Below are 115343 nucleotides of genomic sequence, written 5' to 3'. Positions count from 1 at the left end.
CCACATCTGTATGGTTTTTAACAATATCTAGTATTTTTTCTTGAAGAATATCATTGCCGGAATCTTCGGATAATGAATTGATATATAGTTGAGGGATGTATGTTACTCTTCCTTTCGTTTCCAAGTCGCCGACTCTTGAAACTTGTCCATTTCTCCAATGAACTTCAAAGTCTGTTTCATCTATAAAAGTGTTTTTATAATTGTTATGCCAAGTATTATCTTTAGCTCTTAAAAGGATTTCGTTAGGTGATGCAGTCGAAGCTATTTTATAAAGCAATAATGATTTTCCAGATGATTTGCCACCTATTATAGTATTTAGATATGGGTTTAAAAGAATTTCTCTTGACTGAAAACTATTGTTTTCTTTAAAAATTACTTTATCAATTACGTTATAGTCGGATTTCGAATCAGGATTTTCTTCCTGAATTTTCACCCTGTTTTCAGGGTTTGTTAGTATTTGCATTAACCCTTCAAAACTAGGGTTGGATTTGATCCAAGTAAATCTATTTTCATATGGTTGACATACCTTATCTAAGGAATGAGCATCACTTCCGTGAATACACGGCTTTGGATTTCCTAAAGTAATGTCTTTTTGTAAAAAAAATTCAACATCAGCAGGTCTACTACTAAAAATCATGTCACTTTTTTTGTAAACTTGATTTTTTACTCCAAGGTATTGATCATGTCTAATGCCGGAAGCCCCATCGTTTTGTTTGTTAGCGACAGCAGTAAAGTACTTTCCTTTGAAAACACTTTGCTGTTCGGTTTCTAATATATGATGGATATCATTTATATCAGATTTGAACTGATTGACTCCTTCTTTGTATGCTGCTTCATCTGAAGCAGCTTTTTTAAAGCATCTACCTAGATCAATTAAATCAGCTTTAGTAGCATTGTAAGTTCTACCGTCGTACTGAAATTTTAATCGAGCTAAAAACTTACTTTCTATGTATTTGTCGACTTCTGGAGAAAAAATAACATGATAATTGATCGCTCTATATTTATCGGTAGCATTTGATAACCTTAATTCAATATTTGGTAGAAGAAGCTCTATGTTATTTAATCTCCCTTCTTCATATTTCAGTTTTTTAACTTTAAAATAATTCTCAACACTAAAATAATCTGTAATGCCTAGTGTGGAGAAACCAGAGAGAGCTTCGAGTTTTGTAATATAAGCAGACCAGTCACCCCTGAACTCATCATTTAGGACAGTATCTGGTGTATGTATATGTAGATCCCACTTACTCCATGTTGAGCCATTGGAATTTAAAAACTTCTTCAAAGTACCACTCCCTTTTTCTATATTATACCAAAAACATAAAAGTTTTTTCATCCTATTTAAAAAGCTCAGCAGAGATAATCTATAATATGATCAAAAGAATTTCAGTGTAATTTTTTGATCTAATTAATAAAGAATCACGCAAAAGCCAGTTTACTAAAGATATTATTTTTTAACCGGTGTACCGCTTGAGTTAAGTGGATTTTTTAATAAAAATTCTAGTTCCTATATTATAGAGTCGGAAATGCAGGAGAACTCATATAGCATGTCAAAAGTAAGGAAGCAGGAAGTAGAACGGATTTTCAAAACGATTAGCTTGGATAGGAGGTTTTTAAATGTGTACCCGTAAAAAGCAATTAACCGAAGAACAAAAAAGTAAATTGCTCGATACCTTGAAACAGCGCTTTGAACAAAATGAACAGCGCCACGAAAAAATGGGCTGGGACAATGTTCTCTTAAAGCTGAACGAAAACCCAGAGAAGTTAGCGGTTTTGCATCGCATGGAAGAAACCGGCGGGGAGCCCGATGTGGTTGGCTATGAAGTGGAAACCGGGATGTTCTTGTTTTGTGATTGTTCAAAAGAAAGCCCTACAGGACGCCGAAGCCTATGTTACGACCGAGCAGCGCTGGAATCGCGTAAAAAGAACAAGCCAGAAAGTTCGGCAGTCGATATGGCCGTTGAAATCGACATTGAATTATTGACAGAAGATCAATACCGCACTCTCCAGACTCTGGGGGAGTTTGATTTAAAGACCTCGAGTTGGTTAGAGACACCCGTGGAAATTCGAGAACGCGGCGGTGCCATTTTTGGCGACTGCCGATACGGACAAGTTTTCGTTTATCACAATGGAGCCGATTCTTATTATGCTGCAAGAGGATTCAGGGGAATAGTAAAAGTATAAGCGGTGAACGATGTTTCACGTGGAACTACATGTGATTTCAACATTTTTGTTGGTTAAGAAAGTGAAACAGAAAGGGAGTCAGGATGAAACAATTATTTATTAAGCAAAAAGTATTTAGCTTGAGCGAGAAGTTCACGGTCAAAGACGAGCAGGAAAGAGATCAATATTTTGTAGAAGGCAGCTTTTTCAAAATTCCCAAGACCTTTTCAATCTTAAATACTGAAAATCAGGAAATCGGAATGATCACGAAAAAGACGTTCAGTTTTCTGCCAACATTTTTTGTGGAAGTGGATGGCCGGGAATCGGTCACAATTAAAAAAGAATTTACTTTTTTTAAGCCTCGCTACGCCATTGAAGCAGAAGGAATCGATGTACAAGGGAATTGGTGGGAGATGAGTTTTGATATTCTTCGACATGGAACAGTCATCGGTTCGGTCAGCAAGCAATGGCTCAGTTGGGGAGACACCTACCAAGTGGATATTTTAGATGAAACAATGGAACACCTGATCATTTCGCTGGTCGTGGCGATTGATTGTGTGAAGGCGGACCAATCTTCGAGTGCTTCTGCAGGAGGATAGGAAAAGCCAGTGTATCTTTTACAGATGAATATTAATAAAAGGCATTCACTTTATCATCGAGGATTTGGCACATACAGTGGATTTGGTGAAACATTTCATGTTATCGTCTAATGAATTAAAGGAAAAAACCTTCTTGGATACTTAAAAAAGTTAGGAACGCCTTTCAATTTGCGAACCTTCGGGTAAGCACGTTGAAAGGCTTTTTTTTTTTGAAAAAAATTTTCGGTTTTCAAGTGAATTCCCTTATATGACAGAAAATTGAAACTTGTGTCCGGCCTTTTCGTACTAAGGGTAAAGGAGGCGGACGGGATGAAGGAAGGGGAAAGGAAACTGAAATTTGCGCTGGCTGTGCTCTTGGCTTTGCTCATCTTAAGCGGGTGCCTGGCAGCAAAAGCAGATGACCCGAAAATGGCGGCGATCGAGCAGGTATTGGAGCAGCAATTCAACGGGCCTGATGAGGAATTCTTAAAGGCGATGTGGAATCCGGCCAATAAACAAATCGTGGACGGTGTTGAAGTGAATGCGGCTTTTGAGCAGCAAGTAGAGGAAAAATATGGAGAATACTTCACGGATCAGGAATTGGACCAGTTCATGAGGGTTTTCGGTACCTATTTCCCGGGACTAGCTGATATTTATGGCTATGAGCTGCGCTTAGACGAGGTGGACATCGAATTGAGCGAGACGACAGCGAATCGCTATACGTTCACGGCAGAAGTGGTATTTCAAAAGGCAGGGGAAAAAGAGCAGCACGCTGAAGTGCAAGGCATCGTCCTGTTTTCGAACGTCCAGAAAGGCAAAATCGGCAAGTTCACTTATACGGACGATGATGGCTTATCTGAGCGTTTAAAACAATGAGTTAATCAGCAGAAGGGGGGATACTCATGTTCAACGAATCACCGAAGTGTCGAGTGTGCGGCAAGGAAATTGAAGGCGGCGAACCGGTCCAACTCGAGATGCGCTACCCGAAAAGCAGAGGGTTCGCTGAAGTCAAAGCTTACTTAAAACTGGAAGCCCAGTTTACGTGCGATGCATGTGCAAAGAAGAAACATTAAAGTGCATTCCAGTTGATTGAATGGGCTATATTAGTGCTTCTTTAAAATCGGTTAAACGTGAGTGCGCTGAGTAGAATTTAGGTTATTTATTACATAGTACGGAACTATATAGACGATTTGGAGGGGATAGAATGTCGAATATGGAGATGTTCGGACTAGGCAGCTGGACAGGAGTCGTATCAGCGTTCTTGTTAGTCGCTAGCTTTTACTTTACGTTAACGTTTTTCGAGCAATTGAAATCACAAGATGCGCGCTTAACCAAACAGGCGAAGATAGCAGCCGTGATTTGTTTGGTCATCGCCTTGCTGTTGCCGGCTGTTTATCAACTGTATTTTGTAAATGAAATGATGCGCTAATCAGCTAGTTTCAAAGTTCGAAAGCCGAAAACCGTCAATGGGTTCTCGGCCTTTTTTCGGTTTAGCCGTTCTTTGCCTTTTGTGAAAAAGGGTTTTGGCCATGAATTGGAGAAAACTAATCAATAAGCGAAAGCGGAAATGGATGGTGGGAAAATATCATGATGTATAATATAGGAGATATCATCGCAACAATTTTTTTACTGGGCTTTTTCATCCTGCTTGTTGTATTGGTTGTCGCGGCAGTTAAAGCATCAGCCAATCGAAAACAGCAACAAGTCGACGAATCGGATTTGAAAAAACACGTCGAGGCACTGGAATTGCGTGTGAAAAAACTGGAGAATGAACAATGAAAAGAAGATGACGAGCGATAGCGGAAGGGGGAACGGAAATGTTTGGTGGAATTACAGTGGCACTTGTTATCTTTGGACTTTTTCTGCTGATGACCGGGCTGTTGGTCGGCAGTATCCTCGTGATGCTGAAAAAGAGCAAGTCCAATAAAGTAGATGAGGTGCCGAGCCAAGAAGCACCTATGAAGAGCGTCAGTGAAAAAGAACGAAATAGATCTGAGGACGAAGAACGGTAAAGGAGCAGGGAGTGAATGCCTGCTTCTTTTTTGATCCAACAGAAAATGACAGGAGATGATCTAATGGCACGATGCGAATGGCCAAAAGGCGACGAACGGATGCAAGCCTATCATGACGAGGAATGGTGCCGGCCGAGCCGTGATGAACGCTATTTATTCGAAATGCTGAGTTTAGAGGGGGCACAGGCAGGTTTGTCCTGGCAGATCGTGCTGTCTAAACGCGATAGCTACCAAAGCGCGTTTCATAATTTCGATATCGAGTACTGCGCCGCTTTGACAGACGAAGCCCTAGCGGAGATCAAAGAGCAGCACGGCGTGATCAAACACGGCGCCAAACTAGCATCTGTCCGCTCGAATGCCCAGGCGGTAAAAGAGATCCAAACCGAATTCACCAGTTTCGCCGACTACCTATGGAGTTTTACAAACGATAAAGCGGTAATCAATGAATGGCCATCAGACGGTCAGATTCCCGCCCAATCGGAGTTGTCCGTAAAGCTTAGCAAGGAGTTAAAAAAGCGCGGCTTTAAATTTGTCGGGCCGGTCACGACCTATTCGTTTCTTCAGGCGATAGGGATGATTGATGACCATATCATCAGCTGTCCGTTTCATACCCGAAATCGAAAATAAACACTTGGCATCAGTCGGATGGTGTGTGGTCATGTGTTGGTCTCGTGCTAGGAATGAAGGCTTATTGAGCAGGGCGAATCCGGTATGCTGAGCTGATGCCACTCGCTCGAAGGACGATTCTACTTCTTTAATACAGAAATCCGCTTTTTCGTGCCATGGCTTGACGCAAAAGGCTAATTTCCTTTAATCCTTACGCAAAATGGTTTATAATTGTCTGTTAGTAGTAGAGATTTTAGGTCAAACAGGCATACAATAGATGATGGATTTAATACGGAAGCGGCGGACTCGAAAAGCCGCTAATACTCGCGTAGAAAAGGAAGGTATACATGAGCAATAGAGAAACTGATACAGATGTAATCTTAATCGGTGCCGGTATTATGAGTGCGACTTTGGGAATTCTTTTGAAAGAATTGTCTCCAGACATGAAAATCAATGTGTTCGAGAAATTGTCGAGCCCTGGCGAAGAAAGTTCAAACGAATGGAACAACGCCGGGACTGGCCACGCAGCCCTTTGTGAGTTGAACTACACGAAAGAAAAGCCAGACGGCACGATGGACATCAGCAAAGCCATCGACGTTAACGAACAATTCCAGGTATCGGCTCAGTTCTGGTCCCATCTTGTGAAAACGGGATTGTTGAAAAACCCGGAAGAATTCATTCGTCCGCTTCCTCACATCAGCATGGTGCAAGGCGAAGACAATATCCGTTTCCTGAAAAAGCGTTTTGACGCTATGGCTGAAAATCCACTCTTTACAGGCATGGAATTTTCCGACGACCCGGAAGTCTTGAAAGAATGGATGCCGTTGATCATGGCGAATCGCCAAGACAACGAGCCGATTGCCGCAACGAAAATCGACACAGGGACAGACGTCAATTTCGGTGCGTTGACACGCATGCTCTTCGACCGCCTTGTTAAAGAAGACGTTAATGTCCACTATCACCATATGGTACAAGATTTGAAACAAATGAAAGACGGCCGTTGGTTATTGAAGATCAAAAACCTGGAAACCGGGAAACTCGATGTACACACGGCGAAGTTCGTCTTTATCGGCGGTGGCGGAGCAAGCATTCACTTGCTTCAGAAATCCGGCATCCCGGAATCGAAGCATATTGGCGGATTCCCAGTGAGCGGCTTGTTCATGGTCTGCAACAATCCGGAAGTGATCGAACAGCATAATGCAAAAGTCTACGGCAAGGCAAAAGTCGGCGCACCGCCGATGTCCGTGCCTCACTTGGACACACGCTTTATCGACGATAAGAAATCCTTGTTGTTTGGCCCATTCGCAGGCTTCACGCCGAAATTCCTGAAAACGGGCTCTTATATGGACTTGGTGGCCTCGGTCAAACCGAATAACGTATTGACGATGCTATCAGGCGGAGCGAAAAACTTATCGCTGACACAATACTTGATCCAGCAAGTCATTCAGTCGAAAGAACAGCGCATGGAAGAGTTGCGTGAATTCGTCCCGAACGCGAAGAGTGAGGATTGGGATTTGGTCGTCGCAGGACAGCGCGTCCAGGTCATCAAAGACACCGATGCGGGCGGCAAAGGCACGCTGCAATTCGGTACAGAGCTAGTCACTTCAGCGGACGGCTCCATCTCTGCGTTGCTTGGGGCATCACCTGGAGCTTCAACGGCTGTACATGTCATGCTCAAGTTACTTGCTAACTGCTTCCCTCAGGAATTGGAAAACTGGGAATCGCAGATCAAGGAAATGATTCCGTCCTACGGGAAATCCTTGATGGATAACGAAGAACTATTAAAACACGTTCATCAATACACAGCAGAAGTGCTGGATTTAAATGAAGTCAAGCCGGCAGATCATTCTCCGGAAGATTTGACGCCACAAATTTAAGCAAAGGAAAACCGCTGAGAGCGTTGCTCTCGGCGGTTTTTTTTAAAAGATAAATAGGAGGGAATGGGAATGCTAAGATCAGGTGATGAGCTTCAAATAGCAATTCGCGATTATGAAAAAAATGATTTTGAGTCGATACAAGAGCTCAATGCGCAAGAGGGCTGGACCAATTTGGTTGAACAAAGCGAACACACTGAAAAAGCTTGGGAATGTTCCCCCATTGCTTATGTTGCGGAGAATCGAGACCAACAAGTCATTGGGTACATCAGAGGTTTGACGGACGGTTTTGTCAGCATGTATATTTGTGAATTATTGGTAGGAGCGCCGTATCGAGGCTTAGGGATAGGCAAGAAGCTATTGGATTTTGCCCACAGCCGGCATCCACATACGCGACTCGAACTATTGGCTTCCGCTTCTTCTTGCTCGTTTTATGAAAAATATGCATTCCGCTCTTTTTACGGTTTTAGAAAAACATTTTCCGAATAGAAAACTGCCCCGTCCTGGCATTTCAGGACGGGGCAGTTGTTTAGTTGCGGAAGTATGGCGTTTTTTTCAATGCAGCTACGACTGGAATGGCGAGTGCCAAACCGACTGCGTTTTGAACCAGGTTTCCTGGGATAGAAGCAGCAGGGATGATCCAACTGCTGAAGATGATGGCTTCGCCGATGTAATAGATGGCGACCATGATCGGAATGGAAAGCGTCGCTGCTAGGATGTTGAAGCCGAGGCTTTCGCCACCGCGCCCGCCCGACCAAGCAATTTTCCCGACCAAATAGCCTTGCAAGCCGCGTGCAACAATGGTGATCGGCGCCCATAAAGTCCAGCCCGACACTAAATCGAAAAGACCCATCCCGACAGCGCCGGCAATAGCGCCTTTTTTCGGCCCGAACAATAGCGCAGCCGTGAACAACATTGTCGTGCCTAGGTGGACCAGCCCGCCATTTGCTGCAATCGGCAGGCGGATATTGAGCAGCATCGTCGCCACAAATACCAGAGCGATGAGCATCGAAGTAATGATTAAATCATAAGTTTTGGAACTGGAATAAGTGGTAGTCTTTTGCATGAAACGATTCCTTCTTTCTTCGACATCCACTAGGCAAGGGCCTTCTTGTGATGCCATGTCATTTTGAACTACTGTAGCAAGGAATTGACCTAGTTAAAAGCGTCAATTCCGATTAATTTTTAGGGGTCAGTTTTAACAGGGAAGGGGCCTTGTTGTAATTTTGACAGTTGACAGTTGGCGCCGCATAGGCTATGGTTAACTACGCGATGAGCTAAGCTGCATAAGACGGACAGGCATTCCTTTATGGAACACGTTGTGGAGCGTGGCCTGATACGCCGCAGCTATCGATACATCCCGCATTTATGCGGGGTGTTTTTTAATGCCTAAAAAAACCCGTGCGCCGGAATTCTGGCGTACGGGTTTTTCATTGCTGCATAAGTGATGAGGACGTATAGGCGGCACTAGCCGGTTTCACGATACATGGATGCAGCGATTGCTTAGCGGTCTAATTCACAAGCCGCTTTCAAGTTTTCAAGCGTATGGCGGAGTGTATTTCTCTCCAGCCGGTCGTAGACGAGGCGCTCGGTAAAACGGTCAAATGCGCTATCGGGCAAATCGATTTCCAATTCGAAAACCGCTTCGGTTCCGCCCTCCAACGAACGGTAATAACTCTTTTGATGAGCAACAAAGCTGCCGCTGATGATGCCTTCCCAAAATCCTTCCTCGCCGCTGCGTTCACAACGGACGACATGGATGGCGACAGGGAAGCGTAAGCCGATAATGGAAAATACGGTCTCTACTTCCGTGCCGGTATCACCAGCGCCTTCGATCTTGTCCGGTTTGGATAAGTGATTGTAAAAACTTGTCCAGTTTCCGGGTTTCTTGGCGAACTGGAACACATCGTCGATCGGCGCTTGGATGAATATGCTTTGACGGGCACGAGCCATTACGATCTCCCCCTTGGAATCCAGCTATCAAATTTTATCTGAAAATTAAGTCTATTATAGATCTAAGCTGCGCTTGTGTAAAGCTCCCCCGCTTGAAGCTGAACGTGGCATGGCGGATAATAAAAATAAGATATTATTACGCAGAAGAAAGGGGCCGCTATGGAATTTTGGGTCAGCGATAAACACATCCGCAAATTATGTGGCCAGGCTGCTTATAAAAAAGGCCAGACCTTTCACATGGCCGGAAAAGTCAGCATCACAGAAGCAAGCGATCAGTCCATAACAGCCGTCGTCAAAGGACGCAGCTCGTTCCACGTTAAGCTAACCCGCTCAACAGCCGGCACGATCGACGCAGAATGCAGCTGTCCACCTGTCGGGTTTGTTCATACATATTGCCATCACATTGCAGCGGTGATGATCGCTGCAGAAGAACTTGGTCAACGGGAGCGTCCGTTAGCTGAGCAAATGTTCGGCTTGTTTGAAGAAGATGACGCGCCTTCTGCCCGGCTGCACCGCTTTGACCGGCGCGTACCTTATCATGTCGAAGCAACCATCAGCAGCGGTGGCAACGAGCAATTGGCCGTGACGTTCAGAAGTGGCACGGCTATTTTGAAAAATGTCCGAAATCCCCTACGTTTCGTGTCAGCCCTGTCGAATGGTCAGTACGAAGAAACTGCCTCGATTCCTTACGACCCGAGCCGCCACGCGTTAGAACAGCCGGTGCTGGAGCTTCTTCAGCTGCTCGACAAAAGCAACGCGCAGCCGGATGGCCAAGGGAAATTAATCGTCTCTGCAAGCGATTGGGAACGTTTATTGCCCGTGCTTCGCGTCATGGCGCAGGCCAAATTCGAAAACCCGCTCGGGGAAATACTGCCGTTTCATGTAACCGATACACTGCCGGTGTCGTTTCGCCTGGATCGTAGCGATACTGGCTACCGCTTGATCGTCCGAGGTTTAGAGCGACTGCAAATTTTTCCGAAATACGGCGTGGCTTTGACGGAAGAAGCAGTCATTCAACCAGCTAGCGCCGACATGAAGCGCCTATCTGGCCTGCAGGAATTGATGGAAGGGGCAGGCGAAGAGCTTTTGATTGAGGAAAGCCAAGTCGCCCATATGATGAAAAGCGTCTTGCCTGGACTCGAAAAGCTCGGGCCAGTCATTGTCACAGAACAGGCAATCGAGAAAATCGGGGAAACGCCGTTGCGCGCGAAACTGTATCTCGACCGGGTTCGCAGCCGATTGCTCGCTGGCCTTGAATTTCATTACGGGCAGCTTATCATCAACCCGTGCGAAGAACCGGAAGGAACATACCGGCAGTATCCAGGTGTGTTCCGACAGCTCGAAAAAGAACAGGCCATTATGGAATTGATGGAGTCTGGCCGGCTGACGAAAACGGACGGCGGATTTTACTTGCAGGATGAAGAGGCAGAATATGACTTCCTTTATGATACGGTGCCATTGCTTGAAGAATGGCTCGAGGTCTATGCGACGACTTCCGTGAAAATGCGCATCCAAAAAACTTTGCCGGGACCGAAAATCCGTGTCAATTTGCCGAAGGACCGGACCGATTGGCTGGAGTTCCGCTTCGACCTTGGCGGCATTCCGGAAGAAGAGTTGCGTGGAATCATCCGTGCGATTCGGGAGAAAAAACGCTATTTCCGAATCCCTAACGGTACGTTAATGTCGCTGGAAACGCCTGTCATGGCTGCGTTTGAAGAGTATCTGGCAGTCATGAACATTGACGAAGACAATTTTGAACGCGTCCAACGTATTCCATTGCTCGAAGGCATGCGGCTTGCTGGGAGTCTCGAACAGCATGACTTATCGGAGGCAGGCGCAGAATTTGCGCGTTTGCTAAAAGAGCTGCATCATCCATGGACCCAGGCGGAGCAATTGCCGCAAGCTTTTGAAGAGGTGTTGCGGGATTACCAGAAGCGCGGGTTTAGTTGGTTTCGCTTGCTCGCGAAATACGGTTTCGGCGGCATATTGGCAGATGAGATGGGGCTTGGCAAAACGATCCAAAGCATCGCTTTCGTGCAATCGGTACTAGGGGAGATCCGCAGCGGCGATGAGCCTGCGCTGATCGTGGCGCCTTCTTCGCTCATGTACAATTGGCAAGCCGAATTCGAACGCTTTGCACCGGATATCCAGACAGTCATCGTGGATGGACCAAAAGCAAAGCGGACGCAAGCCTTGAAAGAGCCGGGCGATGTGTATATCACGTCCTATCCAGCGCTTCGAATGGACCGAGGAACGTATAAAGATTGGAAGTTTCATACGATTTTCTTTGATGAAGCGCAAGCGTTCAAAAACCCGGCGACGCAAACCGCTAAAGCCGTGAAAGAGTTGCAGGCTCGTCATCGCTTTGCGCTTACCGGGACGCCGATCGAAAACTCGCTCGATGAGTTATGGTCGATCTTTAACGTCGTGTTTCCAGCTTTGCTTCCGGATCGCAGCCAATTTGCGGAGCTGCGCAACGCCGATATCGCGAAGCGCGTGCGGCCGTTCTTGCTGCGACGGACGAAAGCAGAGGTGCTCGGGGAAGTGCCGCAAAAAATCGAGCGCATCGAACATTCCGAGCTTCATGAAGAACAGAAAAAATTGTACACCGCGTATCTTGCAGAACTTCGCCACGAAGCTTTAAAGCATTTGCGCGACAACAGCATGCACAAAAACCGCATCCGTATTTTGGCTGGACTGACACGCCTGCGTCAATTGTGCTGCCACCCGTCCTTGTTTGTGGAAGACTACCGCGGCGGCTCGGCGAAGTTCGAGCAATTGTTGGAGATCTTGGAAGAAGCGCGCTTGACCGGCCGCCGCGTGCTCGTGTTTTCCCAGTTCACGGGCATGCTCAATATCATCGGGCAGTCGCTGCTTCGTTCGGGGAGGTCCTATTTCTATTTGGACGGCTCGACGCCGCCAAAAGAGCGCGTGGCATTATGCGACCGTTTCAACGAAGGGGAAGAGGACTTGTTTTTGATTTCCTTAAAAGCAGGCGGCACGGGGCTCAATTTAACGGGGGCCGATACGGTCATCTTGTACGATCTATGGTGGAACCCAGCCGTCGAACAGCAGGCAGCGGACCGTGCACACCGCATGGGGCAAAAACGGGAAGTGCAAGTGCTGCGCTTGGTAGCAAAAGGAACAATTGAAGAGAAAATGTACGACTTGCAGCTGCGCAAGCAAGATTTGGTGGATGAGATGATTCAATCTGGTTCAGAAGCTGTGCAATCGATGAGCGAAGAGGACATTCGGGAGATTTTGATGATTTGAATAAATATCGAGCATCATCTAAGGCCGTCCTCCTGTTGAATCCGACGAAATCACAAAGCAGCCTCGCGCATACGGGTTTCTGGCTCATTGCGAAAGCTCAACCCCAAGCGAGGCTGCGGCTATTTTCAACAGTCAATGACCTCTCTAAGTATTTGGAGAAGCGTTCGCTCGACTCCAGTGGTAAAGCGAGACGACCGAGACCCCGCAGGGCGCAAAGCGGCTGAGGAGGCTTGGGCGCGAGCCCACTGAGTCGTGCGACAAGCTTCGGAAAATACGGCTTCATAACTTTCTCGAAAACCTGCAAAAGCTCTTCCTACGCGGAAGAGCTTTTGCTATTTCTTAACGATGTAAGCCATGTGGCGGCCGCATTGTTTGTCTTCGCGGTAGGAAAAGCCATTTGGACTTTTGAACGTACAGCTCCGGTCGATGGTAATACGATCAGCAGGAACGCCAGCGCGCAGCAATTGCGTTTTGACGGTGAGCTGGTTGTCGATATGGTATTTTCCAGTGGCTTCGTTAAAGCTGATGAACGGATCGGCATAGTCAAGCGCTTTGAACTTCAAATAAACATCTTTATCGACTTCAAATTTCTCCTGGCTGAGCGCCATGCCGATCTGGACGCGGAAGCCTTCTGGCGCACAGTTTTCATTGGTGATCAAATGCGCAAACAAGTTTGACACGAGTTCTTTGACGGTTCCTTGCCACCCGGAATGTACAGCACCGATCAACTCTTCTGTTACGTGATAGAAGGTCACCGGCACGCAATCGGCGGCAAAACTCGACAATACAAGACCGGTATCGCGCGTATAAAGCGCATCGGTATCATCAATAGCATCAACAAAAGTCCGGGCGCCTTTGCCAGCGTCTTGTTGAGACACTTTTTGAAAGTGATTGCTGTGGGTTTGATGGGCGCATACGAGTTCATCCATCGTATAGCTGAGCGCGTCAAGCAAGACTTTGCGGTTTTCGAGTGACTGCTCGCGGTCGATTCCAGCATGGAGCGCCATATTATTTTCGCCTTTTGTTTGCGGGTCTTTTACAGTCATCCCCGCTGTATAGAAATCGTTGTCGATATAAGTTTTTCGATTCACGTCTATCCCCTCCGCTCCCATTGTAGCGAAGGCTCGGTTCGTTCGCCAATAACGGGCAAGCGAATCTGGTTTTTTCTACATTCCGAAGTGGTTGAAAGGCCGGGAACTTCGATTATTTGGTAAGATAGGAAGAAAGAAAGTCGAGGTGATGGCATGGAACCGGAAAAGATTTTGAAAAAGGTCCAAGGGCGGGTGCCGGAAGTACTCGGCAACCGGGATTTTTCGAAATATGCGATTCTTCTTCCATTGATTGAAAAAGAAGATGGCGTCCATATTTTGTTTGAAGTGCGTTCGTTTGAAATGAGGCGTCAGCCTGGGGAGATTTGCTTTCCTGGCGGACGTATTGACCGTGGCGACGAAGATGAACAAGAGACTGCTTTGCGTGAAACGATGGAAGAGCTCGGTATCCGAAAAGAAGCAATTAGCAACGTGTTTCCGCTCGATTACATCGTTTCGCCTTTTGGCATGATTGTCTATTCGTTTGCGGGCTTTATCGGTCCTGAAACGGATTTTGTGCCAAACGCGGCAGAAGTCGATACGGTCTTCACGGTGCCGCTGCAATTTTTCCTGGATAACGAGCCACGTGTTTACCGCATCGATTTTGATATCCAGCCGGAAGAAAGTTTTCCATATGATTTGATTGCTGGCGGCGAAAATTACAGCTGGCATGCCCGCCAAGTGGATGAGTTCTTTTATTTGTATGAAGACCGTGTCATTTGGGGATTAACAGCGAAAATCCTCATGCATTTCATGGAATTGATTCGCTGAGCCGATTGGCCGATATTTAAGGAATTTGGCGTACAACCTGTTCAGCACTTAGAAATGTGTGTATAATTATTCGAAATCGTGAAAATAAAAACATACTGCAAAAGGGGATATGACCATGACGACTTATCAATTGGAAGTAATCGAGAATACTGCGAAGAAAGACAAGCCGGCGCAAGATCAGATTCCATTCGGCCAAACTTTCACTGACCATATGTACATCATGGAATATGAAACAGAAAAAGGATGGCATGATCCGAAAATCGTGCCATATGGTCCGATCTCCTTAGATCCGGCAGCTATGATTTTTCATTACGGACAGACGGTCTTTGAAGGCATGAAAGCCTACCGCACAGAAGACGGACGCGTCTTGCTGTTCCGTCCGGAAAAAAACTTTGAGCGTCTCAATTTGTCGAGCGAGCGCCTCAGCATTCCGCCAATCGACGAAGAGTTGGCACTAGAGCATATGAAACAATTGATTGAGCTCGAAAAAGAATGGGTGCCGAAAACACCGGGCACCTCGCTCTACATCCGCCCGTATATTATCTCAACAGACGCCAATTTGGCAGTAGGGCCATCGTCTACTTATAAATACATGGTCATTCTCTCACCGGTCGGCTCTTATTTCCCTGGTGGCTTGCAGCCGGTAGTCATTCATGTTGAAGACAAATTCACGCGTGCGGTTAAAGGCGGTACGGGAATGGCGAAGACCGCCGGCAACTACTCTTCTGGTTACCAGGCGCAAGCGAATGCCAAGAAAGAAGGCAACGCAGACGTCTTGTGGCTCGATGGCGTCGAAAAGCGCTTTATCGAAGAAGTCGGCAGCATGAACATCTTCTTCAAAATCGCCGGGGAAGTGTTTACCCCGGAGCTGAACGGCAGTATCTTGAAAGGCATCACGCGCATGTCGATTATCGAGTTATTAGGTTCATGGGGCATTCCGGTCACGGAAAAACGCATGGCTATCGATGAGCTTTACGAAGCGTATCAAGCTGGTAAAGTGGAGGAAGTGTTCGGAACAGGCACGGCCGCGGTCATTTCCCCAGTCGGCGAACTCAACTGGCAAGGCCAGAAAATGATCATCAACAATCACGAGATCGGCGAATTGTCGCAAAAACTTTACGACACCATTACCGGCATTCAGACTGGCAAAGTTGAAGATACACTAGGTTGGACTGTCGAAATTAACTAAATCAGCGCATATCAAAAGCCCAGACATCAAGCGTCTGGGCTTTTTTTCTGTTCGTATTTCTTTAGGAGGTACGATAGCCAATTGGCGGGGGCGTAGTCGTAAATATTCGCTTGCAAGCCGTGGAGAATGGCCCGTCTTGGCGCTTCAGATTGAAGTTCTTCAGCGATCAGCGAGAGGGATTCGGAAATGAGTGGGGGATGCTGCTCATCTTCCAGTAATTCATCAATGACAGACAGTAGTTTTTCCTGTGTGGTCACTTCTTCTGGGCCGGGCATCGACAACTCGACCATGTCTTCCGTTAAATAGGCTGTTTGAGAATAAGTGGCCAGTACGTTGGTCTTTTCCACGAGAAGCTCTGCAATTTTTTCGATATCGTGCGGATACGGATGAAACAACACCAGCTGCGAATAAATGCGGACGAAGCCTTTGATCGAAATGAGCAAATCATAGCGGCGGCCTCGAAGCGGCTCACCATACAACTCATCGAGTAGCGATAGCAAGGAACGGTCAATCCATGCATCGTAGTGAATGAGCTTTTCCATAATTTCTTCGTTCAAGGCATGCATCGGTTCTTGTGCATAGATCTTCGCGAAATCTGCATGCTTTTCGAGCAATGCCAATTGAGCATGAAAATACAGGCGTAATTTTTCATCGGGTAATTCCATACCATTGACTATGCGGTCAATTTCGGTAACGATCTCTTTCATGAATGAGTCAATGATTTCTTTAATCAATGATTCTTTAGAAGGGAAAGACAAATAGAAGGCCCCTTTAGAGATGCCTGCTTCTTGGGTAATGTGCTGAATTGACGTAGCTTCAATGCCTTTTTCGGCAAAAAGTTGAAGTGCAGCGTCCAGGATCTGTTGCTTTTTTGACATATTTGTTTCCTCTTTTCACCTAACTTGTTTGACGAATGACCAGTTGGTCACTATTATGAAGTAGTAACTGAAATTCGTCAAAGAAAGGGAGAATTTGTGTGCAAGGATTCGTAGGTTTTGTGCTAAAAAACAAATTTGCCGTGTGGCTGTTAACTTTAATTGTAACCTTTGCTGGCATATATTCAACAACTCAAATGAAGATGGAGTCAATTCCTGATATATCTATTCCCTATTTAATCGTATCGGGTGTGTACCCAGGTGCTGCACCTGAACAGGTGATGGAAGAGGTCTCGATCCCTGTCGAACAAGCAGTCGAAAGCTTGGAGGACGTTAAAGCGGTTTATTCAAGTTCCTCCTCAAACGTTTCCCAAATTCAGGTCGAATACGATTACGGTGTCGATATGGATGAGAAAAAACGTGAACTCGAATCTGTAGTGAGCGGTGTGAGCTTGCCGGAGGAAGTAGAGACGCCGTCGATCATGTCGATCGGTATCAATATGTTCCCAGTCGTCGCACTGTCCATCAGCAGTGAGACCGAATCGATTGTCGAATTGACGGATCGTGTACAAACTACGATTTTACCGGAAATTGAAAAAATCGACGGGATTGCCTCTGCGACCGTCACAGGTCAGCACGTCGAAGAAATTCATCTGACTTATGATGAGGAAGCGATGGCTGCCCGTGAAGTGACAGAGGCAGACATCAAACAAATGATTGAAGCGAGCAATATTGCTTTATCGCTCGGCCTTCGTGAATTTGAAGAAGGCGAAGAAGCGGTCTATATCGATGGATCGGTTGCTTCTATTGAAGAGTTTGAAGAGTTGCTGATTCCAGTGACACCTTCAGAAGACAATCCGGAACCGTTTGTCGCCTTGTCCGAACTTGCCGATGTGGAATTGGTTGGGAAAGTGCAGTCGATTTCACGGACCAATGGCGAAGATGCCATTGCCATCCAAATCGTCAAAGGCCAGGAAGCAAATACGGTCACGGTTGTGAATGAAGTGAAAGACTTGATGGCGGACTTGGAAAGTGAAGTGGACGGTTTGATCGTCGACATTACGCTTGACCAAGGGGAGCCGATCGAGGAATCCGTTTTCGCGATGGTGGAAAAAGCCTTGTTCGGTGGCTTGATCGCGGTGCTCATCATTTTGGTGTTCTTGCGTGATTTCCGTTCGACGCTGATCGCAATCGTTTCGATTCCAGTGTCCATTTTTGTTGCTTTGTTGTTGCTGAACTGGCTGGATATCACATTAAACATCATGACGCTTGGTGCTATTACCGTGTCGATTGGCCGGGTCATTGATGACTCGATCGTCGTCGTCGAAAATATTTACCGGCGCATGCATTTGAAAGAAGAGAAATTATCTGGGCGTAAATTGATTCAATCGGCAACGATTGAGATGTTCAAGCCGATCTTGTCCTCAACGCTTGTCACAATTGCTGTCTTTGCGCCATTGGTCTTTGTCGGCGGAATGGTCGGCGAATTGTTCTTGCCGTTCGCTTTGACAATGTCGTTTGCCCTGCTTGCTTCATTGGCAGTGGCGGTTAGCATCGTGCCAGCGATGTCGCATAGTTTCTTCAAAAAGAAATTATACGGCGAAAAGACAGAATCGAAGCATAAAGAAGTCGGGAAGATGGCGCTGTGGTTCCGTTCATTCCTTGAAAAAGCGTTGAACCATAAGTGGATCACGTCGATCATTGCAGTCGTATTGCTCGCGGGGTCTTTGGCACTCACGCCATTGATCGGCTTCTCGTTCCTCGGCTCGCAAACCGAGAAAATGATGTACGTCACGTACTCTCCTTCAGCAGGGGAACTGCAAGAAGAATCTACGGAGAACATCGAAGCGGTCGAGCAGGATTTGCTTGAACGTGAAGACATCGAAGTTCTTCAATTATCCATCAACGATTCGGCCAATGCCGATATGTCTCAAATGATGATGGGCGGCGGAGACGGTGCACTCTTGTATCTGATCTTTGACGATTCGATTTCAGTTGATGAGTTCGAAGAAGCCCGCGCAGAAGTCACGGACTACCTGGCAGGACTCGACCAATCTGGCGAGTGGGGCGAGCAGGACATGATGGGCGGCGGCATGATGGCATCAAGCGAAGTCGCGTACACATTGTACAGCGAAGACTTGGATGACTTATTGGATACTGTTGCACAAGTCGAAGGCGCGATGAGTGATGTCGACGGCTTGGAAGAAGTGACCTCCGATGCAGAAGATCCTTATGTGGAACATACCTTGCGCATCGAACAGCACGAAATTCTGCAGTATGGCCTAACAGCAGGTCAAGTTGCGATGGCTCTGTCCGGCGGTGGACAAAATGAAGTGCTGACAACGGTCAACACGGACGGCGAAGAACTCGAAGTCATCGTTCAGCGTGAGGCACAGCAAGATGCAGCAACGTTTGAAGAGCTCTTGGAGACGCCGGTTCCAACAGCTGCGGGCACGATGATGACCGTCGGCGAATTGGTCGAAGTGGAAGAAGGCACTACCTTGAATACCTTGAGCCGCTCGGAAGGCGCGTATTATGCGACCGTCTCCGGCACCGTAACAGGCAATGACGTCTCTGCGCCAAGTGCAGCGGTTCAAGAAAACGTTGATGAACTAGATCTTCCGGCAGGCGTCACAGTCGAAACCGGCGGCGTCACGGCGGATATCAATGAAACCTTCACCCAGCTTGGCCTTGCGATGGCTGCGGCAATCGCCATCGTTTACTTTATCTTGGTCGTAACGTTTGGCGGCGGTCTTGCGCCATTCGCCATTCTGTTCTCGTTGCCGTTTGCGGTTATCGGCGCCTTTGCCGGCTTGTTCATCACCGGCCAGACGATTTCCGTCTCGGTCATGATGGGGATGCTCATGTTGATCGGGATTGTCGTGACAAACGCGATTGTCTTGGTCGACCGTGTCATCCATATGGAACGCGAAGGCATGACAGTGCGCAATGCCTTGCTTGAAGCAGGAGCGACGCGTCTGCGCCCGATCCTGATGACAGCGATCGCGACAATTGGCGCCATGATTCCAATGGCTCTTTCAAGCGGTGGCGGCGGACTCGTCTCACAAGACTTGGCGATTACCGTTATTGGCGGCTTATTGTCCTCGACCTTGCTGACATTGATTGTCGTGCCGGTCGTCTATGAAGTATTGCGTAAATTCCAGAAAAATAAATCACTCGTCGATCGCGAAGACTGATCGGCACAAAGCCGGCTTCCTTAATGGGGGTCGGTTTTTAAACTGTAGAGAAATTAAAGTAGTCGTATTCTCCGAAGCTTATTGCTCGCTTTCCGTGGGCTCGCGCCCAAGCCTCCTCAGTCGCTGTGCGCCTTGCGGGGGCTTGGTCGTCTCGCTGATCCACAGGAGTCGAGCAAACGCTTCTACAAATACTTAGATAGATCATTGGTTTTTATGAAGAGATGATTTCTTTGTTTATAGTGTATTAATAAACTTCTTCAATGTCCTGAAAACCGGCTTCCTTAATGGAGGCCAGTTTTTAATTTGGAAATATCCCGAAAAATATTTCCCGGGAAATAGCACTTCGTTAACAAATTCCATACATGCCCTCAATAATTCCTTAATAATCCTCCGTTACACTGGCGATGGCCAACAAACACAAGGAGGAATGCCAGATGACTCGAACAACAATGAAAAAACTCTTTCCAGCCGCTGTGGTGGCAGCAGTCGCCGTCTCGAGCTTTACCCCATCTGCGCCGACTGAAGCGCATGGAAACGGCAAAGCCGATGTACATAAAGAACACAAGAACCCTGGCAATGGAAAAGCTAAAGGGAAAGAAAAAGAGAAAAACAAAGATAAAGACGCACCCAAAAACATTATTTTCCTAATCGGCGATGGTGTCGGGACATCATATACATCTGCGTACCGTTATTTGCAAGACGACCCTACTGCACGCTTTACAGAAGCCATGTCGTTCGATTCTTATTTGGTCGGACAGCAAATGACATATCCGGAAGACGCACACCAAAACATCACCGACTCGGCATCCGCCGCGACCGCTATGGCGGCAGGTATCAAAACTTATAACAATGCGATTGCAGTCGACAACGATGAATCGGAAGTGAAAACGGTTCTAGAAGCGGCGAAGGAGCAAGGCAAAGCGACAGGACTCGTGGCAAGCTCTGAAATCACACACGCAACACCGGCGTCATTCGGCGCACACGATATCAGCCGCCGCAATATGAACGCCATCGCCGATGATTATTTTGACGAGCGCATCGATGGCGAACATAAAATTGATGTCTTGCTTGGCGGAGGTACGAAACTATTTGATCGCATAGACCGCGATTTGACGGATGAATTCCAGGAATCGGGCTATGGGTATGTCACGTCCAAAGAAGAATTGTTCGCAAATGAAGACGGACAAGTCCTCGGCTTGTTCGCAGAAGGCGGCTTGCCGAAAATGATCGACCGAGAAGACAGCGTGCCCTCTCTAGAAGATATGACACGTTCAGCCATCGATCGCTTAGAGCAAGACGAAGACGGATTTTTCCTGATGGTCGAAGGCAGCCAGGTCGACTGGGCAGGGCATGACAACGACATCGTCGCCGCGATGAGCGAGATGGAAGATTACGACCGCGCATTCCAAGCGGCAATCGAATTTGCCAAGCAAGATGAAAACACATTGGTCGTAGCAACGGCTGACCATTCGACGGGCGGCTTCTCGATTGGGGCAGACGGCATCTATAATTGGTTCGCCGAGCCAATCCTTGCTGCACAGCGCACACCGGATTTTATGGCTGCTGAAATCACAGAAGGGGCCGGCGTGGAGGAAACATTGGAACGTTATATCGACTTGGAGTTAACTGATGAAGAAATCGCTTCGGTGAAGAAAGCGGCCGACGAAGGCGAATACTTGGACATCGACAATGCCATCGAGCGCATTTTTGATAAACGATCGCATACCGGCTGGACAACTGGCGGCCATACTGGAGAAGATGTGCCGGTTTATGCGTATGGGCCAGCTAGCCAGAAATTTGCAGGAAACTTGAACAACACCGACCACGCGGGCATCATTTTCGACTTGATGGGCGCAGACGTGACAATCGACGATAAATAATAGCAAGGAGTGGACTGGATGAAAGCGAGATTAGCATGGCTGCTTGTCCCAATAGCCTTATTATGCGGCTGCCAAAGCGAGACAACGCAAGGGACCGCGACCGCTGCCTCCTTAGCGGAAGCGCCTGACTACACGGAACAATATGTCGCGAGCCCACAAGTGAGCGATGACCGCCAATTGCAGGAGCCTGGCCAGAAAGTACGAGATGCCAAAGGCGGCTTAGAGCTGTTGGCGGCCAATATGAATCCTCAGAAGGTGCAGATCGGCGATATTGAGCTGATTATCCATGAAACGAAGCTGCTGCAGTACACACCAGATTATAGTTTGATTGATTTCTATCATGCCTATACGCATGAGCAGGAATTCGAGCTGGCGAAGTTATTTGTCGAAATCAACAATGTCGCTAGTGAAGAAGTGAATTTTGCGCCGGTCGCATTGATTGAGACAGAAGGCGGCGAAGTGAAGACTTGGCAAGACGATGTGTATTTGGAATCGTTGAATGAAGGGCTGAAACCGGGGGAAGTAAAATCAGGAAATGTCGGCTTTATTGTGGAAGATGGGACACAAGAGCTCAAATTGACCACCAGCAAGCTATTCGCTGCGGACGGAGAGCTGCTTGCGCCCGCAAAAACCATCACCATCAAGCTCGACTGATGAAACTCATTATCTAATGGAAAAAACCTGGCTGTTGACTAGACAGCCGGGTTTTTGGTGTGGGATCCGTAAACCTGGTTGTTTACACCGACGCTAGGGAAGGCTTGCGTTTTTACTGTGTTTAATCAAGAGTTTTTGCCGTTCATTTGACCAGACGAGCATGCTGAAATCGTACTGCTCATTGGATTCATGGTACACGAGGTTTTAAAAGGGCAAGATGCAGGCAGCTATCAAGCTATAAGGCGCTATTTGCGATTACAAACTGTACTAGATTTGAATGTGGTACTTTAGAAGGAAATAGCAACACTTGTACGTATTTTGCCTGTATCCCTTATAGAGCGGGCTTTTGATGAACTGGAAATGTGTCTTTATGCCTATTTTTTACCTTGAATGAAAGCCCTTTCATAAGGCGAAATCCCCTCCCCGAACTTGAAATACCCTCTAGTTATGTTACACTTGCCACTTGTGATTAGCGTGCTGCAGGCGATCAGCTGCTGGTTGAAATTCAAGACCAGCGAAGAATGCGCAGCCGCTATCTCCGGAACTGAAAATGGTTGGGGATAAAACAAGTAACTTGAATAAAAATTCATAAATATGCAAGTTTTATTATTTCGATAACCGTTTTATAAGTATTTTTAGATTTAATAGTTGACTTAAAATGCAATTGATTGCATAATAATTCTTATTATCAGACAGCTTAAGTCAGCCATTGTAAAGTATTTTTACGGAGACAGGGTTCTTCCGCTTTTGATCGTAATGGGAGAGCTCATTAAATAATCAAAATCGGGTGGTGACTGCAACAATGGAAAAGAAAAGAATAGTAGTGAAAATAGGAAGCAGCTCATTGACGGACAGCCACGGTAAATTGTCCATCACTAAGTTGCGCGAACACGTGGGGGCATTGGCTCGCTTGAAAGAAGCAGGTCATGATGTCATCTTGATCTCATCTGGCGCAGTTGCAGCTGGATGCACAAGCATGGGGTATTTATCCCGTCCAGATACAGTAGTCGACAAGCAATCAGCAGCAGCCGTTGGGCAAAGCTTGCTCGCGCAGGCGTACGCGACGGAATTCAAGAATTTCGATATCGTTTCTGCCCAATTGCTGCTAACAAAAGACTTGTATCAAAAAGCAGACGATACCATTTCAAAATTATTAGAACGTGGCATGATGCCGGTCATCAACGAAAACGATTCGGTGGCGGTCGAGGAATTGACTTTCGGCGACAATGATATGCTGTCTGCTCTTGTCAGCGGACTTGTCCGTGCAGACCAATTGATCATTCTAACCGATATCAATGGTATTTATGCAGATAATCCAAAAACGAACCCAGCCGCTGAACGATATACCCATCTAAAAGATATTCCGGATGAACTAATGGAAGCGGCATCGGGCGCTGGGTCAGATGTAGGGACAGGCGGCATGAAAACGAAAGTGGAAGCCGCCAAAACAGCGCACAACTTCGGCGTCGACATATTTATCGGCACAGGAGAAGGCGATGAAAAATTGCTTGAGATCATGAATGGCAACGGCGACGGGACGTATATCGCAAAACCCGTTAAAGAATTAGCATAAGGCACGGAAATTCGAAAGGAGAAGATTGGATGACAAAAGTTCTTCAAAAGGAAGCACATTTGGAGACAGAACTGGTACAAAAAGCGAAACTGGCGAAAGCGGCAGCGGGGGAACTCGCTAAAGCCGACACCACCCTGAAAAATAAAGCGTTAGAACTCATCTCCCAGCAATTAATGGCTGAAAAAGCGTTTATCTTGAAAGAAAACTTGAAAGACATTGAAGCGGGACGTGCGAATGGCATGAGTGAATCGCTCGTTGACCGCCTCAAGCTCGATGAAGAGCGCCTTGCGGATATGGCGGATGCGCTGATCCAATTGACCAAACTGACCGACCCGGTCGGCGAAGTACTTGAGCATTGGCAACAGCCGAACGGTCTCGATATGAGCAAAGTGCGCGTACCGCTTGGCGTGGTGGGCATGATTTATGAAGCCCGCCCCAACGTCACAGTAGATGCGTCGAGCCTGTGCTTGAAAACCGGCAACGCGGTCGTCCTGCGCGGCAGTTCAACAGCGATTCACTCGAACACGGCTATTGTAGCGGTCATTCACCGCGCGCTTGAACAAAGCGAATTGCCAGTGGATTCGGTGCAATTGCTCGAAGATACGAGCCGGGAAGCGGCATCGGCCATGTTCAAGCTGAACGATTATTTGGATGTCTTGATTCCGCGCGGCGGGGCCAATTTGATCAAGACGGTCGTACAGAATTCGACCGTGCCGGTACTTGAGACAGGCGCAGGCAATTGCCACGTCTATATCGATGAAACAGCGAATAAGGACATGGCGATCGACATTGCGTTGAACGCGAAAACGCAACGTCCGTCCGTCTGTAATTCGTGCGAAACCATTCTCGTCCACGACAAATGGGCTGAGCAGCATCTGCCGGAATTGATTGAAGCCTTGCAGGCAAAAGACGTGAAAATCCACGGCGATGAAGCTGCGCAGCAATCAGGCAGCGACATCATCCCGGCACAAGAAGCCGATTGGGGCACTGAATACTTGGCTTATGAACTCGCGCTGAAAACGGTAGGAAGTGTGGATGAAGTGGTCAAGCATATCAATCAGTACGGCACGAAGCATTCCGAGGCAATCATTTCGGAACACGCAGAAAGCGTCCAGCAGTTCTTCACGGAAGTGGATGCGGCAGCGGTTTATCATAACGCGTCGACCCGTTTCACCGACGGCTTTGAATTCGGCTTCGGCGCCGAAATCGGCATCAGCACGCAAAAGCTTCATGCACGCGGACCGATGGGCTTGCCCGCACTGACGTCAACAAAATACATCATTAAAGGCAACGGCCAAACAAAATAAAAAAAGCGGAGACTGCGGTCTCCGCTTTTTTCTGTTCATTTATAAAGCGTTCAATAATTTGTTTTCGCCCGGCGGTGTTTCCACATCATGAGCTGGTAGCGCACGGTGCAGCCGATGCAATAGCCCATGAGCGCGACCCCAGCCGCGACAATGACCATCGCTCCGAATACGGTCGCGATAATTGGGAGGCCAGCTGCGAAAAAAATGAGCGCGAGCCCGAGGCAGACCGTCGCGATCCATTGGTTGAATAATTGCTGGTCGCGGTCTTCTTGCGGATAGCTATTCGGGGGATTTCGCAAAAAGCGGCGACTGTATGAAATGAGCGGGTTTTTCTTTGTGACCAAAGTGACGGCCCCAATGGCGAATGGCATGAGTAAGAAAGATATATGGAAAATGAGGCCAGCTAGGACTGTGGCAACGAGAAAGGCTTGATTGAGTTGAACGAGCGGTTTTGGGATGGTCATGTATCGTACCTCCAAGCTTTTTTCTTTATTATACATAGTTGTTTACTAGGGATAAAGAAAATAGCTCAAAAAAAGCTGTTCACATCAAACGAGAGATGAACAGCGAGGCGAGTCCGAAATAAATGAGTAAGGAGAAAATGTCGTTGATGGTGGTGATCAATGGTCCAGATGCCACTGCCGGATCTATTTTCAAGCGGTATAGGAGAAGCGGAATGATGGTGCCGGCCAGTGTCCCGATGATTAAGGTCAATAGCAGTGAACTACCGACGACAAGCCCTAGTACGATGCTGCCTTGCCAGATATACGCAATGAGCATGATCAATGAGGCGCAAGTGACACCGATGATGATGCCGACCGATAACTCGCGCAAAATGAGTTTGATCGTGGCCTTTTTGTCTGGCTTTTGACCGACCAGGCCACGTACGACAACGGCAAGCGACTGGGTGCCGGTGTTCCCGGTCATGCCAGCAATCATTGGCATGAAGAATGTTAAAGCGACAACCGTCTGTAAGGTGTTTTCAAAGCGGCTGATGATGCCACCGGAGATGAGTCCGATGAACAACAGTAAAATCAGCCAAGGCAAACGGCGATAGGCCGCGACAAAAGGCGGCGTCTCAAAATCGATGGATTTGCCGGATGCGGAAAGCTTTTCGATGTCTTCGTTCGCTTCTTGTAGCACAACATCAATGACATCATCGACGGTAACGATGCCGAGCAGCCGGTTTTCCGTATCGACAACGGGCAAAGTGACAAAATCGTAGCGGCCGATAATGTTGGCAGCTTCTTCCTGGTCGGTTAAGGCATCGACCTTGACGACACGCGTGTACATGACGTCGTCGATTTGTTCATCGAGTTCGCCGAGAATCAAATCTTTATAGGAAACGACCCCAAGCAATTTCTTGTCGCCATCGACGACGTACAAATAGTTCAAGTACTCGGCAATTTCCGCGAAATCGCGAATTTTATCAATCGCTTCACGAATCGTGTAATGGCGCGGGATCCAGACATACCGGTTATTCATGATGCGCCCAGCAGTTTCTGGGGGATAACTCATAGTTTTTTGAATATAGGAAGATTCCTCGCTGTCCATGCGCGACAGGAGTTCTTCGATCATCGTCGGTTCTAGGTCTGACAATAAGGAAACAAGATCGTCATTATCCATCAAATCGAGCACTTGGGTCGATTGGTCGATTGGCATCCGTTCAAGCAAACGGACTTGATCGTTTTGGTGAAGCTCCTGCATGAGCGCAGTTAATTGACGGACCGTCAAATGAAGCAGGAAGCGTTCACGGTGTTTTTCTGGCAAATGGCGGTATTGAACGGCCACGTCATATGGCTGCAGCTCATCGAGTATGTGCTGGAAGTCTTGCGTTCGGCCATCTTTTAACGATTGGATCAAAGCTAAGGTGATTTCATTTTCTGTCATCGCAAGACGGCAGCTCCTTCCGGGGTGGCCTTAGGTACGAGGCGGCCTCAGTTTTTCTTTCCCCAAAATGGAGACGGTCATGCCCATTTGTTTAGTAAATATAATCATTATCGCTCGGGGGCATAATTAGCGATCAACACGCCTTGGTCGGTCGAAAAGCTATTCAGCAACTTGTATGCTTTTGGCGATACGCCATCACGAAACAGTTTTTTTCCTTCCCCCAATAGCAATGGGAAGGTCATCAAATGCAATTCATCGACCAAATCGTGTTCGATCAAGGTATCGATGAGTTCTGCACTGCCATAGACGAGCAAGCGCTGGCCGGTTTTCTTCAGCCTTTTGATCTCTTCAACGAAATCGTGGTTGATCAGGCGCGCGTTCCACTCGGTCCGCTTCAGCGTATGCGATACCACATATTTGGGGATTTCGTTCATCCGATCCGCAAATCCGTGCTCGTCTTCAGCTGTCGGCCAAGTAGCAGCAAACCCTTCATAAGTGACGCGCCCGAGCAGCAGAGCATCGTTAGTATAAAGCTGATCCAGCTGGAACTGTGCGAGCTCATCATCCCAGTACGCTGCAGACCATGAAGGCTCTTCCATAACGCCATCAAGTGTCACGTACATTGAAACCATCAGTTTTCCCATGTTCATCTTCCCCTTTCCATAACAGGATGCCGGAAGCTTTGGCAATACGGTTACATTTCGGGGCGGGCCGATAAGAATCCTGCTTTGAATTATTCCGTATTCCGAAAAATCGGTTTAATCTGAAAATTTATATGGCAATGAAATCAGTATAGTGGCAAAATAAATACAAGCACTTATTCCATTTTTAAAAGGGGTTCGAGAACATGGAAGAAGAAAAGAAACGTCCAAAACAGCAGGAAATCGAAGTGCCTTTTTGGCTGGCTTTACTGCCGCTGATCTTTATGGTGGCGGCGATGGCTGTCACCATCATCATTTTTGAAGGCAGCCCGCACATTCCTTTGCTTCTTGGCACGACTATCGCCGTTATCATTGCTTGGCGGTTGGGGTACCGCTGGCATATGATCGAAGAAGGGGCGTATAAAGGAATTCGCCTGGCACTCCCGGCATTGGTCATCATTATTATGGTCGGCATGATTATCGCTTCCTGGATCGGTGGAGGCATTGTGGCGACGATGATTTATTATGGCTTGAAAATCATTACGCCCTCTTTATTCCTCGTTACCATCTGTTTAATCTGCGCATTGGTTGCGGGAGCGATCGGCAGCTCCTGGTCGACGATGGGCACTGTCGGCATCGCTGGCATGGGCATTGGCGCGAGCATGGGCATTCCGGCAGCAATGGTCGCTGGAGCGGTCATTTCGGGGTCTTATTTTGGGGACAAAATGTCGCCGCTATCAGATACTACGAACTTGGCAGCGGGCGTCACGAATACCAATTTATTCGTCCATATTCGCCATATGATCTACACGACAATCCCAGGCATGATCATTGCTCTTGGCGTTTACTTTTTCCTGGGGCGTCAGTTTGCGGGCAATTCAATCGATAGCGAGAATATCAATACGATCCTGGCATCGCTTGAAGAGAATTTTGTCATTTCACCGTGGCTGTTGCTGGTTCCGCTTGCGGTCATCGTGCTCGTCATGAAGAAAGTACCGGCACTTCCTGCGTTGGGTATCGGCATTGTGCTCGGCTGGCTATGCCATATTCTAATACAGGGCGGATCGGTCGCAGAAGCGGTCAATGCACTGCATGACGGTTATGTCATCACATCCGGCAATGAAGTCGTCGATTCCTTATTCAATAGAGGCGGCATCGATTCAATGATGTTCGTCATTTCCTTAACGATTTTCGCCATGACCTTCGGCGGGGTGCTGGAGCATACGGGCATGCTGAAATCGATCGTCACCAAAATCTTGATGCTGGCGAAAACGGCCGGCAGTTTAATCGCTGCGACGGTAGCATCTGCCTTTTTGACAAATGTCACGGCATCGGAGCAATATATTTCGATCCTGTTGCCAGGTAGGATGTACGCACGGGCTTATCAGGACCAAGGCTTGCACTCGAAAAACTTGTCGCGTGCCTTAGAAGACGGCGGGACGATCACATCGCCCTTCGTTCCGTGGAATACTTGCGGCGTCTTCATCCTGGCGACGCTTGCGGTTCACCCATTCGCTTATGCACCGTACGCGGTTTTAAATTATTCGGTGCCGCTTATCGCTATCCTTATGGCGTTCCTCGGCTGGAAAGTCGAATTCATGACCGACGAGGAAATGCAAAAGCTGAAAGACCGCGAAGCACGCATGGAAATGGAATCGCAGCAAGAACCGGTGTAAAATAGCAAAAAGCTCATGCCCCAAAACTAGGGCATGAGCTTTTTTATTTTTTCATTAATAAATACACAAAATACGGTGCGCCGATCAAAGCGGCCATGACACCAGCAGGAATGCCGGATGGTTCGAGCAAATTGCGCCCGATGGTATCAGCGGCAAGCAATAACCAGCCACCGAGCAGGATAGCGACAGGCAGAAACAGCTGATGACGTGGCCCAACGAGTGCTTTCGCAAGGTGGGGAGCCATCAAGCCGATAAAGGCAATACTCCCGGTAACGGACACGGCCGCAGCTGCCAATGCGACGGCTGCCAGCAAAAGCACGGCGCGTTCTTTGCCGATATTGATGCCGAGCCCAATAGCTGCCGGTTCGCCAAGCCCCAGAATATTTAAACGGTTGGACTTGTACAAAACGAAAGGAATCAGGATGACCAGCCAAGGCAATAATGCGGCGATAAACGGCCAGTCCGTGCCCCAGATGGAACCGGCCAGCCACTGGGCGATAAAGTCTACTTTCTCTCGGTCGGCAGAGGAAATCAAGACAATCATGACGCCAGACAAGGCCATGGAAAATCCGATTCCCACTAGAACAAGGCGCACCGGCTGGAGCCCAGTCCGTGGATCACGAGAAAATAGATAAATTAAGATGGCAGTAATGAATGCGCCAAGAAATGCTACAAACGGCATTAAGAAGGCAAATGAACCCGGATCTACCGGGATAAACAAGAAGAAAATGGCGATGGCGACACCGGCACCGGAATTGATGCCGATGATGCCGGGATCTGCCAAATCATTGCGTGTAATGCTCTGCAGTACAGCTCCTGATAAGGCAAGTGCCATACCTGCCAAAAACGTGATGAGCAAACGAGGCATGCGGATGGAAAACAACACGAACTCTTCTTTAAAATCGCCTTGTCCCATCAAGACCGGAATAATCCGTTCGAAACCGAGAGTGGAATAGCCTAGTCCCAGGCTCAGGACGGCGGTAGCTGCGATGATGAGGAAAAGAGAGATCATCGTAATGCGCTGCTTGCGGATTAAATGTTGTTGGATCATGTGAACGCACCTCCACCTTTACGAACGATGAGCAAGAAGAACGGCAAGCCGAGCATGGCAACGACCGCTGCGACTGGCGTCTCGAATGGGGCATTGACCGTGCGTCCGAACAAATCGGCGAGCAGCATAAAAATGGCGCCCGTCACTGCTGACATCGGAATAATGAAGCGGTAGTCGCTGCCGACAATGACGCGGACAATGTGTGGAATCATTAATCCGATGAACGCTAAGTTACCAGCTAGAGCTACTGCAGCGCCCGCAAGCAAAGTAACAATCACAAACAACATCGCTTTGATCTGGCCGGTTTTTTGGCCAAGCCCGATGGCAGCTTCTTCGCTCAAACTCAAGACAGCCAGCTGGCGGGATAAGAGCAGCGCGGCAAACAAAGCGATGGTGATGAATGGGACGATGATTTGCAGCTGTCCCCAAGACGTGCCGATCAAGCCGCCAGCGGTCCACATGGACACATCTTTGGATATTTTAAACAGCAGGCCGATCGCTTCGGCAATGGCGGTCAAAAAGGCCGAAACGGCAGCGCCTGCCAAGACGATGCGAAAGGGTGAAAAGCCGCCGCGCCGAGATGCCCCGATACCGAACACCAGCCCGGCCCCAATTGCCGCCCCGATAAAGCAAGCGATCATAATGCCGAAGTAATTAGCACCGGGAATAAACGCGAGTGTGGCAGCCAGCGCCGCATTGGCGCCTGCAGTCAACCCAAGCAAGCCCGGGTCAGCCAGTGGGTTGCGGGTCATGCCTTGCATGATGGCGCCTGACACGGCGAGTGCCGCGCCGACAAAAATCGCCGCCACTTCACGCGGCAGGCGAATTTCCTGGATAATCGAAATTTGCTGTCCGGTGCTGTTTGAAAACAGCGCAAGCCATAAGTTTTTCAGGCTGACATCCGCCGCCCCAAAAACCATTGACACAATAAAAGCCAGCACGAGTGCCAGCAGGCTGATTCCGAATATGTAAGAAAAACGGGCATTATAGCGCATGCTTCATCACCTTTTTATAGAAAGAATAAAGGGATTCCGCTGTGCAGAATCCCTTTTGTAATTATTGGCCAAGGAATTTTTCCTGGAACAACTCAAGTTGGTAATCGAGTGAAATCGGATCGTTGAAATACAATTTCTTCGCATCCGCTTCGAATACTTGGTCGTTCTTTACAGCTGGCGTGTTTTGGTAAAGATCTGTTTCCTGGAAAGAATTGTCCTGTTCGGAATCTTTGCTGAAGATCACGTAATCGCCCATGTACTCAGGGAGGACTTCTTGTGACAATGCGTAGAATCCGTCAGTTAAAGCCATTTCTTCAACTTTCTCCGGCATCTTCAAGCCCATTTCCTGATACAGAATTTCCGTCCCGCGGCCCCAATTATCGCCAAAAACATACAATTGCTTGTCGAAGTTCTCGATGACAGAAACGGTGGCATCTTCGCCGATTTCCGCTTTGACGTCTTCTCCGGCCGCTTGTGCGCGCTCTTTAAAGTCATCAACATATGCTTGGGCTTCGTCTTCTTTATTCAATAACTTGCCGATTTCCAAATGCTGCGTCAAATAGTCGACTTTGCCGTAAGTATAAGTGACAGTCGGTGCGATTTGCTCCAATTTGTCGATGTTTTGAAGTGTGGAATAGCCGATGATCAAATCCGGGTCCAATTCAATGATTTTTTCCAAGTTCTCTTCGGATACAACTTCAACACCGTCCAAATAAGGCTCGTAGTTCGGGTTGTCGATCGCCCAAGCGTCGATCCCGACAAGCGGCACATCAAGTGACATGACATTTCCGCCGTAAGCTAAGGCTACTACGCGTTGCGGGTCAGCCGGGACTTCCACTGTACCGTTTTCTGATTCGTATTGGATGGTGTCGGATCCGCTTGCTTCGCCTTCCGAACCGCCCGTTTCCTCTGTCGTTCCTTCTGAAGATCCGCAAGCGGCAAGCGCCAGCATAAAGAGTAGTGTAATGGACAAGAAAAGTAATTTTTTCATGATCAGATTAAGCTCCTTTGATTAAATTGTATGTCAGGCATATCGGTTTTTGTGTGCGTGGGTCAAGCCCGATTTCTGCGTCGATGCGGAATACTTCACGAAGGACTTCCGGAACGATGACTTCTTCGGGGGACCCGGCTTTGATGATTTGACCGTCCTTCATTGCGACGATATGGTCAGCAAAGCGGGCGGCATGGTTCAAATCGTGGAGCACCATGACAATGGTGCGTTCTTCATCGGCGTTAAGGTCGCGGAGAAGCTCCAAGATCTCCAATTGGTGCGCCATATCGAGATAAGTTGTCGGCTCATCGAGGAAAATCATTTCGGTTTCCTGCGCAAGCGCCATGGCGATCCAGACGCGTTGGCGCTGGCCGCCCGATAAGGCATCGACAGGATGGTATTTGAAAAATTGCGTGCCGGTGACATTCAGCGCCCAGTCGATCATCTCGTAGTCCCGTTTACTTAGCTTCCCAAACCCTTTTTGGTAGGGGAAGCGGCCATAGGAAACGATTTCTCCGACGGTCAAGCCAGCTGCGTTTTCCGGCGACTGTGGCAAGATCGCCAGTTTTTTTGCCAATTGCTTAGTCTTTTCTTCAGCGATTTGCTGGCCATCGAGAATGACCGAACCTGCTTCGTGTGGAATGACACGAGTCATCGCTTTTAGGAAAGTGGATTTTCCACATCCGTTCGGCCCGATAATCGCCGTAATCTTTTTATCTGGAATCGACAGGGACAAACCTTTGACGATTTTCCTTTCGCCATAGCTGACTTCCAGGTTTTCTGTATAAAGGCGTCCCATCGACAGCCCTCCTTATCATTAAACCGTAATCGTGAAGCAAATAAATAAAAACAGGATATATGTTGATAATGATTCTCACTTTCATTACAATGTATACTATAAAGTTATTGAGAATCGTTGTCAATCGGAATTTATTATAGAACGGGGATGTAAAAAATGGCCAATCACGATATCTTTGACGTTACCATCATCGGGGGAGGTCCCGCCGGCTTGTATTCAGCTTTTTACAGCGGGCTTCGGGGCATGAAAACGAAAATTATCGAGTTTCAACCGCGCCTTGGCGGCAAACTTCATGTCTATCCGGAAAAAATGATTTGGGACGTCGGGGGACAGACGCCAATTCGCTGCGAACAGCTGATCACGCAATTGGTCGAGCAAGGGCTCACCTTCGATCCGACGGTGTGCTTGGATGAGAAAGTGGAAAGCATGGCGAAGAATGAAGATGGCTTGTTTGTGCTGTCAGGGGCGTCGGGTGAAATCCATTATTCCAAATCAATCATCGTTGCAGTCGGTGGCGGCATCTTGAAACCGCAAAAGCTGCAAATCGAAGGGGCTGAGCGTTTTGAAGTAGCCAACCTCAATTACACTGTGAAAACACTCGAGCGTTTTCGCGGCTGTACGGTGCTCATTTCAGGTGGCGGCAATTCGGCAGTCGATTGGGCCAACGAGCTCGAACCGATCGCTGAAAAAGTCTATGTCGTCCACCGCAAATCCGAAATGGCCGGGCACGAAGCACAAGTACGGCAACTGCTGGAAAGCCGTGCGGAATGCTTGCTGGATTCCGCTATTACGCGGCTTGTGGCATCGGATGCTGGCGACCGCGTCGAACTGGTGGAAGTGATGAACCAAGTAACGGGTGAACGGTGTATGCTGCCGGTTGACCAGCTTGTCATCAACCACGGCTATGAGCGTGATGCGAGCTTGCTTGAAAACAGCCCGCTCGATTTGGAAACAAAAGATGACTTCTATCTACTGGGTACGCCAGCAAGCGAGACTTCCGTACCGGGAGTGTTTGCAGCAGGCGACATTCTTCAGCATGAGGGCAAGCTCAATTTGATCGCCGGCACCTTCACCGATGCTGCCAACGCCGTCAATAAAGCGAAAAAGTTCATCGAGCCGGATGCTGCCAATATTGCCATGGTGTCTTCTCATAATGATGTGTTCAACTCCCGCAACCAGGCGCTGAAAAAACAAGCGATGCGCTGAGCGGTTTGTTTATACCTGCTTTTTCCAGGGTAGAGAAGAGCAGAACAACAAATCGGAGGAGGAACCACATATGGAATTGAAAGACTATGGCGCTGAATCATTGGTCGTCAATATTGAAGAGGCAACGAAACAAAACGAGACGTTCCGGACCGCGCTTTGGACCGGTAAAAACTTGCAGGTTACGTTGATGAGCATCGCAGCAGGCGATGACATCGGACTGGAAGTCCATGAACACGGCGACCAATTCCTTCGCATCGAAGAAGGGCAAGGACTCGTGCAGATGGGCGATAGCGAAGACAATCTAAGTTTTGAAGAAAAAGCAGAAGACGATTACGCCATCCTCATCCCCGCAGGCAAATGGCATAATGTCACCAACACAGGCGATAAGCCGTTAAAGATCTATTCCATCTACGCGCCGCCAGAACATCCGCACAGCACCGTGCATGAAACAAAAGCGGAAGCGGACGCAGCAGAAGAGGAAGAATAAGCGAACATAAAGAACGGCCGACATGATTTGTCGGCCGTTCTTTTACGTTTTTTTATCGTGTATCAATTTAATGCACTGAAGCGGACTGGCGCTCTTTTTTTCCGTGGAGGAAATAATATGGCACAATCAACGCAAATACAGCAATGCCTAGTAAGCCGTAAAGCGCACTGTAGCCGGTAAAGGGAATGATAAAGCCGAGAATATACGGTCCCATGCCGAGCCCACCGTCCATTGCGACAAAGAAGGTCGAAGTTGCAAGTCCCATCCGGTGGGGAGGGGTTAATTTAATCGCGACCGCTTGTGTCGTCGATTGCATATTACCAAATCCAAGCCCAATCAAAGCACCCGCAAACAACAGACCCATGCTCGAGTCAGCAATGCTTAGCAGCAATAAGCCGCCTGCAAGTGATACGAGTGCCGGATACATGATGTAATTGGCACCATATAAATCCATGATGCGTCCCGTGAATGGGCGTGTCAGCAAAATGACAACAGCATAGACCAGGAAGAAGAAGCTCGCTGCTTCAACTAGGCCTTTATCATTGGCGTAAAAATTGATGAAGGATAAAACGCTCGAATAGCTTAGCGCGATCAAGAACATGACAATGGCAATCGGCACCGCATTCGCTTCTAAATAATTGGAAAGCTGGAAACCGGATTTCGTTTCTTCAGCCGGCGGTTTTTCCAGCACCGGTACTTTCACAAACGTACTAAGCGCCAGTGCAGAGACAGCAATCGCGACACAAGCCGCGAAAATGGTATTATAGCCAGTCCATTGGCTCATCAACAAGCCGATGAATGGCCCAAAAGCAGCCCCGAGCGTCGCACTCATGCTGAAATAGCCAATGCCTTCGCCTTTACGCGTATGGGGAATGACTTGCGCAGCGATCGTTCCGGCGGCAGTGCTCGCGACTCCAAGCGTCACGCCGTGCAAAAAGCGATTCAGCATCAAAAAAGGCAACCCAAGCGGCAAGAAGTATAGCGCAGTCATGCCGACAAATAAAGCAGACCCGAGCACCAACGCGCGTTTGCGCCCGATTATATCGAGAGTGCGTCCAATAACTAAGCGCCCGGTCAGCGCCCCTAAGATGAAAATACCGGTGACGAGGCCGGCTTCACTAGTCGAAGCACCGTACTCTTCGACAGCGTATAAAGCGATCGTCACAATCAATAAATAAAAAACGAGCAGTAGCAGAAAATGGACGACGGAAACGCCAATAAAGTCCCGCGTCCATAATTTAGGTTTGTTGTTACTCAAATGAAAGACTCCTTCTGAAGCACAATAACAGTGCTGTAAATAATGTATCTTTGGCTTTTGCCATTCATTAACCGTAGCAGAGCCCGGGCGTGCCGTCCAATATATGGCATTCGAAAAAGCGCTGCCTCAAGAGGCAGCGCTCTTCAGCTTGTCGAGAAAGTGATAAAGTCGTATTTTCCGAAGCTTATCGCTCGCTTTCCGTGGGGCGGGAATCGAGCCTCCTCATTCGCTACGCTTCTTGCGGGGTCTCTCAAACCCGCTGGTCCCACAGGAAAGATAAGGTCGAACTACGTGAGAACTTATCTTTGCGAAGTAATGCGTAGCATTATTGAGCAGAAGGTTTTACGATCGAACGCTTCTCCAAATACTTAGAGAGACCATTGATTGTTGAATGTGAAAAAAAGTAGCTTCTTTCGTATTAGATACCGAACTATAGACTTCTTCAATACTCTTAAAAGGGGCTGTCCCAAAAGGTCATGAAAAGTGACTTTTAGGGGCAGTCCCTTTTCGTCTTCTAAAGAAATGGCTGATGTCCATTTCGACGGACGCTTTCCGCGGGCACGGCCTTAGCCGCTTCCCTCGCTTCGCTCAGTCCAGGGTCTTCGGCTCGCGTCGCTCCTTCGCTTAGCTCAGTCACTATTCCCGCTGGAGTCGCCGTCTCCATTCCCATCAGCCGGCTACTCTCAGGTGCCTCACCGATAAATCAAAAACAGACAGAGAAAAAGAATTTTTTCTCCGTCTGTTTTATTTTAGGGACTTATGAGACAGCCCCTTCTGAATTCATATGGGTATTGGTTAAGTAACTAGAGGCTTATTCCGAAACAATGTCTCTGTAAAACGTTGTCTGGCTTCTGCCGTTTTCCTTCGAGACATAAAGCGCTGCATCAGCGTAAGACAATAGGGTATAAAGATTTTCGGCATTGTCCGGGTAAATGGCAATGCCGATGCTGCAGCCGAGTTGCACTTGGCCAGCATCAACGGTGATCGGCTTGCTCAGCCGGTCGATCAAACGCTGTGCTAGTTGTTTAGTCGGCAATTCGCCAAGCCCATCACAAGGGAACAATAAGACAAATTCATCTCCGCCAATGCGGGCGATAAATGCGCCTTCAGGCAGTTCGGCCATCAAGCGTTCGGCCACTTTCTGGAGTACGTGGTCGCCCGCTAAATGCCCTAAGGTATCGTTGGCTTTTTTGAAGCCGTCCAAATCCAAATAGAAAAAGGCTAATGGTTCTTTATCGGTGCGCGCTCGTTTCATCATTCGATCAGCGGCTTCTTCAAGTGCGATACGATTTGGCAAACCGGTCAGTGGATCACGCTGTGCCAAATCTTGCATACGCACTAAATCGGATTCGGCAGTGCCGAGTGTCTTGATCAAGCTTTCCAGTGAGTAGGACAGATCCTCGATTTCGCGCACGCCCGTGTTTTTCGGCAACTCCAATTGCTCGCCTTTGCGGAAGGCTTTCGCTTTTCGGGAGATTTCCTTCAGCGGTCGAGAAATTCTACCAGCAACGAACCAGCCAGCCAAGGCAAAAAGAATAGCGCTTGCCAGGCCGCTCCACATGATGATGCGGCTTAAATCGCGGGCAGCGGCAAAAGCGGCTTCTTCCGGCTGGCGTACCAGAACTGTCCATCGCAGCTCTGGATAATCCCAATTGGTCCGGCCGCCGGCAAACCCCGTAAGATAGGATTCACCGTTCGGCCATTCCTCTAATACCCAACCGGTTTTTCCACTCGACAAAGAGGCGGACTCAATCGGAAGCGGCTTGCCAAGAAATTCTTCCGGACCGAGGATGACGCGCTGGGTACCCGGACTCAAGACGAAGACCTCTAACTCATTTTCTTGGCGATTCATTGGGCGTAATACATACTGCATGACTTCCTCTGCCCATTCCCAACTCAAATGAGCAGCGACTACTCCAGCGAATGAGCCGTCAGAATGGATGATGGGCACACTAATATCGACAAACTCGAGCTCACGCCCACTTGGATTTGGCAAAAGCTCTGCTAAAAGCAGCGCTTCGTGGACATCGCCGACAAAATCGGTTTTGCGGGCCTGCGTATAAATAGGCCGGTCGGAAAGGTCCATGCCTTCTAATAACTCATCAGTAGAGGCAGTAACGAAGCCCGATGAATCGGTCATGCCAATCCACGAAAATGCCGGTATTTGTTCTTGCAGCATATCAAGCTTCGCACGCTTTTGTTCCTCGGTGGCTGCGAGTTCAAGCTCCTCGATTTCCCCAAAAGTCTTGATTTCACTATAACGGCCCCACATATACTGATCTAAACGGTCCTTCATTTGAAAGGCGATACTTGATAATGAATTTCCACGTTCTTCTTCCAATCGGTTTGTGCTGATTTCCGAGACGAGAATGCTGAGAACGGCGGCGAACAACAAAATGAAAATGGCAAATATCAGACCCCAGTAATTCCTAAGCGATAATGATTTCATATGGTTCCCTTTCAAAATAGGTAATTTTACAATAATTAATAGTATATCAAAAGTCCTTTTTGAAAGGTGAAAAAAGGAAAAAGAAATATAATTGTCCTATAAATGCTCAAGAGCTGTCGGGAGAAACTAGATTCCGAGTAGCCAATAGAAACAGAAAAACATGTGTCCTAGAACACTATTAGCGGAAAATGACAAAATAAAAACAGCCGGCATTTGCCGGCTGTTTTAGTGGGTTAGCTTTGCTTAACTTATTTAGCAGCTTCAATAACCGAAGCGACTTTCGTGATGACGAGCTGGCTGCCGAGCATCGGCGATTCTTTTTTCTCTTCGCCCTCAGCCGGTTCCGGACGTTTATGGGCTTGCTTGAAAACATCGCTGGATTTCCAGGCTTCGTAATTCTCTAAGGTTTCCCAGTACATATTGACGTTCAGTTCATCGTATTCTTCCAAGTCTTGCGTAACGGTCACTTCGACTTTATGAAAGCCTTCCATTTCCTGCAATGCGCCTGGGCGAGTGAAGTTAGGTGCCATTTTCTCAGCAAAGCCCGGTTTCATTTTGATGCGATTGGTCACGATATACATAACTGCATGTCTCCTTTTTCAGTGGGATACGAGATACTCCCACTGTATCACAGAGCCCTGTGCTTTGTCCGCAGCGAGTCGTGCTAAGCCTTGGCTGCGCCGCGTCTTTTCTCGCTTTGGTCGATCAATTTCGAGCCCGCTAAATCGCCTGTCACATTGAGCATGGTAGCGCCCATGCCGACAAGTGCATCGATGGCTGTCAGGAGCGCAACGGCTTCCATCGGCAACCCGAGCTGGACAAAGACGGTGGCGATCATGACGATGCCAGCGCCTGGAATGCCCGCAGTTCCGATGGTAGCCAGCGTCCCGATCAAGACGACCAGGAACATTTCAGACAAGCTGAGCGGGTCGCCGATGATATTGGCAGCAAATATGGCTGAAACAGCGATGCGGATAGCCGCTCCGTCCATATTAATCGTCGCGCCGAGCGGCAAGCTGAAGCCGTATAGACTTTTCGAAATGTCGAGGCCGCGCGCGGCATCAAGTGTCAACGGCAAGGTGCCGGAGCTGCTTTGTGTGACAAAAGCCGTCAGCATCGGCGTGCGTGCTTGCTTGAAGAAAGCCAGTGGGCTAACTTTGAACACCAGCATCGCAACGATATAAAGCGCAATTTGTACGGCAATGGCGATGTACAAGACAGCGACCATGCCGAGCAGTGATCCGAGCGTATCTAGCCCTTGTGCACCTACTGTTTTTGCCATGATGGCAAAAATCCCGATCGGTACGTATTGCAAGATGACTTTCAAGATGATCAAGGTCGCTTCGTTCAACGCGGTGATCGTTTTCATTAAATGCTTGCCAAGTTCGCCGAATTCTTCAGAACTTCTCATGTAAGAGATGGCGATACCAAACGCAAACGCTGTAAAGATGATCCCGAGCAAGTTCATGTCACTAAATGCCGAAATGATATTAGACGGCACAATGTTTAATAGAACACTCGTAAATCCAGGATTGTCCGGTACATCAAAAGTTTCCGAACCATCGAGCTGCATGCCCGAACCCGGCTGGAAAATGCTTGCGACTGTTAAGCCGACCACAATGGCGAATGCCGAACTCAATACATAGAACAGGAAGACTTTCCCGCCCATTCGGCCAAGATCTCCGATTTTCGATTGATTGATCCCAACGATCAAGGTGAAAAAGATCAGCGGCACAATCAGGAAGGTCAAGAGCCGCAAGAGCAGATCGCCGAGCGGAGCCAAGACAGCCGTGTCTGGCCCGAAGATTAAGCCGACGATCACACCGAGGATAAGCGCTACGGTGATTTTCAAAATAAGCGATACATTTGCGTAAGATTTCCAAAGAGCTTTCATAAGCGCCTCCTTTATTTTCTTTTATTTTTAAAAAAACATATAAACTTAGTCGGATTTGACTTAATTACGATAGCCTATGTCCTTTGTTTTGTCAAAGACGCGAACTCAGCAGGAGAATAAAGCGCAAAAGGTGAAAAAAAGAGAAAGAAATCGTCGGTTATCAGAAAACTTTAAAATATTCTATAATTTCCCAAAACCTCGTGATACGATAGTTAATATAGAAGAAAGCTGGGCGTGAAGGACATAGTAAGTAGGGGATGGATAAAATGGGTGGGATTAGTTATTACGAAACAGATTATAATTGGATATGGGAGATAGCCGGTTTTATTGGCGCGGCGGTTTTGGCCATCGCAGGATTTGGCTGGCTATTAAGAAAGATTTTGGGAGTTGAACGTAAAAAATGGTTTTCACCTTCTTCAAATTTCGTCAACAGCTTCCACGAAAAAGTAAACAATTACTTTAGGTGGGGAAACCTTGCCCTCTATCTCACCACGCTCGCCGTTTTTGGTTTTCAAGAAGGGGCGTTGTACTTCATGGTATTGACGATCTTGATCGGTGGGATTCAAGAGCTATTTAATGCTTATATGGAAAAAAAGCATGCCAATAACCCCAATGCTTATAAATATACGCTATTGCATTATCCCGCTTCGATGGTCATCATGATCAGCTGTGCAGGGGCTTTTTTTCCAGAAATGATTGACGTGTTTATTAAACAACTGAGTTGAGCTTTGGCTTAGCCGACGGATAGGGGAATGTGGCATGGAGGAAACGGCTTATTTCACGTCGCCGTTTGAGTGGATGCTGGGCTTGCCGGCATTTTTTGTTGTCTCATGGCTTGCTATTTTCTGTATCAACTGGATATTGCGAAAAATTCTAGGCGTGGAGCGAAAGAAATGGTTTTCGTCTGACGGATATTTCGTCAATGAGTTCCATGAAAAAGTGGAACGTTATTTCCGATATGGAAGTGTAGCGCTATACATCGTCTTTCTACTCGTTTTTGGTTTTGAACAAGGCTCTATTTATTTTGTGCTTTTTACATTTTTACTGAGCGCGCCCCAAGAGTTGTTCAAAGCCTTTCTGGAGAAAAAACACGCTAAAAATCCAAATGATTATAAATTTACTTTATTGGAATATCCCGTTTCGATCGTTATTTTCCTTACTTGCGCTATGACATTTACGCCTGACATCTTCAATCTATTTATGGACGAATTATCATCGATATTTTCAAATTGATTTGAGCAAAGTGAGGGATAGACATGGATGGCGTGAACCAAATGTATGGACCAGATTATTATGGGACGCAAACAGGTGAGATGTGGGGAATTCTTGGTTTTATCGTGGTTGTCGGGTTGATCCTATTTTTGGTGAATTGGGTCCTGAGAAAAATTTTGGGTGTCCGGCGTAAAAAGTTTTTTGCCCCGTCATCGAATTACGTGAACAGCCAACATCAAAAAGGAGATGCTTATTTCCGCTGGGGCGGTGCAGCAATTTTTCTCATCGTCTTTTTTTGGTTTTATGAACACGGGCCGTTCGTTCCGTTCATGGCACTCGTAGTTATGGGATTGCTCCAAGACACCTATACCGCTTATATGGAAAAAAGCATTCCGATAACCCGAACGATTATAAATTCACGTTAATGCAATTCCCGATTGCGCTCATCATCGTTTTCATAAGTGGATATATTTTTTTACCCAACTTCATGGATGTTCTTTTTGATGGATTGGATTGAAGGAAGCTTGGAAGAAGGGGGAGAGCGCTATGGTCCACCAAGGAAAAGTACAGCGCTGGCTGCTTATCATCGGGTTAATGGCGATCAATTTACCGCCGCTGCTCTTGAACTCGTTTCCTAATGGCTTCGCATTGTATATCCAACTATTCGTCTCGGCCCTCATTGTTCTGGCGTTATTTATCCAAGTACGCGTCAAGGTCCGGGGCAGCAATATCGTTTACCGAGTCGAATTATGGAGCGCGCCGCTTTACTACAAGACAGTATATAGAGAGGAGATTCATCGAATTGAGTTTAAGCGCAGTTCTTGGGCTTCTAAAGTGGCAGTAGTCCGTGTGAAAAAGGGCATCGATTTGCGCTTCGCTTTATTCGGCGACGGATTGTTTGGGGATTTATCGCAATTTGCTGAGCGCAACGGTCTCGAACTCCGGAAGTCTAAGGACTATCAAACGATTGAAAAACTGGACAGCAATCGGCTTCGCTAATGAAAGTTATCAGAAAAATGTTTCACGTGAAACGGCAGAGAGGGGCAAGTGGAGATGGAACTGGAGAGCGAGCGCTTGCTGTTGCGCCGTTACCGGGATGAGGATTTTGAATTTCTCTATTCTTTAGTGAAACAGCAGGAAGTCATGAGGCATATCGGGAACAGCCAAGTGAAAAGCCGCCAGCAGGCATTGGAGTTTCTCTATTGGGTCTACCGCATGTACCAGGATCATCCTGAATACGGCTTATTGTTGTTGATTCGAAAAGAAGACGGCAAGCGAATTGGTCATGCCGGATTGGTGCCGCAAGTCGTAGGTGGCCAAAACGAACTCGAAGTCGGCTACTGGCTCGCCCCGGAATTTTGGGGCTTTGGCTATGCTAGTGAAGCGGCCAGGCTGCTATGTGGACGAGGATTTGCGAAGCACGGGCAACAGGCGCTTATTTCCCTTATTCAACCGGCAAACCAAGCTTCCAGAAGAGTAGCCGAATCACTCGGCATGGCATGCGGCGAACCGATTTTACGAAATGGACAAACCGTACTCGTTTACCGGGTACAAAAGGAGCGATGGCATGCAATTTCCTATACTTGAGACAGAGCGGTTATTGCTGACGGAAATTACAGAGCAAGACACTGACCGCTTTTTCGCGCTGTTGCAGCGTGAAGACGTTACGTATTATTACGGCATGGACCGGTTATTGGAAAAAGAAGAAGCGCTCGAAATGATCCGCGCTTTTCGCGTCGTATTCGAATTCATGCGCGGCATGCGCTGGGGCATCCGTTTGCGCGGGGAAGAAGCGTTGATCGGGACGATTGGCTTGAACCAGCTTCAGCTGCGTTCGAAAAAGACCGAAGTCGGGTACGAGCTGCATCCGGATTATTGGCGCAAAGGGCTGATGGAAGAAGCGCTTTCTGCGGTACTCACATATTGTTTCGAGGAGCTGGGCTTGTATCGTGTAGGTGCCACGACTTATCCGGCCAATACTGGTTCAAACCGGCTGTTAAAAAAACTCGGCTTTAAAGAAGAAGGACGGCTTCGAGGTTATTTGTATCAACGGGGTGAATCGCACGACGCATTGGTTTTTTCACTATTGGCCCCTGAATGGAGACAGCAGCAAGAAAGAAATGCGGACTAGAAGGGAAGCGGCAAGATGTTAGGAAAACAAGGATTCAACGAATGGGCAGCGGAATACGACGAGACAGTTCGGAATAGCGAACGTCAAGGGACGTATCCGTTTGCCGGCTATGGTGATGTGCTAACAGCGATATTTGAAGCTATTGACCACAAACAACAAGCCATGGTTTTAGACATCGGTTTTGGGACCGGCGCATTGGCGTCTGCTTTATATGAAAAAGGACATCACATTTATGGCATCGACTTTTCTTCTGAAATGATCGATCGTGCCGAGAAGAAAATGCCAGAAGCGCAGCTGGTGGAATGGGATATGGCGAACGGTTTGCCGCCTGCTTTTGACGGGCTTTATTTTGATTGCATCGTCACTACCTACGCGCTTCATCATTTGGAAGACGCTGAAAAATGGAAGTTTCTCAAGCAATTGCTGAAAAGGCTGGCACCGGGCGGCACGCTATGGATCGGCGACATCGCTTTTCGCACGGCAGATGACCGGCTAGCTTGCCAGAATGAATACGAAAACGTCTGGGACGGGGATGAAGCGTATCTCGTGTTTGACGAGCTCGAAACGGCCTTATCCACTATCGCAACTTGCGAATTCAATGCTCATTCCCATTGCGGCGCCGTGATTCAAGTGCGGCCGGACTGCCCGTTTTGCCACCCGGTTTATGACGCGGATCAGCGCATCGTGTTCGAAACGGAAACTTGCTGGTTTTTGCAGTATGAAAAAGCGCAAGATGTGCTTGAAGGGTCTGGGGTCATTGTCCCAAAACAGCATCGCTCGTCTCCGTTCGAACTGACGCAAACAGAATGGCAAGAAACACAAGAACTGCTGGAACTTGCTAAACCATTGCTCGACCAATTAGCCCCAGGCGGCTATACGCTTGGCTGGAATGTTGGTGAAGCGTCGAACCAATCGATCGGCCATAGCCATCTTCACGTCATCCCACGCTTTAACGATGAACCTTATGCCGGCAAAGGCTTGCGCCACTGGCTGAAAAAACCCGAAAATCGTCGTCCTGGCCAAAGCGGGGACGCACGGTGAACTTTAAAAAACAGACGATGACAGAAGCGGGTGCGCGGGAGATTCTCGCTTGGCGCTATCCGCAGCCATACGATTTCTATAATGGACAAGCGACAGCGGAAAGTTTGAACGAACTGATGAATGGCAGCTACTTTATGGTAACGGAAAGTGATGAATTATTCGGTTTTTATTGCACGGGCAAGGGGGCGCAAGTGCCAGCTGGCCATACAGTGAATGCTTATCCGGTGGGCCCCGTCGATATTGGGCTCGGCATGAAGCCGGACAAGGTCGGAGCGGGCCGGGGAGCTGCGTTTCTGGATTTTCTGCTCACTGAAATAAATAAATGCCATCCCGGACAAGACTTGCGCCTTACTGTCGCGCAGTTTAATGCACGCGCGATCCGTTTGTACGAAAAATTGGGGTTCGTGAAAGTCGGTGAGTTCCAAACCGACCAAGCCACATTCCAAGTGATGACAAAAGATGACTGACTTTCAGCTAGTCTTTGCATCTGCTATAGTAAAAATAGGGCGGTATCTGCAAGGAACTGCACCCATACAAAAAGCGTGACAACTCAATAGATCTGCCTTGATCTGAACATGACAGGGACGGAGAAACCGACACAATCCAATTCTGCCCGTCCGCCCTATCGCGGCGGGCTTTTTTCAAAGGTTTCCTTCCCGGAAGGAGAAAACAATGGAAAATACAGCTTCATTAATCAAAATGAAAAAACAAGGGAATAAAATCGCGATGCTGACGGCTTACGATTACCCGTCCGCTAAAATTGCCCAAGCAGCAGGCGTGGACGTGCTGCTGGTCGGCGACTCGCTCGGCATGGTCGTACTCGGCTACGATTCGACCGTCAAAGTGACCGTCGAAGACATGGTCCATCACGGAAAAGCAGCACGAAGAGGAGCGACAGATACATTCCTCGTCGTCGATATGCCGTTTGGTTCGTTCCACGGAAGCTGGGACCGTACACTTGAAAACGCCATGCGAATTTTCCAGGAAACAAATGCACAAGCTTTGAAGCTCGAAGGCGCAGGAGAAGTGCTCGAAGTAACGCGTAAGCTCGTTGGGGTGGGCATCCCGATCGTCGCCCATCTCGGCTTATTGCCACAATCTGCCGCTGTCCTCGGCGGTTATAAAGTGCAAGGCAAAACTGCAAGCGCCGCCAAGCAATTGATCGAAGACGCCAAAGCGTGCGAAGCGGCAGGCGCCTGCATGCTCGTGCTTGAATGCATCCCGCATCAATTGGCCGAACAAGTGACACAAGAACTGACGATCCCGGTCATCGGCATCGGTGCCGGCAGCGAAACCGACGGGCAAGTACTCGTTTACCACGACACCGTCAAATACGGCTCGCACCATTTGCCGAAATTCGTCCAGTCCTACGCAGAAGCAGGCGAGACCATGCAACAAGGGCTCAGCCAATACGTCGAAGAAGTGAAAAGTGGCGCGTTCCCGAAAGAACAGCACCGCTTTACGATGAAAGAAGAAGAACTCGAGCAGCTGTACGGTTCGAAATAAAAAGATTGCCTCCTGATATTTCCACAACAGGAGGCAATCTTTTTTAATGAGTGTTTTGTGATCAAGGTTGCGATGGCAAACTCATGCGGACTCTTCAAACGTTAACTTGCGCATAGTTTGCGGTGCCTGAAAGCAAAATTCCTAACAGGGCAGCAGCAATAAATGGACAGTAATGGCCGGTTCATGGAAGCACGCCTAATTTACGAGCATACACCCGCTCAATAAGCGATGTATACCGCGACCGCTAGAACTAGTATGATCGCCAATGCCCGGATCCAGATCAGCTTATTGCTGATACCCGCTTTTCTTTCTAAGTAATAGATATAGTGCACCAAGATGATTAGGCCCAAAGATGGCAGAAGAAACTGGGCGGGTGTGAGATTCATATCAATATCGTCGAGAAACAATTCAAAAATGCCAAAAGTCAGCAGCAACATTCCAATAGCACCAATACTCAAAGGAAAGTAGGGGCTGTTGATCTTTTTCTCTTTTTTCACTGAATCAGATTCCATTCCTGCACCTCTTTTCAGAAATTGGTTAAATCTTTTGCTCAAATAAATCAAATCTCCAACACAAACGGTGAAACCATCAGTAAAACAAGGGATAACATTGGCTGATCCGTGACCATGAGTTCGTACGAAAAATTATGTGCCGGAAACTTGCATTCGATTACTCAAAAACTAGTGGCTACGATCAAAAGAGAAATCAAGGAAACAAAGCCCAGGAGTGAGCCTTCCCATCTTTTGTTTTCTTCAGTCTAACACATAAAAGGGAAAATTTAACTTTTTAGCTGAAACCAATAAAGACAAAAAAAGGCAGTACCCGAAGTTTTCGGATACTGCCTTGTGTTTATAATGGATTTCAATTATCCGCCAATATATGCTGCTGGGTTGACTGCATTCGAGCGAGCGCCGTTCCAGCTGCCGATGTGGATTTCAAAGTGTAAGTGAGGGCCAGTAGAACGCCCAGTGTTGCCCATGCCGCCGATGTTTTGTCCTTGAGAGACCGCTTGGCCGACAGAGACATTGATGGAATTCAAATGAGCATAAGCGGTGGCATAGTTTTGGCCATTAATCACATGAGTGATGATGATGACATTGCCGTATCCGCCCATAGCGCCGGCGTAAGAAACATAACCGCTCGCTGAAGCGTGGATTGGTGTTCCAGGGACGTTAGCGATATCGAAGCCAAGGTGTGTTTCAGCTCCTGCGCCGATATCACGGCCGCCGAATCCAGAAGTATGGCGCCCAGCTGCCGGGCGGATAAATCCTGCGCTTGATGTTGGCGCTGCCGCTTGTGTAACCGTTGCTGCAGAAGCGTTGGATTGTGCGGCTTTTTCAGCTGCCGCTTTACGTGCTGCTGCTTCTTCCGCTTTGCGTTTTTCTTCCGCTTTACGCGCGATTTCCGCTAAACGGGCTTGTTCTTTGCCAATTTTCTTTTCAAGTGAAGAACTGATGTTCATCGCTTCTGCGTGCTCTTCTTCAAGTTTTGATTTTTCCTTAGCTAAACGTTTTTGCTCTGCTTTTAAATCATCCTGTAAATCGTCTTGCTTTTTCTTTTGTGCATCCAATGAATCTTTCAAGTCCACAAGTTCTGCTTTTTGGCTTTCTTGCTTCGCGAGTTTTTCTTCAACTTCGGCTTTTTGTTCAGCCAAAAGCTCTTTATCTGCTGCTTGTTCACTCATGATGTCACGGTCTGCCTCGATCAATGTATTGACGGCTGAAGCGCGGTCGATAAAGTCGACAAAGCTGTTTGCCCCAAGCAAGACGTCGATATAGTCAACGGAGCCGCCGCTTAGTTGGATGGCGCGTGCCCGTTCTTTTAAAAGCTCTTCGCGTTCTGCGATTTTGCGTTCGAGTTCTTCAATCGATTCTTTCAATTCATCGATTTCGACTTTCGTTTGATCGATTTGTGCTTGAACAGCGTCAATTTTGCCTTGTGTTTCTTCAATCTCACCGTTCAATTCCTGGATTTTGTTCATGATTTTTTCAAGCTTTGTTTGATTTTCGGCAATGGCATTATTTTTTGACTGGATTTCGGAATTCAAGTTGTTCTTTTCTTGCTCGACCTGTTGTTTTTCTTTTTCGAGGTCGGACAATTTATCAGCACTAGCTGTTGGCAAGAAAATTGATAGCGCCAAAACAGCGGATAGTGCTGCGACGAACCATTTGGACCATGTGTTCAATGTGTTGTGCTCCTTTCGTGTTCCCTTAATTTTTCTTTTTCTCTATATAAGAATTCTTTTCTGAAGTAATGAATCATGGCTAAAGCCATGAAAAAAAGCCGTCAAAAATTCCGGCAGACCCATTGTACCACCGCATAAACCTATTTATTATTACAGTTTCTTATCAAATCTAGGTATAAGCTGTCATACGCGACACATAAGAGGAGGAAATGTAATTATTCATAAGTAGAAAGTAATGTTTTTGCAGAATAATTCATGTTTTCGAATATTTCGATAGTGCTGAGGACGGTTTCAAGCTCTTATTTCGTATTACGAAGGAAGCGTTTTCAAAAATATTGCAGGAAAAGACGCTGGAAAAAGGGAAAGGGTGGAATGGCAGTATACAAAAAGGAGTGGTAAATCGATGAAATCATTGAAAAAAGGGGCAATTACATTATCGTTGGCAGGGGCTCTTGCATTAAGCGCAGTTCCGCTGAACTCTACAGTCGTCGAAGCAGTCGGCAACGGGCCTGGATATGGTGGCAATGAAACAATCAACACATCCATTTTGACGACCTACTCGGAAATGGCAGACTTTTTGAAAAAGCAGGATGCCAAGCAGCCACAAATGGAACTTGAAGTCATTGGGCAGAGCGTCAAAGGGCGCGATTTGTACGTAGCAAAATACTTGAGCAACCCGGAAAATCCGACCATCCTATTTCTGACGCAGCAACACGGCAACGAACAGCTGACAACAGAAGGGGCACTTGAATTTATCAAGCATCTTGGCACCGGCAAAATGAAAGGCGTCACAGATAACGTCAACATCCTAGTCGTGCCAATGCTTAATGCAGACGGGGCCATGGGAGACGTCGATTTCTCATTGGACGATTACGTAGCGTCAGGTGACCGCAATTTGACCCGTTACAACGCAGTCGGGGTAGACTTGAACCGCGACCATATCGACAAAATACAACCCGAAACAAAAGCCTTGCATGAAAATGTCATGAGTAAATACGACATCGATTACATGATCGATTTACATCATCAAGGCGCTAGCAGTGAACGCGACGGCGAATTGGTTTCCGGTTCGATTCTTTATCCGACCACGCCAAACGCTGACCCTGAAGTCGTCGAAGGATCGAAAAAACTCGGGGCTGTCGTGTTTGATGCGGTCGATTCCACTGGATGGGGCCATCTCGGCAAATACCGTGGGGGCGACGCTGAAACGATTAGCCGCAACGGCATTGCAGTCGAATACGGCATTTCGACATTATTGTTCGAAATGCGTGGAATGTCCGACCACGAATACGAACCTTATGTTCTTGGGCAAAAGAGCAACGGTTATTTGATCAAGCAAACTATTACGACATTGGAATCGACCGTGCGTGCCATTGCGGATGGTTCGATTGATACACAAGATACCTCGTTCTGGGATACGTTGGCATTCCAACAAACCCGCGAAACCGAATAAGACGAAGAAAAGCCTTTCCCGCTTCAACCGGGAAAGGCTTTTCATATTAAAAAATCCTGTTATTCGTCTGCGTCGATGTCTTCTTGGTTTCTGCGGACGACAAGCACGTCGCATTTAGCGGTGCGGACGATGCGCTCGGAAACACTCCCCATGATCAGGCGTTCCGCAGCATTTAAGCCTGTAGCGCCACAAACGATGACATCCACTTTCAGTTCATTCGCTAGCTTTTTCGGGATGAGCGTTTTTGGTGAACCATACTCAATCATGGTATGGACATTGGTGGCACCGTGTGATGCCGCTTGTTCTTTGTAATGGGCCAGCAATTCTTCCCCGCTTTTCAACGTGCGGTCTGCAATTGTACGGTCGTATGCTTCAATGGAGCCGAATGAGCGATTATCGATAACATGCACGAGGTATAGCTCAGCATTGTTTCTAGAAGCTGCCGCTGTCGCTTTCTTAAAAGCCCATTCGGCTTCTTTAGAACCATCCACTGCTACCATAATTCGAGAATATTTCAAAGTCATTGTTCATTCCTCCTTCTATACTGCTATCTTTCGCTATGGTTCAATGAACTTCCTTCTTTTTTTAGAAAATTTCCCATAAGCATTGGCTGAATTGTGAAAACGCATCCAACTGCTGCGAAGAATATGGTACGCTTGAAGAAATAGTCACACAGAATAGGAGGGAGAACCCTTTGGAATCAGGGACTGATCATTTAACGCCAGAGCTCGAGAAGTTGTTGACGGTCAACCATGTAGTTAAAGAATATCAAAAAGGCGATTATCTTTTCCGAGAAGGGGAGGCGGTCAAAGGTCTCTATATTCTCCGTTCCGGAAAAGTACAGATCGGAAAAGTCACTCCGGACGGCCGGGAACTGGCGTTGAAAATTTGTGGCACTGGGCAGATGGTCGGCGAGATTACCGTGTTCGCAGAAGGGGCAACATATTTGCTGGACGCCCGTGCGCTGACAAAAACCGTCTGTTTAAAAATACCGGTAGAAGAACTGGAGCAATCACTTGAAAAAGACCCTGCGCTTGCGATGGCGTTTCTGAAATGGATGGGCATTGATCAGCAGAAAACCCAGACGCGCTTTCGCGATTTGATGCTTCATGGCAAAAAAGGAGCTTTGTATTCGACCTTGATTCGCCTCGGCAACAGCTACGGTCTGGAAGCGGACGGAGGCTTGTTGATCGACATTTCGCTGACGAACCAGGAGTTGGCAAACTTCTGTGGCATGAGCCGCGAAATGGTCAATCGGATGCTCAGTGACCTGCGCAAACAAGGAACCGTTGGCATGAAGGATGGCAAAATCATTTTATACAATATTCCTAAACTGAAATTCGATATCAATTGCGAAGAATGCCCAATCTACCTCTGCAAAATCGACTAATTGCAAAGTCTGCCCCTACGGCAGGCTTTTTATGTGCTCTGGTAATTTCATGTTTAACTCCTTAAGAGTGTGCTGTAGAAATAGGTTGGAAAGGAGTTATGAAACTGAAACAAAAGAACTTTGAAAAGAAAAGCTTCTGCTTTTCGACTTCGTTGCAGGGGCACGGTTGCCGAGGGGCGGGTGTTGTTGAGACAATGAGCTGCAAAGATCGCCGCTCATTTGGCTCGCCAGCCGGCGCTCCCTCAGGCGTCGTCCCCTTCCACTCCGTCTTTATGATTAGATTGAAAGATAATTTCTTCAATCCACTCATTATTAGATGTGAAAATGCGTCATGTTTTATAGTTTAAGTCATTTTGATCGCAGGAAATATGGTAGTTAATTCTTAGAAGTAAGCCCATGTGTGCCAGATACTTTACCCAGGAAGCGATTCCCCCGCTAGCCGGCAACTGAATAAAGACGCAGATTTGGTTAAACACACCCGACTCAACGAAATCTCTCAGCCGCCGAGCGTAAAGGGGTGAGCCGACACAGTAAGACAAGCGTTCTTCTTGGCTTACAGTGAGAGGCCAACCCAAAGCCCGGCGGCGACTCCTAATATGAAGCTTCAACAGAACAGGGAAACAATGTCACTCGCAAACCCTCGTTATCCTCAAACACGTCTAATCCAGGAAGCGATTCCCCTGCTAGCCGGCAATTGCATATCGAAGCAGATCTGATCAAACACACCCGACTCAACGAAATCTCTCAGCCGCCGAGCGCAGAGGGGTGAGCCGACACAGTAAGACAAGCGTTCTTCTTGGCTTACAGTGAGAGGCCAACCCAAAGCCCGGCGGCGACTCCCAACATGAAGCATCAATAGAACAGGGAAACAATGCCACACACTAACCCCAGCTATCTCCGCTATTCATTCCAACAAATAGCAACTTCCAAAAGCCTGCCGACCCGCAGGCTTTCTTTATTTTGGCAAAAATATGAACAACCAAAAATAAAAGTTCTCAGGTGTGATTTATGTCACAGCCAAACCGAAACTTAGGTCCTATGCTAAAGGAAACAGTAAACAAGTGATGAGGTGGAAGCAATGGATAAGAAACAATCGGATCATGATATGAATTTGAGGGGAACACTCGTCAGTGTATTCTTCGTTGGCATCATCATCGTTGCCATGTGGGTTGCCGTCTATTTGATGTACGTAGCGAGATAAAAAGGAGAGATTCATCATGCATTTCCATAAATACGAGAAAATTTGGCTCAGTTTCGGCATCGTCTCACTTATCGTCTTTTTGAGCGTCGTCGGCGTCAGCGCGTTTTCACAAAATCACACGCCGTCTGGGGGGATGGACACCATCGACCCGGAGAAAGTGAACGAAACCGCCCCATTCGATAACCCAGGCGTGACGCAATTGGACGAAGACACTTACCAAGTGGCAATCGTTGCACTGGCTTTTGGCTACAACGCGCCAGACTTACGGGTGCCGGCTGGCAAAGAAATCATTTTCAAAGTCACCAGCACAGATGTCGTGCACAGCTTTACGATCGACAACACGAAAGTCAATATGATGGTCGTTCCAGGACGGATCACGACCAAGTCCTACACATTTGAAGAACCGGGCAAGTATTTGATTCTGTGCAATGAATACTGTGGCACCGGACACCATATGATGTCTACGGAAATTGAGGTGTACTGATATGATTGCCCAACCAGAACGTAAAATCGCTTTATGGCACTTAGGTGTCGCTTATACTGCATTTTTGATCGGCACGCTCATGGGCGTCTTGCAGGTGTTTATCCGCAACGACGCTCTTCAGCTCCCGGCTTGGCTAGATTATTACCAAATTCTTACCGCGCACGGTGTCTTGCTTGCACTTATTTATACGACCTTTTTCATTTTCGCCTTCTTTATTACCGGTATGAGCAAAAGCCTCGGCAGCTTCGGACCGAAAGTTCGCTTGTTTTCGTGGATCGGTTTATGGGTGACCCTTCTCGGGACGATTATGGCTACAGTGCTGATCATCGCCGGAGAAGCTTCTGTTCTTTACACATTTTATGCCCCGCTGAAAGCAAACGGGTTTTATTACGTGGGCTTGGCGCTGGTTATTGTCGGTACCTGGATTTCGAGTTTTGCTTTGGTCGGCCATTATATGGTGTGGCGCCGCAACCATAAAGGACAATTGAGCCCCTTGTTTGCCTTTATGACGGTTACCACCATCATTTTGTGGATCATCGCCTGTCTCGGAGTGGTAGCGACCGTATTGTTTCAATACATTCCATGGGCATTCGGCTGGACGGATACGATCAATGTGGAATTGAGCCGTTCGCTGTTCTGGTATTTTGGCCATCCGCTTGTCTATTTCTGGCTGCTTCCGGCGTATATCGCCTGGTACACGATCGTGCCGAAATTGCTTGGCGTGAAAGTATTCAGTGATTCCTTGGCGCGCCTCGCGTTCGTCTTGTTCATCCTGTTCTCGATTCCGGTTGGCTTCCACCACCAATTGACGGAGCCGGGCATCTCGAACTTCTGGAAGTTCCTGCAGGTCGTCTTGACGTTCATGGTCATCGTGCCGTCGCTCATGACGGCATTCTCGATGTTTGCGACTTTTGAAATTTCAGGGCGTAAAAAAGGCGGCACGGGTTTATTCGGCTGGTTCAAGAAATTGCCGTGGAGAGACATCCGTTTCACGTCGATTTTCATCGCTATGGCATTCTTCATTCCTGGTGGTGCTGGCGGGATCATCAACGCCAGTTTTCAATTGAATGAAGTTGTCCACAACACGTTATGGATTGTCGGGCATTTCCATATTACCGTCGGCACGCCTGTCGCGATGACGTTTATGGGCTTGACCTTCTGGCTCATCCCATATTTGACGGGGCGCCGTTTCACGAAGCGCATGCAACGCCTCGGCTTTGTCCAGATCATCACGTGGTCGATTGGCATGCTGCTCATGTCTACCGCTCAGCACGTATTAGGCTTGATGGGGGCACCGCGCCGCACAGCTTACAGCGGTTACAACGGCCACCCGTCGGCAATGGAATGGTTTGACGGCATCATCTCGAATCATGTGACGATGGCAATTGGCGGGACGATTTTGTTCCTGTCCGCCATGATTTTGATGTATATCGTCATCATGACGATGTTCGTTTCGCCAAAAGCGGAAACGCCTGACCAGATGGTGGAATTTCCGCTGGCGGAAAGCGATATGTCCCATACACCGAAATGGCTTGAAAACTGGTGGATATGGATCGGTATTGCCGCCGCGTTGATCATCATTGCATACGCGATTCCACTGACCCATATGATTCAACATGCACCACCTGGTTCGAAAGGATTTATCACATGGTAGGAGTTGAGGACAATGTTCACGATGGTAATCGCATTAATGGCCATTTTTATCGTTTTCACGGCGATGCTCGTTGAGTTGTCAGTGACGGACGAAGACTAACGAAGGGCTGTTCCGGTTAGGTGCCGGGGCAGCTTTTTGTGTCTTGCTCCAGCCGGACGCTTTCCGCGGGCACGGCCTCAGCCGCTTCGTCGTTTCCGCTCGCTGGAATCTTTTAACTATGCGCAACCAGTTGGAAATTGTATTTGAGTGGCATCTTCTATAGTATTTTAGGAAGAAGAAAGAGGTGGATAGGATGGGCTGGATAGACTGGATTTTCACTGCCGTGAGCGTTATTTGGCTGGTCGAATTCATCGTTTTTAAAAACCGTGAGACCGGGCAAGGCGATCCGGTCGAAAAAAGGACGTTCTTTGGCATTCTATTGTCGCTAATCGCCACTATTGTGGTTGGTTTTGGGCTTCAGGAGTTGGCAGAGACCGATATGGCATCGGTGCTCAGGCCAATTGGGCTCGTGCTCCTTATCATTGGTGTCTTTTTACGATTCTGGGGGATCCTCCACTTGAAATCGCAGTTTACGCGCCACGTGACGGTGCGAGAAGGTGATAGCATCGTTAGCAGCGGTCCTTACCGCAAGCTGCGCCATCCGCTGTATACCGGCTTGTTTTTAATCGGCATCGGCATGGCGCTATTCTTTACAAGCCTCATCGCGGCGGTTGGCGGCGGCTTGTTGCTCGCTTTTGCACTCAATAAACGCATGCAACACGAAGAAGCCTTGCTCGTTGAAAAGTTCGGACCCGAGTATAAGGAATGGATGAAGCGAAGAGCCCGCTTGATTCCTTATATTTATTGAACTTCAACCAACAAGGAAGAAATGGAATCCCGGATCTCGTATCCGGGATTTTTCTTATGCAAAAAACTGAAGCGTTTCATTTTACATCGTGTACGATTTAATTTAATATACATCGTGTAAGATATAATTCTTGGAGGGATATACTCATGAAACCAATTTTTGAAACGACAATGATCAACAGCGGCGGACGCGAAGGCACCGTTTATTCACCAGATAATATTTTCAACCTCGATGTGGCAAAACCAGTCGCGCTCGGCGGCCAGCCGAACACGGCGACAAACCCTGAGCAATTGTTTGCAGCAGGCTATAGCTCTTGCTTTAACAGTGCGTTGGACTTCGTGCTGGAACGTGATAAAGTGAAAGTAACGAATAGCGAAGTCACGGCAACGGTTTCCTTGCTAGGTGATAAAACGGACGGCGGCGTGAAACTTGCGGTGCGCCTAGAAGTCGACATTGATGGGTTAGAAGAAGGCAAGAAACAGGAGTATGTTGATAAAGCTCATGCCTACTGCCCATATTCCAAAGCGATCAAAGATTCCGTGGACGTGGAGATTGTCGTTCGATAAGCAGAAAAACAGGTGATGAGATGGACAAACCGACCAAATTGGAACAGCAATTATGCTTTGAAGTGTATAAAGCTTCAAGCAATTTCTCGAAACTTTATGCCAAAACCTTAGAACCGTTCGGCCTAACCTTTACGCAGTACTTGGTGTTGCTCGTATTATGGGAAGAAGACGGCTTGACGATGAAAGAAATCGGCGGGCAACTCGGCCTCGGCACCGGGACGCTCAACCCCATTATCAACCGGATGATTCAAAATGGCCGCATCGTGAAAGAGCAATCGGCTGAAGACCGCCGTGCTTTCCGCATTTCCTTGACCGAACAATCACGAGCGGATGAACAGCCGATCGAGGCAGCCATTCACGACAAGATCACCAGCTGCAATTACCTGGACGTGAATGCCATCGAACTGATGAACAACTTAAAAGCCTTGAATGCATTTTTCGGCGAGATGGATCTGTGAAAATTCGTGAAAACAGGAGTGATGAATGATGGAAATCTATGATATTCAGGTGACCGATGCCAGCGGAGAAGAGTATAAGCTCGAACGCTACAAGGGCCAGCCGATGGTCATCGTCAATACGGCAACCAAATGTGGCTTGCGCGGGCAGTTCGATGGCCTCGAAAAAATCTACCAGCGCTACAAAGACGAAGGGCTAGTTGTGCTTGGTTTTCCATCCGACCAATTCGGCCAGGAAGTCGGGGAAGCGGCAGACGCCGAATCATCATGCCGCATGACATACGGCGTGACCTTCCCGATGCACGACATCATCAAAGTAAACGGAAAAGGGGCGCATCCCTTATTCGATCATTTAACCTCGAATACAAAAGGCTTTTTGTCGAGCGGCATCAAGTGGAATTTTACAAAATTCCTAGTCGATCCGAACGGCAAAGTCGTAGCGAGGTTCGCGCCGAAAGATACACCCGATTCCATGCACAAAGACATCCAGAAAGTGCTCGGAGCCTAAACACGAACTGTTCACGAAAGCGGCGGGATGTGGTAAGCTGAACGTCACGATGAGTGAACGGGAGTGAAAGAAATGGGCAAAGCAAAAGCAAAATCAAAAAGCGGCATCGGCAAAGGAACCGGCAAAAAAGGCTGGAACCGTTGGGAAAAAGGCAAGAACAAAGCCAAGAGCTTCAAGCCGTATACCAGCAAAGACAATAAAGAAGCCACGAACCAAAAAGGAAAACAGCCACAAGCTGAATCCGAATGGATCGACGGATAACAAAAGCCGCGCAGGCAAATGCGCGGCCTTTTTTATTTCCTGGGAAATAGAAATGACGGAGAAAAGCGGCAGGGGCTTGTGGCAGCTACTCTAAAGCGAGGCATCAAGAACTCATTGACAGAACAAAACAAGCTTCGGAACTATTATTGCATAAGAAAATCCAGCTATCTTGCTGATGCGTATCTCAGGAAGCGATTCCCACACTAGCCGGCAACTACCTAAAGAAGCAGATTTAATTAGACATACAAGAATTTATGGACTATCTTAGCCGGCTAGCGACAAGGGTGAGCCGACGCAGCAAGACAGGCGCTCTCTCTGGCTTGCTGCCAAAGGCCAACCCAAAGCCCGGCGGCGACTACCAAGATGATGCACAACTAGAACACTGAAACGATTCCACAAGCAAGTTCTCGCTGTCTTCATCGAAACAGAAAATTTGAAAAACCTTGTATCAAAAAATAACTACCAATTGAAAGGTTTCTATGAAAAACAAGCCAACAACTAGACCCTTTTTCGCTTTCTGCTCAAAGACCCCAGAAAATCCTTGCGGCAAAATTCGAACTGGTCTATAGTGAAACTACAAGATTTGGTGATGATGTAAAAAAACAACACCATATATAGTGATACCGCAACAAAGGTGCCCACTACGGGCTGAATAGGGAATCCGGTGAAATCCCGGAGCTGTTCCCGCAACTGTAAGCGCAGACGAACCATGAAATCTCACTGTCCAATGGACGGGAAGGGCATGGCGAGAGTGACGCGCGAGCCAGGAGACCTGCCTTTGTTGTCGTTTTGCACTTCTCCGGGAATTGGGAAGGATGACAAAGGTTTATTTCGTGTGGCCCCAGTATGTCCACCTAATTAACTTGCGTTTATGCCCCCATTCTCTCAGGAGAATGGGGGCTTTTGTGTATTGGAAAAGGAGGAAAACAACATGAATAAAGAACAACTTCCGGCTGGCGTATCCAGGACTATTCAGTCTCGGCTCGTCTTGCCGCCGGATACCAACCATATGGGCACGATTTTCGGAGGCACCGTCCTCGCGTATATCGATGAAATCGCAGCGATTGCGGCAATGAAGCATAGCCGGCGCGCGGTTGTGACCGCATCGATCGACAACGTCAATTTCCTATCTTCGGCGAAAGTCGGCGATATTTTGATTTTGGAAGGCGTCGTCATCTCGACAGGCCGGACTTCGATGGAAGTGTACGTCAAAGCAGAATGCCAGCACATCGAAAGCGGCACACGCAGCCTCACGACTACCTCAATTCTGACGATGGTGGCCGTGGATGCGGAAGGACGCCCGACGCCGGTCGCGAGCGTGGTGCCGGAAACGGACAATGAAAAACGATTGTTTGAGAACGCACAAGAACGCAAAGACCGCCGAATGATAGCAAACGAATACGCAAAGGAGCTGTGTTAAAAATGACTTTAGGAGCAGTAGAACGAGATAAGAAAATTCAAGATGCATTAGACCGGGTGTCGATGGACGAACCGCATTGGACTTTCGAAGCAGCAGGATTGTATTTGGAGAAATTATACGAACAAGCGGCACAAACGAGAGGCTACAGCGCAGCGAACAAATACGACGATTTTTATGGATTGATTTACGGGCTGAGCCGCCTTGGCATTTATTCGAAAGACTTGCTCGAAGCTTATTCCGAAGACGAAATCCGCCTATTGGGACGAGAAATTGCGCCAGAGCGCGATGAATTATTCAATTACATAGGATTATTCTTGTTGTCGGATCGTTATTTAGCAAAAGACTATGACGGGCGCGTATGGGAATTGCCGCAGGAGCGCTTTCTCATCATCGCCATGACCTTGATGCAAAAAGAACCGAAAGTACGCCGCCTCGAACTCGTCAAGGAAGCGTATTGGGCGATGAGCAATTTGTACATGACAGTGGCGACGCCGACTTTATCAAATGCCGGCAAGAGCTTCGGTCAAATGTCTTCATGCTTTATTGACACCGTAGCGGATTCACTGGACGGGATCTACCAGAACAACTGGGACGTCGCACGCCTCAGCAAAGACGGCGGCGGACTCGGCGTCTATTACGGAAAAGTGCGTGCACTTGGTTCCGACATTCGCAAATTCAAAGGCAATTCATCCGGCGTCATCCCGTGGATCCGCCTTCTCAACGACACAGCGGTCAGCGTTGATCAGCTAGGCCAGCGCCAAGGCGCAGTGGCGGTCTATTTGGATGTATTCCATAAAGACATCATGAATGGCTTCCTGGATTTGAAAACAAATAATGGCGATGAGCGCCGCAAAGCACACGATATTTTTACCGGTGTCTCGATTCCGGATTTGTTTATGCAAAAATTGCAGGAAACGGATGAAAACGGCCGCAGCATCGGCGAATGGCATACGTTCTGCCCTCATGAAGTCAAGCAAGTGATGGGGTGGAAAGACGATCAGGGCAATTTACTTGGCCTGGAAGATTTCTACGATGAGACAGACCGTAAATACTTCACGGAAAAATACGAGGAAGCGGTCAATCATCCGTTTTTGGCCAGAAAATCGTTCCGTGCGATGGATATCATGGCGCGCATTATGGTCTCGCAACTCGAAACCGGTACGCCGTATATGTTCTACCGCGACGAAGTGAACCGTGGCAACCCGAACAAACACTTGCGTGGCATCGGCAAAACATCGATTTACTGCAGCAATCTATGCAGTGAAATCGCACAAAACATGTCGCCGACTGAAATCATCAAAGAATACAAAGACGAAGAAGGCAATTTGGTCACTGTGAAAAAACCGGGCGATTTTGTCGTCTGCAATTTGTCATCGATCAACTTGCCAAGAGCCGTGCAGGCGGACGTCTTGTCCCGTCTCATCCCGATTCAATTGCGCATGCTTGATAATGTCATCGATTTGAATACCATTTCTGTCGGCCAGGCAGAAGTGACAAACGGCAAATATCGCGCTGTTGGATTAGGTACATTCGGTTGGCACCATTTGCTGGCGCTTCGCGGCATCCATTGGGAAACGCAAGAAGCAGTCGACTATGCCGACACACTTTACGAAGAAATCGCCTGGCACGCTATCCGCGCATCCGCAGGGTTGGCGGAAGAAAAAGGTGCCTTCAGTGAATTCACAGGTTCTGAATGGCATACGGGCGAGTATTTCGAACGCCGCAGTTACACCGGAGAGCGTTGGGAGTCACTACGCCGTAAAGTCGCAACATCCGGCGTCCGCAATGGCTGGATGATGGCCGTTGCACCGAACTCATCGACCGCGAAAATCGGCGGTTCGACAGACGGCATCGACCCACTGTATGCCGTCGAATACGCAGAAGAGAAAAAGAACTTCCGTTTTAATGTAACAGCACCGGACCTCAATCACCGGACTTATGACTATTACCGCCGCGCGCGCCACGTGCTGGATCAGAAATGGAGCATCCGCCAAAACGCGGCAAGACAGCGCCATATCGACCAGTCGATCAGCTTTAATTTGTACGTGCCGCACACGATACGTGCCAAAGAATTGCTGGAATTGCATCTCGAAGCATGGAAGTGTGGATTGAAGACGAGCTATTATGTGCGCAGCACGTCGCAAGAAGAAATCGAAGCATGCGAGGCATGTGAAAGCTAAGGAAAGGATGAGAAGTATGGAAACTTTAACGAAACAGCCATTGATGGACCCAGAGGCACCAAATCGTTCAACCGCCATTGTGGGCGGGGCGAGCTCTGGTTTGCTCAATTGGAATGATATTGCCCATCCGCATATGTATGACTTGTACCAAGCGCTACTCGCGAACTTCTGGAAAGCGCAGGAAATCAATATGCAGGATGACATCAAAAACTGGGACTCGCTAACAGATACTGAGAAAGACGTCTTCTTGCGCATTAACACTCAGCTGGCGTCACTCGACAGCCTGCAGACGCCGACGATGACTCAAGTCATGGATTATGTCAGCGATTCAAGTTTCAAGTCGATTTTTGCCGTCATCGCCCAGCAGGAAGCAGTCCACACCGAGTCGTACTCCTACGTTCTCAGCTCGCTCGTTCCGCTCGATGAACAGAACCGGCGCTTTGACGAAGCAAAGAACGACCCGCTCGTCAGAAAGCGCAATGCACGGATCTTGTCTGCGTACGAAGCGTTCCGCATCGAGCCTAATCTGGAAAACTTATTGAAGCTTGCGGTCAATTCGATTAACTTGGAAGGCATTTATTTCTATGCGGGCTTTGCGTTTTTCTACCACCTCGCGCGCCAGCAAAAAATGCTCAAAACGAGCACGATGATCAGCTACATCCAACGCGACGAAATGCAGCACGCCTATTTCGTTTCCCAATTTATCCGCATCTTGATCGCGGAAAACCCGGAGCTCGCGACAGATGACATGAACAATTGGATCCGCGAGGAAGTGGCGCATGCCGTCGAACTTGAAAAAGAATGGGCTCAGCATATCCTCGGGGAGATTGAGGGGCTCGACCTTGATGAGTTCAACGAATACGTTGAGTATTTGGCAAACAAGCGGCTGCGCCAAATCGGCCTCGGCAATCTTTATGAAACACGCGACAATCCGATGCCGTGGATCCGTGTTTTCGGTGACGACATGATGAACAGCACGAAATCCGATTTCTTTGAACAGAAATCGCGCGCCTATACGAAAGTATCGGAGTCGAATGGCTTTGACGAACTATAAGCCAAAGCTTGCAATTGTCTATGCCTCTGCAACGGGACACACCGAACGGCTTGCTGAAATGGTAACAGATGCATCGGTTCGCCATGGCCTGCAGCCCGAGGTTTTTTCTGTGAAGGAATTCGACCTTTCCGAACTATTACGTTATGATATAGTTGTAGTCGGCACGTACACGTGGATGAACGGGGAAATTCCGAGACAACTGCATCGCTTGTTCGAAGCAATCGAGCAGCAATCAGGAAATCTCGTTACAGGTGTTTTCGGAACAGGAGACCGCTGCTTTGCGACGTATTGCGGGGCGGTAGATTTGTTCCGTGATATGCTCCACGCTAAAACGCGCCTGGCTGCCACACTCAAAGTGGAGCAGATGCCTTCTGCAGACGACCGCCCACGCTGCGACGCATTTGTGAAAAGTGTGCGGGTGAAATATAACCAATATTCGAAGACGCTGCCAATGGTTAAATCCTGAACGATCCTTTAGTTTCTCCTTCCGGCAAATGGGTATAGAGCTAGTAAGGAATTGAAACGAAGGAGGAAGGTCCATGGCCCAACAGAAATGGCTGAAAGTTGGAGCGGCGGCAATGCTATCTGCGGGAATGCTTGCTGCGTGCGGCGGTGAGGAAGACGAACCGGAAATGGAGCAGGAAACAGATGTCATGCCTGGTGAAGAACAAGGCGATTCTGAAGATGATGAGGAAGATAAGGACGGTTATTGAGTCTGGATAAGCTGTGAGCGGCCCAAAGACTTCATCTATCCGATACAAGTACGACCGGAAAGCCATAGTATTTCCGGTCGGGCAACGCAACGATATTAGCTGTATTTAAAAAAACCATCTGAATTTGGTAAAATGGAACAGACTATAGCGCTGGAACCAACGCCGAAAAAGCCCTTTCTTGGGTTTTTTCGGCGTTTTCTTTTTTGTGAAATTTGTTTTAAGAGAGGAGAACAACATGCAAATCAAACATACCATCATGGACCTTGCACAGCAGGTCGGGAACTTGCTGGAGGCGGAAACGGACACGACGGATATGGAATGCCTAATCAAGAAAAGCCGAACCGTAACCATCCAATTGCATGACAAACGTTTTGATTGCACACTCGAACACGATATTTCGTTTCGAAACTTGAAATCCGATGGCTCTGCCGTGAACGAAGCAGACATTTACCTGCTTCCTGAAGAAGTGGCGCTATTTACAGAAGCCTTGCAAAATCATCCGATTGCCTTGCCGACAGAGTTCGGACAACGCATCGACTCGAATCCCAATATTGTCTGCCTGCGACTGATGGCAGAAGAACCGCCAGAGAGTTTCGCCGCACGGCTTGCTGCTGCCTTACATCAGATCGATTAACTAAACACAACCCGGATGCCTCGCAATCCGGGTTGTGTCTGTTGAAACTATGAAATAGCAGTCCGTATAGGCAAAACAAATAAATCTCAGGTCGCGTCCGAATCGCCTGATCTGGTCCTGTTAGATAATCGATGCTTAATCTTCCTGCTCCCTTTATAATGAAGTTACGCATCATTTCATTTAAAGAGGAGTTTTTTTCCGTGATTGTCATCATCGATCATTATGATTCATTTACATATAATCTGGTCCATTATTTCGAACGGCTCGGCGCGCGCGTGGAAGTCGTTCAGAATGACCGCGCTGTGCTCCAAGAGGTCGAAGCTTTATCGCCGGAACTGATTGTGCTGTCACCGGGTCCAGGCAAGCCTTTGCAGCCGGGCGTCGGAACGCAAGTACTCGAACAGCTTAGCGGCAAAGTGCCGATCCTCGGTGTATGTCTGGGCCACCAGAGTATCGTCGAGTTTTACGGTGGCAAGGTCCAAAAAGGCACGCAGCCGGTTCATGGCAAAGTATCGCAAGTGGCACATGACGGACAGGGAGTTTTTGCGGGGCTCGTGTCACCAACTCCGGTCGTGCGCTATCATTCGCTCGTAACAGACAGCGCTACGCTGCCAGATACTCTAAGGGTGACGGCAACAGCAGAAGACGGTAGCGTTATGAGTGTGCGCCACAAAGATTGGCCGGTTGAAGGCATCCAATTTCATCCCGAATCGATTTTGACAAAGGATGGATTTCAAATGCTCGCGACCGCTTACCAAAATGCCCAATTATGGAATTGTGAAAAGAAAGGAGGCACGCCTGATGGCCCCTTATCTGCAGTTTGATTTTACGAAAGACGACGGATCTCCAGAAACGCTCGTGTTCTCCGAGCCCTATAAGGTACTCGAAGCGCATTCGCTCGTGGACGTGGCAGCCGTTTTTGAACAAGTTGACGATTACACATCGCAAGGCTATTACGCAGCGGGCTACGTTTCCTACGAAGCAGCACCTGCTTTTCATCCAGAAATGGCTGTGCACGAAGGAGCCGAAATGCCGCTTGTCTGGTTTGGCATCTACAAGGAGACACAAGTACCTACAGCTTCGAGTGAAGCCGCCTACGAAGTCTCAGACTGGACGCTCGAAGGCTCGATTCCTGAGTACAAGGAGGGCATCCAGAAAATCCGCCAAGCCATTGAAGAGGGCGATACGTACCAAGTGAATTATACAGAACGCCTCACCGCCGGGTTCAAAGGCGACTCAAAAGCATTTTACCGGCAGCTTGCGCGCAACCAGCAAGCGGATTACAGCGCTTACTTGGATATCGGGCGCCACCAGATTTTGTCGGCTTCGCCGGAATTGTTCTTTCGCATCGACGGTTCGCGTATCCGTACAAAGCCGATGAAAGGAACAGCTCCGCGCGGCAGGACGAGCGGGGAAGACGCCGCGATTTTAGACGTCTTGCTTGAATCAGAAAAAGAACGGGCTGAGAACTTGATGATCGTTGACTTGCTGCGAAATGACATGAGCCGTCTTGCCAAGCCAGGAACTGTCCGAGTGCCAAGGCTGTTTGAAGCGGAGAAATACCCGACTGTTCATCAACTGACATCGACCGTAGAAGGCGAATTGCCAAAAGGACTCAGCGTATTTGACTGGTTCCAGGCGTTATTCCCGTGCGGTTCGATCACCGGTGCACCCAAAGTCAGCACGATGCGTTATATTGCGGGACTTGAACAGACGCCACGTGAAGTCTACTGCGGTGCGATCGGTTACATTACTCCTGAAAAAAACGCCGTCTTTAATGTGCCGATCCGCACCGTCGTCATCGACCAGGACCAATCGGCTGCACGCTACGGTGTGGGCGGAGGGATTACCTGGGATTCGACGTCTGATGGCGAGTACGAAGAGCTCCTGACAAAAGCCCGCGTGCTGACCGACGAGCGCCCGGAATTCGCCTTGCTCGAATCGCTTAAGTTAGAAGACGGAAACTATCCGCTGGTCGCGCGTCATCTCGAGCGGCTGAAAAAAAGCGCCGCCTACTTCCGTTTTGAATTGGATGAAGAAGCTGTGTCAGAACAATTGGAATGGATTGCGGCGCAGCATCCAGTTGGACTTTACAAAATCCGTTTGACGCTCGAACGAAGCGGCCGGCTCGAATTGTCCGCACAACCAGCAGCGCCGATTGAGCAGCCGGTTCGCTGTGCACTCGCGAAATCGCCCATCGACAACCGAAATGCATTTCTTTATCATAAAACGACCAACCGCGGCATATACAAGCAGCACCAGCAGCAAGCGCCTGACGCTTTTTCCGTGCTGTTATGGAATGAACGCGAAGAATTGACCGAGTTCACCATCGGCAATTTGGTCGCAGAAAAAGACGGCTGTTTCTACACACCGCCTGTCTCTAGCGGCCTGCTCGCCGGAACTTACCGTGAGCAGCTCATTGAAGAAGGGCGTATTGAATCGAAAGTGCTGAAAAAAGACGAGCTCGACACGTTCGACGCCATCTGGTTCATCAACAGTGTGCGCGGGTGGATCAAAGTGGAGCTTGATGATTACCTTGTATGAAAACAGCAATTGAAAAAGCCGGCCCTTCCATTATGGAAGAGCCGGCTTTTCTGTGTTACACCTGAACGACAGGTTTGGATTTCAATACTTCTTCGGATTCGGCAATAGCTTCTTGACGGAACGTATCGAGCATATCGCACGGACGCCCAACAAAATCCATTTTGCCGTCTTTCAATTTCACAATGCGGTCGGCAAGGATGTGCGCGTCTTTTTCATCGTGCGTCACGAAAATGGAAGTGATGTTTGCCTTTTTCAAGATTTCCCGAAGGTCTTTGCGAATTTTCCCTTGAAGCTCAGCATCCAAATTACTGAAGGGTTCATCGAGCAGGATCAAATGAGGGTTCGGTGCAATCGCACGGGCAATTGCCACACGCTGTTGCTGGCCGCCGCTCAATTGGTGAGGATAGCGCTTTTCGTATTCCTCTAATTCGACGAGTTCAAGCATTTCGCGCATGCGTCGCTTCTTATCGGCTTTTTTCATGCCGGACAAGCCGAACATGATATTGGCGCCAACTGTCATATGTGGAAACAAAGCATAGTCCTGGAAAACCATGCCGATGCCCCGTTTTTCAGGCTGCAAAAATGTCTTATCGTCGAATAAAGTTTCATCTTGGATGACCAGGCGTCCATTTTTCGGCCGCTCCAGTCCTGCGAGTAAGCGCAAAATCGTGCTTTTTCCGCTGCCGCTGCGTCCAAGGATTGAAATAACCTCCCCTTTTTTGATGTCCAGCGTGAACCGGTCCAGCGCAGGGGCTTGTGTATTCGGATAGGAAAAACTCACATCTTCAATGGCGACAAACATATCAATCCATCTCCTTCTCGAGTATCTTATAGAAAATCACAATGGCCAAGGCGCTAATGCCGACTATCAGAAGGGAAGCTTGGGACGCCTCCATAATTTTTTCATCACTTGCATATTGGAAAGCTTTTGTTGACAATGTATCAAAATTAAACGGTCTCAAGATCAATGTCAAGGGAATCTCCTTGAGCACATCGATGAACACCAGGATAAATCCGCTAATAATCGCGCCTTTCATCATCGGCACATCGACTTTGAAGAAAGTCTTTGTCGGGCCGGCGCCGAGCAAGCGGGAAGCATCCCGGAAATTCGTGCCGATCTTGTCATAGCCGGTCTCGATCGAATTATAACCGATGGCAAAGAACCGGATGATATAAGCCGACAGCAGCAAGACGATGCTGACACTGAGGACCAACGTTGTCTCAAGGCCAATCGCCAAATACAGCGGGGCGAGGTAGCCATCAAGTGCCACAAAGGCGGTGACCACTGCGACCGCGATGACGGCACCGGGAATCGAATAGCCAAGTACGGTAAGTTTCGGCAATAGCTTCGTATACTTGCCTTGCACCATACGGGCAAAATTCCCGACGATGAGTGCAAAAACGACGATCAAAGTGGCGCTGAGCGCGGCAACAAATACCGAGTTCTGCACATAGCGCATGAATTCTTCCATCGGGATGGTCCCGAAGGTCAAGACTGTCCAATCAATTAGCTGAATAACGGGGATGAAAAAGCCGAGACTCAAGATCAGCATGCCGTAGCCTGCTGCTGCGAAGCCTTTCCAACCGCTAAGTGAGATCAGTTGGAGCGGACGCACTTTTGTCGAGAAATAACTGTACTGGCGCCTGCCGCGAAGCAGCTTCTCGATGAGTAGGATGATGATGACAAAGCCCATGAGAGAGGCGGCCAATTTGATCGATGTATCCAAATCCCCAAGGCCGAACCAGCTTTGGAAGATCGCGGTAGTGAACGTCTGGATGCCGTAATATTTCACGACCCCGTAATCATTCAACACTTCCAAAACGACCAGGCTCGCACCGGCAATAATGGAAATCCGGGAAATCGGCAGCACCACTTGGAAAAACGTGCGCCAAGGGCCCTTGCCGAGCAGCCGTGTGCTTTCGATCAAGGAGGCTGATTGTTCGGATAGATACACTTGAGTAATCGTATACACATAAGGATACAAAAACATCGTATAGATAAAAATCGCCCCGGGCAGATTCATGATATCGAAATATGCCGGGTCCAACTCCATTCCAAATCCATCGCGCAGCGTCGTTTGAACGGCGCCGGTGAAATTCAGGATGCCGTGGTACGTATAAGCACCGATAAAGGGCGGGATGGAAAGAGGGAGGATCAACGCCCACTTCAAAAAGCGCCGGAATGGGAAATCGTATTGCGCAATCAGCCAAGCGAGACTCAGCCCGATCAAGATTGTGGCCGTCGCTGTCGCGAGCGTCAGGATCAGCGAATTGATGACAAACTGCTGCAATACGAACTCTTTCATATGTTCCCAATTGTCATTCGACGGCGTGAAAAGCCCGGTGACAATGGTCAAGTTCGGCAGGAACAGCATCATGATGATGACGACTGCCCCTACAGTCCAAATATTGAAATTGGCCAATCTGCGTTGCAAAATCCAGGCACCTCTTTCCAACTCGCAAGAAATCCCCTGCCGCAAATATCAAGCGGCAAGGGGGACAGTGTAAGTTTATTTCCAGCCGACTTCGTTGAACAATAGAATCGCTTGGGCGTTGTTTTCGCCGAGTGCTGACATCGAGATGTCTTGCTCTTTGAAATCACCCCAAGATTGTAGCAATTCAGTTGGTTCCACGGATTCGTTTACTGGATATTCATAGTTAGCCGAAGCGAATGTTTCTTGTGCTTCCGGTGCGGAGAGAAACTCCAGCAATTGGATCGCATTTTCTTTGTTCTTAGATGATTTTACCACACCGGCGCCGCTAACGTTAACATGCGTGCCTGTTGTGTCTTGGTTCGGGAAGAATACGCCGAGGCTTTCAGCGACTTTCACTTCTTCAGGATCTTCAGAATTCAACATTTGCCCGTAGTAATACGTGTTCATGATAGCTACATCGCCAACACCTGCTGCGATGGCTTTCGCTTGGTCACGGTCGCCGCCTTCAGGATCGCGTGCAAAGTTATCGACCATGCCAGCTGCCCATTCTTTAGCCTCTTCTTCGCCGTTCAATTCAATGAGAGAAGCGAACAAAGATTGGTTGTAGATGTTTTCAGAGCTACGGATCAAAACGCGTCCAGCCCACTCGTCTTCTGCCAAGGCTTCATAGGTAGACAATTCGGATGGATCGACTTTTTCTTTATCGTACATGATGACGCGTGCACGTTTCGTCAGGCCATACCACACTTGATCTTCGTCTTGGAAATTAGCTGGGACTTGCTCATCTAGCACGTCGCTAGAAACAGACTGTAAAATGCCGTCTTCTTTCGCGCGGTGCAAGCGCCCTGCATCAGCTGTCAAAAACAAATCGGCTTGCGTCGCATCGCCTTCGCGTTTGATGCGCTCAAGAAGTTCGTCGGCTTCGCCTTTGATCACGTTGACTTTGATGCCGGTTTCTTCTTCGAATTTCTTGTAAAGTTCATCGTCTACATCATAGTGACGTGCCGTATATAGGTTTACTTCGTTGCCCGATGCTTCGTCACCGGATGTTTCTGATTCTTCTGTAGTCGAGCTGCCGCATGCTGCAAGGACGACAAGCGTACCGAGCACCAATAGGAATGAAAGTAATTTCTTCATGGGTGTCTCTCCTTTAAAATGGTCTATGAATCTTATATAAATGAAAATGATTCTCATTCATTAGTATAGCTAGCTATGCAGAGAAGTCAACGGTTTTGATAGAAATCTTGCTGTAAATGTGTCCATTTTCGTTATATTTTAGATAATAAATGGAAGCGCTTGGTCCGCAATCTCTGCACGGGCGCACGAAGCATCCGCTATTTGCCGCGAGCAGGAAATGCTACACTTGAGCATGATGAACAATTGAACTGACAGAATCGAAACGGGGGCAAAGGGAATGGACATGAAAACATATGTATCGCTCGATGCGACAGCGCTTGCGGAATTGGTGAGAAAAGGAGAGGCCAGCCCAAGAGAGTTGGTAGAGCTGAGTTTCCGACGTTTAGATGAAGTAGAACCGAAGCTACACGCTTTTACTGCGGAACGGCACGAGCAGGCGCTTCGAGAGGCAGAACATGGAGCAAATGGAGTTTTTGGCGGCGTACCAATTGCGCTGAAAAATATTTCACAAGCCTTAGCGGGTGAGCGGTTGAGTGCCGGCTCGAAAGTACTTGCCGATTTCCGGCCGGAGCGTGATTCTCATTTCGTTGCGCGCTTGAAAGTGGCTGGGCTCATTCCAATCGGCCACACAAATACGCCGGAATTCGGCTTGAAGAATATTTCAGAACCGGAATTGTTCGGGCCTACGCATAATCCATGGAATCTGGATCATTCACCAGGAGGCTCAAGCGGCGGAGCAGCGGCGGCTGTCGCATCCGGCATCGTGCCCGTCGCCGGTGCGAGCGACGGGGGCGGTTCAATCCGGATCCCTGCATCGTTCACAGGATTGTTCGGACTCAAGCCAACACGCGGCAGAACGCCTGTCGGGCCAGGAGCTGGGCGCCAATGGCAAGGGGCCTCAATTGATTTTGCGCTGAGCCGGACGGTACGGGACAGTGCTGGGCTACTCGATGCCTTGCAGATCGTCCAGCCGGAAGCGGCATTTCAAACGCCGCTATTTCCAGGGAAATACACCGAACAGCTGGACCGGGATTTTGATAAGCCCTTAAACATCGCGTTCTCTTTAGAGTCGCCAGTCGGCACCTTGGTGTCAGAAGAAGCGAAAACGGCGGTATTGAAAACAGTGCGCTGGTTGGAAGGGCAAGGGCACCGAATCGAAGAAAAAACGCCTGACATCGACGGCGTCCAATTGATGCGCGAGTATTATTTAATGAACAGCGGGGAAATGGCGCTGCTTAAGAAAAACCTCGAACACTCACTCGGACGGCGTTTGACAGAAGACGATATGGAAATCGAATCGTGGCTACTGGCATCGGCTGGTCGCAGAGTTTCTGCAGCGGATTATTCCGCGAGCCTCGCTGCGTGGGATGCGGCCGCCGCGAAAATGGCCGCACTTCACGAGCATTTCGATTTTTACATTACACCTGCAACAGCCCATGCGGCACCGGAAATCGGCGAATTGGGCCATTCACCGGAATCGCGCACACGGTTATTGCAAGCACTCGATATGGCACGCGATGCAACGGATCAACAAGAACTGATTTACGCGATGTTTTTGCCGAGCCTCAGCTATACGCCGTTTACGCAGTTGGCGAACTTGACCGGACAGCCGGCAATGTCTTTGCCGCTTCATGTAACGCAGGCGAATTTGCCGCTTGGCGTTCAAGTAATGGCGCAAAAAGGCGAAGAGCATCGCTTGCTTCAACTGGCGCGGCAAATCGAACAAAGCGTTTTATGGATCGGCCAGCAAGGCAACCCGTTCTTTCAGTAAATAGGATAGTCTACTTATAGAAGAAAACGATAAAAGCCCAAGAAAAGGAACGCCTTTTCTTGGGCTTTTACGGATGTAAAAAAACTATTTATCCGCTTGGAGCTTGAATTGGATATGGCGTCTTGTCCATCTGGATTGAGAGGAACAAAACGAGCGCAAATGAAAGTGAGCCGAAATGGTTCTTCAAAGTTCCACCAGGCGTTTTTGCGTATGCACCGAAACCTTCTCATCCAAGACATAGGACGCAAGGAAATCCAAGAAAAGTTGAGCCGCCGGAGTATGGAAACTTGCGCGATGGGTAATATAGTGGAAGCGGCTTTTGTTCGGAAAGTCGGCCAGCGTGATTGCGCCGATCGATCCGGTCTTCGTTTCGCTTTTGACAGTGGATTCCGAGAGATACGAAATGCCAAGGCCAAGTGCGACCGATTCCTTGATGGTTTGGGAGCTGCCGAAGCTCATGACTTTCTTCGGGGCGATGCCGAGCTGGGCAAACAGCTTGTCGGTGACGTCGCGCGTGCCGGAACCGGGTTCTCGGATGATCCAAGTTTCCGCTTCGAGCAGGCGGCGGTCGACTTGTGAATGATGAATGAGCGGGTGGTTAGGGCGAGCGATGATGACCATCTCCTCTTCTGTAAACAACTCTGTTGCGACATCGTTGCCGCTCGCTTCCCCTTCAACGATAAAGCCGATGTCAAGTTCTTGCTTATGGGTCTGTTCGATAATGGTCTTGGAATTGTGGATGGTGATACTCGGTGTAATGTTCGGATGGCGCTTGCTAAACGCGTAAATAATGCTTGGCAGAAAGTATTCGCCGAATGTATAGGCCGCACCAATCGACAAAGGCATCGCGGTCGATGGTTCGAGTTCCGTCAGTGCCAGCTTTAATTGATCGTATTTCAAGAGAATCTCTTTGGACTGGGCATACATCACCTGGCCGGCTTCCGTCAATTGGACGTATTTATTGCTACGCTCGAATAGCCGGACGCCCAGTTTGTTTTCCAGCGCCTTGATGCTCAAAGAAATAGCCGAAGGAGTCATATGAAGCAATTCGGCTGCACGGGTAAAGCTTTTTTGTTCAGCAGTGGTAACAAAAATCTCCAGTTTATGGTCCATATGTACACCTCGTTGAGTTTTACTCATTATACTATTAAATATATTTAATTTTACTTATTTGAGTGGCTCCCGTAAAATTTGAATAATATAAAAAGTTCACCTTGCTCGAGAATTTAATCGCTTGAGCAATACATAATAGGAGGAATCACATTGGATTATTCAAATCACCCTTTCCCAGGGAAACGCCATACGGTCTTCGGTAAGAAAGGCATGGTGGCAACCTCACAGCCGCTTGCCGCGCAAACAGGTCTTGAAATTTTGAAAAAAGGCGGCAACGCCATCGATGCCGCAATCGCGACAGCAGCGACCTTAACCGTTGTAGAACCGACCTCAAATGGCATCGGCGGTGATGCCTTCGCACTTGTCTGGGTCAAAGGCGAACTGCACGGATTGAATGCATCCGGCCCTTCGCCTCAGGAACTGACGATCGAAGCCGTTAAAGCAAAAGGGCACGACAAGATGCCAACGCATGGCCTAGTGCCAATTACGGTCCCTGGTGTTCCCGCTGCCTGGGCAGAGTTATCGAAACGCTTTGGCAAACTCAGCTTAGCGGAAACTTTGGAACCGGCCATTCGCTATGCGGAAGAAGGCTATCCATTGACGCCGATTCTCGGGAAGTATTGGAAAAAAGCTTACGACACCTTCAAAAAGAATTTCACCGCTAAAGAATTTGAAGCATGGTTTGAAACCTTTGCGCCAGATGGCCGTTCACCGGAAATCGGGGAAATGTGGAAATCGCCTGGCCACGCCGACACGCTCCGGAAAATTGGCGAAACCGATGCCAAAGCTTTTTACGAAGGCGAGCTGGCAGAGAAAATCGACAGCTTCATGACCGAACACGGCGGTTTCTTGAAAAAGCAAGACTTGTCCGCGTACAAGGCTGAATGGGTTAAGCCCATTTCGACGAGCTATAAAGGGCATGAGGTGTGGGAAATCCCGCCAAACGGCCAAGGCATGGTCGCGCAAATGGCGCTCAATATTTTCAAGCAACTAGACACTCCGGTCTGGCAACATGGCAACACGCTGCACCAGCAAATCGAATCGATGAAACTCGCTTATACGGATGGCCAAGCCTTCATCACTGAACAAGCGGATATGCCGGTGACGGCTGAACATTTATTATCAGATGACTACGCAGCGAGCCGCGCGAAAGAAATCGGGGCAGAAGCGATCAATCCGGTGGCGTACGAACTGCCAAAAGGCGGCACGGTTTACTTGGCAGCGGCCGACGAGGAAGGCAATATGATTTCCTATATCCAAAGCAATTACATGGGCTTTGGCTCCGGCATCGTCGTTCCGGGAACGGGCATCGGATTGCAGAACCGCGGAGCGGATTTCTCGCTTGATGACAGCCACCCAAATGCCTTGAAGCCAGGCAAGCGAACTTTCCACACGATCATTCCAGGATTTTTGACAAAAGCGGGCGAAGCGGTCGGGCCGTTTGGCGTTATGGGAGGCTATATGCAGCCGCAAGGCCATTTCCAAGTGGTCGTGAATACGCTTGATTATCTGCTGAATCCGCAAGCGGCGCTCGACATGCCTCGCTGGCAATGGATGGGTGGCAAAAAAGTGACTGTGGAAGCGGAGTTCCCGAACTATTTGGCGCAGGAATTGCAACGCAGAGGGCATCAAGTGGAAGTGATGGCGGACCCGGGCGGCTTTGGTCGCGGCCAGATTATTTGGCGCAATCCAGAAACCGGCGTGCTTGCAGGCGGCACGGAATCCCGTACGGACGGAGCGATTGCTGTTTGGTAACAGAACAAGGCGTCAAATCGATCGATCTCGCCATGGCCTTTTTCCGCGCCGGCATGCTCGGCTTTGGCGGCGGCCCGGCGGTCATTCCGATCATGCAGCGTGATGTGGTGGATCGCTACGGCTGGTTGACGGACGAGGAGTACGGTGACACGATCGCTTTATCGAACACCATGCCTGGACCGATCGCGACCAAACTCGCCGGCTATATCGGCTACCGTGTGGCGGGGCTTCGCGGCTGTTTGATCGCCCTCACTGCCTCGATTATCCCAACGGTCGTTTTGATGATTCTCCTGCTCGGCATCCTGCAAAACTATAAAGACGTGCCGTGGGTTGCCAATATGTCGAGCGCGGTCGTTCCGGTTGTCGCCGTCATGCTCGGTGTCTTGACTTGGAATTTTGTCCGGCAGTCTGAAAAGGCGCTCGGTTGGAGCAGGGCCATTTTATTGATCCTTGTCTCGGTCGTTTTACTTGAAGTTCTTGGCATTCACCCGGCCTTTCTTATTGCCGGGCTGATTCTAATGGTCCTTGTGCCTTTCATTAAAAGGACGGTGAAGAAAACATGATCTACTGGCAGATTTTCCTAGCCTTTTTCATTCCGGGCATTCTCGGTTATGGCGGAGGGCCGGCTTCGATTCCGCTTGTCGAGAAGGAAGTCGTCGGCCGCTACGGCTGGATGGATACCCAAGAGTTCAGCGAAGTGCTGGCACTTGGCAACTCTTTGCCTGGCCCAATCGCGACCAAGATGGCCGGCTATATCGGTTATGCTGAAGGTGGCGTGCTCGGGGCAGCGGTCGGCCTGTTCGGTGCAGTTGCCCCTTCGTTGATCTTGATGATTGCACTGATGGCGATTCTTTTTAAATACAAAGATTCACGAGAAGTGAAGAATATTTCAAAAGTCGTTAAGCCCGTCATCGCTGTCCTGATCGGCGTCATGACACTCGACTTCATTGTCACTTCAGAAGCATCACTCGGCGGTATCCAGACGGCAATCCTGATGGTGGTGAGCTTCCTGATGCTCGAAAAGTGGAAGCTTCATCCAGCATTGGTCATTACTTTGGCGCTGCTTTACGGGACAATCACAGGAATTTTCATAGCTTAAAGACAGGCATCCTGATTTCAGGGTGCCTGTTCTGCGATTGCGGACAAAATATGGTAAAATCACAGAAAAGTCATACCTTCTGAGGAGGCTAACGATGACCATCATCAAAGAATCGACGGACCGGACGAATGTTTCAGGCCAGCCCGAAGCGTTTATCCGCAACCATCAATATAATTTCATCAAAGAGCAAGCTTTGGCACTCGTGACGGCGCATGCCACTGCAAATGATGCGGAAGTCTTGAGCGTGTTGCGCCATTTGAGCCATGAAAAAGTATTTGCCATGTTCCCGGCGCTGACAGAAGAGCAGAAAAACGTATTGCGTCCATTGACGTCCGTAAAAGACACTCACGCTGCAGAAGAGTTTCTGTCTGGCCTGCGCCCTTATTTGATTCCTTTTCCAACCGTTAATCTCGATAACTTGAAACGCCTGTTTCCGAAAGCCAAAAGGTTGAAAGGGCCAAATCTCCAGGCCATCGATTTCCACTCGTTGTCGTATTTGTCCTGGCAGGAGAACACCAACCGCTTTTTGGTGGCCGAACGAAACGGCCGTCTGCAGGCAGTGAGCGGCCAATTTGGCGCGAGCCGCAAGCAAGGCGTCTGCATGATTTGCCATAAACACAGCTCAGTCGGCCTATTTATGGCCAAGACCAAGGGGGCGAATGTTGATAGCTACGTCAAGCATGGCCAGTACATCTGTGCGGATGAAGCAGCTTGCAATGCCCGCTTGACGACTGTCGACCGGCTCGAGAAATTTCTGGATCGGCTGGAACGCTAAATGATGGAAAACATGGAATCAATGTGGCTTGTCGGCGTAGCCCTTGTCACCGTTTGGGTCGTATATGTGGTGCTTAATCAACAGATTCAGGCATTGGAGGTGCGCATAAAGCATATGTCAAAACGGATGAAGCAATTGGAAGCGGAAGTGACGTTGGAAGAGCCGGCAATCAATGAGGAACTGCGTCGTTTAATCGCAGAGGGCGAGGAAATTCGTGCCGTAAAAGCGGTACGTGTCGCATTCGGCTATTCTCTCCTTGAAGCGAAACAGTATATTGACGGGTTAAAAGAGAATAATTGAAATGGACAGGCTTTCCTTTAACAGGAAAGCCTGTTTTGCTGCACAAAAACGAAACGATAAAGCAAATTTTGACAAATAAGCAAGAGCAACAGATAATCAAATTATTCCGACGACACTGTCGTCGGAGATGTTCGGGAAGGGAAGGTGGTGGGGAAATGAAAATCACCATGTTGACTTTAGGCAGCAGGGGAGATGTGCAGCCGTTCGTTGCGCTAGGACAGGAACTCGTAAAAAGAGGCCACGAAGTGATGATTTGCACAGGGGCCAGTTTTAAGAACTTCGTCGAAAGTAACGGAATTGCTTTTCACCCCGCATCGGCCGATTTAATGGCGATTATGGAGAGTGAGGAAGGAAATAAGGTCTTTAACGGAGGGAATTTCAAGCTCATCGAAATGTTCAAGTTCTCCAAACGAGTGATTACCCCGGCATATAGAAAAAGCATGGATAATTTCCACGCAGCTTCGCAAGGGGCAGCGTTGATCATCTATCATCCAAAAGCCCTCGGTGCCGTCGACATAGCCGTTCAGCAAAACATTTCCTCACTCTGCTTGTCGCCTGTTCCCATCATGTATCCGATAACGGAATTCCCGAATTTCACGATCTCCCCGAATAAAAACTTCGGTCCGTTATTGAACAAATGGTCTTATAAAGTAGTGATGTTAAGCGAACAGCCTTTCATGAAGCAAATTAATGACTTTAGAGAAAAAACATTGAAATTGCCAAAAAGAAAAGCAGGCCGGTATATGTATGAAATGAACGGTTCACCCATTCCCATCCTTTACCCTCTCAGCCCTTTCCTGTTTAAAGAAGTGGACAGCTGGAATCAGCATGTTTTTTTATCCGGTTTCTTTTTCATGGATTTAGGATACGCAACGCTATCTGAAGAAATTGAAGAATTTTTGAACGCAGGGAAAAAGCCTATCGTCATTTCGTTTAGTTCCATGCCTTTAACAGATCCGCACGGATTTCAACAAAAGTTGATCCAGGCGATCAAGGAGACAGGCAACCGGGCGATCGTGCTGGTTGGGACAAGCGGGATGGTGTTCGGCGAGGATGACCAGATACTCGCCGTCGATCAGGCACCCCATCGATTGCTATTCAAGCGAGCGGCCGGCATTGTCCATCATGGCGGTGTGGGCACAACGGCGGAAGCTTTGCTAAGCGGAGTGCCGCAGCTGATCTTGCCATTTACGGCTGACCAACCATTTTGGGCGAATCGGCTGTATAAAAAGGGCTATTCGGTAAAGCCGCTGCGGGAGAAAAATCTAAAGGTATCCGATTTGGTTCTCGCCTTGGAACAACTGACAAGCGAAGAGCGTATCGAACGGGCAAAGCAGATACAGAAGGAAATCCAATTAGAGAACGGGCTGCCAAAAGCGGCGGATTACATCCAGCACATACTAGAAGACCACAAGCAGGAGTGAAGAGATGCCAAAAACGACATTTTTTAAATTGACAGAGCAAAAACAAGATAGTTTAATAGCGGCTGCCATGCAGGAGTTTGCGAAAGCGACATTTGAAGAAGTTAAAATAGCGTCCATCATAAAGTCGGCTGGCATTCCGAGAAGCAGCTTTTACGATTATTTTGAAGACAAAGAAGATGTATACTTGTATCTCTTGTCGATGATCAAGGAACAAAAGCAGCTCTATATGGCTCCTTTGCTCGATAAGGAATCCAGCCCATTTTTTGACAGCTTGCGGGAATTTATAAAGGCAGGAGCTTTGTTTGCAGCGCATTACCCTTTATACGAAAAAATCGCCAAGAGTTTTTATGCGAATACGCAGCTGATGCAAACCCTTTTGGGAGAAGATAGGCCCAACATGATAAGTTTATACGAAGAGCTGCTCCTCGAAGGCATCGCATCAGGGGAACTTGCTCCCGATCTGGATGCGCCGTATATGGCTGAATGTATTTATCAACTGACCACCGGCCTTACAGCTGGATATGGCAAGGAGACTGATCAGGACATCAGCGAAATGATTGCCGAGAAATCGGAAAAACTCATTTCCTTATTGGAGAAAGGCATCGCTTATTCCTGAAAAGTTCGATGTAAGACTGTAGCGCCAAGTTCAAAAGCCCACCTCCTGATAAGGTAGGGCCTTTTTTTTATGGTCGGCAATGGCTGCCGTTACGCTTGCGGTCAAGCTTTGCTAGAATCTTTTTCTATTATGTCACTTGCCACTTAACCGCTTTTCGCATAAAATAAGAACAAATGTTCTTGTTAGGGGTGGCGTTATGGGAAAGCAGACAAAAAAGCCCCGCTATATCGCCTGTATCGACATGCGCAGTTTCTATGCCAGCTGTTCAGCGGTCGAGCGTGGCTTGGATCCGATGGAAGCCTGCATTGCCATTGTCGGCAATCAGGAGCGAAAAGGCAGCGTCGTGCTCGCAGCTTCCCCGCAAATGAAAAAACGCTTCGGTGTCAGAACCGGTACGAGGCTGTATGAAATTCCAGACCATCCGGATATCCTGCTCATTGAGCCAAGGATGCAGTTTTATTTGGAAATTTCGATGGCGATTACTGAGTTGTTCGCTCAGTATGTCCCAAAAGAAGACATCCATGTCTATAGCGTCGATGAGAGTTTTATCGATTTGACCGGGATCATCCATCTGTACGGGACGCCTGAAAAAGCCGCCATTGATATGCAGGATTCCATCATGAGCCAGTTCGGTTTGCCGTCTGCAGTCGGCATCGGGCCGAATATGCTGCTGGCAAAGCTCGCGCTTGACTTGGAAGGCAAGAAAAAAGGGCTCGCGCATTGGACGATGAAAGATGTGCCGAGAAAACTATGGCCGGTTTCCCCGCTCAGCAAAATGTGGGGCATTGGCAGCCAAATGGAGCGCAATTTGAACAATATGGGCATCTTCACTGTAGGCGATCTGGCACGGGCTGACGTTAAACGGCTGGAAGATCGCTTTGGCATCATGGGCCATCAATTGCACCAGCACGCCCGCGGCATCGATTATTCAGAACTCGGCTCTTTGCTCATAGAAGGGCAGAAAAGCTTCGGGAAAGGCCAGATTCTTTACCGCGATTATGAAACGCGAGAAGACATCCTGACGATTGTGCTCGAGATGTGCGAAGACGTTGCGATGCGCACCAGAGAAGCGCGGATGGCCGGACGCACGATCCACCTCGGCATGAGCTACAGCAAAACTTCCTTCGGCGGGGGATTCTCGCGCTCACACTCGATCGAAGAAGCAACTAACGACACCTTGAAAATCTATGGTGTGTGCAAAGAGCTATTCCGGGAATTTTATACTGGCCAGCCGGTCCGCCAAATTTCGCTGTCCCTCACCAATCTGGAAGACGAAACCTCGATGCAGTTGAGCCTGTTCGAAGCGGACAAATGGCAGAGACGGCGTCTAGGCGCGGCGATGGATGCGATCAAGCGCAAACATGGCCCGACTGCGATCTACCGGGGAGTATCTGGAACAGAGGCAGGGACAGCGATTGACCGGACAAAACTAATCGGTGGGCATAAGAAATAATACGCTTGGAATGGAGAAAACCCTGTCGTAACAACAGGGTTTTTATTGCGCTTGCAGAATGCGTGAAGCGGCTTCACGTGCGCCGGAAATATTGCGCGCGATCGGCCCGACTTCCAGCTCTGCAAGCGGGCCCATCACATAAAGTCCAGGACCCCATTGCAAAGTATGCGTGACGACAGGATAACCGCACGCGGCGCATGGTAAACGATGTTCCTCGATAATAGGTGCCAGCCAACTGCTTCCTGGCAGCTGTGGTTGAAAGCCGGTGGCGAGAATGGCGGTTCCGGTTTGATGAATCAGGCTGCCGTCTTCGTCAAAGAGAGAGGTAATGCCTTTTTGCCGATTTGCCTTATGCACATGGCCATCCGCCACGAGCCTTGGAAACTGGCGGAGTTGCTTACGCAATGCAGCATTTAGTTCCCGTGTGATGGAGCCTTTACGGCGAGCCGCTACAATCATTTCCCGGCGCCTTACATAGGAGCGCGTGTTGTGAAAAGCTTGCTGGTATTTTGGGCCAAGCCATCCCGGGTCGCTATCGAAATCATGTACGCGGAACGGATGGCGCTTCAACAAGGTCACTTGTCCTGGAAACTGCTTGTGAAGCTTCAAAGTCAAAAGCACCGCTGTGATGCCGCCGCCGATAATCGTAAAAGGGGCTTGTGAAGCGTCGAACTTTGGCAATTCCTTGTCGAATACATGAAAGATCGAACCGGGTGAATCTGTCTGTAATTGCTGTGCCCACTCCGGCCAGTGCAACTGCTCACCTGCGCCGATTGCCAGGACGACATTGGCTCCCATAACAAGTGACCCGTTCTCCAAATGGATTTTCCAGCCATTCTCCAAGCGCTTGATTGACTCTACGCGGCCTTGGATCCAGCTGCGGCGGATTTCCTGTTCACGCACTAAATGCTCGCAATGTTCATGAAACAGCAATAACGAAGGCCGCTTGAACTTGCCAAAAAATGAGGCGCCTTCGCCAAAGAGGCTGGCTTTGGCATGACGATTCAATGAAAAGGGGTCCACATCAAGATGATGGACAAAAGGCGAGCGCAAGAATGGCATGGAGATGGCTTCGGTGCAGCGTCTCCACTCAGATAGCGGTTCCTCGTGAGGATCGATGATTGCCATTTCTTCAGGTGCAACGCCTTTTTGCTTCCGTAAAAAAGTGGCCAGCGTCATTCCTTGGATGCCGCCGATAATGATCCAGTTGTGCATATGCATGTCTCTCCCAACCGCTCAACATATAATAAGCTGAGCCTTGTCATAAAAATTGTCTTCAGTTGATTTTTAAATAGTAACTATTACGATTTGTTGTAGACAATATACATGCTGGAAGGGGAAATGACAAGTAGTTTCGACAGAAGTGGGACTCAGATGGAAACAGCAGAATGAAGATTCTGCTGAAAAATACTTGCACAAATGAACAAAGCGCTTTAATATATAAAACGTAATCGTTACGATTTGTTGATTGAGATCATAAGGGAGTTAGATAAGATGGATAAGCGCATCCCCATTACTGTCTTGAGCGGATATTTGGGCGCAGGCAAGACGACGTTATTGAATCATATTCTATCGAATCGGGATGGAATGAAAGTCGCGGCCATCGTCAACGACATGAGCGAAGTGAATATTGACAGTGCGCTCGTCCAAAACGGCGGCTTTTCCCGCACAGAAGAAAAGCTGGTCGAAATGCAAAATGGCTGCATTTGCTGCACCTTGCGTGAAGACTTGATCGTTGAAGTCGAAAAATTGGTGAAGCAAGGCGAGATTGATTATATCGTCATCGAATCGTCCGGCATCAGCGAACCGGTACCGGTCGCACAGACCTTCAGCTATATGGACGAGACGATTGGTGTGGACCTGTCCGCTATGTGCCGCCTCGACACGATGGTGACGGTCGTTGACGGGCATGGCTTCTGGCGTGATTTCGCTTCCGGTGAAACTTTGCTCGACCGAAAAGAAGGCGCGACAGAATCTGATGAACGGGAAATTGCTGATTTGCTGATTGACCAAATCGAATTTGCAGACGTCATTTTATTAAACAAAGCGGACCAGCTGACAACAGAAAAAGCAGAAGAACTCCACGGCGTGCTGCGCGCCTTGAATCCGTCCGCGAACATTCTGCGCACCGAGCGTTCACAGGTGCCGCTTTCTGAAGTGCTCAATACCGAACGCTTCGATTTGGACAAAGCGAGCCAAGGCGCAGGATGGATCAAAGAGCTGAACGAAGAGCATGTACCGGAAACTGAAGAATATGGCATCGCTTCCTTCGTTTACCGCAGTCAGACACCGTTTCATCCGGAGCGGCTGTTTCACTGGATCATGGACTGGCCGGTAGAAGTGATTCGCGCCAAAGGTTTTTTGCGCATTGCCACACGTGACGAGACGGCTACTTTGTTGTCGCAGGCCGGTCCTGCTGCAAGTTTAGAGACGGCAGGCGCGTGGGACAAAACTTATGGCGTGAAAATGACTGAGCTCGTATTAATCGGCATTAGGATGAATCAACAGGAAATGGTGCGGTCTTTAAATGACTGCTTGCTGACAGAGTCAGAGCTGACTAAGGATTGGAGCCAATTTAACGATCCACTGCCGGCTGCATCAACTATTCATCAATAAGGAGGAACTCAATATGAGAGTGAACATTACACTGGCCTGCACCGAAACAGGCGACCGCAATTATTCGACGACGAAAAACAAGCGCAACAATCCGGAGCGCATTGAATTGAAAAAATACTGTCCACGCTTGAAAAAAGTAACTTTGCACCGCGAAACAAAGTAATCTACCGAAAATTATTGCATAATAGAGAGGAGCCTATCGATGGCCAAAAAATCAAAAGTAGCACGCGATAAAAAACAACGTGAAATGGTGGCGCGCTATGCGGAACTCCGCAAAGAACTGAAAGCGCAAGGCGATCACGAAGCATTGGCGAAACTGCCAAAAGACTCGTCGCCGACCCGTTTGAAGAACCGTTGCGAAGTGACTGGACGCCCGCGCGGTTTCATGCGCAAATTCGGCATGTCCCGCATCGCATTCCGCGACCTTGCACATAAAGGGCAGATCCCCGGCGTCAAAAAATCAAGCTGGTAAGACAATAAAGGAGGCGTGGGCAATGAACGATGGCATGATTGCCTATTTGCTGAAAAGCGAAGTGGCGAAACTGGGTGAGGAGCATCGGCAATTATACCGCTTCATAATAGAACTGGAAGATGCGCTGGCTGAACAAGCGGATTCCGTAGAGGAATTTCGCCATTTGCTCGTGCTCCATTCGCCTTTCGAGCAGGCGGCTTACCGCTTCAACCGCTCGTTCAAGGAAGTTTCCGCCATGATGCAACAAATCGAAGCAGAACTCGGTGATAAGATCGAAGCCCGCCAAGAACGCGCCAAATGGCTCGACTATACAGACCATTTCGCCGGTGAAGCAGGACAGGAAGACAAGCAAGTGTTTTTGTTTATTAGTGAATAAATTTCATTACTATGCACAACAGCCGCCAGGAAATTTCTGGCGGCTTTTTTGTGGAGATTTTAAAGTTGGGTGTGAAACCATTTCCGGAAACGAGCGTAACATAATCAAAGGCATTGAGAAGCACAAGATAAGTGAAGGCTTTATGATTCAATAAAAGAAAGCAGATGAAGGAAGGGTGAAACGTGTGGCACATTGCACAAATTGTGGAACCAAATGGAAAGCGACAGACATCTGGAAACTAGGCATGGCAAAGGACGGCAAAACCTGTGCGACTTGTGGTGAACGACAATATGTGTCGTTTAAGAATGGCGGATTTTTAATGGGTCTCGGGTATATGAGCGGGACGATCGGGCTGCTGCTGATCGTGTTGTTTCCATACTACATTCGGTTAAGCAAACAAAAAGAGAAAGAATTGTATGGGGGGGAGAGGATCGGTCAGGCTGGAAGAGTTGCAAACTATCCAAGTAAAACCGATGGAAGTGGCAGGAGAATTGCAGCGCTTGAGTGAAGAGAACTAGACACCTACAAATGCCAGGAGGAAACCCAATGAAACAAATTATCGCACTCGGCGGAGGCGGCTTCTCGATGGAGCCAGACAATCCCCTGCTTGACTTATACATACTGGAACAATCACCGAAAAAAACGCCGAAAATCTGCTTTATCCCGACGGCGAGCGGCGATGCAGACAGCTATATCGCGCGCTTTTATGATTTTTTTGAACAGCATGACTGCGAGCCTTCGCATCTGTCGTTATTTAAGCCGCCCGCACAAGCACTTGAAGAGTTCGTTTTGTCTCAGGACATTCTGTATGTCGGTGGGGGCAATACGAAAAATTTGCTCGCGTTGTGGCGGGAATGGGGCTTGGACCGGATCATCGAAAAAGCCTGGAATCAAGGAATCATCCTAGCCGGCATCAGCGCCGGGTCGATTTGTTGGTTCGAACAAGGCGTCACCGATTCTTACGGCGACGAACTTCATCCACTGTCGTGCCTAGGCTTTTTGTCTGGCAGCAATTGCCCTCATTACGACGGGGAAGTAGACCGGCGCCCGGTGTTCCAGCGGCTGCTCCAGCAAGAGCAGATCAAGCCTGGGCTCGCCGCAGATGACGGCGTAGCGCTTCATTTTATTGGCGATGGCTTACACGTTGCTGTCAGTTCGCGCCCATATGCCAAGGCTTACCGTGTAAGAAAAGGATATGAAGAAGCAGTGGAAACGCGATTTTTAGGAAAGACCTGACGTCGTGTCTAAGCAGCTTAGGGCAGAAGGCCAAGTTTACCGGTAACGGAAAAGGGAAAAACCTACTAATTAGAAAAATTAGGAGGAGATCTTTTGCGAACTCACCAAATGTACGTGAACGGCGAATATATAACATCTACTGGAGACGAATGGATCGACATTATCAATCCGGCAACGGAACAAGTGATTTCCAAGATTCCAAAAGGCACGGAACAAGATGTCAACAAAGCAGTAGAAGCAGCACATCAGGCCCAGCAAGCGTGGGAACTGACGCCAAACATCGAACGCGGGAAAATTGTCCGCAAACTGGGCGATAAAATTGCTGAAAACCGCGACAAATTTATCGACTTATTGCAAGAAGAGCAAGGAAAAGACTATGAACTGGCGAGCGGCGAAGTCGACCTCGCGATTGACTATTTCCATTATATGTCCGAATGGGCAAGACGGATCGAAGGGGAAATCGTCCCAAGCGACCGCCCGAATGAAAATATTCTGGTCTACAAAAAGCCGATTGGCGTCGTGGCAGGCATCATTCCTTGGAACTTCCCGGTGTTCATTCTGGCCCGGAAAGTCGCGACTGCGCTCGTCACAGGCTGCACGATCGTCATCAAGCCGAGCCAGCAAACTCCGAACACCGCCATGGAATTCACGAAAATCGTCGATGCGATGGAAGAAATTCCAGCAGGCGTTTACAATGTCGTGACCGGTACCGGCTCGGAAATCGGCAATGCGCTAGCCTCGCACAAGAAGGTACAGATGATTACCATGACAGGCAGCTTGCCGGCTGGTACGAAAGTGATGGAAGCCGCAGCGCAAAACATTACCAAGGTCAATCTCGAACTTGGCGGCAAAGCCCCAGCTATCGTCACGCAACACGCCGACTTGGACTTGGCCGCAAAAGCCATCACCACATCAAGACTCGCAAACGGCGGGCAAGCGTGCACGAATGCCGAGCGCTTGTATGTCCATGAAAGTGTCGCCGAAGAATTCACCCAAAAACTGGTTCAAGCATTTGAAGCGACAAAACTCGGCGATCCGAGAGAAAGCAAAGACGTTACGATGGGACCATTGATCAGCCAGGACCGCTTAGAGACAGTCGAAGGCATGGTCAAAGATGCTGTAGCACAAGGGGCGTCCGTTGCAACAGGCGGGGAGCGCGCAGATCAGAATGCCGGCTTCTTCTACAAGCCGACCATTTTGACGAACGTCACCCACGACTCTGATATTATGCGTGAAGAAATCTTCGGTCCGGTGCTGCCGATGACGACCTTCAGCACCATCGAAGAAGCGATTGACATGGCTAATGACACTGTCTACGGCTTGTCATCTTCTGTTTATACAGACGACTTGAACGAAGCCATGCGTGTCGTCAATGAAATGAAATTTGGCGAAACCTACGTCAACCGCGAAAACTTCGAAGCAGTACAAGGCTATCACGCCGGCATGCGCCAATCCGGACTCGGCGGGGCAGATGGCAAGCACGGCATGGAAGACTTCCTTGCGACACAAGTTGTTTACATGCAGTATAAAAAATAAAGTGAATAAAGGCGCAGAAACGGATGTCCGTTTCTGCGCCTTTTCCTATGACTATTTTTCAAGACGCAAAAAGCGTTTTTTGCCGATCTGCAGGACGTCGCCGTTCTGGATGGCGGTACCGAGTTCTTCGTGTGTCAGTTTATCACCGTTAAACGATACCCCGTTTTGTTCGATCAGTCGGAGGAATTCGCTTTTGCTGCGGACGAATTCCTGTTTCACCAATTGCGGGATGATGTCTTCGATGCGTTCCTTGCCGTTTTCCACCCGTAGTGAAGGAATGTCTTCCGGGATTTCGCGTTTTTGGAAAGCCGTCTCGAAATAATCTTTCGCTTTTTTCATCGCTTCGTCGCCATGGTAGAGCCCCGTGATGATTTCAGCCAGTTCGAGTTTGATATTTCGCGGGTTTTCGCCGTCTTCTAGCCGGTCGAGCAAGGATTCAATCGCTAAGGGATGCTCATCTGTCGTCAGTTCGAAGTACTTGAAGACTAGAGGATCTGGAATTTCCATGACTTTTTTGAACATGACTTCAGGCGCCTCGCTGACGCCGATGTAATTGCCAAGGCTTTTGCTCATTTTTTCCACGCCGTCGAGCCCTTCGATAATCGGCATGAAGATGGCGACTTGTTTTTCCAGTCCCATATGCTTTTGAAGCGTGCGGCCCATCAAAATGTTGAAGGTTTGATCGGTGCCGCCGATTTCAATATCGGCCCCTATTTCAACGGAATCGTAGGCTTGCATGAGCGGATAGAAAAATTCGTGCAGGCCGATTGGCGACTGATTTTGGTAGCGGTTCTGGAAATCGTCCCGCTCGAGCATGCGCGCGACCGATGTGCTTGCGGCAAGCTTCAACACTTCCTCGAAATTCAGCTTCGACAGCCATTCGCTATTAAAGCGTACTGTCGTTTTCGTTTTATCAAGCACTTTGAAAATCTGTTCGTAGTAAGTTTCCGCATTCTCCCGTACCGCTTCATCACTGAGCGCGGTCCGTCCTTTGGCTTTGCCGGAAGGGTCGCCGATGCGCCCCGTAAAGTCGCCAATTAAAATGACCGCCTGGTGGCCGAGGTCTTGTAATTGCTTGATCTTGCGCAAAACGACGGCATGGCCAAGGTGGATATCTGGTGCCGATGGATCGAGCCCTAGCTTGATCGTCAGCGGGCGCTGTTCGTTGTATGAGCGCTCGAGTTTTTCGAGCAATTCGCCTTCGTCGATGATTTCGGCGGCTCCTTTTTCGATGATTTTCAGTTGTTCAGCGGGTGTGAGTAGCATGCTAACATCTCCTTATCTTGGAATGGGCCATATCGCAAAAACGATCAGAATACAAAAAAGCGCCCTCTAGGGAAAAACCCTAAAGGACGCGGATATGCGTGTTACCACCTTAGTTTGGAAACTGCTCGCACAGCTTCCCTTGGAAAGTACGGCCGAAGCGATACTCCTGCACGGATTACGGATGCAACTCCGGTGTAGCCTACTAAAAGTTCGGTACACAGCTCAAAGAGGTATTTCCCCAGACACCGCATGCGCCTCTCATCAACCGGCCGCTTTCTGTATGCTTCAGTCACAGGTACTCGTTCTTATCATCGCTTTTGTTCTTATATGCCGAAATGCTTGGGCAAATATTCGTTATGCGGATATTGTTTTCCATTATAACCCTTGTAGGAAAGAAGTCAATTAAAATCAAGGGTAGACTAATGCACTGGAATCGGGTGAATAGGAGCTTGTGGAGTGAGTAAAGAAGCAGTGAGAACAGGGCCGCCCAATATTGTAACCCAAAATTATTGTCGTTATAATTAACTGGAATTGCTTATGTTAAAATACTGTCAAAGACGAAATAGTTTGGAGTGGAGAAAATATGTATAGAGACGACGAACTTCAGCTATTTATCGGGAATTTACAAGGCATGGACGAGTACCGCTTGCCTCAGCGGGCGTACCATACCATTCGGTTGGCCATTCGTGATTTAATCCTTCCACCTGGGACTGCCCTTCTCGAACGCGAGATCAGCGAAGCCTTGCAAATGAGCCGTACACCTGTCAGGGAAGCCTTGGTGCGTTTAGAGATTGAAGGGGTTGTTCGCTTGGTCCCGCGTCGCGGGTTCATTGTAGAGCCTATTGAACAAGAAGATCTAAAAGAAGTGTATGAAATTATCACGACTTTGGATAGCCTAGCCATAGATATGGCAACGCAAAACGCTACAAAGCAAGAGCTAGACCAGTTAGAAGCCATTATCGAGGAACAGCAAGCAGCTCTTGCGCAAGAGGATTTGAAAAAATGGTCTTACCTGGATGATCTCTTTCATTCAAAAATCATTGAATATGCCCGCAACAAACGGTTAAAAACCGTAATTGATAGTTTTGCTGACCAGTCGTACCGGGCAAGATTGTTTACTATCAATGACCGCCCTCTTCCGATGCGTTCGATTGTCGAACATAAAGCGATCGTTTTTTGCATGCTTGCTAAAGATGGCAAAGCTGCAAGCATGCTAATTCAATCACATAGAAGACGAGCCCAAAAAGAAATACTTGAAGTGCTCGGGAAGATCAATCAATTGAAAGTGGATGGAAATTAAAAGACTGCCTTCTCTAATTTAGAGAGGCAGTCTTTTAATGTACCGATTGAGCTACATCAAGTGGCCAAAGATCAATGGGACATAGAAGTAAACGATGATGACTGTGAAAACGAGAGAGAACAAATTGAGCCAAACCCCCGTTAATGCCATGGTGCTCATTTTAATATAGCCGGTTCCGAAAACAATGGCATTCGGCGGAGCCGCAACCGGGAACATGTAAGCAAACGTGGCTCCCATATTGGCGGCAACCATCAATACAATCGGATCGGTTCCTAGTGTGGCAGCCGCAACTGCAACGATTGGATAGACCATCGTGGCGGTTGCTGTATTCGAAGTGAATTCAGTCATAACGGTAATTGTGCCAACGATCAAGGCGATCGTAAGAAACAGCGGGATATTGCCGAATCCAGTCAATTGTCCGCCAATCCATTGGTCAAGGCCAGATTCCATGATGCCGGCAGCTAAAGCAAGTCCTCCGCCGAACAGCCATAAAATACCCCAAGGCAGTTTAAGGATGGTGTCCCAGTCTAAAATGTTGCCGCCTTGATTTTTGGCAGGGATAGCAAAAAGAAGAATGCCGGCGAACAAAGCGATCAAGGTATCATCCAATCCAGGGATGAAGTTATTAAGGATAAAGCTGCGGGTAATCCAGGCAATACCCGTAAATGTGAAGATAGCCAATACCACTTTTTCTTCGTAGCTCATTTTTCCTAATCCGCTTAGTTCTTTCTTGACGATGTCTTTCCCGCCTGGAATGCTATTTAACTTCAGTGGAAAAGCAACTTTCGTCAAATAAAGCCAAATGATCGGAATCAACAAAGCTACTAAAGGCACCCCAAACATGAGCCAACGTGCAAATGAGATTTCTACATCATACAAAGTGCTGACGGTAGCAGCCAAAATAATATTGGCTGGTGCACCAACGAGCGAACCGAACCCACCGATGGTTGCTGCGTAGGCAGTTCCGAGCATTAAAGCTGTTCCGAAGGGGAACTTGCCAGGAGAGGTATCGATTTCACTGTTTTGTTTAAGGGAATCTGCCACATGTTTAGTGACGGCAAGGCTGATCGGCACCATCATCATAGTAGTAGCTGTATTGGAGATGAACATGGATAGAAACGCAGTTGCCACCATGAACCCGAGAATCAAGGTGCTTGGATTCGTACCGACAAATGAAATGATCGACAAAGCGATACGTTTGTGTAAATTCCACTTCTCCATTGATAGCGCTATCATAAAACTTCCGGCGAAAAGGAAAATTAATGGATCGCCATAGTTCGCAGACACTGCGCCCGTTTCCATCACGCCAAGAAGCGGGAACAATAATAATGGAAGCAAGGAAGTGATAGGGATCGGCATGGCCTCTGTGACCCACCAGGTGGCAATCCAAGCAACTACAGCCAAAACAGTCACAGCTGTAGCCGACATGTCATCGGGTGAGACGAATGTTTTGATCACTAAGAAAAGCGCGGGTCCGAGAAACAGTCCGATTAATTGTGGTTTTGTATAATTCGCTAATTTTTCAGTAGGTTTTTTGGAATCCATCTCTGTGCTGCGTTCTTTGTAATTTTCAGGAGTCGAACGAATAATAGTACTCATCGCTAAAACGTTAAGAGTTAACAATGCTTTGAGTAATGCCTTGGCTTGATCATCCCATGCCCACAGCTGAAACCAAAATCTTTTTACCGTTGCCATAAAAAATTCCCCTCTTTCTCCAGATAGATTTTAGTGATAACGCTTACAAAAAACAGGAGTCGATTACATTGCTTTGTCTCTTCTTGCTTAGCTAGAATTTTATAATTATGTATACGTTAAGTCAACATAAAATTTAAAAAATATTCTAAATTCTTTTATTTCCTCTTATTTAACTTGTTATTTAGTCTTAAAGGTTATTTTATTCAAAATATTTAAATTAATATTGACATCAATGTATACGTTAATATAGTATACACATTAATACCAATAAACCTGTCAGCAATGGCAGCCATAGGAGGAAATCATAATGAGCCAAACTAAAACATTCAGACTAGCGGTGATTCCGGGAGATGGGATCGGTAAAGAAGTAATCCGGGAAGGCATGAAAGTGTTAGAGCATTTAGCAGAAGAGTCTAATGGAAAGTTCGCTTTTGAAAGCGATTACTTTCCGTGGGGATGTGAATACTATCTGGAAAATGGCAAGATGATGGACGAAGACGGCGTAGAGAAAATCAGAAACCACGATGCGATTTATTTCGGGGCAGTCGGATTCCCTGGAGTTCCTGACCATATTAGCCTATGGGGTTTACGTCTAGCTATTTGCCAAGGATTCGATCAGTGGGCAAACATACGCCCTGTGGAATTCTTGCCTGGAGTACCTAGAAGATTGAATCACCCTGATGTCGACAATTTAAACTGGGTGTTGGTTCGGGAAAACTCTGAAGGAGAATATTCGGGAGTTGGCGGCCGAAATTTTGCCGGGCGCGGAACTGGCAATGAAGTAGCGGTTCAATCGTCTTTGTTCACCGAAAAAGGGTGTGAACGGATTATCCGATTTGCATTTGACTTGGCGCGGACTCGTGATCGAAAGAAAGTGACGAGCGTTACTAAGAGCAATGCCCAACAATATGGCATGGTACTATGGGATGAAGTATTTGCGCGCGTTAGCAAAGATTACCCGGATGTCGAAACAGATCAATGGTTAGTCGATGCCATGGCAGCTCAGTTTGTACTTCATCCAGAAGAGTTGGAAGTCGTCGTCGCCTCTAATTTGTTTGCAGATATCTTATCCGATTTAGGCAGCGCCCTTGCCGGCAGTCTTGGAATCGCAGCTAGCGCAAACTTGAATCCGGAAAGAAAAACACCGAGCATGTTTGAGTCTGTACACGGATCTGCACCGGATATCGCTGGAAAAGGCGTAGCGAATCCGATTGGCACTATTGGCAGCGCAGCGTTGATGCTTGATCACCTGGGGCTGACGGAAGAAGCGGCCCGCTTGAATCGTGCCATCGAAGAAACGACAAGACAAGGAGTTTTGACCCGTGACTTGGGCGGTTCTGCTGATACGGTTGATGTCACAGATGCCATCATCAAGAACTTAGCTAAAGTAGAATTGAAAGCCTAAACTCAGTAAAACCTGTCGTAATCGATAACATTCGATTGCGACTTTTTTTCTAATTCTAAAGAGGTGGGTGTGAAAATGAAAGTATTGATTGCAATGGATTCATTTAAAGGAAGTTTATCCTCAAAACAAGGAAGCGAAGCGATAGCGGCGGGCATTAAAGAAGTTTATCCATCGGCTGATACAAAAATGTTGCCACTGGCTGATGGAGGAGAAGGAACGGTTGAAGCTCTGGTTGAAGCAACCAAAGGAACCTTGTTCACGGTTCCGGTAATTGGGCCGCTGCAAGAAAAAATCGAAGCTACATATGGGGTTTTAGGCGATCACCGGACAGTGGTCATCGAAGTGGCTGCAGCATGTGGTCTTCCCCTTATCCGGGAAGAGCAGCGCAATCCTTTAATCGCCACAACATTTGGCGTAGGAGAATTGATCAATGACGCAATCGAAAGAGGCTACCGGGATTTCATCATTGGGCTAGGGGGAAGCGCCACGAACGATGGGGGAGTGGGAATGCTTCAGGCGCTAGGGTTCCAGTTTCAGGATCGCCATGGAAAAGAAATAGAATTGGGCGGGCAGTCGTTGAAGGATATTCGCCGTATTGATGCAGAAAACGTATCTCCAGCGCTAAGTGAGGCGCAATTTAACGTTGCATGTGATGTGACCAACCCACTCTATGGAGAAACGGGGGCGGCGTATATATTTGGCCCGCAAAAAGGCGCCACACCGGAGATGGTAGAGGAACTTGACCAAGGGCTTCGCAATTTTGCGCGCATCGCATCGGAAGACTTAGGCAAAGATATTCAAAATCCACCAGGGGCTGGAGCTGCAGGAGGGCTAGGAGCTGCCTTTATCGGATTTTTGCAAGGCGAATTGAAAAGCGGCATAGAATTGATCCTTGAGAGTGTGAAAATGGAAGAACAAATCAAAGGTGTGGACATCGTTGTGACAGGAGAAGGCAAGCTAGACGGCCAAACTTCCATGGGCAAGACTGCGTCGGGGGTTGCTCAATTGGCTAAAAAAATGGGTGTACCTGCCATTGCATTAGCTGGTAGTATTACAGAAGAAGCTGCTGATTTAAATGAAATCGGAATTACTTCATACTTTTCCATTTTGACAAAGCCAATGACGTTAAACGAAGCGATAGATCCTGATACTGCAAGACAAAATTTGCAAGTAACGACAGCTCAACTATTTCGATTGATCAAGGCATTCAAGCAATAAGAGCAGCTTCAAAAACAATTCCGGCTATGTTCAAAAGGAAAGGCAGAAGCGATTTCTTCTATAATGACTAAGGCTCGCAAGTTTTGTGTGAAATTAGTTTTGCCACAGAACCATTCCGGGAACACAGTACTAAAGGAGGAATTTGGATGGATTCATTTAAAGCAATTGTCGTAAAAGAGCAGGGAGAAGAAGTGGTCTTCGGCGTAGAACAAGCCGGCGAAGAGCAATTGTCAAAAGGTGACGTTCTCGTCAAAGTCGCCTATTCGTCAATCAACTACAAAGACATGCTCGCAGTGCAGAAAAATGCAGGCGTCATCCGCAACTATCCGATGATCCCGGGCATCGATTTCAGCGGAACGATCGTACATACAGGGGATGAGCGCTTTCACGAAGGACAGGAAGTGATTGTCACCGGTTTTGAAATGGGGATGAGCCATACCGGTGGGTTCTCGGAATATGCACGCGTTCCCGCTGAATGGATCGTTCCATTGCCAAATGGATTGAGCTTGAAAGATGCCATGATATTCGGCACGGCCGGGTTTACAGCGGCATTGTCCATCCAGGCACTTGAGCAAAACGGCATGAATCCTGACAACAATCCGCAATTATTGGTGACAGGGGCTACAGGCGGGGTCGGCAGTGTCGCGTTGCAGATCCTGTCGAAAATTGGCTACACGAATATCACCGCATTGGTGCGTAAAGAACATCAAGTAGAAGTGGCGAAATCGCTCGGAGCGACACAAACCATTTTCCCGGATGACCTGGGCGAACTGAAAAAGCCATTGAATAAGCCGAAATTCGACTATGTCCTGGACACTGTCGGCGGAGATGTGGCGTCGGTCCTCATCCCGCAAATTTCTTACGGCGGCAGCATGAGCATGTGCGGCAACGCAGCCGGCCTTCAAATATCAGCGACGGTCCTGCCGTTCATCCTAAGAGGCGTTAATCTCCTCGGCATCGATTCGGTCAATGTGCCAATCGAAAAACGTGGAGCTATTTGGGACAAGATGGCGACGGACTGGAATATCACCCAAACGACCTTGACCGATGAAGTGTCGCTTGAAGAAGTACCGGAAACAATCGAAGCCATCAAGAACGGGCAGCATCTAGGAAGAACCATCGTTAAGTGTTAAGTAGAAGTTAAGTGTAATGGATAAAACTATCTAATAGGTTTCATGCGACAGAAAAGAACGTTCGGAAAGTGGTTAGCTACGCTTTCGAACGTTCTTTTTTGTGTCTGCGATTTTTGATTTCTGGGCGAGAAACGATTTGCTTAAATTATGGCTAACGATAACTTATTTTCATAATCACTTACGAAGGAGAAATTTGCACATTGGGAAAACTTGCTCTTTGTGCAAGTTTTGTGGTATAACATGTAAGAATTAAAAATGAGGTGATGTAATGACTGACAGCGGTTTACGGGATCAGAAAAAAATAGCGACGCGCCAAGCTTTGGCTGAAGCCGCGTTTAACTTGGCGGTGGAACGGGGTGTGGATGGGTTTGTCGTGGAAGATATCGTCCAGACGGCGGGCTATTCGCGCAGAACATTCGCCAATTACTTCTCATGCAAGGAAGAAGCAATCGCCAATGCCCTGACGATGAATGATTATTTAGAACGGGACGGTCAATCGGCCTTTTCCACGGAACACTACACGCCTTTAGATACCATCGAATTGTATATCCGTGGTAGTTTCACGATCAATAAACTAAGGCGTCTCAACCAGCTCATTTCGCTGTCGCGTAACTACCCGGCGCTCAAGCTATATGTAACCGGCGCGTTGATGGAAGTGCAGGACTTTGCAAAACGCGGCATCAGCGAAGAATTCGGCAGCGATTATCCGGAAGAGTATTACCACATCCTGATTGGCGCGGTATTCGGCGCGATTTTGCCGGTTCTCGACGAAAGCATCGCCGTAAAATTACCCGAAGGCGGAGAACAAGTCGAAGTAGATACCGAGTTCAATCAATATATCGATGTTGTCTTTGCACATTTGCGAAAAGGCTTTAACTAATACAAATAGAGAATGGAGTTGCACACGTGTCGAGATTTTTTTATCGTATCGGAAAAACAGCCTATAGCAAGCCATGGATTTTCATTGCCAGCTGGCTTCTCATATTGGGAATCATCATTACCGCCATCGTCACGAATGGCGTGAATACAAGCAGTGAAACAAGAATTGACGGAACCGCCGCACAAGACGTGCTAGATGAGTTGGCGGAAGAATACCCGGCAGCATCCGGCGGACAAGGCAGTTACCTGTTCGAAGTGCCCGAAGGAGAAGCCGTTGACGATCCGGCAAATGCCCAAGCTTTAGCTATGGCAGCAAACGAAGTGTACGGGTTGGATCATGTCGTCAATCCAATGGACATGCTGCAGGACGAGGAAGCAATCGCTCAAATGCAGGCAATGCAAGAGATGATGAGCCAGCTTCCGACGCCTGAAGTCAACCACCGGCCTTTCATTGTCCAGGATATGCCAGTCCCAGGCATCCAGATTTCAGAAGACGGCACGGTCGCATTATTCCAGTTCCAACTGACCAAAACGGCGGAAGACTTGAGTGAAGCGGAGCGCGAAGAACTCGCGGACGCTGCGAATATCGCTCAAGACAATTCTTCCATTACGGTCATTCCGACGGGCGCGCTGCAAGGTGTCGATATTCCAATCGGCGGTACGCATGAAATTATTGGGCTCGCGATCGCAGCGGTCATCTTGGTTGTGACACTCGGTTCACTCATCGCTGCAGGCTTGCCGCTGGTCGTGGCATTGATCGGCGTCGGTGTGGGCGTCGGCGGGACATTCGCCTTATCGAGCATGTTCGAAATCAACAGTCTGACACCGGTTCTCGCCTTGATGATCGGTCTCGCAGTCGGCATCGACTATGCCCTATTTATCGTCAACAGACAGCGCAAACTGATCACGGAACAAGGATTACCTGCTAAGGAAGCGGCTGCCCGTGCAATCGGTACGGCAGGCAGCGCCGTATTTTTTGCCGGCTTGACGGTCATCATCGCACTCAGCGGCTTGCTGGTCATCGGCATTTCGTTCCTCAGCAGCATGGCGCTTGTCGCGGCGTTGACCGTGTTGATCGATGTACTGGTCGCGCTCACGCTGCTCCCGGCATTGCTCGGCTTGATCGGCGAACGGATTGTTTCGGCTAAAGCAAGAAACAAGAAACTCGCGGGCAAAGGTTCCAAACAAGGCTTTGCCGGAGCGTGGATCACCGGCTTATTGAAAATGAAATGGGCAGCCATTCTTCTGGTCATCGTGATTCTTGGCACCCTCGCAGTGCCGGTCGCGCAGATGAACCTCGGCATGCCTTCTGGTGAAAGTGCCAATAAAGACACCGCTGTCAGACAAAGTTATGACGTTATTTCCGACAGCTTTGGCGAAGGCTTCAATGGCCCGCTGCTCGTCGTGGTAAAAGACCAAGACGCAGCTGCGGTGAATCCACAAGAATATTTCCAGCTGCTCAGCAATATCTCACAGCTGGACGGCGTAGCGGAAGTATCTCCAGGCGGGTTCAATGGAGATGGCACCATCGCCATTATCAGCATCATCCCGGAAAATGGGCCGACCGATGAAGCGACAAAACAATTGGTGGAAAGTTTGCGGACAGATGCCGCAGCTACTGAGAACACCAACACGGAAATTGGTGTGACCGGCTTAACGGCGATCAATATCGACATTTCGGAAAAACTCGCTGAAGTATTCCCAATCTACATCGCTATTATTGTCGTGCTGTCACTGCTTATTTTGCTAGTCGTCTTCCGTTCGATCCTTATTCCGATCAAAGCAACGGCCGGTTTCCTATTGAGCATCATGGCCACATTCGGCGCGACAACGGCCGTCTTCCAGTGGGGCTGGCTCGGATCGCTATTCGGAATCGACACCGGCGGGCCATTGCTGAGCTTTATCCCGATCATGGTGACCGGCATTCTTTACGGACTCGCCATGGATTACCAAGTATTCCTCGTGTCGTCGATGCGCGAATCCTATATCCACGGTGAAAAAGGAGATGGAGCCATCGTCAGCGGCTACAAGACGGCCAGTAAAGTGGTCGTTGCCGCCGCATTAATCATGGTCTCGGTATTCTCTGGCTTCATTTTCACGGATGACATCATGATCAAGCAAATCGGTTTTGCCTTAGCGTTCGGGATCCTTGTCGATGCCTTCCTCATCCGCATGATCTTCGTGCCAGCTGTCATGTCGCTGTTCGGCGACAAGATCTGGTGGCTGCCAAAATGGCTCGACAAGATTCTCCCGGATTTGGATATTGAAGGCGAAAAACTGCTTCATGAATTGAATGAAAAAGATAAAGCAACACGCACGAATACCGGAGAAAACTCCATCTAAAGATAGCTAAAACTGCCGGGAAGCTTCCCGGCAGTTTTTCTTTGGTTAAATAATTTTTGAGGATGGCTCGTCGGTGAAAGAGAAGCAGAGGGTAATCGAAAAACGTTCGTAAAAGTGTGTGAGAATTAGTGAACGTTCGTAAAGTTATTTTGTGCATTTACGAACGCTACTTTTGTTGATGTTCAGTCCATTTCGGAGTGTTCGCGAAAGTGTACTTTTACGAACGCTTTTATTTCCAGGATTATCTAGCTATTATATTTAGTTCTAAGTATATTTAACGTAAGAGTTTCGATTCTGATAATAAGAGAGAAAAGATAACTAAGGAGGACTTATGGAAAAAAGTAAACTTCGCATCAGAAACGACGAGGATGGAGAAACCGTATATATCGATAGTGAAAATGTACAAGAATCCGTCCAGTATATTCAGGAACACCAAATCAAAAGTGTAGATATTACCTACGACTATAAGGAATCACAAATCGATTTCTTAAGCGAATGTCCAACCGTCGAATATATATCGCTTGAAGGGTCGAGTATCAAAGATATAAATGGAATTTACCATTTGAAGATACTTAAAACTTTGGTAATCAATGATACTTCCCGTTCCCTGGCAGTCGATTTCAGCCAGTTGACCTCATTAGAAAGGATTATTGGCACACTGCCGGCCAAAGTGATAGGAATCGGCAGCCTCACCAACTTGAAGGAACTACAAATCTGGGGCTATAAGCCAAAAGGGAAAAACCTGAAAAAATTTACCGAGTTGAAAGCCCTTGTAGATCTCGAGCTCATCAATGCTAATATCACTTCCCTAGAGGGAATTCAAGGATTGGAGAATTTAGAGAGCCTAGGCTTATTTAGAATGAGAGCCCTGGCTGATATCGAAGCGATCCAGCATCTTTCGAAAAATTTGACTTCTCTCCAAATAGAGGGTGCAAAAAATGTACAGGACTTCTCATCGATCAGAAGAGTTCAATCACTCAAATATTTAACTTTAAATAATTGTGGAATGATTCCATCCATTCGATTCATTAGGCAACTGCCTCATTTGAAAGGCATACAGTTTTGGGATTCTACGATAGTAGATGGAGATGTCTCACCTTGCATTGAATTGGAATATATCCACTTTACGAATAAGAAACATTATTCCCATCGGCTGATAGAAGGTCCTCGAGTCAATGACCGACCTACCTTTATCGCAAGATCCATTCCGGCAAACACGGAATCGGTTTCGCAAAACGCCAATCTGTCAGAGGATTCTTTGCCTACTGAAGAGTGGCGAATAAGGATGGACGACGGAGATGATCAGTTTACCGAAGAAAATCTAGCGGCAACCGAAACCGTACTCCAAGGTTATAAAGATAGACTGTCCCACCTTCAAGAGCCATCTGAAAAGAAAATCGTTCAGGAAGTGAAGGAAGTGGTTCTCCGTTTAAATGCGCTCAATGAGGAGTATGACTTTTTCATTGAGACGCTGGAGCGTGAGGAACTTCACGATTTCATTATGGAAAAAGCGCAGCAAGTCGGGTTGAAGACAGAGGAAGACATTATCGAAGAATGGCGTGAATGGTAGGGGAATTTCACAAGGTATTTATGGGTAGGATCTGGAACGAACAAAAGGCGCTAATTTAGGAGAATTGAATGTAACTTAAGTGCAGTTAAGTTACATTCACATCATCAATTTTAGCCTGTTAAAAAATTCGAAAACATCGGTATTTACTTGCCAATTTTTGGTGGTATTCTATTACTAGTCTTAAAATGTTAATTTTATTAAAAGACACTGACAAAGCATTCCTGGAGAATGAAATCAAGCTAAGAGGTGTATTTATGTTCAAAAAGAGCACTAACGCTGGTATGGACGAGAATGAATTCTGGAACATAGTCAACATGTTTCAGTGGAAACATGCAGGTTATGACGAAAAAATTCTAAAAAAGGCAATCAAATATTTATCTGCAAAATCTAATGAAGATATAAATGAATTCGAGGATATTTTATCAAAACTGCTATATGATTTAGATGGAAAAATATATGCGGAAAATATCGGGGAAGACTCGTATGTAGACGGTGATACTTATTTCTCCCCAGATGAATTTTTATATGCACGCTGTGTAGTAGTAGCGAACGGCAAAGACTATTACTATGAAGTTTTAAATGATCCAAATTCCATGCCAAAGGATATGGAATTTGAAGCGATTCTTTACGTTGCTAGTGAAGCATTCGAGATGAAAAATGACGCAGAATACGAATATTCACCAAAATTTGATTACGAAACGTATAGCAATGAAAGTAAATGGGGAAATTAGTTGATTAGCAGTAAAATTATGATATACCAGATTTTTTTAGAAACACTTTTGGGAAATAACGGCTTTCAATCATTAAAAGCATAAGAACTCAATCAATCAGTTTATAGGACTGATCGATTGAGTTCTTTATGCTTTCGAATGTAACTTAATGTGAATTAAGTTACATTCGAGTACGGCAATCTATAGGTGAAAGGAGACTAAAAATGAATATTAGAAAAGCCACTTTTTCCGATGCAAGGGGAATAGCTCAGGTTCATGTAGATAGTTGGATTACCACATATCGTGGCATTGTTCCGGATGAATATTTAAACCAGCTGACATACGACGCTAGAGAAAAGTTATGGAAAAATAATCTTGAAAACTGCGATGTTTTTGTAGCTGAAGATGAAAAAGGGAAGATTATCGGTTTCGCCGATAATGGCAAAGAAAGAACAGGGGAATATAAAAAGCTGGAAGGCGAAGTATATTCAATTTATATCTTGAAAGATTATCAATCGCATGGCGTAGGAAGATTACTTTTGAAAGAAGCAGTTAATGATCTGCTGAATAAAGGCATCAATTCCATGCTCATCTGGGTTTTAAAAGATAATCGTTCGTGTGGTTTTTATGAAAAGATGGGCGGTAAGGTCGTCGATAGTAAATCCCTAGAAATCTACGGCAAACGTTTAATCGAAGTCGCATATGGATGGGAAGACATCGGTATAATAAAATGAGTCCTCGCTAAACCTTTTAAGAGTTCTGAATGTAACTTAATGCTAATTAAGTTACATTCAACACCTTTATTTCACCGATCTTCGAAGAGCGAGAGATAAGAATGGATTTGCTAGAAAAAATGATACATTCAAAAGGCTATTCTGTATGGATATAAATTCGCGCTTTTGAAAGAATATAAGTTTACATATCGCAAAGTTATCAGAAGGGAAGGAACCTATTTAAGGTTTCTTCCCTTGTTACTTGGAGAAGTGTACTTGTACGAACGGCCATATTCTGTGGAGGTTTGTTGCAGGTTTTTAAGTGGCGGATATTAATATGAACTGATGGTTTTACAACCGTTTGAAGGGAAAGCTAGATATGATAAAAAATAACTAAAAATAAAATTCCGAATGTTATGTAAATGGTAAGATGGTGTATAGGAAGCAAAAATTTTTCCCTGCTTCTATCCAGTGCAAGAACAAGGAAGCACTCCCATTCTATTTTCAATATAAGGAGTTCTTTTTGATCATTCAGCAAAAGTAAGTGGAGGGAGGTTCACAATATGTGGTTTAAGATCTTACTGTTCCTATTCATTGTGTACGCAGTGAACGCCATCATTAAATTCACTCTCAAGAAGTGGCTGAACGTCGAGCCGCGGAAGAAGATGTTCTTTTCGAATAATTATGTAAATGAAACTCACTTGAAAGTGGACTGGTTTGTACGGGGGATTTTGCTGATTGCAGGGCTGGCAGCGTCTTTTTATGTCATTGTCGAAGAGAATTCAATTGTATACATGCTCGTCTATCTCATTGTATTTATCATTCTGACTTATGCAGTGGAGGCGTACTTTGAGTGGAAAGCTTCCAAGCACCCGAAGCAATCCCTTTTTACGTTGAGCGAAATGTTTGTCTGGCTCGTTGCGGTTGCCTTACTGATCCAGTCAAGTTCATTCTTTTTAGGAATCATTGAGGGTGTCGTGACTGAAAAAGCGGAAGCAAGTTTTACTGTGGAAACGGTGTCAACTGGCTTTTGGGGCGATTCATCTATTGAGGAAGTGCATTTGACGGATGCCACGGTTTTCAAGGGGAAAGTGGAGACGTATGAAGAATTGAAGGAAGGAGATTTGGTGCGTGTGATGCCGTTCGATCTGCCAGCTGACTTTTCGTATTCTCTTGCTGCGGAAGTGACGGTGGAATGACAAGGGAAGCACAAACCGCATGGCAAGCTGAAGCAATAGGTAGTCGAATTCTCCACTAAGTTGGCGATACTGTCCAGAACCAGAAAAATTCATGGTTTTTGCTTATTTACAGCCTTTTCATTATTATCGTGGTATTAAAGGACTGGAACAACACTGAATAATTGAAAAGGCTTAGAAAAAACTGACTGCGTAACCAATATTATATCAAGTATTTATTCCCGAAATTTGCAAGAGTTCATCTAAACGGTACTAGGTTTACATATCATGAATTTATCGGAAGCTGGGTAAATAGCAGGGGGAGAGAAGATGCGCTTTGATTAGCCTTTGCTCTCCCTCTTTGTCTATAAAAGTGAGCTTTTACGACCGGCTTTCTAGTATCCTTTTTAAGCTTTATTCAACAAAACTACAAGGTGATTTTAAGGGAAATACATATCTATAGAAGATGTTTATACGGTAGGTGAAAGAAGGTAGCTGAATATCAAAAAAATTTATGGCTTAAAAGCCCTGTATGCTCGTAACGTTCCAACGATGGTTGAGAACTTCCCTGTCTCCTCAATTGCAGCGAATCCGGTTTCTTTCAAGAGATTCGGAATTATGCCTTTGACATGTGGTGAAGTGGTTTCAAATCCGTCCAGGAATTGGACAGGGAGGAAGGCCACACGCATCAAGCCATTTTGTGGATTATCGAAATCGAGGATATGAAACTGGCCGCCTGACTTGAGTGTCCGGTGAACTTCCTCAAATGTTTCCTTCTTCTTCTCCAACGACAAATGATGAATAAATAAACTGGTAAAGACATGATGGAACAGATGATTAGAAAAAGGGAGCCGATCAGAAAATCCTTCCTCGAATCGGATATGATCGACTTGATTTTCTTTTCTCTTCTTTTTTGCGATGGCTAATATTTCGGGGTCAGCATCGACCCCAATCACATGCACTCCGGCTTGTGAATGTTGAAGAAAAAGAGCGAGTGTCCCTGTGCCGCAAGCCAGATCCATCACCACTTCATCAGGTTGGAGAGCTGCTTGGTGGACCAGGTGCATTTTTAACTTTTTTTCCTGCATTCCCCACTGAATTAACGGGTCATAGAATCGGGTCATCCAATGGTATTTGAGTGCCGGTATATACGCTTTAGTCTTATTTGCCTTCATGAAGTTCGCGTCCTTTCCATATAAGTGGATTTTTTGTCATGAGTAACTCTTTTGCGAGAAAAATGAAGGAATTGACCATCTAACTTATTAATCATCGCTTTAGCAAACCGCATATACATAAATGTAAAAAATCCGGCCTGCGCTTATGAATGTGCAGGCCGGTCTCGATGTGTGTTTGCTATAAATTATTTTTTGTTCAGCATATGGATTGGGTGGCCCATGATGCCTTCCGCAGCTTCCATCAGGGGCTCGGGAAGCGTAGGGTGGGCATGAATCGTCAGGCTGAGGTCTTCAGCAGTCGCCCCGGTCTCAATGGCAAAGACGGCCTCGGCAATGAGCGATGAGACTTCCGGTCCAACCATCTGGACGCCCAAGACCCGTTTCGTTTCCTGTTCGGCCACAATCTGTACGAAGCCGTCGGCATCGGAAACCGATAAGGCGCGGCCATTGGCTTGGAACGGAAAACGACTGGAAATCGTGTTGTAGCCCTGCTCTTTTGCCGCTTTTTCGGTCAATCCGGTATACGCGACTTCGGGGTCGCTGAAAATGACAAACGGCATCGCTTGGAAATCAATCACGCTTTTTTGTCCGCTGGCCACCTCGGCCGCAATCTTGCCTTCATAGCTGGCTTTGTGAGCCAGGAGGTCACCGCCTGCGCAGTCCCCGATTGCATAGACATGGTCAACGTTGGTTTGGCATTGCTTGTTGATTTGGATAAACCCGCGCGAATCAAGTTCAACGCCGATATTTTCCAAGCCGATCGTTCGGGTGTTCGGTTTTCTCCCAATGGAAACCAGGCAGTAATCCCCGGTCATGACTTCGTCCTTGCCATTCACCTGGAACCGGACATTGACTTCTTCCCCTGTATTTTCCCCGCCTTGCACGAGGGCGTTGGTGATGACCGTGACGCCAAGGTCTTTTAAATGGCGTTTGACGACGTTCGTCAGCATTGGATCGGTCCCGGGAAGAATGGTATCCGATCCCTCCAGGATGGTCACGTTGGCCCCGAACTTGGCGTAAGCCGTTCCCAACTCCAACCCGATATACCCGCCGCCAACCACCACGAGGTGGTTCGGCACTTCCTGGAGCGTCAAGGCCTCCGTTGACGAGAGAATCCGTTTTTGGTCGAATGGCAAACTTTTCAGTTCGGTCGGCAACGAACCGATGGCCAGGATCAGATCCTGGTAGGCATAAAGCTGTTCTCCGTCAGCGGTTTTGACCCTTGCCGTATGGGCTTCCGTCAGATAAGCTTCCCCGCTGATCACTTCCACACCATTGCCTTTCAGCAGCGTCTGGACCCCGCTCGTGAGTTTGTTCACGATGCCGTCCTTCCATTTCACCACTTCCGGCATATCCACGACCACGTCACCTGAAACCTTGATGCCCATGGACCCGGCATGCTGGATGTGTTTCACTCGTTCCGAGGCACTGATCAGCGCCTTGGAAGGGATGCAGCCGCGGTTCAGGCAAACGCCTCCCAATTCGGCCTTATCCACCAGTACCACTTTTCTCCCCAACTGCGCAGCCCGAATGGCCGCGACATAGCCGCCCGATCCGGCTCCGATCACCAATAAGTCCAGTTCCTTTTTTGCTTCATTCGTCATGTTTGCTTCCTCCTTCGGCATTTGAATATTCGAAAACCGTGATTTCCACTCACATTTATTTCAAAAGAGGCGAACCGATACTAGCAAAGGGTACCTCTCCTAAAATCCATACCCTATATCTTGAGAATTAGTAAGAGAATGCTTCAGATTCGTAGTGCCCTACTATGTATTTCAGAAAAGAGCTTTCCAGTTGGCTGGAAAGCTCTTTTCGTTACTCTTTAACGCGCATCAGCCGCAAGCTGTTGAGTGCAACCAGAAGGGTAGCGCCCATATCCGACATGATGGCGATCCACAGGGTCAGCCAACCCGGAATGACCAATAGCAGCGCAATCACTTTGATGCCGATGGCGAACGTAATGTTCGCTTTGATGATATTCAGGGATTTCCGGCTCAATTTCACCGTGAATGGCAGCTTGCTCAAATCGTCGCCCATCAAAGCGACATCCGCCGTTTCCAAAGCGGTATCCGTTCCGGCTCCGCCCATGGCAATCCCGACCGTAGAAGCGGCGAGTGCCGGCGCGTCGTTCACGCCGTCTCCAATCATCGCCACCTTGCCGTACTCGGCCCGTAAGCGTTTGATGACATTCAATTTGTCCTCCGGCATCAGCTCGGCCTGGATTTCGGTGACGCCGACCTCTCGGCCGATGGCCTGACCGGTCGCTTTGTTGTCACCCGTCAGCATGATCGTCTTCTTGATGCCCATGTCGTGCAGCTTCTGGATGACTTCCTTGCTGGAGTCCCGGACTTCATCGGCCACGGCGATGACCGCCAAAATGTGTTGTTCCGTCCCGATGATCATCGCGGTCTTGCCTTGGTTTTGCAGGGCCGTTACGGTCTGTTCCAAGTTCGCATTGGGGCTCGCCGCGCCTAACTCGTTGAACAGAATCGGGCTACCGATGTAGTACGTGATCCCTTCTACGGTTCCCTTAATCCCTTTTCCGGTAATGGAAGAGAAGTCCTCGACCAATACCGAAGAATATGAAATGTTCTCTGCGTCCGCTTTTTTCATGATGGCGGAGGCAAGGGGATGCTGCGAGCGGTACTCCAGCGCAGTCACGATGGAAAGCAGCTCTTTTTCGTTTACTTGCTTGTTCATGACTTCAAAATCCGTTACGACGGGAACCCCTTTGGTCAGGGTGCCGGTCTTGTCAAATGCGATGGCCTTCAGCGCACCCATTTCCTCCAAGTACACGCCGCCTTTGATCAGCACGCCTTTTTTCGCGGCATTCCCGATGGCGGACACGATTGAAATCGGCGTCGAAATGACCAATGCACACGGACAGCCTACTACGAGCACAGCCAGTCCTTGATAGACCCAGGTTTCCCAGCTAGCATCGAACAGAAGGGGCGGGACAATGGCGACAAGTGCGGCAACCGCCATGATGATCGGTGTGTAGTACTTCGCAAACTTATCGACAAATGCCTGGGAAGGGGCGCGTTCGCCCTGCGCTTCTTCGACCAGGTGAATGATTTTCGCAATGGTCGTGTCTTCGACCAGTTTGGTAATTTTGACTTCCAGCAAGCCTTCTTCGTTCAGCGTGCCGGCGAAGACGTCATCGTTCACCGTTTTGGCGACCGGCACGGATTCACCGGTGATGGCCGCCTGATTGACCGCCGAATAGCCGTTAGTAACCGTACCATCCATCGCAATCTTCTGTCCCGGTCGGACAATCATGGTGTCGCCCACCACAATATCGTCCACCGAGATTAGAAGTTCTTGGCCATTCCGTCGGACCAGTGCCTCTTTCGGAGCGATGTCCATCAACGAACGGATGGATTGTCTCGCCCGGTCCATCGAATAGCGTTCCAGTGCTTCACTGATCGCAAAGAGGATGACCACGATGGACGCTTCCGCCCATTCACCGATAAAGGCTGCCCCGATGACCGCAACGGTCATGAGGGTTTTCATGTCGAAATCCAGGCGAATCAGGTTCTGGAAGCCGACTTTGAAGAGCGAGTACCCGCCAATGGCAATCGCTGCCACAAACAGAAGCGACGTCAGCAGGTTTTCTTCGCCGTTCACGAATTGGGAAATGTAGCCGAAGACGATCAGCAGGGTGGAGTAGAGCAAGGTGCTGTGCTTCTGGTAGAACGGCACTTTCTTCTCTTTTGCAGCCATTGTTTTTTCGGTTTCTGTTTTCGGACCTGCTGGACGTCCTGCGATTTCAGGCGCTACCTTCAGGTTTTCAAAAGCGCCGGCTTTTTCCAGCTCTTCAACCGAGGCCGTCCCGTAAACGGAAATTTTCGAAGCGCCGAAATTCACTTTGGCGTCCTGGACACCCGGAATCTGTTTGACGTTGTTCTCAAATTTTCCGGCACAATTGGCACATGTAAAGCCTTCCACCCGGAAGACATTTTTGTCTTCGACTGCCACGTTCACTTCAGGAGCCACCTGGCGTTTCGGTTTTTCCGGTGCTACTTTCAAATTCTCGAAAGCGCCGGCTTTTTCCAGTTCCTCGACCGTCGCCTCGCCGTAGACGGAAATCTTCGAAGCGCCAAAGTTCACTTTGGCATCCTGGACACCGGGAATCTGTTTGACGTTCTTCTCGAATTTCCCGGCGCAATTCGCACACGAAAAGCCCTCAACCCGGAAGACGCTTTTGTCTTCTGTTTCCTTCGTTTTTTCAACCAACGGAAACAACCTCCTTCTGATGGATGAAGGCCACTTGCACCAAGTGTTTCACATGCGCGTCATCCAGTGAATAGTAGACCAACTTGCCTTCCTTGCTGTATTTCGCCAATCCCATATTTTTCAACAGGCGCAGGTGGTAGGAGGCGGTTGCGGTGGAAGAGCCGATGATATTCGCAACGTCACACACACAAAGTTTGTCCTCCAGCGATAAGGCATAGGCGATCTTGATTCTTGTGTCGTCTGATAACGCTTTAAAAATTTTCGCCACTTCCAGCGGATTCTGTTCTGCCAGCTGTTGCTGAACGCGTTCCACCTTTTCCTCATCTATACAGACCACATCACAAATATCTTTTGCCATTTTCTTTCACTCCTTTTACTCACTCGTTTTTTAAAGCGATTGAATTTCTTCTATCGAAGTTTAGGGTGTGGAATCAACTCAATTCACCAAACTCCAAAGAAAACGGAAGGTCCCATTCTCTACCATAATCAAGATACCGAGTCCGATAAAGACTACGGGCACAATCCACCGTTCCCATTTCTCAATCGTTTCAGAGATCGATTTAACGGATGCCAAACGGTAACTGAGGTAACACAAAACAGCTGTCATGATAGCAAAGACAACCAGCATCACGATGGTTTCATTCGGATTCAAGGTTGAAAAGTAGGGTATGTAGACACCGATGTTATCACCGCCGGCCGCCAATGTAATAACCGTGACGGTGACAAACAGGCGATTGGACTTTCCGGAAGACAAGCGAGACAAGAGATCCTCTTCGTTGTTCTCCTCTTCTTCCCTTTTCCAGACTTTGATTCCTAGATAAATCGGAATGAGACCCAGCAGGCCGACCCAATGAGTCGGTACAAGCGTCAAGCCATAAGCAGCTAATAGACTGACGCCCACTAAGAGGGCTGTCCCCAGATACTGGCCGATAACAATGGATTTTAACTGACCTTTTTTCATCGTCTGCGAAAATAAAATCAACAAAATGATGACATAATCAATGCTGGTCGCAACGTAAGCTGCAACAGCGGAAAAAATCGTGGTTAACAGTACCCTCATCTCCTTTGCAGATATACTAGTGTGGATTGATACCCTCTAATAGTTAAACATTCAAATGAACGTTTGATTAATGCAAGTGTACAAAGATTTCGCTAGATTGTCAATCCTACATTCAAATGATTGTTTTAATATTTGAACATGCTTGTTAGAATGAACAGAGAGTGACAAGTGGCAAGGCAAATTGAAATTTAGTATGACCAATTCAGGCATGTCTTGTTAAGCATTCTATTTTTATGAATGTTAGAAATGGTATAGAAGAACGATGTGGAGTAGATGATTGATAAATCACGATAGGAAAGAGGGATAGTATGGATAAAATCAATAAGAAGAAACAGTCCGGAATGAAGTTCGCAGTTCTCCTGACACTGTTGGCGGTTGGCATTTTAGCAGCAATCGTAGTACTCACAAACCAGCAATCTGCTTCAACAGTGGAAACAGGAGAAGTGGATATAGCGGGCCAGCCAACGCTTGGGGAAAGTGATGCGCCGGTCACGGTCGTTGAATTTGGTGACTTCAAGTGCCCGTCCTGTAAAGCATGGGGAGAAATGGTGTATCCGCAGCTGGTGGCGGATTATGTCGACACGGGCGATGTAAAATTCTCCTATATCAATGTTCTTTTTCACGGCAATGAATCGGTCGTAGGTTCGTTGGCTGCCGAAGCCTTTTATGAACAAAGTCCGGAGTCCTATTGGAGTTTTCATAAAGCCTTATTTGCAGCACAACCGACTGAAAATCATGATGCTGCTTGGCTGACGCCGGATAAGGCTCTTGAAGTGGCCGCCGAATTTCCAGCCATCGACCCGATTCAGATGACAGCGGACATGGAAGAGCAGGAGACGATGGACAAAGTGGAAGTAGATAAAGCCTTGGTAGAAGAGCATGAAGTAGCGATGACTCCGACAATTGTCGTCAATGGACAGACATTGGAAGATCCATTTGATTACGAGGCCATCAAAGCATTGATCGATGAAGAATTAGCGGAGGAAAACTAATGGACGAAACCCATAAAGTATCGGATAAAAGGGGCTTCTTACTATACGGAGCTTGGTTCGTTTCGTTAATTGCGACTCTCGGCAGCCTTTATTTTAGTGAAATCAAGGGGTTCATCCCGTGTGACCTGTGCTGGTTCCAGCGGATTTTCATGTATCCGCTTGTGTTGATTTTAGGGATTGCGACGTTCCAGAACGATTGGAAGGTTGTCCGCTATGCCCTGCCCTTATCAGTTATCGGGGGAAGCATCTCGGTCCTGCATTATATGGAGCAGAAAATTCCAGGGTTTGGCGGGATTCGGCCCTGTGTAAGCGGCGTTCCCTGCAGCGCAGAGTATATCAATTGGTTTGGGTTCATCACCATTCCATTCCTCGCATTTGTCGCTTTCCTTTTAATTAGTGTGGCGATGGTAATTCTAGTAACGAAGAAAAGAGCGAATTGACGCATCGCCCCTAACAATCTATCATGGACTGTCATTTTTACAGAAGGCGGCGATAGGCAGTTAAAGGAATATACACGTCAATCATTTAAAAGGAGACTGTTCTATGGCTGAAGTAAGTTTGTTGCTGGCGTTCGGCGCTGGGCTGTTATCATTCATTTCTCCCTGCGCCCTGCCGTTATATCCGGCTTTTCTGTCCTATATTACCGGAGTTTCGGTCAATGAGTTAAAAGCAGGCAAGGGAATGATGAGAAGCACCGCTTTGATTCACACGGTTTTATTTTTAATTGGATTTTCCATCATATTTTTAGCGTTAGGCTTATCAACTTCGCTACTCGGAAATTTTTTCCTGGAATATCAGGTCCTTTTACGCCAGCTGGGCGCCATTTTGATGGTGTTTTTCGGTTTGGTCTTAACCGGCATTCTGAAATTTGATTTTTTACTTTCGGATAAAAAAATCCACTTTCAGAAAAGACCTTCCGGATATGCTGGTTCTGTTTTGATTGGCATCGGTTTCGCAGCCGGGTGGACGCCATGCACCGGTCCCATATTGGCTGGCGTAATTGCGCTCGGAGTAGCAGACCCGGACCGGGGCCTTCTCTACATGCTGTTTTACGTGCTGGGCTTTTCGATTCCTTTTCTCTTGATGTCGTTATTTATTGAGAAAATGAGCTTCTTGAAGAAGAGAAGTGCTCTTTTCATGTCACTTGGCGGGACCCTGATGATTCTAATGGGATTATTACTGTACTTTGATATGATGACAGAAATCATCGCTTTTCTATCACAGTTTACGGGTGGATTCACCGGGTTTTAATAGACCGAACTTTAACTATTTAGAAAGGATGTGATACTGGATGAAGATTAAAAAGAATAAAAAAAAGAAACGCTTGATAATGAGAACCAGTATTTTGCTAGTCATGATAGGAGCTATTGCCTTTACCATCTACAATGGATTAACAAAGGAGAAAAATGAATTGCTGCAGGTTGGAGATACAGCACCTGATTTTACGTTGACCGACTTGAATGGGGAAAGGCATCAGCTGTCTGATTATGAGGGCCAAGGGGTGTTCGTGAACTTCTGGGGCACTTGGTGCAAACCATGCGAAAAAGAATTTCCGCTGATGGAAAAACAGTACCAAGTGTACAAGGATCAGGGTGTGGAGATACTGGCCGTCAATATTGCGCAGTCAGATTATGAAGTGAGACAATATGCTGAACAGCGGAATCTGACGTTCCCTATTGTAATCGACAAGGACAAAAGTGTGATGGAAGCCTACAATATTCGTCCATTGCCGACAACCCTATTAGTAAATCCAGAGGGGAAAATCGAGAAGATCATTACAGGTGAAATGTCGGAGGAAGACATTCAAAGCTATATGGAACAGATTAAGCCAGCAGAATCTTAAAGGAAACATTGATGAAAACAACAAAATTTATGAGTGTTCTAATCCCATCCTGCGTCTACGAGATGAACTCTCTAGACGCTTTATTTTGTTCCACCATATCTTTTTAACGAAAGGAGTAGAAACTCGAGAACTTGTATTTAAAATTTACATGTCATGAGTTTATCGGAAGAGGAGAAACTTAAGGCTGAGCTTCTTTTTGGTATGTGAAAGTATACATTTGCGAACGTTTATTAAAGTAGACGTTAATATAGAGTTCCAATAACAAAGGAATAATGTTATTTGTCATGAAATGAAATTTAAAGACATGACATAAGATGCTGGTATTGGAAAGATATTTCAAAGAAAACTCGAAGTATTTCAAATTGAACAATCTACTTATTTTTATCTAATTATTCTTAATATTCTAAACATTGATGCTATACTAGTAATAAATAAAATGAATTGGAATGGCTCGTGTCAAATAGGTTATAAAGGAGGTACAACAGCAATGTGGAATTATGGAATGCATAATGGAAGTTGGGCTATTATGTTCTTTTGGGCTTTTGTGCTGCTATTGATTATCATCCTGGCCGTATGGCTCGTGATTTATTTCATGCGGAAAAATCCGTCTGCAGAAGGTGGGAGCCGTTCTTCTTCTAATGCAGTGGATCTGTTGAAAGAGCGTTATGCACGGGGCGAAATCAGCACGGAAGAATACCGGGAGCGCTTGCGAGAATTGGAGGGATACGACACCCCAAAATAGGGGCGCATTGAATGGGCTAGACGGAGGTTTTAAAATAGTAGGTCCCTTTTTCTTAACAATCAGTGAAACGAAATGCAGCGTGAGATTTATACCATGCAGTATCTCCCAAGTTGATTCGATTTAATGAAGAATTGTTGAACCTCTAAGCAGTCTTTATGAGATTAATCAATACAACATCGAAGACTTTGTAGAAAGGACGAAATAACTCTTGCAAAGTCTTCAAACAAGGTGTTGAGAACGTTAGTTATACTTTGTTCCACAAGAAGTACTAACTTAATGATTTGATACAACAAATAGTGAGAGCCCATTTTCTTGTCCTTCAGGAGAATGGGTTTTTAGGGTTTGGGGTACAGGAATTACAAGAGGTCGGCATATAGTTCTGGTTTTAGAGAGGGTGTAATAGAATCCTCCGTCATACCCTTTGTTATTGCTAGAATTTAATTGCCACCAATAGCTTTTCAGGGTTTTTTCCTCCGTTCGGATTCAAAATCAAAATTAACAAAGCAATCGGATACCACTTCCGTTACCCTGATAGAGAAGAGTAAGTCGCGCACACTTTCTCTCTTTTATAGAAGGAGTGTCGTTATGAACGTATTAGAGAAATTTCAAACCGTCATTATTCTAAGCGCAGTTGGGCTCGGCCTTTTATTTGGCCAGGTCCACTTTTTTGAACAATACGCCGAATTCTTCATCGTGCCATTTTTATTGCTCATGCTCTATGGATTATTTTTAACCATTCCATTGCAGCACCTGAAGGATGCTTTTAAAAATCGTAAGTTTTTCACTGTCAGCATGCTTATCAATTTTGTCTGGACACCTTTAGTGGCCTGGGGACTTGGGGCGATTTTCCTTGCAGACTATCCAGCCCTGTGGATTGGGTTTATCATGCTGATGGTAACGCCTTGTACAGACTGGTACCTCATGTTCACTTCCATTGCCAAAGGGAATGTGCCCTTGTCCACATCCATTTTGCCGATTAATTTGATTCTGCAGGTCGTGCTGTTGCCGGTTTACCTATTCATTTTCGCTGGCACGATTGAGCCGATTCCATTGTTGACTATCGGCAAAAGCATTGTCCTGGTACTGGTTATTCCGTTTGCGCTAGCACATTTGACGCGTTATGCCTTGCGGAAGAGAAAAGTCTTCTTGAATGAGAAACTCGTCTCTTTTTTCGCTACCGCACAGATTTTCTTTTTATCTTTGGCGATTATGACGATGTTTGCTTCTCAAGGTAAGTACCTACTTGATAATCTTGAAATCATTTCCATCTTGCTGCTGCCTGTTTTATTGTTCTTTATTATTAATTTTATTTTGGTGCAAACAGCAGGGAAAGCCCTGAAGTTTTCCTATGAAGATACGGTGAGCTTAAGCCTGACGACTATCGCACGTAATTCGCCTGTCTCACTGGCCATTGCAGTTGTCGCCTTTCCGGACCAGCCTCTAATCGCCTTGGCCTTGGTTATCGGCCCGTTGATCGAATTGCCCATTCTAGCACTCGTTTCCCAGTTGTTGCTTTCTCTAAGGAGAGCAAGTATAGGAGAAAGCTAAATATAATATCCGTTTCACAGGCCTAGGTTCGAAGCTTACTTGAAATTAGCCGAGGGCGACATCAAGAATCATCATGATTGTAAACCCAACCATTAAACTCATCGAAGCCAAGTCTGAATTCCCTTTTTCTTGGGAACTTGGAATTACTTCTTCGACGACTACAAAAATCATTGCACCTGCTGCAAAGCTCAATGCATAAGGCAGTAAGGGTTCTATAAATACCACTGCCAGCGCACCGATGATGGCGGCGACCGGTTCAACCATCCCAGAGAATTGACCGTAAAGAAAGCTTTTTCGCCGCGAAAATCCATCGCGTCGAAGAGGCATGGAGACAGCTAGGCCTTCCGGGAAGTTCTGGATACCGATGCCGATTGCCAAAGCAATTGCACCTGCTAGAGAGGCCGATGGAAATCCAGCAGCCACAGCTCCGAATGCCACGCCGATTGCTAGCCCTTCGGGAATGTTGTGTAGTGTAATGGCGAAAACAAGCAAAGAGCTCTTCTTTCTTTTAGCTGAGTGGAATCCCTCAGACTTTTCTAAGGATGCATTTGGATGAAGGTGAGGGAGGATTTTATCTACTGACCATAAAAATATGCCGCCCAATAAAAAGCCGATGGCCGCAGGCATCCAAGCTGGTAAAGAGCCACCTTCTCCCATATCAATGGCAGGAGCAAGAAGCGACCAATAACTTGCCGCAATCATTACCCCTCCAGCAAACCCGAGCATGCTATCCAGGAAACGTTGATTGACGCCTTTTGTAGTAAATACTAACGCTGCGCCCAGTGCCGTCATGCCCCATGTGAATAATGTACCAATAAATGCTTGAACAACTGGATCTAGACCTTTAAACAACTCCATCATGTCAATTTTCCTCCTATGAAAAATGTATTTCGAAAAACTTGATGCTATGTTTTGTTTCGAGCAAAAAAAGGTGGGTTCAGTTAATTAAATGCAATAAAAAAAGCTGAGTAAAGCTCACTTCTTCATGAGCTTTACATATCAGCTTCTTTTGAAAACCTGTATGGTAACTTGATTTATAAAGCAGCGAGTTATTTGGTGATATAGTCATTCAGAGTTAGTGTAACTTTATGAATGGGTTACTGAAAAACTCTTTGGCTTGGAATAATGTTGAATGTATTCTCTATAATCCATTTGTAAGAAGAATCGTGTATTCTTTCCTTTTCAATAGATATATTATTGTATATGATTTGCTTATTACTGAGCTCCCAAATTACGTATGTTGCTTATGGCCAACTAACAGTTGAAGCTTGTATATCGGGTGTTTACATAATTAACTTGAAGTCCTAAAACTATTTATACTGTCTAATAAGTAATTACCTATGCCATGGAACAGCTGACTGGAAATATAGAAGTTAACGAAGACAGGAGTCAGACAAGTATAGCATGTATTATTTTCGTTTCCTTGACCCAATCCTCGCTATTCGTCATTTAAATTTTCATGCGGAGGGGATTAATAAATTAACTGCACTAAATGTAAATAAGTTTGTGGATGTTAGCATATCCTATTAATGTAATGGCTTAATCTATTGGTTTTTTAGTTTCGAGATATAAAAGTGAGGAGATTTATTAGTGAAAAGTAAAAATGAGTGTTCTTTTTCGAATTCAGAGACTAAGGTCATAAAAGAAGTCAGAAAATGCTTAGCAGAAGAGAAGAAAGAAACACTGAGAAGTGGACTTAGATTTATAACGTATTTTTTGAGGAATTCTACTTCCTGCGGAGTGCTAGTCAAAAATACTAAAGAGGTAGAGAAGGATTTGAATTTGTCGACTTATCGACTTACTAAGATATTAAAAATTCTTGAATGCCATCAGATTATATACCGTAGAAAAGGCATTATTGGGCTATGGAGAACATGAGACTTGTTTTATTCTTCTCAGTACGGATTGTTGCGGTTAGCTAGAAAAGCATCGTCTCCTAGTTATTTTTACTGAATTCATTTTTAAAGTTGAGAACTCTGATAATCAGTTGATGGGCTAGAAAAATACCAATTAAATCGATGCCCACATCAAAGAGCCTACCATTTCTATCGAAAAACAACTGAAAAACTTCTGAGAAAAAGGCAAACGATGTGCATAAAAACCAAGAATAGAAAGTTTGCTTTAGCCAAATGAACATTAAAATATACAGAATCCCAAAGGATAACAAATGGCCAGTTTTTTGTGCTAAGTAAAAAGCATCATTGAAAGCAACGTCACTAAATTTCAGTAATTCAAGAAAATTAGGCTGCAAGTTTATCTGATACTCTACGACTTGATCAACTAAAAAAGCATATGCATCGCTTGTGGACATAACCGCTAAAATCACTAATGCCCATAGAACTACTAAAAAGAGAGGGAATCGCATCGACACTGTCCTTTCTTAGTTTAAGTAGGAAATCCAACTAGATTTTTGAGAAGGTTTTGAGTAAGTCAAAGACAATCTACTAAAGTTTTTATTCT

At 47.5% G+C, this 115343-nt stretch carries 114 protein-coding genes, 3 pseudogenes, 1 riboswitch and 1 other annotated feature (2 of these 119 only partly in view); of the genes and pseudogenes, 83 read left to right on the top strand and 34 right to left on the bottom strand.

Annotated features, from left to right (window positions below; genetic code table 11):
* Positions 1–1333, bottom strand: the 5' portion of a protein-coding gene (locus AY633_RS07945; protein WP_186008758.1) for a TrlF family AAA-like ATPase. It extends 1469 nt beyond the left edge of the window; 1333 of the gene's 2802 nt are visible here — the first part of the coding sequence; its start codon is at positions 1331–1333; its stop codon lies off the left edge, out of view.
* 281 nt (positions 1334–1614) lie between these two features.
* Between AY633_RS07945 and AY633_RS07940 the strand changes: the two genes are divergently transcribed.
* The 10 genes from AY633_RS07940 to AY633_RS07895 all read left to right on the top strand — a co-directional run bounded on the left by AY633_RS07940 (position 1615) and on the right by AY633_RS07895 (position 7719).
* On the top strand, positions 1615–2181 hold the full coding sequence (locus AY633_RS07940) for a DUF4256 domain-containing protein (RefSeq protein ID WP_068487778.1): 567 nt from the start codon (positions 1615–1617) through the stop codon (positions 2179–2181).
* 83 nt (positions 2182–2264) lie between these two features.
* Positions 2265–2759, top strand: a complete 495-nt coding sequence (locus tag AY633_RS07935) for an LURP-one-related/scramblase family protein (RefSeq protein WP_068487777.1) — start codon at positions 2265–2267, stop codon at positions 2757–2759.
* 309 nt (positions 2760–3068) lie between these two features.
* On the top strand, positions 3069–3614 hold the full coding sequence (locus AY633_RS07930) for a hypothetical protein (RefSeq protein ID WP_068487776.1): 546 nt from the start codon (positions 3069–3071) through the stop codon (positions 3612–3614).
* A gap of 26 nt (positions 3615–3640) precedes the next feature.
* Positions 3641–3811 carry a Fe3+ hydroxamate ABC transporter substrate-binding protein gene (locus tag AY633_RS07925; protein ID WP_068487775.1) on the top strand — a complete coding sequence of 57 codons (171 nt, stop codon included), beginning with the start codon at positions 3641–3643 and terminating at the stop codon, positions 3809–3811.
* A 131-nt stretch (positions 3812–3942) separates the two neighbouring features.
* Positions 3943–4167, top strand: a complete 225-nt coding sequence (locus AY633_RS07920) for a hypothetical protein (protein ID WP_068487774.1) — start codon at positions 3943–3945, stop codon at positions 4165–4167.
* A 158-nt stretch (positions 4168–4325) separates the two neighbouring features.
* Positions 4326–4517, top strand: coding sequence for a hypothetical protein (locus tag AY633_RS07915; protein WP_068487773.1), 192 nt, complete (start codon positions 4326–4328; stop codon positions 4515–4517).
* Between the two features lie 38 nt (positions 4518–4555).
* Complete coding sequence (locus tag AY633_RS07910; protein ID WP_068487772.1) at positions 4556–4750, top strand: hypothetical protein; 195 nt, start codon at positions 4556–4558, stop codon at positions 4748–4750.
* Positions 4751–4813: 63 nt separating this feature from the next.
* Complete coding sequence (locus AY633_RS07905) at positions 4814–5377, top strand: DNA-3-methyladenine glycosylase I (protein WP_068487907.1); 564 nt, start codon at positions 4814–4816, stop codon at positions 5375–5377.
* A 326-nt stretch (positions 5378–5703) separates the two neighbouring features.
* Positions 5704–7233, top strand: coding sequence for a malate dehydrogenase (quinone) (gene mqo / locus AY633_RS07900; RefSeq protein WP_068487771.1), 1530 nt, complete (start codon positions 5704–5706; stop codon positions 7231–7233).
* A gap of 69 nt (positions 7234–7302) precedes the next feature.
* Positions 7303–7719, top strand: coding sequence for a GNAT family N-acetyltransferase (locus AY633_RS07895; protein ID WP_068487770.1), 417 nt, complete (start codon positions 7303–7305; stop codon positions 7717–7719).
* A 40-nt stretch (positions 7720–7759) separates the two neighbouring features.
* Here the strand turns inward: AY633_RS07895 and AY633_RS07890 are convergent, their stop codons facing one another.
* Positions 7760–8296 (bottom strand): ECF transporter S component, encoded by a 537-nt coding sequence (locus AY633_RS07890; protein WP_068459335.1) that lies wholly within the window; start codon positions 8294–8296, stop codon positions 7760–7762.
* Positions 8297–8733: 437 nt separating this feature from the next.
* The gene (locus AY633_RS07885; protein WP_068459332.1) at positions 8734–9183 is read right to left on the bottom strand and encodes an SRPBCC family protein; all 450 of its coding nucleotides are present in this window, start codon (positions 9181–9183) and stop codon (positions 8734–8736) included.
* 159 nt (positions 9184–9342) lie between these two features.
* On the opposite strand from AY633_RS07885, the gene AY633_RS07880 reads away from it, so the two are divergent.
* Entirely contained in the window at positions 9343–12456 is a 3114-nt protein-coding gene (locus AY633_RS07880) for a DEAD/DEAH box helicase (RefSeq protein ID WP_068487769.1), read from the top strand.
* 332 nt (positions 12457–12788) lie between these two features.
* Here AY633_RS07880 and pgeF read toward each other — a convergent pair whose 3' ends face one another.
* A complete protein-coding gene (gene pgeF, locus AY633_RS07875; protein ID WP_186008757.1) occupies positions 12789–13547 on the bottom strand; it encodes a peptidoglycan editing factor PgeF in 759 nt (252 codons plus the stop codon).
* Positions 13548–13700: 153 nt separating this feature from the next.
* On the opposite strand from pgeF, the gene AY633_RS07870 reads away from it, so the two are divergent.
* Positions 13701–14315 (top strand): NUDIX hydrolase, encoded by a 615-nt coding sequence (locus AY633_RS07870; protein ID WP_068487767.1) that lies wholly within the window; start codon positions 13701–13703, stop codon positions 14313–14315.
* A gap of 115 nt (positions 14316–14430) precedes the next feature.
* The gene (locus AY633_RS07865) at positions 14431–15504 is read left to right on the top strand and encodes a branched-chain amino acid aminotransferase (protein WP_068487766.1); all 1074 of its coding nucleotides are present in this window, start codon (positions 14431–14433) and stop codon (positions 15502–15504) included.
* A gap of 26 nt (positions 15505–15530) precedes the next feature.
* On the opposite strand, the gene AY633_RS07860 is transcribed toward AY633_RS07865, so the two are convergent.
* Positions 15531–16382 carry a TetR/AcrR family transcriptional regulator gene (locus AY633_RS07860; protein WP_068487765.1) on the bottom strand — a complete coding sequence of 284 codons (852 nt, stop codon included), beginning with the start codon at positions 16380–16382 and terminating at the stop codon, positions 15531–15533.
* 98 nt (positions 16383–16480) lie between these two features.
* On the opposite strand from AY633_RS07860, the gene AY633_RS07855 reads away from it, so the two are divergent.
* From AY633_RS07855 to AY633_RS07835, 5 genes are all read left to right on the top strand, one after another.
* Positions 16481–19576, top strand: a complete 3096-nt coding sequence (locus tag AY633_RS07855) for an efflux RND transporter permease subunit (protein ID WP_068487764.1) — start codon at positions 16481–16483, stop codon at positions 19574–19576.
* A 434-nt stretch (positions 19577–20010) separates the two neighbouring features.
* Positions 20011–21456 (top strand): alkaline phosphatase, encoded by a 1446-nt coding sequence (locus tag AY633_RS07850; RefSeq protein ID WP_068487763.1) that lies wholly within the window; start codon positions 20011–20013, stop codon positions 21454–21456.
* An 18-nt stretch (positions 21457–21474) separates the two neighbouring features.
* Positions 21475–22110, top strand: a complete 636-nt coding sequence (locus tag AY633_RS07845) for a DUF4352 domain-containing protein (RefSeq protein ID WP_068487762.1) — start codon at positions 21475–21477, stop codon at positions 22108–22110.
* An 802-nt stretch (positions 22111–22912) separates the two neighbouring features.
* Positions 22913–23683 (top strand): glutamate 5-kinase, encoded by a 771-nt coding sequence (proB, locus tag AY633_RS07840; RefSeq protein ID WP_068487761.1) that lies wholly within the window; start codon positions 22913–22915, stop codon positions 23681–23683.
* A gap of 29 nt (positions 23684–23712) precedes the next feature.
* The gene (locus AY633_RS07835) at positions 23713–24990 is read left to right on the top strand and encodes a glutamate-5-semialdehyde dehydrogenase (protein ID WP_068487760.1); all 1278 of its coding nucleotides are present in this window, start codon (positions 23713–23715) and stop codon (positions 24988–24990) included.
* Between the two features lie 50 nt (positions 24991–25040).
* Here the strand turns inward: AY633_RS07835 and AY633_RS07830 are convergent, their stop codons facing one another.
* From AY633_RS07830 to AY633_RS07820, 3 genes are all read right to left on the bottom strand, one after another.
* Complete coding sequence (locus AY633_RS07830; RefSeq protein ID WP_068487759.1) at positions 25041–25454, bottom strand: DUF4395 domain-containing protein; 414 nt, start codon at positions 25452–25454, stop codon at positions 25041–25043.
* 79 nt (positions 25455–25533) lie between these two features.
* Positions 25534–26880 (bottom strand): magnesium transporter, encoded by a 1347-nt coding sequence (gene mgtE / locus AY633_RS07825; protein WP_068487758.1) that lies wholly within the window; start codon positions 26878–26880, stop codon positions 25534–25536.
* Positions 26881–26987: 107 nt separating this feature from the next.
* Positions 26988–27524 carry a dihydrofolate reductase family protein gene (locus AY633_RS07820; RefSeq protein ID WP_068487757.1) on the bottom strand — a complete coding sequence of 179 codons (537 nt, stop codon included), beginning with the start codon at positions 27522–27524 and terminating at the stop codon, positions 26988–26990.
* A gap of 203 nt (positions 27525–27727) precedes the next feature.
* On the opposite strand from AY633_RS07820, the gene nhaC reads away from it, so the two are divergent.
* Complete coding sequence (nhaC, locus tag AY633_RS07815; protein WP_068487756.1) at positions 27728–29197, top strand: Na+/H+ antiporter NhaC; 1470 nt, start codon at positions 27728–27730, stop codon at positions 29195–29197.
* 43 nt (positions 29198–29240) lie between these two features.
* Here nhaC and AY633_RS07810 read toward each other — a convergent pair whose 3' ends face one another.
* The 4 genes from AY633_RS07810 to AY633_RS07795 all read right to left on the bottom strand — a co-directional run bounded on the left by AY633_RS07810 (position 29241) and on the right by AY633_RS07795 (position 33033).
* Positions 29241–30248, bottom strand: coding sequence for a FecCD family ABC transporter permease (locus AY633_RS07810; protein ID WP_068487755.1), 1008 nt, complete (start codon positions 30246–30248; stop codon positions 29241–29243).
* Complete coding sequence (locus AY633_RS07805; protein WP_082799202.1) at positions 30245–31243, bottom strand: FecCD family ABC transporter permease; 999 nt, start codon at positions 31241–31243, stop codon at positions 30245–30247. Before AY633_RS07805 ends, AY633_RS07810 begins: the two co-directional genes overlap by 4 nt.
* A 61-nt stretch (positions 31244–31304) precedes the next feature.
* Positions 31305–32234 (bottom strand): iron-hydroxamate ABC transporter substrate-binding protein, encoded by a 930-nt coding sequence (locus AY633_RS07800; protein ID WP_068487754.1) that lies wholly within the window; start codon positions 32232–32234, stop codon positions 31305–31307.
* 7 nt (positions 32235–32241) lie between these two features.
* Positions 32242–33033 carry an ABC transporter ATP-binding protein gene (locus AY633_RS07795; RefSeq protein ID WP_068487753.1) on the bottom strand — a complete coding sequence of 264 codons (792 nt, stop codon included), beginning with the start codon at positions 33031–33033 and terminating at the stop codon, positions 32242–32244.
* Between the two features lie 156 nt (positions 33034–33189).
* Here AY633_RS07795 and AY633_RS07790 point away from each other — a divergent pair, with 156 nt between their 5' ends.
* Together AY633_RS07790 and AY633_RS07785 are read left to right on the top strand one after the other, a co-directional pair.
* The gene (locus AY633_RS07790) at positions 33190–34239 is read left to right on the top strand and encodes an NAD(P)/FAD-dependent oxidoreductase (protein ID WP_068487752.1); all 1050 of its coding nucleotides are present in this window, start codon (positions 33190–33192) and stop codon (positions 34237–34239) included.
* A 76-nt stretch (positions 34240–34315) separates the two neighbouring features.
* Positions 34316–34726, top strand: a pseudogene (locus AY633_RS07785) (cupin domain-containing protein); the annotation flags it as partial.
* 67 nt (positions 34727–34793) lie between these two features.
* On the opposite strand, the gene AY633_RS07780 reads toward AY633_RS07785, so the two are convergent.
* The 4 genes from AY633_RS07780 to AY633_RS07765 form a co-directional block, all read right to left on the bottom strand.
* Positions 34794–35984, bottom strand: a complete 1191-nt coding sequence (locus tag AY633_RS07780) for an MFS transporter (RefSeq protein WP_068487750.1) — start codon at positions 35982–35984, stop codon at positions 34794–34796.
* 811 nt (positions 35985–36795) lie between these two features.
* On the bottom strand, positions 36796–38433 hold the full coding sequence (locus AY633_RS07775) for a diguanylate cyclase domain-containing protein (RefSeq protein WP_068487749.1): 1638 nt from the start codon (positions 38431–38433) through the stop codon (positions 36796–36798).
* 248 nt (positions 38434–38681) lie between these two features.
* Complete coding sequence (locus AY633_RS07770; protein WP_068487748.1) at positions 38682–39014, bottom strand: heme oxygenase; 333 nt, start codon at positions 39012–39014, stop codon at positions 38682–38684.
* A gap of 83 nt (positions 39015–39097) precedes the next feature.
* Positions 39098–40327: a dicarboxylate/amino acid:cation symporter gene (locus AY633_RS07765; RefSeq protein ID WP_068487747.1), complete on the bottom strand. Its 1230-nt coding sequence runs from the start codon at positions 40325–40327 to the stop codon at positions 39098–39100.
* 266 nt (positions 40328–40593) lie between these two features.
* Between AY633_RS07765 and AY633_RS07760 the strand changes: the two genes are divergently transcribed.
* The 10 genes and pseudogenes from AY633_RS07760 (at position 40594) to panB (ending at position 46217) form a co-directional block, all read left to right on the top strand.
* A complete protein-coding gene (locus tag AY633_RS07760) occupies positions 40594–41052 on the top strand; it encodes a DUF4181 domain-containing protein (protein ID WP_068487746.1) in 459 nt (152 codons plus the stop codon).
* Positions 41053–41086: 34 nt separating this feature from the next.
* A complete protein-coding gene (locus tag AY633_RS07755; protein ID WP_068487745.1) occupies positions 41087–41560 on the top strand; it encodes a DUF4181 domain-containing protein in 474 nt (157 codons plus the stop codon).
* A 23-nt stretch (positions 41561–41583) separates the two neighbouring features.
* Positions 41584–41964, top strand: coding sequence for a DUF4181 domain-containing protein (locus AY633_RS07750; RefSeq protein WP_068487744.1), 381 nt, complete (start codon positions 41584–41586; stop codon positions 41962–41964).
* Between the two features lie 121 nt (positions 41965–42085).
* Positions 42086–42538: a hypothetical protein gene (locus tag AY633_RS07745; RefSeq protein ID WP_068487743.1), complete on the top strand. Its 453-nt coding sequence runs from the start codon at positions 42086–42088 to the stop codon at positions 42536–42538.
* A gap of 54 nt (positions 42539–42592) precedes the next feature.
* Complete coding sequence (locus AY633_RS07740) at positions 42593–43126, top strand: GNAT family N-acetyltransferase (protein WP_068487742.1); 534 nt, start codon at positions 42593–42595, stop codon at positions 43124–43126.
* Positions 43107–43670, top strand: a complete 564-nt coding sequence (locus tag AY633_RS07735) for a GNAT family N-acetyltransferase (RefSeq protein WP_068487741.1) — start codon at positions 43107–43109, stop codon at positions 43668–43670. Before AY633_RS07740 ends, AY633_RS07735 begins: the two co-directional genes overlap by 20 nt.
* A 15-nt stretch (positions 43671–43685) precedes the next feature.
* Positions 43686–44207 (top strand): annotated as a pseudogene (locus AY633_RS16820) (class I SAM-dependent methyltransferase); the annotation flags it as partial.
* Between the two features lie 87 nt (positions 44208–44294).
* Positions 44295–44711 (top strand): HIT family protein, encoded by a 417-nt coding sequence (locus AY633_RS16815; RefSeq protein WP_068487906.1) that lies wholly within the window; start codon positions 44295–44297, stop codon positions 44709–44711.
* Entirely contained in the window at positions 44708–45178 is a 471-nt protein-coding gene (locus tag AY633_RS07720) for a GNAT family N-acetyltransferase (protein ID WP_260804537.1), read from the top strand. Before AY633_RS16815 ends, AY633_RS07720 begins: the two co-directional genes overlap by 4 nt.
* Before the next feature lie 205 nt (positions 45179–45383).
* On the top strand, positions 45384–46217 hold the full coding sequence (panB, locus tag AY633_RS07715; protein ID WP_068487740.1) for a 3-methyl-2-oxobutanoate hydroxymethyltransferase: 834 nt from the start codon (positions 45384–45386) through the stop codon (positions 46215–46217).
* 218 nt (positions 46218–46435) lie between these two features.
* On the opposite strand, the gene AY633_RS07710 is transcribed toward panB, so the two are convergent.
* Entirely contained in the window at positions 46436–46729 is a 294-nt protein-coding gene (locus AY633_RS07710) for a hypothetical protein (protein ID WP_068487739.1), read from the bottom strand.
* Between the two features lie 353 nt (positions 46730–47082).
* Positions 47083–48402: a murein hydrolase activator EnvC family protein gene (locus AY633_RS07705; protein WP_068487738.1), complete on the bottom strand. Its 1320-nt coding sequence runs from the start codon at positions 48400–48402 to the stop codon at positions 47083–47085.
* Positions 48403–48805: 403 nt separating this feature from the next.
* On the opposite strand from AY633_RS07705, the gene AY633_RS07700 reads away from it, so the two are divergent.
* Entirely contained in the window at positions 48806–49855 is a 1050-nt protein-coding gene (locus AY633_RS07700) for a M14 family zinc carboxypeptidase (RefSeq protein ID WP_390176113.1), read from the top strand.
* Positions 49856–49914: 59 nt separating this feature from the next.
* Here AY633_RS07700 and AY633_RS07695 read toward each other — a convergent pair whose 3' ends face one another.
* Positions 49915–50379, bottom strand: coding sequence for a universal stress protein (locus AY633_RS07695; protein ID WP_068487737.1), 465 nt, complete (start codon positions 50377–50379; stop codon positions 49915–49917).
* Positions 50380–50549: 170 nt separating this feature from the next.
* Between AY633_RS07695 and AY633_RS07690 the strand changes: the two genes are divergently transcribed.
* The 18 genes from AY633_RS07690 (at position 50550) to pabB (ending at position 65766) form a co-directional block, all read left to right on the top strand.
* Positions 50550–51245 carry a Crp/Fnr family transcriptional regulator gene (locus tag AY633_RS07690; RefSeq protein WP_068487736.1) on the top strand — a complete coding sequence of 232 codons (696 nt, stop codon included), beginning with the start codon at positions 50550–50552 and terminating at the stop codon, positions 51243–51245.
* A 1078-nt stretch (positions 51246–52323) separates the two neighbouring features.
* On the top strand, positions 52324–52446 hold the full coding sequence (locus AY633_RS07685) for a cytochrome C oxidase subunit II (protein ID WP_068487735.1): 123 nt from the start codon (positions 52324–52326) through the stop codon (positions 52444–52446).
* A 16-nt stretch (positions 52447–52462) separates the two neighbouring features.
* Complete coding sequence (locus AY633_RS07680; RefSeq protein ID WP_058382394.1) at positions 52463–52930, top strand: cytochrome c oxidase subunit II; 468 nt, start codon at positions 52463–52465, stop codon at positions 52928–52930.
* Position 52931: 1 nt separating this feature from the next.
* On the top strand, positions 52932–54584 hold the full coding sequence (locus tag AY633_RS07675; RefSeq protein WP_068487734.1) for a b(o/a)3-type cytochrome-c oxidase subunit 1: 1653 nt from the start codon (positions 52932–52934) through the stop codon (positions 54582–54584).
* A gap of 292 nt (positions 54585–54876) precedes the next feature.
* The gene (locus tag AY633_RS07670) at positions 54877–55431 is read left to right on the top strand and encodes a methyltransferase family protein (RefSeq protein ID WP_068487733.1); all 555 of its coding nucleotides are present in this window, start codon (positions 54877–54879) and stop codon (positions 55429–55431) included.
* A 146-nt stretch (positions 55432–55577) separates the two neighbouring features.
* Positions 55578–55997, top strand: a complete 420-nt coding sequence (locus tag AY633_RS07665; RefSeq protein ID WP_068459257.1) for an organic hydroperoxide resistance protein — start codon at positions 55578–55580, stop codon at positions 55995–55997.
* 20 nt (positions 55998–56017) lie between these two features.
* Entirely contained in the window at positions 56018–56455 is a 438-nt protein-coding gene (locus AY633_RS07660; protein WP_068487732.1) for a transcriptional regulator, SarA/Rot family, read from the top strand.
* Between the two features lie 28 nt (positions 56456–56483).
* Positions 56484–56960 (top strand): glutathione peroxidase, encoded by a 477-nt coding sequence (locus tag AY633_RS07655; RefSeq protein ID WP_068487731.1) that lies wholly within the window; start codon positions 56484–56486, stop codon positions 56958–56960.
* A 72-nt stretch (positions 56961–57032) separates the two neighbouring features.
* A complete protein-coding gene (locus AY633_RS07650) occupies positions 57033–57221 on the top strand; it encodes a DUF3934 family protein (protein ID WP_068459249.1) in 189 nt (62 codons plus the stop codon).
* A gap of 254 nt (positions 57222–57475) precedes the next feature.
* Positions 57476–57607, top strand: coding sequence for a hypothetical protein (locus AY633_RS16810; protein ID WP_260804536.1), 132 nt, complete (start codon positions 57476–57478; stop codon positions 57605–57607).
* A gap of 229 nt (positions 57608–57836) precedes the next feature.
* Positions 57837–58015, top strand: a riboswitch (cobalamin riboswitch).
* Between the two features lie 137 nt (positions 58016–58152).
* On the top strand, positions 58153–58641 hold the full coding sequence (locus AY633_RS07645) for an acyl-CoA thioesterase (protein WP_068487730.1): 489 nt from the start codon (positions 58153–58155) through the stop codon (positions 58639–58641).
* A 2-nt stretch (positions 58642–58643) separates the two neighbouring features.
* Positions 58644–60821, top strand: coding sequence for a ribonucleoside-diphosphate reductase subunit alpha (locus AY633_RS07640; protein WP_068487729.1), 2178 nt, complete (start codon positions 58644–58646; stop codon positions 60819–60821).
* 7 nt (positions 60822–60828) lie between these two features.
* Positions 60829–61875, top strand: a complete 1047-nt coding sequence (locus AY633_RS07635; protein ID WP_068487728.1) for a ribonucleotide-diphosphate reductase subunit beta — start codon at positions 60829–60831, stop codon at positions 61873–61875.
* Positions 61856–62341 (top strand): flavodoxin domain-containing protein, encoded by a 486-nt coding sequence (locus AY633_RS07630; RefSeq protein WP_068487727.1) that lies wholly within the window; start codon positions 61856–61858, stop codon positions 62339–62341. The genes AY633_RS07635 and AY633_RS07630 overlap by 20 nt, the downstream gene beginning before the upstream one ends.
* A gap of 73 nt (positions 62342–62414) precedes the next feature.
* Positions 62415–62588 carry a hypothetical protein gene (locus AY633_RS16600; protein WP_182092066.1) on the top strand — a complete coding sequence of 58 codons (174 nt, stop codon included), beginning with the start codon at positions 62415–62417 and terminating at the stop codon, positions 62586–62588.
* A 235-nt stretch (positions 62589–62823) separates the two neighbouring features.
* On the top strand, positions 62824–63222 hold the full coding sequence (locus AY633_RS07625) for a DUF1259 domain-containing protein (protein WP_068487726.1): 399 nt from the start codon (positions 62824–62826) through the stop codon (positions 63220–63222).
* 158 nt (positions 63223–63380) lie between these two features.
* Positions 63381–64046 carry an anthranilate synthase component II gene (locus AY633_RS07620; RefSeq protein ID WP_313903499.1) on the top strand — a complete coding sequence of 222 codons (666 nt, stop codon included), beginning with the start codon at positions 63381–63383 and terminating at the stop codon, positions 64044–64046.
* Positions 64024–65766 (top strand): aminodeoxychorismate synthase component I, encoded by a 1743-nt coding sequence (gene pabB, locus AY633_RS07615; protein ID WP_068487724.1) that lies wholly within the window; start codon positions 64024–64026, stop codon positions 65764–65766. Before AY633_RS07620 ends, pabB begins: the two co-directional genes overlap by 23 nt.
* 55 nt (positions 65767–65821) lie before the next feature.
* On the opposite strand, the gene AY633_RS07610 is transcribed toward pabB, so the two are convergent.
* The 3 genes from AY633_RS07610 to AY633_RS07600 form a co-directional block, all read right to left on the bottom strand.
* Complete coding sequence (locus AY633_RS07610) at positions 65822–66568, bottom strand: ABC transporter ATP-binding protein (protein WP_068487723.1); 747 nt, start codon at positions 66566–66568, stop codon at positions 65822–65824.
* Between the two features lies 1 nt (position 66569).
* Positions 66570–68201, bottom strand: a complete 1632-nt coding sequence (locus AY633_RS07605) for an ABC transporter permease (protein WP_068487722.1) — start codon at positions 68199–68201, stop codon at positions 66570–66572.
* Between the two features lie 75 nt (positions 68202–68276).
* A complete protein-coding gene (locus AY633_RS07600; RefSeq protein ID WP_068487721.1) occupies positions 68277–69338 on the bottom strand; it encodes a Fe(3+) ABC transporter substrate-binding protein in 1062 nt (353 codons plus the stop codon).
* 277 nt (positions 69339–69615) lie between these two features.
* Between AY633_RS07600 and AY633_RS07595 the strand changes: the two genes are divergently transcribed.
* Positions 69616–71109, top strand: coding sequence for an amidase family protein (locus AY633_RS07595; RefSeq protein ID WP_068487720.1), 1494 nt, complete (start codon positions 69616–69618; stop codon positions 71107–71109).
* Positions 71110–71292: 183 nt separating this feature from the next.
* On the opposite strand, the gene AY633_RS07590 is transcribed toward AY633_RS07595, so the two are convergent.
* Positions 71293–72222 carry a LysR family transcriptional regulator gene (locus tag AY633_RS07590; RefSeq protein ID WP_068487719.1) on the bottom strand — a complete coding sequence of 310 codons (930 nt, stop codon included), beginning with the start codon at positions 72220–72222 and terminating at the stop codon, positions 71293–71295.
* A gap of 150 nt (positions 72223–72372) precedes the next feature.
* Here AY633_RS07590 and AY633_RS07585 point away from each other — a divergent pair, with 150 nt between their 5' ends.
* From AY633_RS07585 to AY633_RS07550, 8 genes are all read left to right on the top strand, one after another.
* The gene (locus tag AY633_RS07585) at positions 72373–73977 is read left to right on the top strand and encodes a gamma-glutamyltransferase family protein (protein WP_068487718.1); all 1605 of its coding nucleotides are present in this window, start codon (positions 72373–72375) and stop codon (positions 73975–73977) included.
* Positions 73978–74009: 32 nt separating this feature from the next.
* Complete coding sequence (locus AY633_RS07580) at positions 74010–74540, top strand: chromate transporter (protein WP_068487903.1); 531 nt, start codon at positions 74010–74012, stop codon at positions 74538–74540.
* Positions 74537–75076 carry a chromate transporter gene (locus tag AY633_RS07575; protein ID WP_068487717.1) on the top strand — a complete coding sequence of 180 codons (540 nt, stop codon included), beginning with the start codon at positions 74537–74539 and terminating at the stop codon, positions 75074–75076. Before AY633_RS07580 ends, AY633_RS07575 begins: the two co-directional genes overlap by 4 nt.
* A 94-nt stretch (positions 75077–75170) precedes the next feature.
* Positions 75171–75851, top strand: coding sequence for a FusB/FusC family EF-G-binding protein (locus AY633_RS07570; protein WP_068487716.1), 681 nt, complete (start codon positions 75171–75173; stop codon positions 75849–75851).
* Positions 75852–76151 carry a hypothetical protein gene (locus AY633_RS07565; RefSeq protein ID WP_068487715.1) on the top strand — a complete coding sequence of 100 codons (300 nt, stop codon included), beginning with the start codon at positions 75852–75854 and terminating at the stop codon, positions 76149–76151. It begins immediately after the preceding gene.
* Between the two features lie 155 nt (positions 76152–76306).
* Entirely contained in the window at positions 76307–77575 is a 1269-nt protein-coding gene (locus AY633_RS07560; RefSeq protein WP_068487714.1) for a glycosyltransferase, read from the top strand.
* Positions 77576–77579: 4 nt separating this feature from the next.
* A complete protein-coding gene (locus AY633_RS07555) occupies positions 77580–78191 on the top strand; it encodes a TetR/AcrR family transcriptional regulator (protein WP_068487713.1) in 612 nt (203 codons plus the stop codon).
* A 196-nt stretch (positions 78192–78387) separates the two neighbouring features.
* The gene (locus AY633_RS07550; RefSeq protein ID WP_068487712.1) at positions 78388–79644 is read left to right on the top strand and encodes a Y-family DNA polymerase; all 1257 of its coding nucleotides are present in this window, start codon (positions 78388–78390) and stop codon (positions 79642–79644) included.
* 42 nt (positions 79645–79686) lie between these two features.
* On the opposite strand, the gene AY633_RS07545 is transcribed toward AY633_RS07550, so the two are convergent.
* A complete protein-coding gene (locus tag AY633_RS07545) occupies positions 79687–80859 on the bottom strand; it encodes a Rossmann-fold NAD(P)-binding domain-containing protein (RefSeq protein WP_068487711.1) in 1173 nt (390 codons plus the stop codon).
* A gap of 279 nt (positions 80860–81138) precedes the next feature.
* Here AY633_RS07545 and AY633_RS07540 point away from each other — a divergent pair, with 279 nt between their 5' ends.
* The 7 genes from AY633_RS07540 to aldA all read left to right on the top strand — a co-directional run bounded on the left by AY633_RS07540 (position 81139) and on the right by aldA (position 85880).
* Positions 81139–82260 carry a GTP-binding protein gene (locus AY633_RS07540; protein WP_068487710.1) on the top strand — a complete coding sequence of 374 codons (1122 nt, stop codon included), beginning with the start codon at positions 81139–81141 and terminating at the stop codon, positions 82258–82260.
* Positions 82261–82273: 13 nt separating this feature from the next.
* Positions 82274–82423: a 50S ribosomal protein L33 gene (gene rpmG, locus AY633_RS07535; RefSeq protein WP_058382433.1), complete on the top strand. Its 150-nt coding sequence runs from the start codon at positions 82274–82276 to the stop codon at positions 82421–82423.
* A 39-nt stretch (positions 82424–82462) separates the two neighbouring features.
* A complete protein-coding gene (gene rpsN, locus AY633_RS07530; RefSeq protein ID WP_068487709.1) occupies positions 82463–82732 on the top strand; it encodes a 30S ribosomal protein S14 in 270 nt (89 codons plus the stop codon).
* A 22-nt stretch (positions 82733–82754) separates the two neighbouring features.
* Positions 82755–83108: a hypothetical protein gene (locus AY633_RS07525; protein WP_068487708.1), complete on the top strand. Its 354-nt coding sequence runs from the start codon at positions 82755–82757 to the stop codon at positions 83106–83108.
* A gap of 184 nt (positions 83109–83292) precedes the next feature.
* A complete protein-coding gene (locus tag AY633_RS07520) occupies positions 83293–83616 on the top strand; it encodes a hypothetical protein (protein WP_068487707.1) in 324 nt (107 codons plus the stop codon).
* A gap of 38 nt (positions 83617–83654) precedes the next feature.
* A complete protein-coding gene (locus tag AY633_RS07515) occupies positions 83655–84344 on the top strand; it encodes a Type 1 glutamine amidotransferase-like domain-containing protein (protein WP_068487706.1) in 690 nt (229 codons plus the stop codon).
* A 93-nt stretch (positions 84345–84437) separates the two neighbouring features.
* Complete coding sequence (gene aldA, locus AY633_RS07510) at positions 84438–85880, top strand: aldehyde dehydrogenase (protein WP_082799198.1); 1443 nt, start codon at positions 84438–84440, stop codon at positions 85878–85880.
* 51 nt (positions 85881–85931) lie between these two features.
* Here aldA and tyrS read toward each other — a convergent pair whose 3' ends face one another.
* Positions 85932–87146 (bottom strand): tyrosine--tRNA ligase, encoded by a 1215-nt coding sequence (tyrS, locus tag AY633_RS07505; RefSeq protein WP_068487704.1) that lies wholly within the window; start codon positions 87144–87146, stop codon positions 85932–85934.
* A 79-nt stretch (positions 87147–87225) separates the two neighbouring features.
* Positions 87226–87467 (bottom strand) — a binding site (T-box leader).
* 262 nt (positions 87468–87729) lie between these two features.
* Here tyrS and AY633_RS07500 point away from each other — a divergent pair.
* Entirely contained in the window at positions 87730–88446 is a 717-nt protein-coding gene (locus tag AY633_RS07500) for a GntR family transcriptional regulator (RefSeq protein WP_068487703.1), read from the top strand.
* A gap of 51 nt (positions 88447–88497) precedes the next feature.
* Here the strand turns inward: AY633_RS07500 and AY633_RS07495 are convergent, their stop codons facing one another.
* Entirely contained in the window at positions 88498–90045 is a 1548-nt protein-coding gene (locus AY633_RS07495) for an SLC13 family permease (RefSeq protein WP_260804535.1), read from the bottom strand.
* A 403-nt stretch (positions 90046–90448) separates the two neighbouring features.
* Here AY633_RS07495 and AY633_RS07490 point away from each other — a divergent pair, with 403 nt between their 5' ends.
* The 10 genes and pseudogenes from AY633_RS07490 to AY633_RS07450 all read left to right on the top strand — a co-directional run bounded on the left by AY633_RS07490 (position 90449) and on the right by AY633_RS07450 (position 101311).
* On the top strand, positions 90449–91546 hold the full coding sequence (locus AY633_RS07490) for a tartrate dehydrogenase (protein ID WP_171900915.1): 1098 nt from the start codon (positions 90449–90451) through the stop codon (positions 91544–91546).
* A 75-nt stretch (positions 91547–91621) separates the two neighbouring features.
* Positions 91622–92764 carry a glycerate kinase family protein gene (locus AY633_RS07485; RefSeq protein WP_068487700.1) on the top strand — a complete coding sequence of 381 codons (1143 nt, stop codon included), beginning with the start codon at positions 91622–91624 and terminating at the stop codon, positions 92762–92764.
* A gap of 146 nt (positions 92765–92910) precedes the next feature.
* Positions 92911–93897: a YhdH/YhfP family quinone oxidoreductase gene (locus tag AY633_RS07480; RefSeq protein WP_068487699.1), complete on the top strand. Its 987-nt coding sequence runs from the start codon at positions 92911–92913 to the stop codon at positions 93895–93897.
* Between the two features lie 268 nt (positions 93898–94165).
* Positions 94166–94777, top strand: coding sequence for a TetR/AcrR family transcriptional regulator (locus tag AY633_RS07475; protein ID WP_068487698.1), 612 nt, complete (start codon positions 94166–94168; stop codon positions 94775–94777).
* 26 nt (positions 94778–94803) lie between these two features.
* On the top strand, positions 94804–97119 hold the full coding sequence (locus tag AY633_RS07470; protein WP_068487697.1) for an MMPL family transporter: 2316 nt from the start codon (positions 94804–94806) through the stop codon (positions 97117–97119).
* Positions 97120–97450: 331 nt separating this feature from the next.
* A pseudogene (locus AY633_RS16935) lies at positions 97451–98173 on the top strand (hypothetical protein); the annotation flags it as partial.
* A gap of 231 nt (positions 98174–98404) precedes the next feature.
* Complete coding sequence (locus AY633_RS16865; protein ID WP_141705908.1) at positions 98405–98689, top strand: hypothetical protein; 285 nt, start codon at positions 98405–98407, stop codon at positions 98687–98689.
* 185 nt (positions 98690–98874) lie between these two features.
* Complete coding sequence (locus AY633_RS07460; protein ID WP_260804534.1) at positions 98875–99420, top strand: DUF4240 domain-containing protein; 546 nt, start codon at positions 98875–98877, stop codon at positions 99418–99420.
* A gap of 203 nt (positions 99421–99623) precedes the next feature.
* The gene (locus tag AY633_RS07455) at positions 99624–100133 is read left to right on the top strand and encodes a GNAT family N-acetyltransferase (RefSeq protein WP_068487694.1); all 510 of its coding nucleotides are present in this window, start codon (positions 99624–99626) and stop codon (positions 100131–100133) included.
* A 542-nt stretch (positions 100134–100675) separates the two neighbouring features.
* The gene (locus AY633_RS07450) at positions 100676–101311 is read left to right on the top strand and encodes a DUF4181 domain-containing protein (RefSeq protein WP_068487693.1); all 636 of its coding nucleotides are present in this window, start codon (positions 100676–100678) and stop codon (positions 101309–101311) included.
* Between the two features lie 488 nt (positions 101312–101799).
* Here AY633_RS07450 and AY633_RS07445 read toward each other — a convergent pair whose 3' ends face one another.
* The 5 genes from AY633_RS07445 to AY633_RS07425 form a co-directional block, all read right to left on the bottom strand.
* Entirely contained in the window at positions 101800–102462 is a 663-nt protein-coding gene (locus AY633_RS07445; protein WP_068487692.1) for a class I SAM-dependent methyltransferase, read from the bottom strand.
* Between the two features lie 185 nt (positions 102463–102647).
* Entirely contained in the window at positions 102648–104066 is a 1419-nt protein-coding gene (lpdA, locus tag AY633_RS07440) for a dihydrolipoyl dehydrogenase (protein ID WP_068487691.1), read from the bottom strand.
* Between the two features lie 211 nt (positions 104067–104277).
* Positions 104278–106698, bottom strand: a complete 2421-nt coding sequence (locus tag AY633_RS07435) for a heavy metal translocating P-type ATPase (RefSeq protein WP_068487690.1) — start codon at positions 106696–106698, stop codon at positions 104278–104280.
* A complete protein-coding gene (locus AY633_RS07430) occupies positions 106691–107056 on the bottom strand; it encodes an ArsR/SmtB family transcription factor (RefSeq protein ID WP_068487689.1) in 366 nt (121 codons plus the stop codon). The genes AY633_RS07435 and AY633_RS07430 overlap by 8 nt, the downstream gene beginning before the upstream one ends.
* Positions 107057–107134: 78 nt before the next feature.
* Complete coding sequence (locus tag AY633_RS07425) at positions 107135–107749, bottom strand: CadD family cadmium resistance transporter (protein ID WP_068487902.1); 615 nt, start codon at positions 107747–107749, stop codon at positions 107135–107137.
* Between the two features lie 317 nt (positions 107750–108066).
* Here AY633_RS07425 and AY633_RS07420 point away from each other — a divergent pair, with 317 nt between their 5' ends.
* The 6 genes from AY633_RS07420 (at position 108067) to AY633_RS07395 (ending at position 112883) form a co-directional block, all read left to right on the top strand.
* The gene (locus tag AY633_RS07420) at positions 108067–108750 is read left to right on the top strand and encodes a DsbA family protein (RefSeq protein ID WP_186008756.1); all 684 of its coding nucleotides are present in this window, start codon (positions 108067–108069) and stop codon (positions 108748–108750) included.
* Positions 108750–109190, top strand: coding sequence for a disulfide oxidoreductase (locus tag AY633_RS07415; protein ID WP_068487688.1), 441 nt, complete (start codon positions 108750–108752; stop codon positions 109188–109190). The genes AY633_RS07420 and AY633_RS07415 overlap by 1 nt, the downstream gene beginning before the upstream one ends.
* 103 nt (positions 109191–109293) lie before the next feature.
* The gene (locus tag AY633_RS07410) at positions 109294–110001 is read left to right on the top strand and encodes a cytochrome c biogenesis CcdA family protein (protein ID WP_068487687.1); all 708 of its coding nucleotides are present in this window, start codon (positions 109294–109296) and stop codon (positions 109999–110001) included.
* 40 nt (positions 110002–110041) lie between these two features.
* Entirely contained in the window at positions 110042–110593 is a 552-nt protein-coding gene (resA, locus tag AY633_RS07405; RefSeq protein WP_068487686.1) for a thiol-disulfide oxidoreductase ResA, read from the top strand.
* A gap of 487 nt (positions 110594–111080) precedes the next feature.
* Positions 111081–111335: an SHOCT domain-containing protein gene (locus tag AY633_RS07400; RefSeq protein WP_068487685.1), complete on the top strand. Its 255-nt coding sequence runs from the start codon at positions 111081–111083 to the stop codon at positions 111333–111335.
* A gap of 585 nt (positions 111336–111920) precedes the next feature.
* The gene (locus AY633_RS07395; RefSeq protein ID WP_068487684.1) at positions 111921–112883 is read left to right on the top strand and encodes an arsenic resistance protein; all 963 of its coding nucleotides are present in this window, start codon (positions 111921–111923) and stop codon (positions 112881–112883) included.
* 45 nt (positions 112884–112928) lie between these two features.
* On the opposite strand, the gene AY633_RS07390 is transcribed toward AY633_RS07395, so the two are convergent.
* The 3 genes from AY633_RS07390 to AY633_RS07375 form a co-directional block, all read right to left on the bottom strand.
* On the bottom strand, positions 112929–113744 hold the full coding sequence (locus AY633_RS07390; RefSeq protein ID WP_068487683.1) for a ZIP family metal transporter: 816 nt from the start codon (positions 113742–113744) through the stop codon (positions 112929–112931).
* Between the two features lie 1075 nt (positions 113745–114819).
* A complete protein-coding gene (locus AY633_RS07380) occupies positions 114820–115248 on the bottom strand; it encodes a VanZ family protein (RefSeq protein ID WP_068487681.1) in 429 nt (142 codons plus the stop codon).
* A gap of 88 nt (positions 115249–115336) precedes the next feature.
* A protein-coding gene (locus AY633_RS07375) for a class I SAM-dependent methyltransferase (RefSeq protein WP_068487680.1) crosses the window boundary here: on the bottom strand, positions 115337–115343 show its 3' portion. It continues 611 nt past the right edge of the window; only the last 7 of its 618 coding nucleotides appear in the window; its start codon lies off the right edge, out of view — the gene reads right to left on this strand; it ends in the stop codon at positions 115337–115339.

This window comes from Planococcus maritimus (assembly GCF_001592825.1).
In the GTDB taxonomy this organism is placed as follows: Bacteria; Bacillota; Bacilli; order Bacillales_A; family Planococcaceae; genus Planococcus; species Planococcus maritimus_C.
This window is presented reverse-complemented; position numbering and strand designations above follow the sequence as displayed.

Bases quoted from the DNA above. Each gene is read 5' to 3' on its own strand.
- AY633_RS07515 (WP_068487706.1), top strand. From the start codon at position 83,655: ATGAAACAAATTATCGCACTCGGCGGAGGCGGCTTCTCGATGGAGCCA.
- AY633_RS07445 (WP_068487692.1), bottom strand. From the start codon at position 102,462: ATGAAGGCAAATAAGACTAAAGCGTATATACCGGCACTCAAATACCAT.
- AY633_RS07700 (WP_390176113.1), top strand. From the start codon at position 48,806: ATGAAATCATTGAAAAAAGGGGCAATTACATTATCGTTGGCAGGGGCT.
- AY633_RS07810 (WP_068487755.1), bottom strand. From the start codon at position 30,248: ATGATCCAACAACATTTAATCCGCAAGCAGCGCATTACGATGATCTCT.
- AY633_RS07710 (WP_068487739.1), bottom strand. From the start codon at position 46,729: ATGGAATCTGATTCAGTGAAAAAAGAGAAAAAGATCAACAGCCCCTAC.
- pabB (WP_068487724.1), top strand. From the start codon at position 64,024: ATGGCCCCTTATCTGCAGTTTGATTTTACGAAAGACGACGGATCTCCA.
- AY633_RS07650 (WP_068459249.1), top strand. From the start codon at position 57,033: ATGGGCAAAGCAAAAGCAAAATCAAAAAGCGGCATCGGCAAAGGAACC.
- AY633_RS16865 (WP_141705908.1), top strand. From the start codon at position 98,405: ATGGACGACGGAGATGATCAGTTTACCGAAGAAAATCTAGCGGCAACC.
- AY633_RS07455 (WP_068487694.1), top strand. From the start codon at position 99,624: ATGAATATTAGAAAAGCCACTTTTTCCGATGCAAGGGGAATAGCTCAG.
- AY633_RS07925 (WP_068487775.1), top strand. From the start codon at position 3,641: ATGTTCAACGAATCACCGAAGTGTCGAGTGTGCGGCAAGGAAATTGAA.
- AY633_RS07640 (WP_068487729.1), top strand. From the start codon at position 58,644: ATGACTTTAGGAGCAGTAGAACGAGATAAGAAAATTCAAGATGCATTA.
- AY633_RS07940 (WP_068487778.1), top strand. From the start codon at position 1,615: ATGTGTACCCGTAAAAAGCAATTAACCGAAGAACAAAAAAGTAAATTG.
- AY633_RS07410 (WP_068487687.1), top strand. From the start codon at position 109,294: ATGGCTGAAGTAAGTTTGTTGCTGGCGTTCGGCGCTGGGCTGTTATCA.
- AY633_RS07835 (WP_068487760.1), top strand. From the start codon at position 23,713: ATGACAAAAGTTCTTCAAAAGGAAGCACATTTGGAGACAGAACTGGTA.
- AY633_RS07790 (WP_068487752.1), top strand. From the start codon at position 33,190: ATGGCCAATCACGATATCTTTGACGTTACCATCATCGGGGGAGGTCCC.
- AY633_RS07675 (WP_068487734.1), top strand. From the start codon at position 52,932: ATGATTGCCCAACCAGAACGTAAAATCGCTTTATGGCACTTAGGTGTC.
- AY633_RS07430 (WP_068487689.1), bottom strand. From the start codon at position 107,056: ATGGCAAAAGATATTTGTGATGTGGTCTGTATAGATGAGGAAAAGGTG.
- AY633_RS07905 (WP_068487907.1), top strand. From the start codon at position 4,814: ATGGCACGATGCGAATGGCCAAAAGGCGACGAACGGATGCAAGCCTAT.
- AY633_RS07845 (WP_068487762.1), top strand. From the start codon at position 21,475: ATGAAAGCGAGATTAGCATGGCTGCTTGTCCCAATAGCCTTATTATGC.
- AY633_RS07935 (WP_068487777.1), top strand. From the start codon at position 2,265: ATGAAACAATTATTTATTAAGCAAAAAGTATTTAGCTTGAGCGAGAAG.
- rpmG (WP_058382433.1), top strand. From the start codon at position 82,274: ATGAGAGTGAACATTACACTGGCCTGCACCGAAACAGGCGACCGCAAT.
- AY633_RS16600 (WP_182092066.1), top strand. From the start codon at position 62,415: ATGGCCCAACAGAAATGGCTGAAAGTTGGAGCGGCGGCAATGCTATCT.
- AY633_RS07600 (WP_068487721.1), bottom strand. From the start codon at position 69,338: ATGAAGAAATTACTTTCATTCCTATTGGTGCTCGGTACGCTTGTCGTC.
- AY633_RS07740 (WP_068487742.1), top strand. From the start codon at position 42,593: ATGGAACTGGAGAGCGAGCGCTTGCTGTTGCGCCGTTACCGGGATGAG.
- AY633_RS07390 (WP_068487683.1), bottom strand. From the start codon at position 113,744: ATGATGGAGTTGTTTAAAGGTCTAGATCCAGTTGTTCAAGCATTTATT.
- AY633_RS07830 (WP_068487759.1), bottom strand. From the start codon at position 25,454: ATGACCATCCCAAAACCGCTCGTTCAACTCAATCAAGCCTTTCTCGTT.
- AY633_RS07685 (WP_068487735.1), top strand. From the start codon at position 52,324: ATGGATAAGAAACAATCGGATCATGATATGAATTTGAGGGGAACACTC.
- AY633_RS07460 (WP_260804534.1), top strand. From the start codon at position 98,875: ATGTTAATTTTATTAAAAGACACTGACAAAGCATTCCTGGAGAATGAA.
- AY633_RS07655 (WP_068487731.1), top strand. From the start codon at position 56,484: ATGGAAATCTATGATATTCAGGTGACCGATGCCAGCGGAGAAGAGTAT.
- AY633_RS07545 (WP_068487711.1), bottom strand. From the start codon at position 80,859: ATGCACAACTGGATCATTATCGGCGGCATCCAAGGAATGACGCTGGCC.
- AY633_RS07590 (WP_068487719.1), bottom strand. From the start codon at position 72,222: ATGGACCATAAACTGGAGATTTTTGTTACCACTGCTGAACAAAAAAGC.
- AY633_RS07595 (WP_068487720.1), top strand. From the start codon at position 69,616: ATGGACATGAAAACATATGTATCGCTCGATGCGACAGCGCTTGCGGAA.
- AY633_RS07805 (WP_082799202.1), bottom strand. From the start codon at position 31,243: ATGCGCTATAATGCCCGTTTTTCTTACATATTCGGAATCAGCCTGCTG.
- AY633_RS07820 (WP_068487757.1), bottom strand. From the start codon at position 27,524: ATGGGAAAACTGATGGTTTCAATGTACGTGACACTTGATGGCGTTATG.
- AY633_RS07890 (WP_068459335.1), bottom strand. From the start codon at position 8,296: ATGCAAAAGACTACCACTTATTCCAGTTCCAAAACTTATGATTTAATC.
- AY633_RS07490 (WP_171900915.1), top strand. From the start codon at position 90,449: ATGAGCCAAACTAAAACATTCAGACTAGCGGTGATTCCGGGAGATGGG.
- AY633_RS07800 (WP_068487754.1), bottom strand. From the start codon at position 32,234: ATGAAAAAATTACTTTTCTTGTCCATTACACTACTCTTTATGCTGGCG.
- AY633_RS07580 (WP_068487903.1), top strand. From the start codon at position 74,010: ATGGCCTTTTTCCGCGCCGGCATGCTCGGCTTTGGCGGCGGCCCGGCG.
- AY633_RS07645 (WP_068487730.1), top strand. From the start codon at position 58,153: ATGAATAAAGAACAACTTCCGGCTGGCGTATCCAGGACTATTCAGTCT.
- AY633_RS07915 (WP_068487773.1), top strand. From the start codon at position 4,326: ATGATGTATAATATAGGAGATATCATCGCAACAATTTTTTTACTGGGC.
- AY633_RS07745 (WP_068487743.1), top strand. From the start codon at position 42,086: ATGGTCCACCAAGGAAAAGTACAGCGCTGGCTGCTTATCATCGGGTTA.
- AY633_RS07480 (WP_068487699.1), top strand. From the start codon at position 92,911: ATGGATTCATTTAAAGCAATTGTCGTAAAAGAGCAGGGAGAAGAAGTG.
- AY633_RS07500 (WP_068487703.1), top strand. From the start codon at position 87,730: ATGTATAGAGACGACGAACTTCAGCTATTTATCGGGAATTTACAAGGC.
- AY633_RS07870 (WP_068487767.1), top strand. From the start codon at position 13,701: ATGGAACCGGAAAAGATTTTGAAAAAGGTCCAAGGGCGGGTGCCGGAA.
- AY633_RS07885 (WP_068459332.1), bottom strand. From the start codon at position 9,183: ATGGCTCGTGCCCGTCAAAGCATATTCATCCAAGCGCCGATCGACGAT.
- AY633_RS07930 (WP_068487776.1), top strand. From the start codon at position 3,069: ATGAAGGAAGGGGAAAGGAAACTGAAATTTGCGCTGGCTGTGCTCTTG.
- AY633_RS07495 (WP_260804535.1), bottom strand. From the start codon at position 90,045: ATGAGTACTATTATTCGTTCGACTCCTGAAAATTACAAAGAACGCAGC.
- AY633_RS16810 (WP_260804536.1), top strand. From the start codon at position 57,476: ATGGACTATCTTAGCCGGCTAGCGACAAGGGTGAGCCGACGCAGCAAG.
- AY633_RS07735 (WP_068487741.1), top strand. From the start codon at position 43,107: ATGCAATTTCCTATACTTGAGACAGAGCGGTTATTGCTGACGGAAATT.
- AY633_RS07795 (WP_068487753.1), bottom strand. From the start codon at position 33,033: ATGGGACGCCTTTATACAGAAAACCTGGAAGTCAGCTATGGCGAAAGG.
- rpsN (WP_068487709.1), top strand. From the start codon at position 82,463: ATGGCCAAAAAATCAAAAGTAGCACGCGATAAAAAACAACGTGAAATG.
- AY633_RS07660 (WP_068487732.1), top strand. From the start codon at position 56,018: ATGGACAAACCGACCAAATTGGAACAGCAATTATGCTTTGAAGTGTAT.
- AY633_RS07680 (WP_058382394.1), top strand. From the start codon at position 52,463: ATGCATTTCCATAAATACGAGAAAATTTGGCTCAGTTTCGGCATCGTC.
- AY633_RS07770 (WP_068487748.1), bottom strand. From the start codon at position 39,014: ATGTATATCGTGACCAATCGCATCAAAATGAAACCGGGCTTTGCTGAG.
- AY633_RS07565 (WP_068487715.1), top strand. From the start codon at position 75,852: ATGATGGAAAACATGGAATCAATGTGGCTTGTCGGCGTAGCCCTTGTC.
- AY633_RS07475 (WP_068487698.1), top strand. From the start codon at position 94,166: ATGACTGACAGCGGTTTACGGGATCAGAAAAAAATAGCGACGCGCCAA.
- AY633_RS07540 (WP_068487710.1), top strand. From the start codon at position 81,139: ATGGATAAGCGCATCCCCATTACTGTCTTGAGCGGATATTTGGGCGCA.
- AY633_RS07760 (WP_068487746.1), top strand. From the start codon at position 40,594: ATGGGTGGGATTAGTTATTACGAAACAGATTATAATTGGATATGGGAG.
- AY633_RS07755 (WP_068487745.1), top strand. From the start codon at position 41,087: ATGGAGGAAACGGCTTATTTCACGTCGCCGTTTGAGTGGATGCTGGGC.
- AY633_RS07765 (WP_068487747.1), bottom strand. From the start codon at position 40,327: ATGAAAGCTCTTTGGAAATCTTACGCAAATGTATCGCTTATTTTGAAA.
- AY633_RS07865 (WP_068487766.1), top strand. From the start codon at position 14,431: ATGACGACTTATCAATTGGAAGTAATCGAGAATACTGCGAAGAAAGAC.
- AY633_RS07920 (WP_068487774.1), top strand. From the start codon at position 3,943: ATGTCGAATATGGAGATGTTCGGACTAGGCAGCTGGACAGGAGTCGTA.
- resA (WP_068487686.1), top strand. From the start codon at position 110,042: ATGAAGATTAAAAAGAATAAAAAAAAGAAACGCTTGATAATGAGAACC.
- AY633_RS07895 (WP_068487770.1), top strand. From the start codon at position 7,303: ATGCTAAGATCAGGTGATGAGCTTCAAATAGCAATTCGCGATTATGAA.
- AY633_RS07395 (WP_068487684.1), top strand. From the start codon at position 111,921: ATGAACGTATTAGAGAAATTTCAAACCGTCATTATTCTAAGCGCAGTT.
- AY633_RS07400 (WP_068487685.1), top strand. From the start codon at position 111,081: ATGTGGAATTATGGAATGCATAATGGAAGTTGGGCTATTATGTTCTTT.
- AY633_RS07665 (WP_068459257.1), top strand. From the start codon at position 55,578: ATGAAACCAATTTTTGAAACGACAATGATCAACAGCGGCGGACGCGAA.
- AY633_RS07560 (WP_068487714.1), top strand. From the start codon at position 76,307: ATGAAAATCACCATGTTGACTTTAGGCAGCAGGGGAGATGTGCAGCCG.
- AY633_RS07570 (WP_068487716.1), top strand. From the start codon at position 75,171: ATGACCATCATCAAAGAATCGACGGACCGGACGAATGTTTCAGGCCAG.
- AY633_RS07625 (WP_068487726.1), top strand. From the start codon at position 62,824: ATGCAAATCAAACATACCATCATGGACCTTGCACAGCAGGTCGGGAAC.
- AY633_RS07415 (WP_068487688.1), top strand. From the start codon at position 108,750: ATGGACGAAACCCATAAAGTATCGGATAAAAGGGGCTTCTTACTATAC.
- AY633_RS07635 (WP_068487728.1), top strand. From the start codon at position 60,829: ATGAGAAGTATGGAAACTTTAACGAAACAGCCATTGATGGACCCAGAG.
- AY633_RS07450 (WP_068487693.1), top strand. From the start codon at position 100,676: ATGTGGTTTAAGATCTTACTGTTCCTATTCATTGTGTACGCAGTGAAC.
- panB (WP_068487740.1), top strand. From the start codon at position 45,384: ATGGAAAATACAGCTTCATTAATCAAAATGAAAAAACAAGGGAATAAA.
- AY633_RS07575 (WP_068487717.1), top strand. From the start codon at position 74,537: ATGATCTACTGGCAGATTTTCCTAGCCTTTTTCATTCCGGGCATTCTC.
- mqo (WP_068487771.1), top strand. From the start codon at position 5,704: ATGAGCAATAGAGAAACTGATACAGATGTAATCTTAATCGGTGCCGGT.
- AY633_RS07550 (WP_068487712.1), top strand. From the start codon at position 78,388: ATGGGAAAGCAGACAAAAAAGCCCCGCTATATCGCCTGTATCGACATG.
- lpdA (WP_068487691.1), bottom strand. From the start codon at position 104,066: ATGACGAATGAAGCAAAAAAGGAACTGGACTTATTGGTGATCGGAGCC.
- AY633_RS07860 (WP_068487765.1), bottom strand. From the start codon at position 16,382: ATGTCAAAAAAGCAACAGATCCTGGACGCTGCACTTCAACTTTTTGCC.
- tyrS (WP_068487704.1), bottom strand. From the start codon at position 87,146: ATGCTACTCACACCCGCTGAACAACTGAAAATCATCGAAAAAGGAGCC.
- AY633_RS07775 (WP_068487749.1), bottom strand. From the start codon at position 38,433: ATGAAATCATTATCGCTTAGGAATTACTGGGGTCTGATATTTGCCATT.
- AY633_RS07485 (WP_068487700.1), top strand. From the start codon at position 91,622: ATGAAAGTATTGATTGCAATGGATTCATTTAAAGGAAGTTTATCCTCA.
- AY633_RS07630 (WP_068487727.1), top strand. From the start codon at position 61,856: ATGGCTTTGACGAACTATAAGCCAAAGCTTGCAATTGTCTATGCCTCT.
- AY633_RS07695 (WP_068487737.1), bottom strand. From the start codon at position 50,379: ATGACTTTGAAATATTCTCGAATTATGGTAGCAGTGGATGGTTCTAAA.
- proB (WP_068487761.1), top strand. From the start codon at position 22,913: ATGGAAAAGAAAAGAATAGTAGTGAAAATAGGAAGCAGCTCATTGACG.
- AY633_RS07750 (WP_068487744.1), top strand. From the start codon at position 41,584: ATGGATGGCGTGAACCAAATGTATGGACCAGATTATTATGGGACGCAA.
- AY633_RS07910 (WP_068487772.1), top strand. From the start codon at position 4,556: ATGTTTGGTGGAATTACAGTGGCACTTGTTATCTTTGGACTTTTTCTG.
- AY633_RS07850 (WP_068487763.1), top strand. From the start codon at position 20,011: ATGACTCGAACAACAATGAAAAAACTCTTTCCAGCCGCTGTGGTGGCA.
- AY633_RS07525 (WP_068487708.1), top strand. From the start codon at position 82,755: ATGAACGATGGCATGATTGCCTATTTGCTGAAAAGCGAAGTGGCGAAA.
- nhaC (WP_068487756.1), top strand. From the start codon at position 27,728: ATGGAAGAAGAAAAGAAACGTCCAAAACAGCAGGAAATCGAAGTGCCT.
- AY633_RS07380 (WP_068487681.1), bottom strand. From the start codon at position 115,248: ATGCGATTCCCTCTCTTTTTAGTAGTTCTATGGGCATTAGTGATTTTA.
- AY633_RS07620 (WP_313903499.1), top strand. From the start codon at position 63,381: ATGAAGTTACGCATCATTTCATTTAAAGAGGAGTTTTTTTCCGTGATT.
- AY633_RS07420 (WP_186008756.1), top strand. From the start codon at position 108,067: ATGGATAAAATCAATAAGAAGAAACAGTCCGGAATGAAGTTCGCAGTT.
- AY633_RS07880 (WP_068487769.1), top strand. From the start codon at position 9,343: ATGGAATTTTGGGTCAGCGATAAACACATCCGCAAATTATGTGGCCAG.
- AY633_RS07670 (WP_068487733.1), top strand. From the start codon at position 54,877: ATGGGCTGGATAGACTGGATTTTCACTGCCGTGAGCGTTATTTGGCTG.
- mgtE (WP_068487758.1), bottom strand. From the start codon at position 26,880: ATGACAGAAAATGAAATCACCTTAGCTTTGATCCAATCGTTAAAAGAT.
- AY633_RS07555 (WP_068487713.1), top strand. From the start codon at position 77,580: ATGCCAAAAACGACATTTTTTAAATTGACAGAGCAAAAACAAGATAGT.
- AY633_RS07610 (WP_068487723.1), bottom strand. From the start codon at position 66,568: ATGTTTGTCGCCATTGAAGATGTGAGTTTTTCCTATCCGAATACACAA.